This is a genomic window from Streptomyces sp. NPDC046335 (assembly GCF_055587985.1).
The window spans coordinates 218,978-332,415 of sequence record NZ_JBVJFF010000004.1 but is presented as its reverse complement, the minus strand read 5'-3'; the positions used below and the strand labels follow the sequence as shown (position 1 = coordinate 332,415).

Genomic DNA, 113,438 nt, shown 5'->3' with positions numbered 1-113,438 from the left:
ACGCACCGGTTCCGGCAAGACCCTCGCCTTCGGGCTGCCGCTGCTCGTACGGACGGCCGGGCGGCGCGCGGAGGCCAAGCAGCCGCTCGCCCTGGTCCTGGTCCCCACCCGCGAGCTGGCCCAGCAGGTCACCGAGGCGCTCACCCCGTACGCCGGGGCGCTGGGCCTGCGGATGGCCACGGTCGTCGGGGGCGTGTCGATCGGCCGGCAGATCGCCGCGCTGCGCGACGGCGCCGAGGTCGTCGTCGCCACGCCTGGCCGGCTGCACGACCTCATCGAGCGCAAGGCCTGCCGACTGGGACGCGTACGGATCACGGTGCTCGACGAGGCCGACCAGATGTGCGACATGGGTTTCCTGCCGCAGGTCACGGAGGCGCTCGACCAGGTGCGTCCGGAGGGGCAGCGGATGCTGTTCTCCGCGACCCTGGACCGCGACGTCGACGACCTGGTCTCGCGTTACCTGAAGGACCCCGTCGTGCACTCGGTCGACCCGGCCGCGGGCGCGGTGACGACGATGGAGCACCATGTGCTGGTCGTCCACGGGCCCGACCGGTACGCCGTCACCACGGAGATCGCCGCGCGCGACGGCCGCGTCCTGCTGTTCCTCGACACCAGGCACGCGGTCGACCAGCTCACCCGGCATCTGCGTGCCAGCGGGGTGCACGCCGCCGCCCTGCACAGCGGCAAGTCGCAGCCGCAGCGCACGAAGACCCTCGGGCAGTTCAAGAACGGTCACATCACCGTGCTGGTGGCGACGAACGTCGCCGCCCGCGGCCTGCACGTCGACGACCTCGACCTGGTCGTCAACGTCGATCCGCCCACCGACCCCAAGGACTACCTGCACCGCGCCGGCCGCACCGCCCGCGCGGGCGAGTCCGGCATCGTCGTCACGCTGGTCCTCTCGGGGCAGCGCCGCGAGATGAGCCGCCTCATGACCGAGGCCGGCATCGAGGCGACGGTCACCAAGGTGCGCTCGGGCGAGCAGGAGCTGAGCCGGATCACCGGGGCCAAGGCGCCCTCCGGCGCTCCGCTCGACGGGCCCGCCGCGCCCCGGGCCAAGAACACCAACGCGCCCTTCCGCGGCCTCGGCACCAGCAAGGACGCCTCCCGCGCCACGGGCACCGGCGGTGGCACCGGCGGCGGCAAGTCCCGCAAGTCCGGGGAGGCCCGCAAGCTCGCCGAGGCCCGCAGGGCGGCCCGCGTCCGCCGCGGCGGCTGAGGAACCGCCCGTACGGGCCCCGGCGCGCCGGTCAGTCGTCCGCGGGGGTCTTGGAGTCCGTGGGGGCCTTGGAGTCCTCGGGGGTCTTGGGGTCCTCGGGCGTCTTGGAGTCCGCGGGTTTCGGGGCGTCCGCGGCCGCCGCGGGGTGGCCCTTGGGCAGCGTCAGAGTGAGCACGAGCGCCAGGACGACGAGACCGGCCACCCACCAGAAGGTGTGGCTGAAGTCCGCGGGCCCGGCGCTCTTCTGCTCCCCCGCCTGGCTCGTGAGGACCACGGCGAACAGCGCGGTGCCGAGTGAACCGCCCACGCGCTGAAGGATGTTGATGGCGGTGGTGGCGCGCGGGATCGACGCCTTCGGCAGCCCGCCCTGGAAGACGGCGGCCATCAGCGGGCCGACGCAGAGCCCGATTCCCGCGCCGCGTACGGCGAGTGCCGCGAGCAGCAGCCATGTCGGCGGATCGGACGGCAGCTGCGTGTAGACCAGGGTCCCGAGCGCCAGCAGGCCGAGGCCGCCCAGCATCGCGGGCCGCGGGCCCAGCTTGTCGGCGAGCGAGCCGCCCAGGAAGAGCATCAGGAGCATGCCGATGCCCTGGGGCGCCACCTCAAGGCCGGCCTGTAGCGCGGTGTGGCCCCTGGCCTGCTGGAAGTAGAGCGGGAAGAGGTAGACCGCGCCGAAGAAGAAGCCTCCGTACACGAGCATGATCCCGGAGAGCGTCCTGAACCAGCGGGTGTTGAACAGCCGCAGGTCGATGACCGGAGGGTGGGGTGTGGTGCGGGCGTGCGCCACGTACCCCGCGAGCAGTACGGCGCCTGCCGCGACCGGGACGAGCACCGCGGTCGCGCCGTCGGCCACCCGGGAGACGCCGAAGACCAGCAGGGCGAGGCCGGGCGAGAGCAGCAGCAGCCCCTTGAGGTCGAGGCGGGCCGTGCGCTGCGGCTCGTCGCGCGGGAGCATCTTGGCGGCGAGCCCGCCCGCGATCAGGCAGATGGGCAGGTTGAGGTAGAAGATCCAGCGCCAGGTCGACGTCTCGACCAGGACGCCGCCCAGGGTCGGGCCGATGACCGAGGCGAACTGGGTGGGGATGGTCACCAGGGCCATGATCCGGCCCACCCGGGCGGTGCCCGCGGCCCGGGCAAGGACCGCCTGGGCGATCGGCACGATCATGCCGCCGCCAAACCCCTGAAGGACCCGGGAGACAATCAGCGAAGGCGCCGACCAGGCAATTCCGCACAGCAGTGAGGCGCCCAGGAAAATCGCCATGGCCGTCAGCCACATGGTCCGGGCGCCAAAACGGTCGACGGCCCATCCCGTGACCGGTATAACTGTGGCGATTCCCAGCAGATATCCCGTGATAATCCACTGGATCGTGTCAATCGGAGTGTTGAATTCCGAACGAATATCGTTCAGGGCCAGCGAAACGATGGTCGCGTCCAGCGCCGCCGCGAACGTACCCACGGCCATGAGAGCGCCCAGGACAAGGAGCGGCCGATCTAGTCGTGTTTCCTCTTGTTCGGAAGTGTCCGCACTGGTCACACGCGTCCTCCTGGGTCGGATGTACGGCAATGGAGTTGGTACTCCGCCCCGTCTCGCCCGAGATCATGCATTGTTCGCGCCAGGAAGTCCAGATCTTGATCTTGCGAAGTCGCCCTGAAAACATCTGCGTTCAAACACCGACTGCTTCATCACCCCACCATCGGACGGATGTTATGAATCGGGCTCAACTGCCCACTCTCGCGGGGCTTTTCGAGAAACACGCCGATTTCGCACCAGAACGGACGGCTCTCGCCTTCGAATCGCAGGAGTGGACTTACGCGGAGCTCGATGTCCGCGCGAATCGACTGGCCGCATATCTGCTCGATCGGGGTATCCGGGCAGGTGCCTTCGTCGGTGTGTGCACCGACCGGCGGTCCGACATGGTGATGGCCACCCTCGCCGCGCTGAAGTGCGGAGCGGTCGTCGTCCCGCTGGACGTGTCGTACCCCGCGGAGCGGCTCGCCTGGATGGCCGAGGACGCCGGGCTCGACCTGGTCGTCACCCGCCGGCCGCACGACAAACTGCTGCCGCTGGAAAGCACCCCCGTGGTGCGCCTGGACGACGACTCCGAAGAGATCGCGGCCTGCGGCGCGGAGCGGCCCGGCCGGCAGTCGGCGGCGCAGCCCGCCTGCATGATGTACACCTCCGGTTCCACGGGCCGCCCCAAGGGAGTGCTCACCACCCAGAAGGCCGTCATCAGGCTGGTCGTGGACACCTGTTACCTGCGTCTTGGCCCCGAGGACCGGGTCGGCTTCGGAGGCAACCTCTCTTTCGACGCCAGCGTCCTGGAGATCTGGATGGGGCTGCTCAACGGCGCCGCCCTGGTGGCCATCGACCGGGAAGTGATGATCTCCCCGCGCCATCTGCGGCAGTTCGTCGAGGAGCAGCGGCTCAGCACGGTGTTCGTCACCACCTCCCTGTTCAACGAGGTGATCCGCAACGAGCCCGCGGCCTTCGCGACCGTGCCCCAGATCGTGATCGGCGGCGAGGCGGCCGACCCCGGCAGCGTCCGGGCCGCCCGTGAGCACCTGCCGCCGGGCGGCCGGCTGCTCAGCGGCTACGGCCCCACCGAGGCAAGCACCTTCTCCGCCGTCCACGACACGGCCGCGCTGCCGCCCGACGCCGACGCCGTCCCCATCGGCACCGCCATCGACCAGACGCTGCTCTACGTGCTCGACGAGCAGCTCCGGCCGGTCCCCGACGGCACGCCGGGCGAGCTGTACATCGGTGGCACCGGTGTCTCCTACGGCTACTGGCGCCGCCCCGGCCGCACCGCGAGCTCCTTCCTGCCGGACCCCTTCGCGGGCGGCGGGGCGCGGATGTACCGCAGCGGGGACCGGGTGACCCGGCGCCCCGACGGCGTCATGGAGTTCGGCGGCCGCCTCGACGGCCAGGTGAAGATCCGCGGCTTCCGGATCGAGCTCGGCGAGGTCGAGGAGGCCCTGCGCGCCCACCCCGACGTGGTCGCGGCCGTCGCCACGGTGCGCGAGGACCGGCCAGGCGACAAGCGCCTCGTCGGCTACGTGGTGCCCAGGGGCGACGCGGCCGGGCAGGGCGATGAACTGACCTCTCGCATACGGGAGTTCAGCCGCGAGCGGCTGCCCGCCCAGCTCGTGCCGAGCGCCCTGGTCGTCCTCGACCGCGTACCGCTGACCCCCAACGGCAAGGCCGACCGCGCCGCGCTGCCCGCCCCGGCCGCCCATGCCGTGGCGGACGGACCGCGGGCCGGGCGCGACTCCACCGAGGAGTCGATCGCCGGGATCTGGGCCGACGCCCTGGGCGTGGACGACGTCGCCACCGACCGGAACTTCTTCGACCTGGGCGGCCACTCCCTGATCGCCACCCAGGTGGTCGCGCGCATCCGGGCCGTCCACGGCGTCGAACTCCCGATGCGGCTGATGTTCGAGGGGCGTACGGTGGCCCAGCTCGCCGAGGCGGTGCGCGAGGCCGGCTCCGCGCCCGGGGACCACGCGGAGCTGCCGGCCGTGCCCCGGCGGGACGATCCGACGCGGGGCCTGCCCTCCTTCGGCGAGGAGCAGTTCCTCTTCCTCGACGAGCTGAAGCCCGGTAACACCGCGTACAACAACGCCTTCGCCTACCGGCTGCGCGGCCCCCTGGACATCGAGGCGCTGCGCCGCGCGGTGCGGGCCCTCGCGGCACGCCACGACGCGCTGCGCACCTCCTTCGACAGCACCGGCGATGCGCGGCTCGCGCTCGTGGCCGACGAGGCGGCCCTCGAACTGCGCACCGCCCCCGCGCACCGCCCGGACGACGATGCGGGGCTGCGGAGCACGCTCGACGAGGAGGCCTACCGCCCCTTCGACCTGAGCGCCGCGCCCCTGCTGCGGGTCCTGCTGGTGCCGCTGGGCGACGACGACCACGTACTGCAGCTCACCGTGCACGAGATCATCGCCGACGCCGCGTCGCTGCGGGTCCTCTTCGAGGACCTGAGCGCGCTGTACGCGGGCCGTGTACTGCCTTCCGAGCCGCCGATCGGCTACCGCGACTTCGCGCAGTGGCAGCGCGGGCGACTCGACGGCGCGGGGGCCACCGAGCGGCTCGCGGACCAACTGGCCTACTGGCGTGCGCAGTTGGCGGGCGCCCCCGAGGTGCTGCCGCTGCCCACCGACCGGCCCCGCCCCGCGGTGCAGTCCTTCCACGGCGCCACCCACCACTTCACCCTGCCCGCCGAGCTGGTCACCGGCCTCGACGAGCTGGCGAGGGAGCACGAGGCCAGCCTGTTCATGGTGCTGCTCAGCGGCGTCAAGGCGGTGCTGCACCGCTACACCGGTCTCGACGACCTCGTCATCGGCTCACCGGTGGCGGGGCGGCTGCGGCCGGAGCTCGACCGGGTGGTCGGCTTCCTGGTCAACACCCTGGCGCTGCGCACCTCACTGGCGGGCGACCCGGCCTTCTCCGAACTCCTCGGCCGGGTACGGGAGACCTCGCTGTCCGCCTTCACCCACCAGGAGGTGCCCTTCGAGCGGCTCACCGCGGAGCTCGCGCCCTCCCGCGGCCTGAGCCACAGCCCGCTGGTCCAGGTGCTCTTCTCGCTGCACACCATGCCGGGTGAGGGGCTCTCGCTGCCCGGGGTGGAGCGCGAGCCGCTGCCGTCGGGCTTCCGCGCCACCCAGTTCGACCTGACGTTCACCCTGGAGCGGCGGCCCGACGGCACCATCGCGGGCTCCGTCATCTACAGCACCGACCTCTTCGACGAGGGCACCGTCGACCGGCTGACCGGGCACCTGACCACCCTGGTGCGCGGCGCGGTCGCCGCCCCGGGTACCCCGCTCTCCGCGCTGCCGCTGCTGACCGCACCGGAGCAGGAGGGGCTGCGGCAGCTCAACGACACCGCCACCCGGCAGGCGCCCGACGCCCCGCGGCTGCTGCACGAGACCGTCGAGGAGCAGGCCCGGCGCACCCCCGACGCCACCGCACTCGTCCACGAGGGCGACCGGCTCACCTACGCCGAACTCAACGCGCGGGCCAACCGCCTCGCCCGCCACCTGCGGGAGCGCGGCATCGGCCCGGAGCGGATCGTCGCCCTGTCGCTCGAACGCGGCCTGGACGTGCCGGTCGCGATCCTCGCCACGCTCAAGGCCGGCGGCGCCTACCTCCCGGTGGACCCCACCTACCCCGCGGAGCGGCGGGAGTTCATGCTGTCGCACTCCCGGGCGGCCGTGGTGCTCTCCGGGGCGCTGCCGGACACCCGTGAGCACTCCGCCGACGACCTGCGCACCCCCGTCGACCCGCGGAATCCCGCGTACCTCATCTACACCTCGGGCTCCACAGGGCGGCCCAAGGGCGTCCTCGTACCGCACGCCGGAGTGGTCAACCTGATCACCGACCCGCACTACGACGCGCTGGTGCCCCGCGGCTGCCGGGCCGCGGTCTGGGCGAGCTTCAGCTTCGACGCCTCGGTCTACGCGATGTTCCCCGCCCTCGCCCGCGGCGCCGAGGTCCACCTGGCCCCCGAGCGGGCCCGCACCACGCCCGAGGACCACCTCGACTGGCTGGCCGAGCACCGCGTCGAGAGCACGTTCCTCGCCCCGTACATGGTCCCCGAGGCCGCCCGCCGCCCCCAGCCCGACCTGCGCGGCATCAGCGTCGGCGCCGAGGCGGTCTCCGTCGACGCCTGCCGGCGGCTCGCCGAACGGCTCCGCGACGACTGCCTGGTCGTCAACGCCTACGGGCCGACCGAGGCGAGCGTCAGCGCCAGCATGTACGCCGTACCCGTCCCCCTGCCCGACGAGCTGTCCGCGGCGGAGAGCCTGCCGATCGGCCGGGCCCTGAAGAACGTACGCCTGCATGTGCTCGACGCGGCGGGTTCGCCCGTGCCCGCGGGGATCACGGGAGAGCTGTGGATCGCCGGTGAAGGACTGGCCCGCGGCTACCTCGGGGACCCGGCGCAGACCGCCGACCGCTTCCGCCCCGACCCGCTGGGGCCGCCGGGGACGCGGATGTACCGCACCGGCGACCTCGCGTACCGCAGGGCCGACGGGGAGCTGGTCTTCGCCGGCCGCGCCGACCAGCAGATCAAGCTGAACGGCCTGCGGGTGGAGCCCGGCGAGATCGAGGCGGTGGCCGAACGCCACCCCGCGGTCGGCGCCGCCCACGTCACGGCGTACGAAGGCGGCCTGGTCGGCTACCTGGAGGTGCCCGACGCGGACGGCTTCGACCTCGACGAGGTGCGCGCCTCCCTGACGGCGGCGCTGCCGCGGTCCCTGGTGCCCGGCCGCTTCGTGGTCCTGCCCGAGCTGCCGCTGTCGCCCAACGGCAAGCTCGACACCGCCCGGCTGCCCGAACCCGGCGCACCGGACACCGCCCGTGGCCGCGCCCCGCGCACCGACACCGAGCGGCTGATCGCCGACCTCCTCGGTGAACTCCTGGACATCGGCGAACTGACCGTGGAGGACAGGTTCTTCGATCTTGGCGGCGACTCCCTGAAGGCGGCCCGGCTCGCCCGCAGGCTCGCCAAGGCCCGTGCGCTGCCCGTACCCACCCTGCTCCCGCTGGTCCTGCAACAGGGCACGCTCGGCGACCTCGCGGCCGCCGTGGACGCCGCCCTGGTCGCCGCCGCCGGAGCCGTCTCCGTCGCCGGAGCCTCCCTCGCGGGGCCGCCCAGAGGAGCACTTTCCGGCGCCGCGCCGCTGCGCCCCGCGGCGCGCCGCACCCTGGCCGAGCTGCTCGACGAAGACAGAGCAGAGGAGAACTGACGCATGTCGGAGACACGCAGTGCCCGAATGTCCTTCTCCCAGGAACGCTTCTGGTTCCTGGCGCGGATGGCGCCCGACGCGGCGTCCCCCCTGGTGCACGTGGCGGTACGGCTGCGCGGCCCGCTGGACGAGGCCGCGCTGACCTCGGCCGTCGCCGCCGTGGTGGCCCGCCACGAGGCGCTCCGCACCCGCTTCGCCGAGGTGTCGGGCAGCGCCTTCCAGGTGGTGGAGGACACCGCCGAAGTCGTCCTGGAACACCTGGAGTCCACCGAGGACGAGCTGCCCTCGCTGCTGCGCGAGGTGGCCGCCCGCCCCTTCGACCTGGGCCGTGCGCCGCTGCTGCGCGCGGTGCTCGTCCGGCTCGGCGCCGACGACCACGCGCTGCTCATCGCCGTGCACCACATCGTCGCCGACGGGGCGTCGATGGAGCTGATCGCCGAGGAGGTGAGCACGCTCTACGGCGGCGGCAGGATCCCCGATGAGCCCGCCCTGCACTACGCCGACTACTCGACATGGCAGCGCGAGCAGCTCACGGGCGAGGCCCTTGACGAGGGGCTCGGCTTCTGGCGCGAACACCTCGCGGGCGTCCCCGAGCTCCTCGAACTGCCCGCCGACCACACCCGCCCGGCCGTGCAGAGCTACACGGGCGCCACCCACCGCTTCGAGCTCGGCGAGGAACTTGCCTCGGCCGTCGTACGGTTCGGCGCGGAGCGCGGGGCCACCCCGTTCATGACCATGCTCGCCGGGTTCCTCGCGTTCGTGCACCGCGCCACCGGGCGCGACGACCTGATCGTGGGCACCCCGGTCACCGACCGGCCCGACCCCGAGCTGGAGCGGGTGGTGGGCTCCTTCACCAACACCCTTCCCATCCGCAGCCGGGTGGACGGCGCGTGGTCGTTCGGCGAGCTCGTCGACCGGGTGGGCGCGGACGCCCTCGCCTGCTACCCGTACGCCGAAGTGCCCTTCGAGAAGCTGGTCGACGACCTCCAGCCGTCCCGGCAGCTCAGCCACTCCCCCATCGTCCAGCTCATGTTCGCCTGGTACGAGAGCGAGGGCCGCACCCTGCGGCTGCCCGGTCTCGACGTCGAGCAGGTGCCGCTCGACCTCGGCACGGTCCCGCTCGACCTGATCCTCACGGTGGAGCGGCACGCCACCGGCGCGACCGGGGTCATCGAGTACAACACCGACCTGTTCGACGCCGCCACCGTCGAGCGGTACGCCGAGCAGTTCACCACCCTGCTGGCCGGTGCCGTCGACCGGCCGGGCACGCCCGTCGACCGGCTCCCGCTGGCCACCGCCGCCGACGCCGATGCCGTCCGGTGCCTGAACGACACCGCGCGGGAGGTGCCCCGCGCCGAGCTGGTGCACGAGCGGATCGCCGAGCAGGCCCGGCGCACCCCGGACGCCACCGCCGTGGTGCACGGCGACGTCCGGCTCAGCTACGCCGAACTCGACGCCCGCGCCGACCGGCTCGCCAGGTCGCTGGCCGCCAGGGGAGCGGGCCCCGAGAACCTGGTCGCCGTCGCGATGCGGCGCACCGGGGACCTGCCGGTCGCGCTGCTCGCGGTGCTGAAAACGGGCGCCGGATACGTGCCGGTGGACCCCGACTACCCCGAGCGGCGCAGACAGCAGATGCTCTCCGACTCCGGGGCCGCCATCGTGCTGACCGGTGTGGACGCGCAGGACGGGGACGACGCCGGGCAGGGGCCCGTGACCTCCGCCGTGCTGCCGGAGAACCCCGCGTACGTCATCTACACCTCGGGCTCCACCGGCACCCCCAAGGGCGTCACGGTGCCGCACCGCGCCCTGACCAACTTCCTGTACGCGATGGACGAGCACATCACCGCGGCCGAGGGCTCGGTGTGGCTGGCGACCACCAGCGTCTCCTTCGACATAGCCGGGCTCGAACTGCTCTGGACGCTGGCGCGCGGCGTCACCGTCGTCATCCAGGGCGAGGAGCGGGCGGCGCCGCGTCCCGCGGTGGACTTCAGCCTGTTCTACTTCGCCAGCGCGGAGGGCGAGCAGGGCCCCGAGCCCTACCGGCTGCTCCTTGAGGGCGCCAAGTTCGCCGACGAGCACGGCTTCGCCGGGGTGTGGACGCCCGAGCGGCACTTCAACCCCTTCGGCGGGCTGTACCCCAACCCGTCCGTGACCGGCGCCGCCGTCGCCGCGGTGACCTCGCGGATCGCGGTGCGCGCGGGCAGCGTGGTGCTGCCGCTCCAGGACCCGCTGCGGGTGGCCGAGGAGTGGGCGGTGGTGGACGGTGTCTCCGGCGGCCGCGCGGAGGTGTCCTTCGCCTCCGGCTGGCTGGCCGACGACTTCGTGCTCGCCCCCGACCGGCACGCCGACCGCAAGCGGCACCTCATGGAGGGCATGGACACCGTGCGCGCCCTGTGGCGCGGCGAGAAGGTCGAGCGGGTCAACGGGGCGGGGGCCACCATCCAGGTGGCGTCCCATCCGCGCCCGGCCCGCGGTGAACTGCCCGTCTGGCTCACCTCCTCCGGCGACGTGGCCACCTTCGAGGCGGCGGGCCGCGCGGGCGTCGGCCTCCTCACCCACCTTCTCGGCCAGAGCCTGGAGGAGCTGGCCGAGAAGGTGGCCCGCTACCGCGCGGCCTGGGACGCGGCGGGCCATCCCGGCAGGGGACGGGTCGCGCTGATGGTGCACACGGCCGTCGGCGAGGACGCCCGAGCGGTGCGCGAGCGGGCCAGGAAGCCCTTCGTCGGTTATCTGCGCAGCTCGCTGGGGCTGGTGAAGCGGCTGCTCAGCGGTGAGGACGCGGCGGACATCGAGGCGCTCGCGCAGGAGGAGCTTGATGTGCTCCTGGAGCGTTACTACGACCGCTTCGCCGACGAGGCGGGCCTCATCGGCTCCCCCGCGTCCTGCGGGCCGATGGTCGAGCGGATCGCGGGCTCCGGGGTCGACGAGATCGCCTGCCTGATCGACTTCGGCATCGACCCCGAGCAGGTCCTCGCCTCCCTGCCCCAGCTCGACCGGCTGCGCGCCCAGTGGGCCACCGCGGTCGCAGCGCCCGGCCCGGAGGAGGACCAGTCGGTACTGGCCCAGCTCACCCGGCACGGCGTCACACACCTTCAGTGCACGCCGTCCCTCGCGCTCGCACTGGCCGAGACGGACGCGGGCCTCGCGACCCTCGGGAAGCTGGAGCAGCTCGTGATCGGCGGGGAGGCCTTCCCCGCCGCGCTCGCGGGGCGGCTCACCGAGGTGCTGATGGGCCGCTTGCTCAACATGTACGGGCCCACCGAGACCACCATCTGGTCGAGCACCCACCCGGTGACCGGGGACGGGCCGCCACCGATCGGGCGGCCCGTGGCCAACACCCGCTTCCACCTGGTGGACCCACGGGGTGAGCCGGTGCCCGTCGGCACCCCGGGTGAACTCCTGATCGGCGGCGACAGCGTGGTGCGCGGCTACTGGAGGCGCCCTGAGCTGACCGCGGAGCGGTTCGTGCCCGACCCGTTCGGGCCGCCCGGCGGCCGCCTGTACCGCACGGGCGACCTCGCCGTGCTGCGCCCCGACGGGACCCTGGAGTACCGCGGACGCCTCGACGACCAGGTCAAGCTGCGCGGCCGGCGCATCGAACTCGGGGAGATCGAGGCGCACATCGAGGCCTTCCCCGGCGTGGACCGCGCCGTCGTCGGCGTGGTCGGCGAGGGTGACCGCGCGGCGCTCGCCGGGTGGCTACGGCCCCGGGGCGCCGCGCTCACCGCCGGGGACGGCGACGACCCCGAGCTGATCCCACTGCCGCTCGGCGGCGTGGTCGCCACCGGGGACCACCGGGCCGCCGCCGAGATCCACAAGGAGATCTTCGAGGACGGCGACTACCTGGGCGACGGCTTCCTGCGGCTGTGGGACGGCATGACCGTGCTCGACGCGGGCGCCAACGTCGGCGGCACCACGCTGTGGGTGCACCGCGGCTGCCGCCCCGCGCGGATCGTCTCCGTCGAGCCGATCCCGCCGACCTTCGACCGGCTGAGGCGCACCGTGCGGGCCAACGGCATCGACGCCGTCCTGGTCAACGCGGGCCTCTCCGACACCCCCGGCACCGCGGAGTTCACCTACTACCCGGCGCTGACCGGACTCTCCGGCCGCTACGCCGACCCGGAGGCCGACCGCAGGCGGGCGGCGGTGCTCATGCCCACGGCCGACGCCGCGGACGTCGAGGACTTCCTCGCCGACCAGTACCGCAACGAGCGGTTCACCTGCCGGCTCACCACCCTGCACGAGGTGATCGCCGAACAGCGACTCGCCGATGTGGACCTGCTGAAGGTCGACGTGGAGCGCGCCGAACTCGACGTGCTCGCCGGGCTCGACGACGCCGACTGGCTCCGGGTGCGGCAGGTCGCCGTGGAGATCGAGGGCGACGACCGGCGCGCCGAGGTCCTGGCCGTGCTGGAGAAGAACGGCTTCGAGACCGCGACCCGGACCATCCTCGACGAGCTGGAGGTGGGGATCGTCTACGGCCGCAGGCCCGGCCTCGCGGACACCGGCCTGCCCGCCGCCACGCCGGTCGGCGACCCGCCCGACCTGGACCGGCTCCGCGAGCACCTGGCGCGCTGCCTGCCCGGCTACATGGTCCCCGAGCACCTCACCACCCTGACCGCCTTCCCGCTCACACCGAACGGCAAGGTGGACCGCAGGGCGCTGGCCGCCGCGCCGGCGGGGCGGGAGACCGCGCGGGCGGCCGTCGCCGAGGTGCCGCCCCGCAACGAGCTGGAGCAGCGCCTGGCCGAGGTGTGGTGTGCGGTGCTCGGGGTCGAGCGGATCGGCATCCACAAGAACTTCTTCGACGCGGGAGGCAACTCCCTGCTGCTCATCCGGGTGCACGCGCGCCTCGCCGGTCTTGGCGCCGGGATCAAGCCGCCGCGCCTGGTGGATCTTTTCGCGTACCCGACGATCGCCGCGCTCGCCGCTCACCTGGGCGAGGCGGGAGAGGCGCGGGAGGACCGCCCGGCTCCGGCCGACGAGCGGGACCGGGACCAGGACCAGGACCAGCGGCGCAGCGCGCGGAGCCGGTTCCACCGGCGCAGGAAGGGCGGGGACAGATGACTGACGGGGGAGACATGGGAGAGATGACGGATCAGACGGACGCAACGGACGCAACGGACACCGAGGACCTGATCGCGATCGTGGGCATGGCCGGGCGCTTCCCCGGCAGTGACAGCGTCCCCGCGTTCTGGCGCCGGGCCGTGGCGGGCACCGAGGCGCTCGTGGAGTACGGCCGTGACGAGCTGATCGCCGCGGGCGAGGACCCCGCGCTCGTCGACGACCCGGACTACGTACGGTCGGGCATGCCCCTGGAGGGCCACGACCGGTTCGACGCCAAGGCGTTCGGCTACACGCCGCGCGAGGCCCGCCTGCTGGACCCGCAGGTCCGCGTCTTCCTGGAGTGCGCCTGGGAGGCGCTGGAGGACGCGGGCTGCGACCCGGACCGCTACCGCGAGCGCGCCGCCGTGTTCGGCGCGGCCGGCATGACCCGGTACCTGTGGCTGAACGCGGTGCCCGCCCTCGGCGGTTCGCTCAACATGCTCGAAGGGCGCATCCTCAACGACAAGGACTTCCTCGCCACCGCCGCCAGTTACCGCCTCGGTCTGCGCGGGCCCGCGGTCAGCGTGCAGACCGCCTGCTCCGCGTCGCTGGTCGCCGTCCACCTGGCCGTGCAGAGCCTGCTCTCGCACGAGAGCGACATCGCGCTCGCGGGCGGCTCCACCATCGAACTGCCCCACCGCGTCGGCTATCTGTACAAGGAAGGCGGCATCGGCTCCCCCGACGGGCACTGCCGCCCCTTCGACCACCGCTCCGAGGGCACCGTCGGCGGCAGCGGTGCGGGCGCGGTGCTGCTCCAGCGCTACGACGACGCCGTGGCGGATGGCCGCCGGGTGTACGCGGTGATCCGCGGCTCGGCCATCAACAACGACGGCGCGGCCAAGGTCGGCTTCACCGCGCCCAGCGTCGAGGGCCAGGCCACCGCGGTCCGCGACGCGATGGCGCTGGGTGACGTGGCGCCCCACACCGTCGGGTACGTCGAGACACACGGCACCGGCACCCGGATCGGCGACCCCATCGAGATCGAGGCGCTGCGCAGCGCCTACGGCGTGACCGCGGGCGGGGCCGCCGACGACGGGGCCCGGTCGGGCCGGCGGATCGCGCTCGGCTCGGCGAAGGCCACCATCGGCCACCTGGACGCGGCAGCCGGTGTGGCCGGGCTGATCCGCGCGGCGCTGGCCGTACGGGACGGCGTCATCCCGCCGAGCCCGTACTTCGAGAAGCCCAACCCGCTCCTGGAACTGGAGGACTCCCCCTTCTACGTGCCGACCGAGAGCACCGTGTGGCCGGCCGGGGACACGCCCCGGCGGGCCGGGGTCAGCTCCTTCGGCGTCGGCGGCACCAACGCCCACGTCGTCCTGGAACAGGCCCCCGCCCCCGCCACCGGCACCCCGACGCCGCGCGGGCGCGAACTGCTCGTCCTGTCCGCGGCCGACGAGGACGCCCTCGAACGCTGGCGGCTGCGCGTCGCCGACGCGCTCGACGAGCCGGAGACGGCCCCCGCCCAACTGGCGGACGCGGCCCACACCCTGGCCACCGGACGGCGGCTCCTCCCGCACCGGCTCGCCGTGGTCGCCGCCGACGCCGATGAGGCCGGGGCGCGCCTGCGGGACGTGGACACCCGGCGCATCAGGATCGCCGGTGAGCCGCCGTCGCCGGTGTTCCTCTTCCCCGGGCAGGGCGCCCAGCGGCCGGGCATGGCCGCGGGACTGCACCAGGTGGCCCCGCGCTTCCGCCGGGAGCTCGACACCTGCGTGGAGCTGCTGCGCGGCGAGGGCGTGGAGCTGCGGGACCTGCTGCTCGACCCGGCCGCCGACGCGGACGCCCTGAACAGCACCGACAAGGCCCAGCCCGCGCTGTTCGCGTTCTCCTACGCGCTGGCCCGGCAGTGGCAGGAGTGGGGCCTCACCCCGCGGGCGATGGCGGGGCACAGCATCGGCGAGTACGTCGCCGCCTGCCTGGCCGGTGTCTTCGGCCTGCCCGAGGCGCTGCGTCTGGTGGCCGCCCGCGGCCGGCTGATGGCCGCGCTGCCCCGGGGGAGCATGCTCGCCGTGGCGCTGCCCGAGGACGAGGCGGCGGCACAGGCACGGGCCGCGCACGTCGACCTCGCCGCGGTCAACGGGCCGCGCCAGTGCGTCCTTTCGGGGACGCGGGAGGCCATCGAGGAACTGCGCGGCGGCCTCGCCGCCCGGGGCGTGCAGTGCGGGCTGCTGCACACCTCGCACGCCTTCCACTCGGCGATGCTTGACCCGATGCTGGCCGCGTTCGAGCGTGAGGTGCGCGCCGTGCGCCTGCGCGAGCCCGCGGTGCCGTTCGTCTCCTGTCTGACGGGGCAGCCGATCACCGCCGAGCAGGCGTGCGACCCGGGGTACTGGTCGGCGCAGGCGCGCGGGACGGTCCGCTTCGGCGCCGGACTGGACCTCATGGCCGCCCGGCAGGACACGCTCTTCGTGGAGGTCGGCGCGGGCAAGGGCATGTCGGAGCTGGCCCGCAGGCATCTGCGCGCCCTGCGGCACGCGCCCATCGCCTCGCTCCCGCTGACCGGCACCGCGACGCCGGACGCCCAACTGCTCGGCGCGCTCGGCCAGGCGTGGGAGGCCGGTGCCGAGATCGACTGGGCCGCGTACTACGACGGGGAGCGGCGGAGCCACGCCGAACTGCCCGGCTATCCCTTCGCCAGGGACCGCTACTGGCTGGACGCCCCGGCCCGTGGACAGGCGACGGCCGTGGCCCCCGGCACCACAGACGCCACCGAGGCCGTCCCGGCTCCGCTGGAGACGTCCGCGCCCGCCGGGCCCGGCAGCCGTACCGAGGAGATCGTGCGGGCCGCCTTCGTCGAGGCCTTCGGCGTCGACGAGATCGCCCTCGACGACGACTTCTTCGGCCTCGGCGGCACCTCGCTGCTCGCGGCGGAGCTCGTGCACCGGCTGCGCAAGCAGCTCAACAGCGACTTCCCCGTGCGCTATCTCTTCGAGGCGCCACAGGTCTCCGAACTGGCCGCGCTCATCGACGGCGGCAGCCAGGGCACCGCGAACGCCGGCCTCCCCGAGCCCGACGAGCTAGACGAACTGTTGGCCCAACTGGAAGGGCTCCCGGAGGACGAACTCCTCGGGCTGCTCGGCACCGTCGGTGCGGAAGGAGCGAAGGCATGACCCCGCCCGGACACGAGGACGCCAAGAGCGCGCTGCGGGACCGGCTCGCCGCCCTCTCCCCCGAGCAGCGGGCCGCGCTCACCGAGCGGCTGCGCACCCGTGCCGCCGCCGTCGGGCCGGCCAGGCGCCCGCTGCGGTTCGGCCTCTTCTACTTCGCCAACACCGCGGGGGACAAGGAGCAGCCGTACCGCTTCCTGATGGAGACGGCCCGCCAGGCCGACCGGCTCGGCTTCGCCGCGGTGTGGACGCCCGAGCGGCACTTCCACGACTTCGGCGGCATCTACCCCAACCCCTCCGTCCTGGGCGCCGCGCTGGCGTCCGCCACGGAGAACGTCCAGATCCGGGCCGGGAGCCTGGTGCTGCCGCTGCACCACCCGGTGCGTGTGGTCGAGGACTGGTCGGTCATCGACAACCTCTCCGGCGGCCGGGCCGGCATCTCCTTCGCCACCGGCTGGCACGGCACCGACTTCGTCATCGCCCCGGAGAAGTACGCGGACCGCCGCCAGTACACCTGGGACACCATCCCGGTGGTGCAGAAGCTGTGGCGCGGCGAGGAGGTGTCGTTCCCCGGCCCCGAGGGCACGGAGATCACACCCACCCTCCATCCCCGCCCGGTGACCCGTGAACTCCCCTTCTGGATCACCGCGTCGGGCAACGCCGACACCTATGTGCAGGCGGGCAGGCTCGGCGCGAACATCCTGACCGGGCTCATCGGCACCGAGACCGACCAGTTGGCCGCCAACATCGCGCTGTACAGGAAGGAGCGCGCCGCCCACGGCCACGATCCCGACGCCGGTGTGGTCAGCGTCATGCTCCACACCTATCTGGAGGAGGACGCGGCCGCCGCGCGCGAGCGCTGCCGTGAGCCGCTGCGCGAGTATCTGCGCGGCTATCTGGGACAGCAGAGCGACATGATCGGCGGTTCCGGCGCGGACGCGGGCGGCGCCGACATCGAGGCGCAGCTCGACTTCGCCTACGAGCGCTACGCCCACCAGACCGCGCTGATCGGCTCACCGCGGACCGTGCGCCCGCTGCTCGACCGCCTCGCGGAGATCGGCGTCGACGAGGCGGCCTGCCTGGTGGACTTCGGCGTGCCGCTGGAGCAGGCGCAGCGGAGCATCGACCTGCTCGCGGGCGTGCAGGAGACCTACGCGGCAGGACCCGGCGCCGGCTCCCTCGTCGCCCCTTCCGTCACCTCCCCGGTCACCACCGCCCCGCTCGGCATCGACCAGGAGCGGATGCACCGGATGCAGAAGGCCCTGCCGCCGGGGCCCGCCAACTACGTGACCACCGGGCTGCGCATCCGCGGTCCGCTCAGGCCCGAGCTGCTCGAAGAGGCGCTGCGCACGGTGGTGGGCAGGCACGAGGTGCTGCGCACGGCCTTCGGCGAGACGGCGGGCGGTGAACCCTTCCAGCGGATCGGGGCGCCCGGCGAGTTCCCCGTGGGCCTGGAGCGGCACGACGTCACCGATGTGCCCCCGGCCGAACGGGTGCGCGCCGCGCGTGCCGTGCGCACCGAACTGGCCCGGCGGCCCTTCCCCGACGGCCTGCCCCCGGTGCGGCTCGCGCTGATCACGCTGGGCGCCGAGGAGTTCCAGCTCGCGGCGGTCAAGAACCACATGGTCACCGACTGGGTGTCGTTCACCGTCTTCCTCAAGGAGCTGTTCACCGTCTACGGGGCGCTGCTGCGAGGCCGCACCCCCGATCTGCCGCCTCCCGTCCCCTACCGCGTCTTCGCCGAGCGGGAGCGCGCCCGGCTGCGCGACGGGCTCCTTGACGACCAACTGGCGTACTGGGACAAGCAGCTCGCGGGCGCCCCCGACCCGGCGACCTTCCCCCTGAAGGAGTCCCTGGGCGGTGAACGCCCGGCGGTGCCGACCTTCGAGGGCCACCGCGCCTGGATGCTGTTCCCCGACGAGACCACCGCCCGGCTCAACGCGCTCAGCAGGGCCGCGCGCGTCACGCCGTTCATGACGGCCTACACCGCGCTCGCCGCCTCGCTGGGCCGGACGACGGGCGAGAGCGACCTGGTGCTCGGCTCCCCGACCGCCAACCGCGACCGCACGCCCGACAACCTGCTCGGGCTGCTGCTCCGGCCGATGCTGCTGCGCACCCGGCTGCGCCCTGAGCAGACCTTCCGCGACGCCCTCGCCGACGTACGCCGGACGGTGTCGGGCGCGCTGTCCCACGCGGAGGCGCCCTACCAGTCGCTGATCGACCGGATCGCCCCGCACCGCGACATCTCCTGGACCCCGCTGTTCCGGCTCCGCTATCTCTTCCTGCCCTGGAACGACCCGTTCGAGATGTCCGGGCTCCGGCTCAACCCCATCGACACCGACCCGCGGACCTCCCTGTACGACAGCACGCTGACGCTGTGGGACAGCAGGCTCGGCGCCTTCGGGCGGTTCGAGTACGCCACGGACCTGTTCGACCACGACACGGTCGTCGAGGGCATCGAGACGTTCGCCACCATGCTCGCCGCGGCCGTGGCCGACCCGGACACCCGCATCGGTGACCTCCCCGGCACCTCTTCCACCCGCTACCACGTAGACGTGGACCAACTGGAGGCCCACCTAGGCTCCGAGGGCCCCCCGCAGGACCGTCGATGAGGAAGGACTCCATGGACACGCAGTCCACACCGTCCGGGTCCGCACCCGGGGGCGCCGCGGAGGCGGACGTCAGGGCCGCCGCCGTCAGCGCCTGGGAGAAGGAGCTGGGCACGACCGGGCTCGCCGACGACGCCGACTTCTTCGAGCTGGGCGGCGACTCGATCGGCGGCGCACGCCTGATGGCCGACCTGCGGGGGAGGTTCGGCGAGGAGCTGCCGCTCACGCTGCTCTTCTTCCACCCCGAGCTGGATGAGTTCAGCGACGCCCTGGTGGAGGCCGTGGCGAAGCTGCCCGCGCCCACCGCTCGCGCGGTGCGGGCGGAGGCCGTGCCGGAGGAACTGCCGCTCTCCCCCGAGCAGGAGGCCCAGTGGGTCGCCGAGCAGGTCACCCCGGGCAACCTCGCCTACACCGAGCTGCTCTCGCTGCGCCTGAGCGGCCCGCTGGACGCCGCGCGGCTCCAGTCGGCCGTCGACCGGCTCGTGGTGCGGCACGAGGCGCTGCGCACCTGCTTCCCCGCCGGTCCCGACGGCCGCCCGTCCCAGGTGATCCGGCCCGCGGAGGCGGCGCCCGCGCTCGCGTTGGCGCGGTATGACGCCGGGGACGAGGACGAGGTGCGCGCCTACGCCCTCGACCGTCTCGCCGAGCCCTTCGACCTGGCCGTCGGTCCGCTGCTGCGCCCGCACCTCGTGCGGCTCTCCCTGACCGACCACGTCTTCCTGCTGTACTCCCACCACATCGTCGCCGACGGGCCGACGATGGAGGTGCTCTGCGCGGAGCTGGCCGATCTCTACGCGGACCGCGAGCCGCCCGGCGCGGCCCCTTCGTACGCGCGGTACACCCTCCAGCAGCAGAGCCTCGACCTGGACGCGCAACTCACTTACTGGACCCGCCAGTTGGCTGGCGCCGCCGATCTGGAGCTGCCGCTCGACCGGCCGCGGACCGAGGTGCGCGACACCTCGGGGCGCAGGTTCCGCTTCTCCGTGCCCGGCGGTGTGCGGGACGGTCTCGACGCCCTCGCGCGCGAGCAGCGGGCGACGCGCTTCACGGTGCTGATGGCCGCGTTCCAGGTGCTGCTCGGCCGCTGGGCGGGGAGCGAGGACGTGGTGGTCGGTTCGCCGGTGACCTCGCGGTCGCGGCCCGGCCTCGAACGGATGGTGGGCGCGCTGGTCAACATGGTGCCCTTCCGCGGCGACCTCGGCGGCGACCCCACCTTCCGGAAGCTGCTCGACCGCACCCGGAAGGCCGGGTTCGGCGCGATGGCGCACAGCGACGTGCCGTTCGGCCGGATGCTCGGCGCACTGGACATCCGGCGGGACGGCTCACGGCCCCCGCTGTTCTCCACCACGCTGGTCTCCCAGCCGACACCGCCCGCCATCCGCGCCGACCTGGGCGAGGTCACGGGCGTCCACTTCCCGGTGCCGCGCCGGCACGCCACGTACGACTTCAGTCTGTACGTGTGGGAGGCGCCCGACGAGCTGCTCGTGGACGTCGAGTACGCCACGGCCCTCTTCGACGAGGCGACGGTACGCCGCTTCGCGGACCGGTTCGGCACGCTGCTCCAAGCGGTGGCGGCCGCTCCCGACCGCCCCCTCTCCGCCCTCGACACCGTCCCCGCGGCCGAGCTGCGGCAGGTGCTGCACGGCTGGAACGACACCGCGGCGGACCTCGGGCCCGACCTCTGCGTCCACGAGCTGTTCGAGGAGCAGGCCAGGGCGACGCCCGACCGCACCGCCGTGATCAGCGCCGACCGCAGGATCAGCTACGCCGATATCGACGCCGAGGCCGAGGCGCTGGCCGCCGAGCTGCGCGGCCTCGGCACAGGCCCCGAGACCGTGGTCGCGGTCTGCCTCGAACGCTCGGCACAGCTCCTGGTCACCCTGCTCGCCGTACTGAAGGCGGGCGGCGCCTATCTGCCGCTCGGCCCCGACTGGCCGCGCCGGCGCAGGGAGTTCATGACGTCCGACGCGGGCGCGGCGCTCCTGGTGGACACCGCGGGCGCCCGGCGCGTCGACGGCCACCGGGCCGCACCGCGCGGGAGCCGCCCCTGCCCCTCCAACCTCGCCTACGTCCTCTACACCTCGGGCTCCACCGGTACGCCCAAGGGCGTCATGGTCTCCCACCGTGCCGTCGTCAACCGGCTCCGCTGGATGCGGCGGGACTGCGGCCTCGGCGCCTCGGACGTGGTCCTCCAGAACGCGGTGCCCACCTTCGACTACGCGGTGTGGGAGCTGTTCGGTCCGCTGCACATGGGTGCGACCGTGGTGCTGCCCAGCGCGGCGGGGCACCGCGACTTCGGCGAGCTGACGCGGCTGATCGCCGAACACGGCGTCACCGTGGCGCACTTCGTCCCCTCGCTGCTCCGGCACTTCGTCGAGGAGCCGGAGACGGCGCGGTGCACCGGGCTGCGGGTGCTGTTCAGCGGCGGCGAGACGCTCGACCCTGCGCTGGCCGAGCGGGCGCGACAGGTGCTCCCGAACGCACGGCTGTTCAACGCCTACGGGCCGACCGAGGCGGCCGTGGACGTCACGTGCTGGCCGGTGCCCCGGCGACCGGCGTCCGTGGCCATCGGCGGGCCCGTGGCCAACACCACCTGCTACGTCCTGGACGAGCGGATGCGCCCCCAGCCGATCGGCGTCCCCGGCGAGCTGTACCTCGGCGGCGTCCAACTGGCCCGCGGCTACCGCGGGCGGCCCGGCACGACCGCCGAGCGGTTCGTCCCCGACCCGTTCGGCGCGGCGGGCGGGCGGCTCTACCGCACCGGCGACCGGGCGCGCTGGCGGCCCGACGGCGCCCTGGAGTACGTGGACCGCGTCGACCGGCAGGTCAAGATCCGTGGCGTCCGGGTGGAGCCGGGCGAGGCGGAGACCGCCCTGCTGGCCCACCCGGCGGTCCGCGAGGCGGCGGTCGTGACGGCGCAGGGCAACGGCGGGCCGCGGCTCGTCGCCTACTACAGCGGCGGCCCGGCGGGCGGTGAGCGGGAGCTGCGGGACCATCTCGCGGCACGGCTGCCCGAGTTCGCGGTGCCCGCCGCGTACGTGGAGCTGCCCGGCGGGCTGCCGAAGCTGTCCAGCGGCAAGCTGGACCGGGGCGCCCTGCCCGCACCGGAGCGGCCGGGACCCGGCGCGGTGGCGGCCGCCGGCGCGACGCCGCCGCTCGGGGCGCGTGAGCTGATGCTCGCGGCCACCTGGGCGGAGGTGCTCGGCGTCGACCGCATCCACCGCGAGGACAGCTTCTTCGAGCTGGGCGGCGACTCCATCCTGGGCATCCAGATGGTGGCGCGGGCGCGCAGGGCGGGCATCGAGGTGACGGTTCCCGAACTGTTCCGGCATCCGACGCTCGCCGCGCTCGCGGCCACGGCCGCCGCCCGGAAGGACGGCGGGAGCGGCCCGGCGCCCGTGCCCGCGGGCAGCCGCAGCCGCTTCCCGCTGACTCCGTTGCAGCGCGAGATGCTGCGCGAGGCCGCGCTGGCCCCCGGCCGGGGCGCGTACATCGTGCCCGCCGAGCTGCTGATCGAGGGCGACCTCGACCCGGCGGCGATGCGCACCGCCTTCCGCCGCCTGGTCGAACGCAACCCGGTGCTGCGCACCTCGGTGACGCCGCACGAACTGGCTGAGCGGTGCGAGCAGACGGTGCATCCCGCGGCCGAGCCGTCCTTCCGCCACGAGGACTGGAGCGCGTACTCCGACGAGGAGCAGGAGCGCGGGCGCCGCGAGCTGCTCGAAGAGGAGTGGCGCACGGGCTTCCCGCCCGAGGCTGACCAGCTCAGCCGCATGACGGTACTGAAGCTGGGCGAGCGCCGCTCGGCCCTGGTGTGGACCCGGCACAACGTGCTGCTCGACGGCTGGAGCTTCGCCCAGCTCTACGACGAGCTGCTCGACCTGCACGCGGCGGTACGCGACGACCGCCCCGAGCCGCAGGCCGAGCCCCGCGAGTGCTTCAGCAGCTACGTCGACTGGCTCGCCGCCCGGCAGCGGGCGTCGGCGGAGCGCCTGTGGGAGGAGCAGCTCAGTGGGCTGTCCCCGAGGACGGTGTTCTCACCGGAGGTGGGGCCGTCGCCGAAGCCGTACCGGGAGCTGCGCTTCCCGCTCCCGCAGCGGGCGGAGGCGTTCGCGCGGGAGCGCGGCCTGACGCTCGGCACACTGATGGAGGCGGCCTGGGCGACGGTGCTCGCACGGCGTACGGGCACCCGCGACGTCCGGTACGGCCAGGTCTTCTCCGCCCGCGAGGCCGAGGTCCACGGGGTGGAGCGGATGCTGGGCCTGATGATCAGCACGCTGCCGTCCGGGCTCCGGCTCGACCCCGGGCAGACGGTGGCCGACTGGCTGACGGAGCTTCAGCGGCGGGGCGCCCGCAGCAAGGAGCTGTCCACGGCCGACCTCGGGGTCCTGCAGGAGCGGGCCGGGGGCCCTGGTGCCCTCTGGGACACCCTGCTGATCATCCACAACTACCCGCACAAGTTCCAGGACGTGCCGGCGGGCGGGCTGCGGGTGGTCGGGACGGCCGGGTTCTCCAGGACGGGTGCCGCGCTCATCGCATCGGTGGACGTCAAGCCGCTGCGGCTCGCCATGATCTATGACGAGGCGCGGGCCGATGAGCCGGTGGTGCGGGAGCTGGCGGCCGAACTGGCGAAGGCCCTCGACCGGTTGACCGGGAGCGAGGACCGGAAGGTCGGGGATCTCCTCGGCTAGCGCCGGCGGCGCCGGGGCCGGTGGGAGGGGCCGCTCGCCTCTCCCACCGGCCGGGGCGGCCGTCTCAGGACTGCCGGGCGGCCCGCAGGTCGCTCTCGACGCCCGCGGTGATCAGCGGGAAGGACTCCGGCTCGAAGAACGCCTCCTCGCCGCTCGGCAGCATCCGAAGGCGGAACCGGTCGGTGGTGTGCTGCTTCCAGCCGGCCACGGACTCCGGCGGGACGACCTCGTCGTACTCGCCGGTGAACGCGGAGATCGGGCAGCTCACCGAGGTGTGGCTCTCCCTGGCGGCGTAGCGCTCGACGAGCCGGCAGTCCGCCCGGTAGCTCGGCAGCATCAGTTCGAGGAAGAGCGGGTCGGTCCTGAGCGGGCTGTTCTCCCGCACGCGCGTCGGATCCGCGAGGAACTGCTCGTCGGTGAGCTGTTCGTCGGTGACCTCTGGAGGGACGAGAAGATGCGGGGCACTCTCCGCCGAGACGAAGAGGGCGACCGGCCCGGGAATCCCCGGCTCGGTCCGCTCCAGGTGGGCCGCGAGCTCGAAGGCGATCAGCGAACCCATGCTGTGTCCGAAGAGGGCGAACGGCACGTCGAGGTGGCCGCGGAGCGCGGTGGCGAGCTGGGTCACCAGCGCGTCGATGTCGTCCACGGCCGGCTCGGCGAGCCGGTTCTCGCGGCCCGGGGTCTGCAGCAGTACGGGCTCGACCTCGGGGCCGAAGCTGTCCGCGATCTCGCGGTAGCCCGACGCGCCCTTGCCTGCGTAGGGCAGGAAGAACAGCCGGGTGGCCGACTCGTTCCCGGCACGCCGGTAGGCGATCAGCCGGTCCTTCTTGCCCTTCTTGCCCTTCGTGTCTTTCGTGTCTTTCGCGGTGCCTTCCATGTCGCTATCCCTGCGTCTCCATCGCGCGGCGCAGGCTCAACGGCCGCATATCGGACCACACCTCCGCGATATGACTGAGGCATTCCTCCTTCGTGCCGGACTTACCCTCCGCACGCCAGCCGTCCGGTATATCCTTGCCCTGCGGCCAGACCGAATACTGTTCCTCGTCATTGAGCACCACGGAAAACAGATCCTGCTCGCTCATGTGAACCTCCAGCTAGACCAGGGATTCGGCCGTCACGCGCAGCCGATCTCGGGCTAGAAGCTAACAGCGCCGCCCCCGATCGGCAAGGCTCCCAGGACGGTCCGCAGACATTTCCACGGTCCTTGAAGTGCTGTCCGAAATTCATTGAGATCGGGCCGGTCGGTCCTTAGACTCACACAGGCACTCCACCCGGCTACACCACAACACACGAGGGGACGAACGAAATGGACGAGGTATTCGCCGAGGTCCACGAGATCCGGGAGACCCTCCCGGAGCGTGCGCTCTTCCGGGACGAAGTGACCCTCAAGAACCTCGCCGCGAAGCTGGAGAGCAGCCGCACCCTGCGCGGTCTTCCCGCAGTTCAGGCGCTGTTGGAGGACATACGCTCCTTCAAGGAGGGGAGCCGTCTCGAAGCCGTCAAGGAGCACATCAACACACGCAGGGACAACCACATCTTCTCGCTCTTCGACGCCTCCTACTTCCCCAGACTGAGCCTGGACTACCTGGCTTATGAAACGCTGCCGACGGACCCGTATCTGGCCGACAGGTACGCGAGCAACACGATGCCGGTGAACATCGCGGGAGCGACCAAGGGATTCCATTCACGGGTGGTCGTCGCACTCTTCCCAGAAAACCACATCGACGGCATCCAGAAACCGGAAGACCTCATCTTCTACTTCGTGGACAAGTTCGTCGAGCGGCACAATCGAATAACCCGGAAAATGATTGACGCGGTCATGGAACCGGGCAGTTTCCCGCGTATGCAGGGAGCCTCCGACGAAAAGGTGGAGCAGGCCGCGTCCTGGTGGGTGCGACTGCACGAATATCACCACCGGCAGGGCGACATGCCCATTCCCGACTTCCTCTCGTCGAAGAAGATGAAGCCGCTCGCGGGTCTTGAGGAGCTGCGCGTCGACGTATCGGGAATGCTCGCCTGCCTGCACGACGAGAATCTGCCACGCGCCGAGGCCATGGCGGCCTACGAATTCATCCTCGCGGAGCGACTCCTCCGCTACGCCGTCGAGGGAATCCCCCGCCCCAACTACGACGCGGTGGCCTCACAGCTCCTGTTCAACTACCTCTCGGAGCACAAGGGAATCCGTCTCGCCGGCGGACGGATCACCCTCACCACCGACCTGCCCGTCGTGCTCGCCGCCTTCCTCAAGGAGATCCAGACCATCGAGAGCCGGATCCACACCGAACCCGTGGACGCGGTGAAGAAGCAGCTCCTCGAATTCACCAACGCCTACACGGTCTTCGACACCGAGGCGGGCGACTACCAGCACATCCCGTACTTCGCCGAGATCAAACAGCGGCTCGGTGTGTGACCCGTGACGGTGCCCGCACAGCGACGTACAGCAGTCAGCGCGCAGGACTACCGCGAGGCGATGTCACTGCTCGCGGTGCCGGTCTGCGTCGTCACCACGCGCGCGGACGGCGAGAACCGGGGGCTCACCGCGAGCACCGTGACCGGCGTCTCCCTGGACCCGCCGCTCGTCTCCGTGGCCGTGGCCAGGTCGTCGAGCTGTCACGGCGCGCTGACCCGCGCCCCGCAGTTCGTCATCAACGTCCTGGGCGACGACCAGCGCCACCTCGCCACACGCTTCTCCACCCGCGACATCGACCGCTTCGCGGGCGAGGGGGTCTCCACGCTGCCGGGCACCGAACTGCCCGTGATCACCGACGCGCACGCGCTGTACCGGTGCACCCTCCGGCAGGTCGTGCCGGTCGGCGACCACGACCTGCTCATCGGCGAGCTGACGGACATCCGGCTCCGGCCGGAGGCACGTCCGCTGACCTGGTACCGCCGCGCCTTCCACCGTCCCGAACAGTACGGCTGAGCCCCGCCCGTCCCGCGGCGCCGGCACAGCATCCCGACCGAGCAGAGGCAGCAGAGGTATCAGAGGTGGCCGAAGTGAGTCGAGCGAGCACAGCCCCCACCGGGTGCCCGTACCAGGGCGGCACCGGAACCACGACCGATCCATGCCGTGACTACCTCGGACTGCGGGAGGACGAGCCGGTCCGCTGGGACGAGGACCTGGAGCTGTGGTTCGTCACCGGATTCCGCGAGGCGACCTCCCTGCTGCACCATCCGTCGCTGTCCTCCGCATGGCCGGAGCGGGGCAGCACCCCGCTCCACGCGGCGGCCGGCGGCGGCAGCGGCAGCGGCAGCGGCAGCGGCAGCGGTGACGGAGCGCGTACGTCGGGGCTCGTGCGCAAGTGGTTCATGTTCAACGACAACCCGTCGCACCGCAGGGCCCGGCGGCTGGTCGCGCCGCTGTTCTCGGCCGACCGCGTCGCCGGGCACCAGCCCTTCATCCAGGAGGTGGTCGAGGAGCTGCTGTCCAAGGACCGTGACTCCCTGGACGCCATGGAGGACCTCGCCATCCCTCTCTCGGGCCGGGTCATCTGCCGCGTCCTCGGCCTGGACGCGGCCCTGGCGCCGCACCTGGAGCCGTGGGCCCTGGACGTGGCGGCCCTGCTGGTGGCGGACTACATGCCCGACGTGGTCACCAGAGGGCACGCGGCCCTTGAGGACATGACCGGCCTCATCGACCGGGCCCTCGAGGGCGACCTCCCCGAGGGGTCGGCGCTGCACCTGCTGCGGACGGCCCAGCGGAACGGCGAGATCGAGCTCCAGGACGTCTGGGCCACGGCGTCCTTCCTCGTCTACGCGGGCTTCGAGACGACGTCGTCCTTCATCGGCAAGGCCGTGCGGTCGATCCTGCACTCCGGCTCCTGGGAGCGGCTGCGCGAGGCCGACATCGGCACCGCCGTGGAGGAGCTGCTCCGCTTCGACACGTCGGTCCAGCAGGTGGCGCGGCTGGCGACGGACACCATCGAGGTCGCGGGCAAGCGCATCTCCGCCGGGGATCTGGTCCTCATCATGCTCGGCACCGCCAACCGTGATCCGGAGGTCTTCGACCGCCCCGACCACCTCGACCACGGGCGCAGGACCACCCGGCACCTCGGCTTCGGCCACGGCGCCCACTACTGCCTGGGGGCGGGCCTCGCCCGCCTCGAGGCGCAGCTCGCCCTCGAAGGGCTGCGGGAGAAGTGGGAGACCCTGCGTTTCGTGGAGCCGCCCAGAACGCGGTCGCACTTCGGGATCACCGTGCTGGAGCACCTGGTGGTCGGACCGGAGGCCCGGCCCTGAGCCGGTGCGGTGTACCGCGGGCCCCTCGGAAGTGATCGAAGCCCTGTCCGAGGGGTTCCCCAACTGCCGCCTCAGTAAGATGGTTTACCGGGGAGAGGGGGGCAGCATGCGGCCAGATCCGAGAATTCTCGTGGTCGACGACCATGAGGACACCTTGTTCGCGCTGGAGAGCTCACTGGCTTCGCTCAAAGTGGAGATCGCGCGGGCCACCAGTGGTGAAGAGGCGTTGAAGGAGGTCCTGCGCGGCAACGTGGGGCTGATCCTGCTCGACCTGCGCATGCCCGGCGTCAGCGGGCTCGACGTGGTCCGCTACATGCGGCGTCTTGAGCAGACGCAGCTCATCCCCATCGTCCTGATCACGGGCTTCGGCCTGATGCGGGAGATCTCCCTGGCCGCCTTCGAACTCGGCGTGGCCGACATCGTCCTGAAACCGGTCGACCCCCTCGTCCTCCGCACCAAGGTGAACTACCTCTACACCACGCACTTACGCCTTCTGGCGATGCAACAAGAGCTGAAGTCCCTCCGCACCCACCTCAAACCCGAACCCCGCGCCCTGGACATGGACGACTGGCGCAAGGACCCACACCCCACGGAACCGACAACACCTACGGGCACCGCGCGGGAGGCCTGACGTGCCCGCCCCTCAACACGCCGCCCGCCGGCCACCACACCCCACGGACACCCCGAGCCACGGCATGCTCCACCACATCGAACTCTGGGTGCCCGACCTGGACCACGCCACCGCGTCCTTGGGCTGGCTGCTGGAGACCCTCGGCCACACACCGTTCCAGAGCTGGAGCAACGGCCGGAGCTGGCGCCTCGCATCCACCTACCTGGTCCTCGAACAGTCTCCAGCCCTCACGGCGGGCCAGCACGACAGGTGCCGCCCAGGGCTCAACCACCTCGCGTTCCACGTCGAGGACCGGGCCATGGTGGACTCGCTGGTGTCCCAGGCTCCCAGGCACGGCTGGAGCCTGATGTTCCGCGACCGCCATCCGCACGCGGGCGGCCCGCAGACGTACGCCGCCTACCTGGAGAACGTCGACGGCTTCGAGGTCGAACTCGTCGCCCTTGAGTCATCAGGAGTGAGCTGACACCGGTCCCTCATCACTGGTGGGTACGGACACCGCGACGCGTCCCCTTGCCCTGGAGTGGACTCCAGCTCGTACAGTCGGCGCTTTCATCGAGGTCACTGGTTGGGAGAGTTGGATGCGTCAGCGCGTACTGGGTGGGACCGGGATCGAGGTCAGTCCTTACTGCCTCGGCACCATGATGTTCGGGGCCGTCGGCAACGCCGATCACAAGGAGTGTGCGCGGATCATTCATGCCGCGCTGGACGAGGGCATCAACTTCGTCGACACCGCCGACATGTACTCGGCCGGTGAGTCCGAGACGATCGTCGGCAAGGCGTTGAAGGACCGCCGCGACGACGTGGTTCTCGCGACCAAGGTCCATTTTCACATGGGGGAAGGCCCCAACCGAGGCGGCAACTCGCGGCGGTGGATCGTCCGGGAGGTGGAGGAGAGCCTGCGGCGGCTCGGCACGGACTGGATCGACCTGTATCAGGTGCACCGGCCGGACCACACCACCGACATCGAGGAGACGCTGTCCGCGCTGACCGACCTCGTACGGCAGGGGAAGATCAGGGCGTTCGGCTGCTCCACCTTCCCCGCCGAGGAGATCGTCGAGGCGCACCACGTCGCCGACCGCCGCGGACTCCAGCGGTTCCGCACCGAGCAGCCGCCCTACTCACTGCTGGCCCGAGGCATCGAGCGGCATGTGCTTCCCACGGCCCAGCGCCTCGGCATGGGCGTCCTGACCTGGAGCCCGCTGGCCTCGGGATTCCTGACCGGCCGCTACCGCAAGGGGCAGGCCCTCGACCTGAGCAGCGGGCGCCCCAAGCTCAACCCGGCCCGCTTCGACCCGTCGGCGTCCCTGACCGCGGCGAAGCTGGATGTCGTCGAGCAGCTCGTCGCCGTGGCCGACGGCATCGGCTGCACGCTGCCCGAGCTGGCGATCGCCTTCCCGCTCGCCCACCCGGCCGTCACCTCGGTCATCATCGGCCCGCGCACGATGGAGCAGCTCCAGAACACGCTCAAGGGTGCGTCCGTCCAGCTTGACGACGCCGCCCTCGACCGGATCGACGAGATCGTGGCACCCGGGACCGACGTCTATCCCCCCGACGGCGCGTGGGCGCCGCCGGCACTCACCACACCGGCCCTCCGACGCCGCCCCACCCCCGGGAGGTCCGCCGTCTGAACGGCCGGGCGATGACATCGGTCACGTCAAGGCCGTTGCGTGTCCCGGCCCTGGGGGCGCGGCGGGACTGATGTGCGTACGGGATGGCATATGCGTGGCCCAGGTGACGTGAGGTGAGGTTGCCCGGCGATGGTCGCCCAGCAATGCGTCCCGGCGATGAGGGTGACTTTTGTTTTCGCATTCCGCGACGCGGTAACCGCCTCAATCACTCTGCTTGACGCGGTTACCGCCCACGCGATCCCGGCCCCTCAACTCGCTTGTGAAACCGCTGAGTTAATGGAATGCGCGCGTGCCGAACTCACCCGTGCAACCCCTCCGGAACACCCCTCGGGCGGCGCGGGCACAGCCATACGCCGCCGCCGCCGGAGGATTGTCATCTGCCGGTTCGGCCACCGACAGCGCCGATGAGCCTTACTATTCCCACCCTGACTCCACACACGGACAATCACCGTTGCGAGGCCAGATGGGATTTGCCGTGGGTGAGCCGGGCAAGGGTACGGAAGCACAGATTCCTCATCTGGGCGTACGATCCCAATCCGCCACTCGCACGCCCCCGCGTGCGCTGACGAAAGGTCACTGCCATGTCGGAAGTTCCAGCCAACGCCGCCGGAGTCCAAGGACAGTACGCCGCGCAAGTAGCCGCGGATCTCGAAGCCAACCGTAAGGAACAGGAGCGCATCAGTGCCGAGGTGACGGCGCTCACGGAACAACTGCAGGTGCTGGAGAACGACCACTCGCTGCTGGTCAACATGCAGCAGGCGCTGGGTGCCAACGGCACGGGCAGCGCGCCGGCGAGCGCCTCGAAGAAGGGAACCTCTCGCGCGAAGGCGGCCCCCAAGGCGCAGCGCGCGAAGAAGGCGAGCACTCCCCGCAAGAAGTCCGCGACCACGGCCACGGCGACCCCGTCGGCGAAGGCCGCGGGCAAGTCCACCACCAAGTCGGCCGCCGCCAAGGCCACCCCGAAGGTGCCCGCGGCCCGGACGCCGGAACCGACGCTGGGTGAGCTCATCCGCGACCACCTCGCCGGGCAGAGCGAGCCCCGCTCCTCCGCCGAGATCGCCTCCGCGCTCACCGAGGCCCACCCCGACCGCACCATCAAGACCACGGTCGTACGCACCACGGTGGAGAAGCTGGTCGCCAAGTCGCAGGTGCAGCGCACCCGGCAGGGTTCGTCCGTCTTCTACAGCGTGACCGCGCCGTCGGAGAAGTCCGCGCCGTCGCAGCCGGAACCCGCCGCAAGCTGAGGTCCGCGATATGTGGGGCCGTACGGCACCGGAGCGTGCCGCACAGCCCCACTGGCGGGCCCGCCGAGGTCACCCCTTCGAAGCCGAGGCCCCGGTGAAGGGCGCCCGAGCCGGTGTCCACAGCCGGTGTCCTCAGCCGTTGTCCCGACCGGAAGTTACGGTCGGCCACCCGAGCCACCTCATGTCACCTCCCGCGAGGCCGACGGGTGGCGGGGGCACGAGCGATGCCTGCGCGCCCGCCCACCCCACCCTGCGGTGCCCGAGCAAGACGGGCATGCGCGGGAGTGCCGGTTGCGGCGGCCCCACTCCGCCCATGGCGTGACGTCAGCCCGGCATCAAGAACGCGTCAAGACTGCCGGAATCCGGCAATGCCCTTCGGCGGCCTCCCGGGTCAGGATGGGTCCGGCAGGAACGGGGGGCCCGGTCCCGGTGCCGAGGAGCGGAAACGCTGCACGGCACCGGGACCTGAGCTGCCGACGTGCGCGAGGCGTACCCGGAGGGTGGTCCCGTGGTGTCACCTCGTTCTGGCGAGCTCCAGCAGTTCCGCGAAGAGTCCGCCCCCGGCGGCCAGCTCCTCGTAGCGCCCCTGTTCGGTGATGCGGCCCTCCTCCATCACGATGACGCGGTCGGCGATCCGGGTGTTGTCGAGCTGGTGGGTGACGATGATGGTGATCCGGTCCGCGGCGATGCGTTTGATCTCCTCGAAGATCCGGTGTTCGCCGCGAGGGTCCATCTGGGAGGTGGGTTCGTCCAGGATCAGCAGTTCCGGCCGCCGGTAGAGCGCCCGTGAGCAGGCGAGGCGCTGCCACTGACCGCCGGACAGCTCCGCTCCGCCCCAGATCTCGCGGGCCAGCAACGTGTCGAGGCCGTCCGGCAGTTCCTCGATCGCCGGCCCCATGCCGACCGCGCCCACCGCGTCCCACACCGGTGCGTCGTCGTGGGTCCTCGGCTGGCCGAGCGTGACGTTCTCGCGGGCGCGCAGCGGCCACTGGGCGAAGATCTGCGGCACGAGTCCCGTGCACGACCACACGGAGGCCGGGTCCAACCGCGCGAGGTCGGAGCCGTTCCATGTCACGCGGCCCTTGTCGGCCAGGTAGATGCCGGTGAGCAGCCGGGTGAGCGTGGACTTGCCCGAGCCGTTCTCGCCGACGACGGCGAGGATCTCCCCGCGGCGCAGCGTCAGCGAGACGCCGTCCACGGCCGGACGGTCCTTTCCGGGGTAGCGGAAGGTGACTTCGTCGAGGCGGATCTCCTCGATGGGGGGTGAGATGACCGCGCCGCCCCGGTGGGAGGCGCGTGCGTCGGCATCGGCGAGGAAGGTACGCATGTCGGCCAGGTACAGGCTGGTGTGGAAGCAGGCGGCGCCGTTCATGACGACCTGGGAGAGCGCGGCCAGAGCCGTCTGTACGGCGACCACGGCGGTGGCGGCCACGGCCAGGGGGATGCGCCCGGTCGTGGCCAGCCAGGCGAGGCCCGCCCAGGTGCCGATCAGGAAGACGCCGCCGATCATGGAGGTGCCGAGGTTGATGCGCAGGGTGCGGGGTGCCGCGTCGAGGGTGCGCCGGTCGATCCGCTCGGACAGGCACCGGTACCAGTACAGCAGGTAGTCGGTCATGCTGTTGGCGCGCACTTCGTCGGTGTACTTGGGTGTCGTGGCCCACCAGCGCGTCATCTGCCGGACGTTGCGGTCGGACACGTTGGCATAGTGGATCTCGTAGTCGACCCTGGCCATCAGCACGGCTCCGATGCCGGAGGGCAGGACGGCCAGGGCCAGCAGCGGCAGCATCAGCCAGTGCAGGACGGACAGCACACCGCACGCGGTGACCATCTTGATCAGGGCCGACATGAACCGTTGCGCGTCGGTGATCATGACGTGCGTACGGACGACGCCCATCTCCGCGGCCTCCTGCCGGTCGGCGAAGCCCTCGCCGGCGTAGGCGTCGGCCTCGACGCGGAGGACTCCGCTGACCAGGGCGGTGTCGGCGTCCGTGGTGACCGGTGGTGTCAGGCGCCGCTCCCCGTACTGGGCGAGCGCGGAACTCACGCGCCCGAGCGAGGCCGCGCACGCGACCACCATGAGCGCGGGGAACGCCTCGCGCAGGCGGTGCGGCACGGTGCCGGTGCCGAGTACGGCCTGCATGGCGTGTGCGGTCCCCGTGAGAAGCACGGCCGCGACGACGCCCGTGACGATCTGGCAGGTCACGAGCAGGATGACGGATGCGCGGTCGGCCTTCCACGCCATGCGGGCGATGCCGGCGAGTACGGCCGGCAGGCGCGAGCAGAGGTCACGGAACGAGGTGCCGCCCAGCGGGTTGACGGCGTACTGACCGCTGAAACTGATCTGCGCCGGGGGCGGTGGTGCGGGCGTGCCGGTGTTGCTTGCGCTCGTGGCATTGGCTGAGGTCAATTGCCTGCCTCCTACACGGTGGTTGCGGGCTCACTGTCGTCGTGGAGACAACGACGCGAGTCGCGTTTTCGAACACACGTGTTTGAGACGGGGCCGCACGACGGTCATTCCCGGGCCGCGCTTCACGGGGCCATACACCCACCCTTGGCACACGGGGCCCGCCCTCCGACGCCTCTGACGAGACCGTGGCCAAAACGCCGGGGCTGATGCCGGTGTGACGGGTGGGGTGTCGGGTGGGGTGTCGGGGTGTTCGGCCGTTGCGGGGGGGGGATGGGTGCCAGGGGTGTTGGGCCGTTGCTGGGGTGGGGCGGCGTGGCGTGCCTGGGGTGTTGGGCCGTTGCTCGGGCGGGGTGGGCGTGAGGTGCCTGGGGCGTCAGATTCGCCGCTGCGGCGGCGTGAGGTGTCCGGGGCGTGAGTCCTGTCGCTGCGGCGGGGTGGGATGTCCAGGGCGCCAGTCCCGCCGCCGCGGACGGCGTGGGACGTCCAGGGCGCCAGTCCCGCCGCCGCGGACGGCGTGGGATGCCGGGGGCTTCAGTCCCGTCGCTACGGCTGCTCTTCGGGGGCCGGCGTACGCGTCTGCCTCGCGGTGGGCGGGACGGTGCTCGGCGGTATGACCTCCCCGTGGAGGACCTCGGGGCTCCGCGTCGCCGCCTTCCTGGCCTCCTCCTGCTCCTGTTCCCGCTCCTTCTCCTTCTGCATCGCCTTGGCTTCCGCCTTGAGAATGCGGGCCGACTTGCCTGCCGACCTGGCCAGTTCGGGAAGCTTCTTGGCGCCGATGACGAAGACGACGACGATGAGGATGATCGCGATCTCGCTCAGTCCGAACACTGCGGTCCTGTCTGCTTCTCGGCCCGGGCCGTGGCCGGCGCGGACGTGGCGGAATGCTGCGGCTACGGGCAGGCGTGGGCCCGCCGCCTCCGCGAACCCGCGAACCCGCGAACCCTCAATGAATCTACAGCACTGTAGAGCTGCGGCGGGCGCGAACTCGTGAGCGCCTACGCCGAATCGGCCACCCGATCCGCCACTTCTACAGACACACCTGGGCGGCGGAGCGAACGCCGGCGAGTGGCGGGCCGGCAGGCCAAGGCGCTCGCCTCACGCCCGCCGGCAGGTCGCTCAGCTCTCGTCCTCGCCCTCCTCCTCGTCGCCCTCGAAGAAGTCACCCACCTCGTCGACGACTTCGGCCGCGACCATGCCGCCGACCACACCGACGGCGAGCCCAGCGGCACCCGCCGCCACCACGGTGCCCATACCGGGCCCCGAGCGCTGCCGGCCCTCGTGCCCGTGCTGATGCTCCCCGTACCCGGAGCCGTACGGATCAGTGTGCGCGTACGGGGCCTGCGCACCGTACGAGGCGCGGTGCTCGACCAGTTGCCCGACCCAGCCGTCGACCAGGGCGTTCCAGTCCTGGTGCGCGACATCGTCGTGGGCGACGGTGAAGCGGGTCACCGCATCGTGCCCGTCGGACAGGAAGCCACCGCGCTTGTCCGCCTCCAGGACGACCTCCAGGCCGCCCGGGTGGGCGAGGAAGGTCACCTCGATCTCGTTGACGGCGTGCGCGTACCGCGGGGCCGGGGTGAGCTCGATCTCCTGGTAGAACGGGAGTTGCTGACCGGTACCGCCGATGCGCCCGTACTCCAGGTCGGCCGACTTGAACCCGAAGCCCGCCTGCCCGAAGGCCTCCAGGATCGCCTCCTGGGCCGGCAGCGGGCGCACCGTCAGCGGGTCGAGGTCACCCTTGTCCTTGGCGCTCGCCACCGACAGCTCGGTGCGCACGCCGAGCACGATGCCGAGGCCCTGGCCGTACAGCTCGGTGATCGGCGTCTCCCACGGCAGCGTCACGGCGAAGGGCACGCTGCGCTCCTCGCCCTCGGCCAGGCGGAAACCGCCGCCGACGGTGAACCGGTCGAAGACGGCGACGCCCTCGCTCTCTCCGTCCTCGTGCTCGGCCTCCACCCGGGCGACCAGTTCGAGCGAGATGTGCTCGATGGTGTGGTCGGTGCTGCCGCCCTTGAGATGGACCTGCCCGGACAGTGTGCCGCCGGGCAGGGCGGCGCCCGGGTCGAGAACGGTGTCGACGGTGGGCCCGCCCACGCCGAGCGAGCCGAGCAGTCGTTTGAACACCATGGTGGCGTCCACCCCTTATGTGCGTGTTCATGCGCGTATGCATGAACGTGTTCTTTTTCTTGGCGTGTGGGCGCCGCGTGTCACCGGGCTTCGAAAAACGAGAAGGAACCCGGGAACACCGACGGGCGCCCTCACGTTCTTCGTGCGAGTAGCCCTCTACAAGCGCGTAGAAGCATAGAGCCTGCGTCACGGCTCCAGGTCGCAAGCGCCTGAGCCGTGACGCGAAAGTCCGAAAACAGTCCGGGCCGGGGGACCGACCCGGAACCGACCGAGAACCGAACCGACCCGTCCAAGAGCCGATCCGAACCGATCCGAACCGACCGAGAAGGAAGACGACCCGCAATGGGTGAGCCTCCCAGTACCAGTTGTGCCGAACCCCGCCGACGCCCCGCGCGCGAAGGAACGGGAGCGAAGCGATGACCGAGCTTCTGCTGCTGCTCCTTGCCCTGCTCCTCACCCTGGCCTGCGCCCTGTTCGTGGCCGCCGAGTTCTCCCTGACCACGGTGGAGCGCGGTGCGCTCGAGCGTGCCGCCGAAGCCGGCGAGCGGGGCGCCGGGGGCGCGTTGCGCGCCGTGCGGCGCCTCACGTTCCAGTTGTCCGGTGCGCAGCTCGGCATCACCGTCACCTCGCTGGTCATCGGCATGCTCGCCGAGCCGTCCCTGGCCGCGCTGTTGCGCGGGCCGCTGGAGGACGGTGGGCTCGGCGGTGCCGCCTCCTCGGTGGCGAGCGTCCTCGGCGTGGTGATGTCGACCGTGGTCCTGATGGTCGTCGGTGAGCTGGTCCCGAAGAACTGGGCGATCTCGCGCCCGCTGGCCGTGGCGAAGGTGGTGGCCGGCCCTCAGCGGGGCTTCACCGCCGCCTTCGCGCCCTTCATCCGGCATCTGAACGGCACGGCGAACCGCGTTGTGCGCCGCTTCGGCCTGGAGCCCGCCGAGGAACTGGCCTCCGCGCGCGGCCCCGAGGAGCTGGTCGCGCTGGCCCGGCGGTCCGCCGCCCAGGGCGCCCTGGAGGCCGACTCCGCCGAACTGTTCGTCCGCACGCTGCATCTGGGCGAGCTGACGGCGGAGAATGTGATGACGCCGCGGGTCGACGTGCGCGCCCTGGAGATGCACGCCACGGCCGCCGACGCGGCCAACCTCACGCACGCGACGGGCCTGTCCCGCTTCCCCGTCTACCGCGACAGCCTGGACGAGGTCATCGGCACCGTCCACATCCGCGACGTGCTCGCCCTCGACCCCGAGAAGCGGGCCGGCACGCCGATCACCGACCTGGCCACTGATCCCCTCCTCGTCCCCGACAGCCTCACCGCCGACCGCCTCCTGGAACGGTTGCGCGCCACCCGGACCATGGCGGTGATCATCGATGAGTACGGCGGCACGGCCGGTGTCGCCACCGTGGAGGACATCGTCGAGGAGGTCGTGGGCGAGGTCCGCGACGAGCACGACCCGGTGACCGCGCCCGAACTGCCGCTTGCCGCCGTGCCCCGGCAGGGGCGCGCCACCTGGGACGCGGACGGCGGCGTCCGCATCGACCAACTGGGCGGCATAGGCCTGCGGGCGCCCGCCGGGCCGTACGAAACGGTCGCCGGACTGCTCGCCACCAGACTGGCCCGCATCCCCGTGCGGGGTGACACCGTCAGCCTCGACGACGGCTGGCGCCTCGACGTCCTCGCGGTCGAACACCACCGCGCGAGCCGGGTGCGCATCACCGAACCGGCCGCGCCCGCCGACCCGTCGGCCGAACCGGCCGTGTCCGCCGACCCGTTGGCCGAACCGTCGATGGAGGGGTCCCGATGACCACCGTGCAGCTCGTCATCGGGGCGCTGACCCTGCTGACCAACGCCTTCTTCGTGGGGGCGGAGTTCGCGCTGATCTCCGTGCGCCGGAGCCAGGTCGAGCCGCGTGCCGCCGAGGGCGACCGCCGTGCCCGCACCACGCTCTGGGGCATCGAGCACATCTCCGCGATGATGGCCACCGCCCAGCTCGGCATCACCGTCTCCTCGCTGGTGCTCGGCGCGGTCGCGGAGCCCGCCATCGCCCATCTGATGGAACCCGCCTTCGAGGCCGTGCACGTGCCGCACGGGCTCGTCCATCCGATCGCGTTCGTCATCGCCCTGGCCGTGGCCACGTATCTGCACATGCTGATAGGCGAGATGATTCCGAAGAACATCGCGCTCGCCGCACCGGTACGGACCGCGCTGCTGCTCGGCCCTCCCCTGGTGGCCCTCACCCGGGGCCTGCGGCCGCTCGTCTTCGGGATCAACGCCTTCGCCAACGCCCTGCTGAAACTGTTGCGGGTGGAGCCGAAGGACGAGGTCGAGTCCGTCTTCACCGACGACCAGCTCGCCCGTATGGTGCTCGACTCCAGCGAGGCGGGACTGCTCTCGGCCGCCGACGGGGAGCGGCTGCGCGACGCCCTGGAGCTGGGGACCCGGCCGGTCGGCGAGATCCTGGTCCCCGCGGCCCGGATGCACACCGTCGAGCACACCGTGACCCCGGCGGGCCTGGAGCAGGTGGCGGCCGCCGCGGGGTTCTCGCGGTTCCCCGTGACGGGGCCGCGGGGCACTCTCCTCGGCTACCTGCACATCAAGGACACCCTCGGGGTCGCCGACCGCGACGCGCCGTTCCCGCCCTCGGCGCTGCATGCCGTCACCCGGGTCCGCATCGACACCCCGCTGGACGACACGCTCACCGCGCTGCGGGCCATGGACAGCCACCTCGCCGCGGTCGCCGGCGAGACGGGCACGGTGCTCGGCTTCGTGACCATGGAGGACGTGCTGTCGGAACTGGTGGGTCCGGCACCGGCCGCCGTGTAACGGGACCACCCGACCGCAGGGCGCCCGCCCCGTTCGTATGCGCCTGGGTCCCGCCGGACCCAGGCGCACCACCAGTGAAGTTTTACGCGCATGTAGAAGTATGGCTAGGGTGCCGGAATGCACTGCGATGACGCGGTATACGCATTCAGGTCCAGACGCGCTTTCGCAGGTTCGGGTCGGGTTCCGGTTCGGGATCACTGCGGGAGGCATCTTGAGTGACGCGACACAGTCGACCGGCCGCCGCGCGGCGCCGCTGCCGCCCGCGCGAGCGGTTGCCGCCCCCGCGACGGACTCCGCGAGCGGGGCGGCTCCGGGCGGCGAGACCGGCGCGGGCGGCCAGGCCGCGGCGCGGCCCGCCAAGCGACGCGACGCGTTCTTCGACAACGCCAAGTACCTGGCCATCGTCCTGGTGGCCATGGGCCACGCGTGGGAACCGCTGCGCGGCGACAGCAGAGCCGCAGCCGCGCTCTACATCACCGTCTACACGTTCCACATGCCGGCGTTCATCGTCATCTCCGGCTACTTCTCCCGCAGCTTCGACGCGAGCCCCAACCGCATCAAGCGCCTGGTCACCGGGGTCGCCGTGCCTTACGTGATCTTCGAGGTCGCGTACACGTACTTCAAACGGTGGGCCGGTGACGACCCGACGTATCCGATCAGTCTGCTCGATCCGTGGTATCTGACCTGGTTCCTCGCGGCGCTGTTCATCTGGCGGCTGACGACCCCGCTGTGGAAGGTCGTGCGGTGGCCGCTCCCGCTGGCGCTGGCCATCGCGGTCCTGGCGTCCGTGTCCCCCGACATCGGGGACGATCTCGATCTTCAGCGCGTGCTGCAGTTCCTGCCCTTCTTCGTCCTCGGTCTGGTCCTGAAGCCGGCGCACTTCCAACTGGTGCGCCGCAGGGAGGCCCGCGTCCTGGCCCTGCCGGTCCTCGCGGCGGCGCTGGCTTTCGCGTACTGGGCGGCGCCACGGATGAACGCGGCGTGGTTCTACCGCCGCGACAGCGCTCAGGAGCTGGCCGCGCCCGGCTGGGCGGGCGGCGTCATGACGCTCGCGATGTTCGGCTGCTCGCTGCTCCTCGTCGCCTGCTTCTTCGCCTGGGTGCCGGGGCGGAAGCTGTGGTTCACGGCGCTCGGCGCCGGCACGCTCTACGGCTACCTGCTGCACGGCTTCCTCGCCAAGGGCTCCCGCTTCTGGGACTGGTACGAGGTTGACTGGCTGCACCGGCCGCTGGGCGAGATCGCCGTCACGCTGGCCGCCGGCACGGTGATCACCCTGCTGTGCACTCCCCCGGTCCAGCGCGCCTTCCGCTTCGCGATGGAGCCGGAGCTGAAGTGGGCCTTCAAGCAGGACGCGGCCGCCCTCGCCAAGGGCCGCGTACGGGACGGAAGCGCCGAGTGAGCCGGCCGGCCAGGCCTCCCGACATCCGTTTCGCACACGATGCGGAGGCGCTGCCCGCGGGCCGGCAGACACTCACCATGCTCGACCCCTGTGGCAGGTGCGTCGGCAGCCTCGTCTTCCGGGTCTGTCGTCCGTGCGGGTCCGGCTACATCGACAGTGTCGCCGTCGCCACGCACTGGCAGGGCCAGGGCCTCGGCCGTCACGCCCTGCACGCGGCGCTGGCCACGGCCACGGGCTGCACCTGGTCCACGTCACGGCAGTCGTCGGACGGGCGGCGTTTCTTCGCCGCCATGGCGGACGAGACAGAGACCGCGTTTCCGCCCGACGGGGCGCGGTGCCCGCACATGACGTCCTGACCGCTCACCGGCGCCCCACCGGCACACCGGCACACTCAACCCCCCGCTGTTACCAAAGGCGGACAGAAAACAGTGAACGAGGCTCGTTCATCGGTCATCTGACGGGGTGCAACGAACAGAAGACGCGGTCGGCCGCCCACGCAATCAGGCGGAGGTACCGCATACCTAAGACGCATTGGGGGATTTCCGATGATGACCACTCGTCGCGCTCGCCGTACCGCCCGTTCCGCCGGTCTGGTGGCCGTCGCCGCCGCCGCGGCCCTCGCGCTGACCGCCTGCCAGAGCGCAGGCGATGACGCCGCCTCCGGTACGGGGAAGAAGGATTCCGTCTCCACCGCCCACCTCGCCACCGGCAAGAGCGACGCGCGCAGCACCTCCGAGATCAGCGGTGGCGGTTCCGCGGCCGACGCCCGGGTCGCCTCTTCCAAGGCGGTCTCCTCCGTCCGCAAGCAGACCCTGGTGGACGGCAGCACGGCCGAGATCCGCAAGATCGGCGCCCAGCACTACCGTGCCAAGATCGTCAACCAGGGTGACGTACTGGCCACGCTGGACGCGAACGGGGACGACGCCGGGCTGGACGCCAACGACATGTTCATCGTGCTCACGATGGACGGCAAGGTCCAGTCCTGGATGGGCGGCGGGCACAGCGGCCCGGGCACGTTCAAGCTGGCGGGCGGCTGGAAGGCCAAGGTCACCCAACTCGGCGACCTGCACTACCGTGCGGACATCCTGGGCCTCGACGGCTCCGTGATGGGCACGCTGGAGGCGAACGAGCACGACGACGGCGCCGTCGCCAACGGCATCTACATCGTGCTCAGCGCGGGCGGTGTGATCAGCGCCCACGAGTAGGCCCACCACGGCGACCGGCTGTGGCGGTGGGTCACCCCCGACACCCCCACCACCACAGCCGCGACCGCCGGGCCACGCGGCCATGCAGCCCCTGGCCAGGCGGCCCTGCAAGTCCCGACCGCGCGGTCACGCAAGCCCCCAGCCGAGTGTCATGCAGGCCCCGCCATACGGTGCCGGACCACCACGCGCCGATGGATGGCGGAGACGGCGAGGCCCGCCACGCCTGCCCCGACGCCCGGCAGCCGGGCCCCTTCCCTCGTCGGGCGTCGCCTGTGCATACTCCAGGGCCCCGTCTCCTCGTACCGAGCACGGGAGACGTATGTCCGAACGGATGGAGCTGAGGGAAAGAATGACGTCACTCGCGGTCCCCGCGGCAGCCGCGGGCACCTGGCTGCTCGGGGACCTCACGGTCAACCGGATCGGCTTCGGGGCCATGCGCCTGACCGGCAGCGCCGCCTTCCACCAGGGGGCGCCGAGCGACCGGGGCCGGGCGATCGCCGTACTGCGGCGGGCGGTCGAGCTCGGCGTGAACCACATCGACACCGCGGCGTTCTACTTCTCCCGGCTGCGTTCGGCCAACGAGCTGATCAACACGGCGCTCGCGCCCTACCCGGACGACCTCGTCATCGCCACCAAGGTGGGCCCGGCCAGGGACGCCTCCGGAGAGTGGGCCACCTCGGCGCGGCCTGACCAGCTCCGCGGCCAGGTGGAGGAGAACCTGCGCCAGCTCGGCCGCGACCACCTCGACCTGGTCAACCTGCGCCGCATGAGCCAGGACTCCATCGGCGAACACTTCGGCGCCCTCGCCGAGTTGCGCGACGCGGGACTCGTACGCCACCTCGGCATCTCGAACGTCCGTCCCGAGCATCTGGACGAGGCCCAGGCCATCGCACCCGTGGTGTGCGTCCAGAACCGCCACGGCATCGGCACACCCGACAAGGAGGACATGCCGCGGGTGTGCGCGGACCGCGGCATCGCGTTCGTGCCGTACTACTCCATCGCCGGCCAGGGACGTGAGGCCGGAGCCGTGCGGGCCGAGCACGAGGAGGTCGGCGCCGTGGCCCGTGCGCACGGCGTCTCTCCCGCGCGGGTCCGCGTGGCGTGGCTGCTGCGGCAGGGCGCTCACGTGCTGGCCATCCCGGGGACGGGCGACCCCGGTCACCTCGCCGACAACGTGGCGGCGGGCGCCCTGCGGCTGACGGAGGAGGAGGTCACGCTCCTCGACGCGGTGGGTTCCGCCGCCGCCACCTGACCGACCAGCCGCTGGTCCACCCTGGCCCTCCCGCTCCAAACCCCTCGGCATCGGCGGGCATGCCCCTGTGGCATGTGCCCGGCTGCCATGCCTGTCCGGCCCGCACTGTGCACATCGTGCGAAGATCCGGCGACCATCGGACTGTCCCCTTGGGTAAGCTCACGCTGTTCCGAAGGCATCGGCCGAATGGCCGGCCAGGCTACTGGGTGGGGAAGGCGAGAGCATGGCGGCGGCTTCACAGCCATGGACTTCCGGCGTTCTTGCGACCGCCGGGGGCGACACTGTCGAGGGCGGCGCTGTCGCGGGTGGCACTGTCGAGGGCGACACCGCCGAGGGTGAAACCGTCGCGGCGGTCCGGCAGTGGTCGCAGCCGTCGGTGCTGCTCATCGAGGACGACGCGGGCGACGCGCTCCTCGTCGAAGAGCTGGTCGCCGACAGCGCCCTGAAGATGCGCCTGCAATGGGTCCGCTCCATGGCGGAGGCCCGCGAGGCGCTGGCCTTCGAGACGCCCGACTGCGTCCTGCTCGACCTGCACCTGCCGGACGCCCAGGGGCTCGAAGCCGTGTCCATGGTCAAGTCCCATGCCGACCAGGTCGCGGTCGTCGTCCTCACCGGCCTCGCCGAGGAGGACACCGGCCTCGCCGCCGTCACGGCCGGAGCGCAGGACTACCTGGTCAAGGGCCGCGTGGAGCCGGAGCTCTTCGGCCGGGCCGTGCGTTACGCGATCCAGCGCAAGCAGGCCCAGCAGGCGGCCGTGGCGCTGCAGGCCAGCCGGATGCAGGCGCAGGAGAACGCCCGGCTCGAACGGGGTCTGCTGCCCCGGCCGCTGCTGAGCAGCGAGGGAGTGGGCGTCGTGGCCCGCTACCGGCCCGGCCGCGCCCAGGCACTGCTCGGCGGTGACTTCTACGACATCGTGCAGAGCGCCGACGGCAGCGTGCACGCGCTGATAGGCGACGTCTCGGGGCACGGCCCCGACGAAGCGGCTCTCGGCGTGGCCCTGCGCATCGCCTGGCGCACGCTGGTGCTCAGCGGCGTCACAGGGCCGGAGCAGGTCGGACGGCTCCAGGAGATCATGCTGGCCGAGCGGGCCCAGCCCTATGTCTTCGCCACGCTGACCAGCCTCACCGTCCCGCCGGGGGCCCGGTGCGTACGGCTGATGCGCGCGGGCCACCCCGGGCTGCTGCTCCGCACCGCGGACGGCGGGGTCGAGTGGGTGGAGACCGCGGGCGGCCCCGCCCTGGGCGTCGTGCCGGGGATGCCGCGCTGGCCGGTCGAGGAGGTGCCCCTGCCCCGGGGGGCAGCGCTGGTGCTCTTCACCGACGGCCTCTTCGAGGGCCACGTCGGCAAGGGCCGGGCGCGCCTCGGCGAAGAGGGGCTGCTCGGCCTCGCGCGCGAGATGGCCGGCCTGGCTCCCGAGTCGTTCGTGGACACGCTGATCCAGCGGGCCGAGGACCTCGCGGAGGGGCAGGGCGGCCTGGCCGACGACGTGGCCGTGGTGCACCTTCAGTGGGGTACGGGCGGAAACGGGGAAGACGGCTGAGGCGGGCGTGGACCGGGGCCCGTGACACATCGGCGGGATCGGGGCACGTGAGCCGTGACAAGCGCAGCATCGGAGAAGCACACCGTGAGTAGGACGACGGGCCGGAGGTGGCTCGGCCGCCGGTTGACCGTGCGGGGCTGGTTCCATCTGGTCCTCGCGCTGATGGCGCTGCTCGTGGTGGTGGGCACCGTCATCGGCACCCGGCTCCTCGGGCAGACCGCCGACGTGAGCGACCGGCTCGTCGGCCGGCTCCAGCCGGCCAGGACCGAGGCGTACCGCTTGCAGGCCGCCCTGGTGAACCAGGAGACCGGCGTCCGCGGCTACGCGATCGCCGCCGACCGCCGGTTCCTCGCCCCGTACACGCAGGGCAAACGGGACGAGGCCCGCGCCGCGGCCCGGCTGGGCGAGCTCATCGGGGACCAGCCCCGGCTGACGGCGGACCTCGCGGCGGTGCGGCGGCAGGCCGCGTCATGGCGGCGCGCCTACGCCGAGCCGCTGGTCCGCGACATCACGCCCGGCAAGCCGCGCACCGTCGACGCGACGACCGCCGGGCGCGGCAAGGAGGTCTTCGACCGCATCCGCAAGGGGTGGGCGACGCAGAACGCCGGCCTCGCCGACGCCGTCGCCGACGGCGAGGACGAGCTGGCCCATGCCCGTACGGTCCGTACGGTGGTGCTCAGCGGCATGGTGGCGGCCTTCCTGCTGGCGGGTGTGGTCCTCGCGGTCCTGGTGCGGATGCTGGTCGCCCGCCCTCTTGAGTCGTTGCGCGACTCCTCGCGCCGGGTGGCGGGCGGCGAGTTCGACCATGTGATCACGCTGGACGGGCCGAAGGACCTCAGGGCGGTGGCCGAGGACGTCGAGGGCATGCGCCTGCGGATCGTGGACGAGCTGGGCGCCACCCGCCGCCAGCAGGACGTGCTGGCCCGTCAGACCGCCGATCTGGACGCCCAGGCGGTGGAGCTGCGCCGCTCCAACGCCGAGCTGGAGCAGTTCGCCTACGTCGCGTCCCACGACCTCCAGGAGCCCCTGCGCAAGGTCGCCTCCTTCTGCCAGCTCCTGGAGAAGCGGTATGTCGACAAACTCGACGACAGGGGCAAGCAGTACATCGACTTCGCCGTCGACGGCGCCAAGCGCATGCAGGTCCTCATCAACGACCTGCTCACCTTCTCCCGCGTGGGCCGTCACAACGACGCCCGGGTGCCCGTGGACCTCGACCAGGCCCTCACCAGGGCGCTGGCCAACCTGGACACCGCCGTACGGGACACCGACGCGCTCGTCGAACGTCCGGAGAAGCTGCCCGAGATCGTCGGTGACCCGATGCTGCTCACGATGCTCTGGCAGAACCTGGTGGGCAACGCCGTCAAGTTCCGCCACGCCGACCGCAGGCCGCACATCCGGATCACCTGCGAGGCGGACGAGGACTCCGGCACCTGGAACGTGAGCGTCACCGACAACGGCATCGGCATCGCCGAGGAGTTCACCGAGAAGGTCTTCGTGATCTTCCAGCGGCTGCACGGCCGTGACTCCTACGGGGGTACCGGCATCGGCCTCGCGCTCTGCAAGAAGATCGTCGAGTACCACGGCGGCCGCATATGGATCGACACCGGGCACACCGGAGGCACGCGTTTCTGCTTCACTCTGCCGTGCCCCGTCGACACCGCGGACGACACCGCGTCCCGTACCGAGGAGAAGGCCCTGACATGACCATCCCCGATGCCACACCGGTCGACGTGCTCCTCGTGGAGGACGACCCCGGCGACGAGCTGATGACCCGCGAGGCGTTCGAGGACAACAAGATCGGCAACACGCTGCACGTGGTCAGGGACGGCGAGGAGGCGCTCGACTTCCTCTACCGGCGCGGCGGGCACACCGAGGCCCCGCGTCCCGACCTCATCCTGCTCGACCTCAACCTCCCCAAGTACGACGGCCGCCAGGTCCTCGAACAGATCAAGTCCGACGCGGACCTGACCGACATCCCGGTGGTGGTGCTGACCACGTCGGCGGCGGAGGAGGACATCCTGCGCAGCTACAAACTGCACGCGAACGCGTACGTCACCAAGCCGGTCGACCTGGATCAGTTCATCGCCGCGGTGCGCCGGATCGACGACTTCTTCGTCCAGGTCGTCCGGCTGCCGCGGCGTCCCGGCTGAGCCTCAGCCGGCCACGGCGACCTGCACGCCGACGTCCCCCATGGCCGACAGCTCCGCCGTGGGGGCGTCGGGGTCGGTGATGAGGGTGTGCACGTCCGCCGTCGGGCAGATCTTGGCGAAGGTGGTTCTGCCGATCTTCGAGTGGTCGGCGACCACGACGGTCCTGCTGCTGTGGAGGGCGAAGGCGCGGTCGGTGGCGGCCTCCAACTGATCGTGCGTCGTGCAGCCGTGGGCGGCGCTGATGCCGTCAACGCCGAGGAAGGCGATGTCGGTGTGGTGGTCGGCGAGGGTCTTCTCGGCGATGGGGCCGACGAGTTCGTAGCTCTGGCTGCGGGCGGTGCCGCCGATCACGATGAGGGTGACGGTGGGCCGGAGCACCAGGCTCGCCGCGATGTTGACGGCGTTGGTGACGATCGTGACGGGACCCCGGTCGGCGAGGAGCCGGGCCACCTCCGTGGTGGTGGTGCCGCCGGTGAGACCGACCACCGCCCCGTCGGGCACCAGGGCCGCGGCGGCGCGGGCGATGGCCCGCTTCTGCGGGGAGCGCTGGTCGGCGCGGTGTTGCAGCGGCAGTTCGATGCTCAGTCCGCCGGCGAGCGCGCCGCCGTGCGTGCGGTCGAGCAGCCGCTGCTCGCTCAGGTGCCGCAGATCGCGCCGCACGGTGGCCTGTGAGACGCCGAGCAGCCGCGAAAGCTGCGTCACGTCGGCGCTGCCCTGCGCGGCGACGTGGTCGAGTATCCGCACATGGCGGTCGCTTTTGAGCACGCGGTGAGCATAGCCGTGACGAGCGCGTTCGCTCACCGTTCGGGCACCGTATGCGCGTACCACTGAGCGGATTGACGTCAGTTCAGTCAAAACCGAACCCTTGACATGGCTGAACGCGCTCGATTTACTCCCTGGCAACGCCGATGTCGAGCACTCGGCGCAGAGGTACGCCCAGCCGGTAGTTGGCCTCGGCCATGAGCCCGGACTGAGTCGCCAGGGCCCCTTCCGGGGTTCCGAGGCGGGGACGTGCCCTCCACCGCTGGAGCTCCCCGATGAGCCTCAATCGTGTTGTGCGCAGATGCATGACGGCTGCCGTGGCCCTCTCGGCCACCGCGGCGGCCTGCCTGCTCGCCCCCTCCCCGGCGTCGGCCGGCCCCTCCGCCGTCGAACTGCCGTCGCCGCGGGCCGGCTTCGACTACCAGATAGGCGGCGCGTACACCCCACCGAAGGGCGTGAAGACCGTCAGCCGCGACCGGGGCGCCACCCCCGCCCGCGGTCTGTACAACCTCTGCTACGTCAACGCCTTCCAGGCCCAGCCGGGCGCGGAGCGGGAGTGGGACGCGGACCTGCTCCTCCGCGACGCGAGCGGTGACGTCGTCTACGACGACGACTGGAAGGAGGCCGTCCTCGACATCCGCACCGCCGGCAAGCGCAAGCGGATCGCCGCCAAGGTCAACACGTGGATCGACTCCTGTGCCGACAAGGGCTTCCAGGCCGTCGAGCCGGACAACTACGACACCTACACCCGCTTCCCCGATCACCTGAAGGCGAGCCAGGCCAAGGCCTTCATCTCCCTGCTGTCCGCCCACGCCCACGACAAGGGCCTGGCCATCGCGCAGAAGAACACGCCGGACCTGGCCGCCGACCGCGAGGAGACCGGGCTCGACTTCGCCGTCGCCGAGGAGTGCGGCGAGTGGGACGAGTGCGACATGTACACGGACGCGTTCGGCGACCGCGTCCTGGTCATCGAGTACTCCGCCAAGGGCCTGGACAAGGCCTGCTCGGGATGGGGCGACCGGCTGAGCATCGTCCGACGTGACGTCGGCGTCTCGCCCGTGGGCAGCGACGGCTACCTCCGCCTGACCTGCTGAGCCGACCGCCGGGTTCCGGACCGCCGGAACCCGGCGCCCTTCGCGCGGGAGCGTCCTCTCCTCTCCCGCTCCCCCGACGAGTTCACCCGCCGAGCGCCGCCGCAGGGCCGCGCGTCCGTCTGGAGGCAGTGATGACAGCAGTTCCCCGAGCACCAGGACCGCCGTCGCGGCGCGGTGTGCTGCGGGCCGGTGGTGCCGGTGCGCTCGCGGCGGCCGGCGGCGCCCTGTCCGGCTGCGCGTCGGCCACGGCCGACGGGGTCGGCGCCGACGGGCGCGTCACGATCCAGATGTGGCACGGCCAGAACGACACCGCGGCCAAGGTCATCAAGAGTCTGGCCGCCGAGTTCGAGCGCGCCCACCCGGACATCCGCGTGGACATGGGCGGCGGTGTGCTGGCCGACGCCATGCTCCAGAAGGTCACCGCCGCCCTCGCCTCCGGCGCCTACCCCGACATCGCCTACGTCTTCGGCTCCGACCTCGCGAGCGTGGCCCGCAGCCCGCAGGTGGTCGACCTGACCGAGCACGTACGGCACGGCCCGACGCCATGGCGCAACTACCACGCGCCGGCCCGCGACGCCGTCACCGTCAACGGCCGGGTCCGCGCGGTGCCCGCCCTCCTCGACGCCCTGGCGGTGGTCTGCAACAAGAAGCTGTTCGCCGAGGCCGGCGTCGAACTGCCCGAGGCGGGCTGGACCTGGCGGGAGTTCACCGACACCGCGCGCCGCCTCACCGACCCGGCCGAGGGACGGTTCGGCACCGGGTGGCCCGGCACCGGCGACGAGGACACCGTGTGGCGGCTGTGGCCGCTGGTGTGGGACCTGGGCGGTGACGTGGTCGCCGAGGACGGCCGGAGCATCGGCTTCGAGAAGCAGGGCGTACGCGCCCTGGAGGTCGTTCAGAACCTGGTGCGCGACAGAAGCGTCTACATCGACCCCAAGCCGGGCAGCGAGCAGATGTACCAGGTCTTCCTCTCCGGCCGGATGGCCATGGTGCCGACCGCCCCCTGGCAGCTCCCGGACATCAGGCAGGCGAAGGTCGACTACCACGTCGTCCCCCTGCCCAGCTTCAGCCGCCGCCCCATGACCATCTCCGGGCCCGACACCTGGACGCTGTTCGACAACGGCGAGGCCCGCGTGAAGGCCGCGCGCACCTTCGTCACCTGGCTGACCCAGCCCGCCCAGGACAGCCGGTGGGACGTGGAGGCGGGCAGCCTGCCGCTCAGCCGACGCAGCGAGGACCGCCCGGCCTGGCGGCGGCACTCCACCCGTACGCCCGGCCTGTCCGTGTTCACCGAGGCGGTCACGTCGGCACGCGTACGTCCCGTGCACCCCGCCTACCCCCGGATATCCCGCGCCCTGGGCCAGGCCATCGTCGCCGTGCTGCTCGGCCGCAAGAGCCCCGCCGACGCGGTGCGCTCCTGCGCCGAGGAGTCCAACGCCGCCCTGCTGATCCCGCGCTGAGGACCTGACATGCCCCGACTTCCCACCCCGCTGACCCTGCCGCAGGACCGTCCCGAGCCGCGCGCCCTGCGCCGTCGGCGCCGCCGGGAGACCGCCACGGCCTGGGCGTTCGTCTCACCCGCCGTGCTCGTCATCCTCGGCCTGAGCGTGCTGCCGGTCATCTGGTCGCTGCTGCTGTCCTTCCAGGCCAACGACCTCGTCACGCCCAGCCGCTGGGTGGGCCTCGACAACTACCACGCCCTGCGCCAGGACCCGAACTTCCACCAGGCCGTGCGGAACACCGTGCTCTACACGGTCCTGTACGTGCCGCTGAGCATCGCCGTCGGGCTCGCTCTGGCCCTCGTGCTCAACCGGCGCATCCGCTTCGTCGGGCTCTACCGCACGCTGTTCTTCATCCCCTTCGTCATCTCCGCCACCGCGCAGGGTGTGCTGTTCTCCTTCATCCTCGACCCGGAGTTCGGCGCGGCCAACTCCCTCCTGCACCGCCTTGGCATCTCACCGCAGGGCTTCCTCACCGACCCCTCGCAGGCGCTGGGTGTGCTGGTCGTCATCACGCTGTGGAGCGGTACGGGGCTGTGCACCGTCATCTACCTGGCCGCGCTCCAGGACGTCGACCACTCCCTGGTGGAGGCCGCGCGCCTGGACGGCGCGGGACGGCCGCAGATCCTGCGGCACGTGACACTGCCCGCGCTCACGCCGGTGACGGTGTTCCTGCTGCTCTGGCAGACCATCCAGTCCCTCCAGGTCTTCGACCTCGTCTATGTGACCACCAAGGGCGGGCCACTCGGCTCGACCACCGTGATCGTCTACTTCATCTGGGAGCAGGCCTTCAAGGAGTTCACCGCCGGATACGGGGCCGCCGCCGCCTACGTCCTCGCCCTGGCGCTGCTGGTCGTGGCCGTCGTGCTGCGCATGGTCCGCCGCGAGCGCACCCCTCGTACGAAAGCAGCCGCCTCATGACCGCGACCACGACCGGGACCATGAAGGTCCACTCCCGTCCGGCGGCCGCGCCGGCCGTCCGGCGCCGCCCGCGGCTGCCGTTCAGCGCCTGGCATCTGCTGCTCGCGCCGCTGGCCGCGCTGTTCGCGGTGCCGCTGGTGTGGCTGGTCCTCAGCTCGCTGATGAGCAACGCCGAGATCAACCGCTTCCCGCCGGCGCTCTGGCCCTCGAAGATCGACCTGGGCGGGTACGGCTATGTCCTCGGCAACGCCATGTTCCCGCGCTGGCTGCTGAACTCGGTGATCGTCTCCGCGGTCGCCGTCGCCTCCAACCTCGTGTTCGGCGTGCTCGGCGGCTACGCGTTCGCCCGCATGCGCTTCGCCGGTTCGCGGGTGCTGCTCGTCCTGATGCTGGCGACCATGGCCATCCCCTTCCAGCTCACGATGATCCCCACCTTCCTTGTCATGAAGAAGCTCGGGCTCATCGACACGCTCGGCGCGCTGATCGTGCCCGCCCTCGTCACGCCGTTCGCGGTGTTCCTGCTGCGGCAGTTCTTCCTGTCGCTGCCAAGGGAGCTGGAGGAGGCCGCCTGGATCGACGGCTGCTCCCGGCTGCGGGTCATCCTCTCGATCGTCCTGCCGCTCGCGCGGCCCGCGCTCGCCACCGTGGCCGTGCTGACCTTCCTGACCACGTGGAACGACCTGACCTGGCCGCTGATCGCCATCAACCACGACACGCAGTACACGCTGCAACTGGGCCTGACCACCTTCCAGGGCCAGCACCACACCAAGTGGTCGGCGGTGATGGCGGGCAACGTCCTCACCGTCCTGCCGGTACTCGTCGCGTTCCTCTTCGCGCAGAAGGCCTTCATCCGCTCGGTCACCTCCAGCGGCCTCAAGGGCTGACCGCCCGCCATCCCGACCCGTTCGAAGGACCGCGATGCCCACCGCGTACGACCTGCTCGTCATCGGGGACGCCAACCCCGATGTCATCCTCGGCCCACTCACCGAACCCCTCGCCTTCGGCCAGCGCGAACAGCTCACCGACACCGGCTCCCTCGTCATCGGCGGCTCCGCCGCCATCATGGCCTGCGGCGCCGCGCGCCTCGGCCTGCGCGTGGCCTTCGCGGGGCGCGTCGGCGACGACGACGCCGGCCGCTACATCCGCGACGCGCTCACCGCCCGCGGCGTCGACACCCACGCCCTGACCCTGGACCCCGACCGGGCGACACCGCTGACCGTCGTCCTGACCCGCGGCGACGACCGCGCCATCCTCACCTCACCCGGCACCCTGACGGCCACCAGCGGCCATGACGTGCCCGCCGGACTGCTCGCCGCAAGCAGGCACGTCCACGCGGCCTCGTACTTCCTCCAGCCCAGGCTCGCCGACGACCTGCCGGAGCTGCTGCGCACCGCCCGCGCCCACGGCGCCACGACGTCCCTGGACACCCAGGACGACCCGTCCGGACGCTGGGACGGGGCCGCCCTGGCCGCGATCCTCGCCGAGACCGACATCCTGCTGCCCAACGCCCGGGAGGCGGCGCACCTCGCCGGCGGTGAGGGCTCCCCCGCGAAGGCCGCCGCGCTCCTCGCCGCGCGCGTACCGCTGGTGGCCGTCAAGAACGGCGCCGACGGCGCCCTGTGCCACGACGGCCGCACGCTGACGACCGCGGAGAGCATCGCGGTGGCGCCCAAGGACACGGTCGGCGCCGGGGACAGCTTCGACGCCGGATTCATCGCCGCCACTCTCCGGCAGCAACCTCCGCACCGGGCACTGCGGTTCGCCGCCGTGTGCGGAGCCCTGTCCACGCGGGCCCACGGAGGCACCGCGGCCCAGCCCACCTGGGACGAAGCCATCGCCCACACCTCTCCCACCGGAGCAACCACGTCATGACCCAGCCCAAAATCGTCTTCATCGGCGCAGGCAGCGTCGTCTTCACCCAGGGGCTGCTCGCCGACCTCTTCGCCTTTCCCGAGCTGAAGAACGCGCACATCGCCCTGCACGACATCGACGCCGAACGGCTCGCCACCGCCGAAGCCGCGGCCCGCTGCATCGCGCGGGAACGGGGCGCCGACGCCCTCGTCACCGCCCACGCCGACCGCCGCGAGTCCCTGGCCGGCGCCGACTTCGTCATCAACATCGTGCAGGTCGGCATGGGTGAGTCCACCCGTACCGACTTCGACGTACCCGCCCGCCACGGGCTGCGCCAGACCATCGGCGACACCCTCGGCATCGGCGGCATCTTCCGCGCCCTGCGCACCTTCCCCTTCTTCAAGCGGCTCGGCGAGGACATCGCCGAACTCTGCCCCGACGCCTGGCTGCTCAACTACACCAACCCCATGGCGATGAACGTCCAGTACCTCACCGAGGCCACCGGTCTGACCAAGGTGGTGGGCCTGTGCCACTCCGTGTACTGGACCATGCAGGACCTGGCCACGCTGGTGGGTGTCCCCTACGAGGAGATCACCTACCGGGCCGCCGGGGTCAACCACCAGGCGTGGGTGCTGCGCTTCGAGCACCAAGGCACCGACCTCTACCCCCGTCTCGACGAACTCATCGCGAACGACGAGCAGTTGCGGCGCAGGGTCCGCGTCGACATGTACCGGCGGCTCGGCTACTACCCCACCGAGACCAGTGAGCACTCCTCGGAGTACGTGCCCTGGTACCTGCACCACGACAGCGAGATAGAGCGGCTGCGCCTCCCGGTCGGCGCCTACCTCGGCATCGTCGACGAGAACGTGGCCGAGTACCACCGCACCCGCGACGCGCTCGCCGCCGGAACCCCGCTCACCGTCGAGGGCACCATGGAGTACGCCCCCCAGATCATCCACAGCATGGTCACCGGCACCCCTCGCACCGTCTACGGCAACGTCCCCAACCGCGGCCTGATCGACAACCTCCCGGCCCACGGCGTGGTCGAGGTGCCCTGCCTGGTCGACGCGGCGGGCATCCAGCCCACCCGCGCCGGTGCCCTGCCGCCGCAGCTCGCCGCCCTCAACCGCACGTATCTGAGCATGAACGACCTCGTCGTACGTGCCGCCGTCGACGACGATCCGCGGCACATCCGGCACGCGGCCATGACCGACCCCGCCACCGCGGCCACCCTGACCGTGGACCAGATCTGGCGGCTCTGCGACGACATGGTCCGCGCCCACGCGGACCTCCTCCAGCCGTCCCTGCGGGTCACCCTGGCCGACTGACCCGACCGCCACCCGGCCGCGCACCACCCTCACCGAGAACAGGAACACACCCTCATGTCCCTCACGAGCCAGGAAATCGCCACCCAGCCGCAGTGCTGGGAGAACGTGCTCGGCCTGCTGCCCGACGTCGCCCCGGCGCTGCCCGCGAAGGGCGAGAGCGTCGCCGTCATCGGCTGCGGCACCTCCCTCTTCATGGCCCAGGCCTACGCCCACCTGCGCGAGGACGCCGGGCACGGGCCCACCGACGCCTTCCCCGCGTCCGCGGCCCGGCTGCACCGCCGCTACGACCGCGTCATCGCCCTGACCCGCTCCGGCACCACCACCGAGATCCTCACCGCGCTCGCCGGGGCCGATGCCGCCACACGTGTCACCACGATCACCGCGGTGCCCGGCTCACCGGCCGCCCGCGTGGCGCACGACGTGATCGCGCTGGAGGAGGCCGATGAGCGGTCCGTCGTCCAGACCCGCTACCCGACCACCCAACTGGTCCTGCTCCTCGCCCACTTGGGCCACTCCGTCGAGCGGGCACGGGCCGACGTCGTCACCGCGCTGGCAGCGCCCCTCGATCCGGAGCTGGCCGGCGCCGAGCAGATCACGTTCCTCGGCGACGGCTGGCACGCGGGGCTCGCCCACGAAGCCGCCCTGAAGGTGCGCGAGGCCGCGGCCCACTGGACCGAGTCCTACCTCGTCCCTGAGTACCGGCACGGGCCCATCGCCGTGGCGGGCCCCGGACGGGCCGTGTGGAGCCTGTCCCCGCTTCCCGCGGAGCTGGCGGAGCGGATCGAGGCCACGGGAGCGTACCTGCGCCGGCCGAGCCTCGACCCGCTCGCGGAGCTCGTCCTCGCCCAGCGCCTGGCCGTGCGGCTCGCCGAGGACGCGGGGCGCGACCCCGACCGCCCCGCCCACCTGACGCGGTCCGTCGTCCTCACCTGACCTCACCCACCCCTTGTGACCGAACCCGGCCGACCGGCACCGTCCGGTCGGCCGCCCGACCCCCCGGAACTCAAAGCCATGCCTCTGGTCAGCCCTTACGACATGCTTCACAGCACCTCCGCGGCGGTGGGCGCCTTCAACGTCGCCCTCATCGAGCAACTGGAGGCCATCCTCATCGGAGCCGAGCGGGAACGGCTGCCGGTGATCGTGCAGATCAGCGAGAACGCCGTCGCCCACCACGGCTCGCTCGGCCCGCTCGCGGCAGCCGCCCGTACCGCCCTCGACGCCACGTGCGTGCCCGCCGCCCTCCACCTCGACCACGCCACCAGCCCCGACCTGATCGAGGAGGCAGTCGCCCTCGGCTTCACCTCCGTGATGTACGACGGTGCCGCCCTGCCCTGGCGGGAGAACGTCGCCCACACCCGCCGAATCGCCCGCCACTGCCGGGAGCACGGCGTGTTCCTGGAGGCCGAGCTGGGCGAGATCGGCGGCAAGGACGGCGCGCACGCGCCCGGGGTGCGCACGGACCCCGGCGAGGCCGCCCGGTTCGTGGCGGACACCGGCGTGGACGCCCTCGCGGTGGCCGTCGGCACCTCGCACCACATGACCGAGCGCACGGCCCGCCTCGACCTGGATCTCGTACGGGAGTTGCGTGCCGCGGTGCCGGTGCCGCTGGTCCTGCACGGTTCGTCGGGGGCGGACGACGCGACGCTGGCCGCGGCGGCGGCCGCCGGCATCCGCAAGGTCAACATCTCGACGCATCTCAACGCGGTCTTCACCGCGGCCGTGCGCGAGGTGCTCGACGCCGGTCCCGATGTCGTCGACCCCCGGCGCTATGTGAGCCGGGGGCGCGGGGCGATGGCCGCAGAGGTGGCGAGGCTGCTCCGGCTCTTCGCCGCTCCCGCGGCCACCCCGGCGCCCGTATAGCGGCGGACTACCGGCGGCTGCGCACCAGCAGGTACAGGAAGTAGGGCGTGCCGATGACGGCCGTCATGAGTCCCGCTCCGAGCTGGGACGGTGCGATCACGGTGCGGCCCACCAGGTCGGCCGTGCAGACGAGGATGGCCCCGAGCAGCACGGAGACCGGCACGATACGGGTGTGCTGCCGGCCCACGAGGGCCCTGGCGGCGTGCGGTGCCACCAGGCCGACGAAGCCGATGGTTCCCGCGGCGGCCACCGCGGTGGCGCTCAGCAGCACGCTGAGGACGAGGAAGCCGAGGCGTCCGCGGCCCAGATTGAGGCCGAGCAGCCGCGGGGTGTCCTCGTCGAGGGAGACGAGGTCGAGTTCGGTGCGCCGCGCGACCGCGATGACCAGACCCACGGCGAGGACGATCGCGAGGGGCACCACGTCGGGCAGGGTCCGCCCGTAGGTGGAGCCGGAGAGCCAGGTGAGGGCTTTCGTCGCGTTGAACGGGTCGGTGAGGATGATCAGCAGGCTGACCAGGGCGGCGGCCCCGGTGGCCACGCCGAACCCGACGAGGACGAGCCGGTTCTGCCGGAAGCCGCCCCGCGCGGCCAGACCGAAGACGATGACGGCGCTGACCGCGGCGCCCGCGAAGGCACCCGCGGACACGCTCCACGTCCCGGCAAGGGGCACGGTCGTGACCATCAGTACGGCGCCCGCCGCGGCGCCGTTGGTCACGCCGAGGACGCCCGGCTCGGCCAGGGGGTTGCGGGTGACGGCCTGGATGAGCGTCCCGGCGAGCGCGAGGGCCCCGCCCGCGAGGAGGGCGGCCAGGACGCGCGGCATCCGGGTGTCGAGCACGAAGGTGACGGTCTGCCCCGCCCGCCCCTGCGCCCAGTTGACCACGTCGCCCAGGAGCAGCTTGCTGTCGCCGATGAGCACGGCGGCGATCGTCAGGCCGACGAGGACGACGACGAGCACGGCCGTGGTGACGAGGAAGACGGTGCGGCTGCGGATGCGCAGCCGGTCGACAGGGACGGCTCCGCCGGTGTCCTTGACCCGTGCGGCCATCGCGACCAGGAAGAGAGCGCCGACCAGGCTGGTGACGACGCCGGTCGGCACGGCGACCGCGGTGTCCGACGGCACGAGGGCGCGCAGCAGCACATCGGAGCCGAGCACCAGGCACGCGCCGGTGAGTCCCGCGAACGGCAGGCTCGCCCGCGACTTGGTGAAGCCGTGGAACTTGCGGGCGAGTCCGCGGACGAGGGCCGGGGCGCACAGTCCGACGAAGCCGATGGGTCCGGCGAGGCTGACGGCGGCGGTGGAGAGCAGGGCGGCGAGCACGACGGCGGTGACGCGGGTGGAGCGCACGGGCACGCCGACCCCGCGTGCGGCGTCGTCGCCGAGTGCCAGGGCGTCGACCCGGCGCGCCAGGAGCAGCAGGCCGACGAGGGCGACGACGCCGATCGGCACCATCTGCAGAACGCCGTCGAAGCCGTTCTGCGCGATGCTGCCCTGGTTCCACTTGTAGAGGCCCTCGGTCTCCTGGGGGAACAGCAGGAGCAGCCCCTCCGTGACGGCGGTGAGCCCGAGGGTGAGGGCGCTGCCCGCGAGGACGAGCCGGACGGTGCCCGCGCCGAGTCCGGAGAGGCCGAGGACGACGGCCGCGGCGGCGAGGCCGCCGACGAACGCGACGCCGGACGAGACGAACAGCGGCAGCGAGACTCCGGTGGCGGCCACCAGGGTGAGGGCGACGTAGGAGCCCGCGTTGACGGCGAGGGTGTCGGGCGAGGCGAGAACATTGCGGCTGATGGCCTGGAGGGCGGCGCCCGCCATGCCGAGTACGGCGCCGACGAGCAGCCCCGCGGTCATTCTCGGCAGCCGGGACGCGACGACGACGGAGGCGTCGGTCCGGTCGGCCTGCCCGGTGAGCGCCTTCCACACCTCGGGGGCGCCGGCCGAGGCCGTGCCCTGGGTGATGTCGACGACGGCGAGGACGGCGACGACGAGGACCAGTGCGGCCGTCACCGCGGCCGCGCCCGTGCGGGACAGGGCTGCCGGCGGACGGGTGGCGGGGGTGGTTGCGGTGACGGCCATGGCGTTGTTCCTTCGGCGCCTTGTTTCTTCAGTGCCAGTTACTTCTTGAGGGCCTTGACGACGGAGTCGACGTACTGGCTCATCGACGCGGGGCCGCCGAACATCCAGGTGCCGTCGGCCAGCCGGTGCACGTGGTCCTTCTTCACGAACGGCAGCGAGGTCCAGATCTTGTCCTTGGACAGGGCGCCGGCGAACGGGTTGCTGTTCTTGTCGCCGTCGTTGCCGATGTAGGCGAACCGCACGTCGTCGTCGAGCTCGGTGAGGCCCTCGACGTCGGTGGAGCCGAGGCCGTAGGCCTTGTCGCCCTTGACCGACCAGTCGTTCTTCAGGCCGAGCTTCTCGTTGACCGCGCCGATCAGCGAGCCGCTGGTGTACGGCCGGATCGAGGTCTGGTTGCCGGTGACGTAGCCGTCGGCGAAGGCGTACTTCGCGCCGGCGAGACCGGCGGCGGCGAGCTTCTTCTTGCCGTCGGCGAGCTTCGCCTCGAAGTCCTTCTTGACCTTCGTGGCCTGTTCGGTGGTGCCGGTGGCCTTCGCGAGGAGGTCCAGGTTCTCCGTCATCTGACCGATGGGGTCGGAGGTGTCGGAGGGCCGCAGGTTCAGGACCGGGGCGATCTTGCGCAGCTGCTTCACGGCGGCGGCGGGCAGGTCGGTCGTCGCGACGATGAGGTCGGGCTTCAGGGACGCGACGGTGTCCATGCTGGGCTCGCCGCGCGTGCCGACGTCCTTGGGGTCGTTCTTCAGCGGGGCTGCGGTGTCCCAGGTCTTGTAGCCCTTGACGTCGGCGACGCCGGTCGGCTCGACGCCGAGGGACAGCAGGCTCTCGACGGCGTTCCACTCGGTGCCGACGACCTTCTTGGCGGGCCCGTCGAGCTTCACCTTCGTGCCGGTGCCGTCGGTGAGGATGATGGCCTTGGCATCGCTCTTGGCGTCGTCGTCGGCGGCGGGCTCGGTGGTTCCGCATGCGGACAGGGTGAGGGCCGCGGCGGTGGCGGCCGCCGCGGTGATCAGGAGGCGTCTCATGAGGTGGTGCTGAGCCTTTCGCTTCGCGAGTGGTGACGGCCGATGGCGCGCGTGCGCAGCCGGCCGGTGAGCGGGTCGTTCTCGACCTCGATGCGGATTCCGTAGGTGTCGGTCAGCCGCTGGGGTGTCAGTACGTCTTCGGGGCCGCCGTCCGCGATGACGCGGCCCGTGTCGAGCAGGAAGATGCGGTCGGCTATGGCCGCGGCCTGGTCGAGGTCGTGCAGGACGGCGCCGACGGCGATGCCGTGATCGTCCGCCAGGTCCCGCATCAGGTCGAGGAGTTCGACCTGATAGCGGAGGTCCAGATAGGTCGTCGGCTCGTCGAGGAGGAGCACGCCCGTCTCCTGGGCGAGGCAGCTTGCGAGCCAGACGCGCTGGAGCTGGCCTCCGGAGAGGTGTTCGGCCCCGCGTCCGGCGAGTTCGGCGACGCCGGTCATGGCGAGCGCGCGGTCCACCGCGGTCCGCCCGTCCGGGTCGGCCTTGCCCCATCGGCCGCGGTAGGGGTAGCGGCCGAATTCCACGACGTCCCGTACGGTCAGGCCGCCGGGTGTGGGGCGTCCCTGGGTGAGCAGGGCGACGTGGCGGGAGAACTCACGGGGGCTCAGCGCGAGGCCGTCGGTGCCGCCGTCGATGACGAGTTCGGCGGTACGGGGCCTCTGCAGCCTTGCGATCGTGCGCAGCAGCGTCGACTTGCCGCTGCCGTTGGGGCCCACGAGCACGGTCACCTCGCCCGGCCGCAGGGTCATGGAGGCGTCATGGACGACGTCGACGCCTTCGTAGGCCACGGTGACGCCCGTGGCGTTGAGTTCATGACCCTGGGGGCGGCGCGGGGCCGCTGCGGTCTCTTCACCTTCTTGCACGAGGTGGAGGTTAGCCTAACCTTACCGAAGTGCGAAATGGGGCCCCCGCTTCCCACAAGGCGAAAACCGGCCAGGCTGTTTCAGACGGGTTCTCCCATCCAGGCCGTCAGCGCGGCGCGCCGCTCTTCGCCGCGCGTGCGGGGGTCGGAGTGGCGCGTGGCCCAGGCGACGTGCCCATCGGGGCGTACGAGGATCTCGCGCACCCCGTCCAGATCCGCGCGCCCCTCGTACTCGGTGATGCCGGGGGCGGTCACGCGCCGGCCCCATTGAGGGGCGACGGCCGCGGCGGCGTCCGCCTCGCCGGTGAGATCGAGGTGCACGAACCGGCCGCCGTGGAGCAGGCCGTAGACCCTCCGAGCCGTCGAGTCGGCCGCGCTCAACGCGATGTCGGGCATCCGTCCGCCCACCAGGGGGTCGGCACCGGGTGTCGTGGCAGGGTAGGCGGTGCCGAGCGCGGAGACCTGCGCGGCGAGCGTGCGGTTGACCTCCGCCATCCGCAGGAGCCCGTCGAAGAGGCTCCGCAGGGCCGCCGCCGGGCGCCGGTACCGCTCCATGAGCGCCAGCTCGGCGAGGAGTGTCTGCACCTCGGTGTTCTCGGTGACCGCGCGGCCGACCGGGCGGCGTTCGACGTCGTAGCTGTCGAGGAGCCCGGCCGGCGCCCAGCCGTTGACTTCGGCGGCCAGCTTCCAGCCGAGGTTCATGGCGTCCTGGAGCCCGGTGTTGAGACCCTGGCCCGCCGCGGGGAAGTGGATGTGGGCGGCGTCGCCCGCCAGCAGGAGGCGTCCCGCGCGGTAACTCTCCGCGAGCCGCGTGGCGTTGCCGAAGCGGGAGAGCCAGCGGGGCCCTGCGACACCGAGGTCGGAGCCGCAGAGCCGGGTCAGCGAGGCGCGGAACTCCTCCAGGGTCACCGGCTCGGCGGCCGGCACCCTCATCCGCTCCGGGTCCAGGAACACTAGGCGGGTCAGGCCGCCCTCCAGCGGCGCCACAAGGACGCCGTGCTCGCGGGCGGCGGCCAGGGCCGCGGGGCCGGTGTCCATGGCCGCGAAGTCACCCAGCACGCCGGTGAGGGTCTCGTCCGTACCCGGGAAGCCGATGGCCGCGGCCCGGCGCACCACGCTGCGCCCGCCGTCGCAGCCGACCGCGTACCGCGCGCGTACGGTCGCGGTGCCCGCGGGGCCGCGCACCTCGGCCTCGATCCCGTCGGCGTCCTGGCTCAGCCCGGTCACCTCGCGTTCGCGCAGGACCTCCACGCCCAGCTCGCGAGCCCGCTCCGCGAGCAGCGCCTCGGTGTGTGCCTGGGCGAGGAACAGCGTGTAGTTGTGCCGCGAGTCGAGCGCCGAGAAGTCCAGCCGGGTGGGGAGCTGCGCGAAGTGCCAGCCGGGCACCTTCCGGCCGAGCGGCAGGAACCGGTCGAGCAGCCCCCGCTGGTCCATCAGCTCCACGCTGCGCGGGTGCAGGCTCAGCGCCCGGGAGTCCCGCTGCGGCCTCGCCCTGCGCTCAAGTATCCGGGTCCGCACACCGGCCAGTGCCAGCTCGCAGCCCAGCATGAGGCCCGTCGGTCCCGCACCCACGACGATCACGTCGGCATCCATCGGAGTCTCCCTCATTAGTGAACGACGTTCACATGAACGATGTTCACTATAGTGAGACGCATGACCTCCTCGTCAACCCCGACCAGGGGCCGCCCACCGCGGCTCAACCGCGACCGCGCCCTGCACACCGCCCTCGACCTGCTGGACCGGTCGGGACTCGACGCGCTGACCATGCGGCGGCTCGCCGACGCGCTGGACGTACGGGCAGGCGCGCTGTACCGCTACTTCGCGACCAAGCAGGACCTGCTCACGGCCATGGCGGAGCGGATGATGGAGGGCGTCACGAAAGCGGCCGCCGAAGGCGGCGGGAGTGACTGGGGAGAGCGGCTGACCGACCTCGCACGGGCCATGCGCACGGCCCTGCTCGCCCACCGCGACGGTGCGCGCGTGTTCGCGGGCACCCACGCGACGGGGGCGAACATCCTCGGTTACGCGGACACCGTCGTCGGCCTCCTGCGCGATGCGGGTTTCGAGGACGACGACGCGGCACGGGCGCTCTACACGTTGGCGAACTTCACCGTGGGCCACACCCTGGAGGAACAGGCCGCGCTGCACCCCGGCGAGGACCGGCCGGTCGATCCCGGACTGCTGCGGGACGCGGTGACGGCGGGCACCTACCCGCACCTCGGCGCCACGCTGCCCGCTCTCACCAGCGGTGACTTCGACCGCCTCTTCGAGTTCGGACTCGGGCTGCTCGTCGACGGGCTGCGGGCGCGCCGTTGACCGGGCGGTGACGGGCGGCCGTGGACATTGCGTCGCAGACGTTGCGTCGTAGACGTTGGATATTGCGCCGTAGACATACAGTGTTGCCCATGACGCAAAGCGATGGAGAGCTGGACAGTCTGGTGCGCAAGAGGATCCGCGCGCTGCGGGTGGCCCAGGGCTGGTCCCTGGAGGAGCTGGCGTCCCGCGCGAACGTCAGCCAGTCCACGCTCTCCCGCATCGAGAACGGTCAGCGGCGCCTCGCCCTCGACCAGCTCGTCACGCTCGCGCGCGCCCTGGACACCTCGCTCGACCAGCTCGTGGAGACCCCCAGCGACGACGTCGTCACCAGCCCGATGATCGACGGGGCGCACGGGCTGATGCGCTGGCCCATCAAGGCGGAGCCGGGCATGACTGTCGTACGGCAGCGCATGACCGAGCCGCCGCCCACGAGTTCCGCACGCATGCGCGCGCACCCCGGCCGCGAGTGGCTGGTCGTACTGTCCGGCACCGCGGTCCTGCTCCTCGGCAACCGGCGGCTGCGCGTAGAGACCAACCAGGCCGCCGAGTTCCCCACGATGCTGCCGCACGCCATCGGCGCCGAAGGCGGGCCGTGCGAGATCCTCGGCATCTTCGACCGCGACGCCCGGCGCAGCCACCAGGAACGCGCACCGGCCGTCCCCGAGGCCGGTCGCTGAAGCGGCAGGCCTCGCGGGCCCCTTTCCGAACCAGGCCCCTTTCCGAACCAGGGCCCCTTTGTGGGCCACGCAGGTCAAGGGATTCTTGCGCGTACGGCAGCTCAGCGCGTCATTGTCTTGCGCATCCGGGAAGGCCCCGCCACTTCGGCGCATCGCCGACCTAGCGTGGCGCCATGAACCACGCTTCCCCGCATCCGCATCCGCATCCGCACACGGACTCGCACCCGCACACGAACACGCACCGGCACCCGCACACGGCGCACTCCGCGCACGGTGACGCCTCGCTCCGCACGGCCCGGCCCGACGGCGCGGGCAACCAGGCCGAGCTGCTCGATCTGGACGCGGAAGTCCTCGCCGAGCACATCGCGGACATCACCGCATGGCTGCCGGTCGAGACCGACCCCCGGCACATCGTCGACCTGGGCTGCGGGACCGGAACCGGCACCTTCGCCCTGCTGGCCCGCTGGCCCGAGGCCCGGGTCACCGCCGTCGACTCCTCGGCCGAGCACCTGCACCGACTGCGGGAGAAGGCGTGCGCGCAGGGGGTGGACGACCGCGTACGCACCGTCCAGGCCGATCTGGACGCCGGGTGGCCCGACCTCGGGACGCCGGAGCTGGTGTGGGCCTCGGCGTCACTGCATCACATGGCGGAGCCCGACCGGACGCTGCGCCAGGTCCACGAACTGCTCGCCCCTGGCGGCCTGTTCGCCGTCGTCGAGCTGGCCGGCTTCCCCCGCTTCCTGCCGGAGAACGCGCCGGAGGCCCGGCCCGGTCTGGAGGAGCGCTGCCACGCCGCCCTGGCACACCACCACGCCGAGCACGTGTCTCACCGTGGCGCCGACTGGGGCCCCAGACTGACCGGGGCCGGTTTCACCGTCGAGGGCGAACGCACCATCGCCGTGCACATCGACGGCTCCCGCGACGAGGCGGTCGGCCGCTACGCACTCAACACCCTGCGCCGCCTGCGCGACAGCGCAGCCGACGCGCTCTCCGCGGAGGACCTGAACACCCTCGACCAGCTCCTCGACACCGAAGGACCGCACAGCGTCCTGCGCCGCACCGACCTGGCGGCCCGCACGGAACGCACCGTGTGGGCCGCGCGCCGCGAGAACGGAAACGACTGACCGTCCGTCACTCACCCAGCGGGATCAGCCGAATCACTCACCTACCCGGTTCAGCCGGGTCACTCACCCACCCGGTTCAGCCGGGTCACTCACCCACCCGGTTCAGCCGGGTCACTCACCCGCCCGCATCAGCAGATGCCCCCTGCGGAACCGCTCACCCTCCCACGGCTCGCGCAGCATCCGTCCCACTTCGGTGAACCCGGCCTCGCCCGCAAGCGCCGCCATGCTGTCGATGGGCCACCGGTAGGCCGTGGTCACCTTGTGGTCGAAGGCGGTGAGCGGTTCGCCCTCCGATTCGAAGAACGCGAGGACGAGGTGACCGCCGGGTGCGAGCACCCGGCGGAACTCCGCGAAGTAGGAGCGCACGTCCTCGGCCGGAGCGTGGATCACCGAGTACCACGACACGACGCCGCTCAGCGACCCGTCGGCCAGGTCGAGGGCGTCCATGGAGCCGACCTCGAACCGCAGCTCGGGATGGGTCTTCCGGGCGATGTCGATCATCACGGGTGACAGGTCGATCCCGAAGACGTCGAGGCCCAGCTTCCGCAGATGCGCGGTCACCGGGCCCGGACCGCAGCCCAGCTCCGCGACCGGCCCGGGCCCCGATATCCGCGCGAGCTCGGCGAACGCGGCGAGCACCGCGCGGTCCACGGAGGGACAGTCGAGGTCGTCGCGGTTGAGTCCGGAGTAGACGACGGCGAGGGCGTCGTAGGCAGCGGCAGTCGTCTTCAAGTGCGAGGCGGTTTCAGTCACAAGAGACGACCCTAGGCGGGGACGCGGAAGGGCGCGAAGAAAGAGGCAAAAGAGAAAGGCAAGAGGGGGTGCCCACCTCTTGCCACTTTCAAGTTATAGCGCGGTGGGGGGCTTGCGGCAAGGCCCCCACCGTGCCGCACAATCGCTCACCTCAGCCACGACCTGCGGAAACGGGAGACCAACTGCGTATGCCCCCACTGACCACCAGCGCCTTCGACCTCGCCGACACCCTCACCGCCAAGGCCGACCCGCGGCTCATCGCCGACGACGAGCGGCACTTCGAGGCCATCGCGCGGAGCCTGGAGCAGGCGATCGCGGAGCTGTCCGACCGCCTCGACGCCGAACGGAGGGCACCCGGCGGCCTGGGCCGTGAGGCGCTGGAGCGGGACCTGGAGATCCACCGGCTGACCAACCGCCTGCGCGCCCTGCGCCGCTTCGGGCTCGACCTGTGCCTCGGCCGGGTCGTCGGCGCGGACGGCTCCGCGCCCGTGTACATCGGCCGGCTCGGCCTCACCGACAGCACGGGCCACCGGCTGCTGCTCGACTGGCGTTCCCCCGCGGCCGAGCCCTTCTTCGCCGCCACCCACGCCAACCCGATGGGTCTGGCCAGCCGCCGCAGGTACCGCTGGGCCAACGGCCGGATCAGCGACTACTGGGACGAGGTGTTCACCGCCGACGGCCTCGAAGGGCACGCCGCGCTCGACGACCAGTCGGCCTTCGTCGCCAGCCTTGGCACGAACCGCTCGGCCCGGATGCGGGACGTGCTGTCCACCATTCAGGCCGACCAGGACGCCGTCGTACGCGCGAGTTCCCGCGGCGCCCTCGTGGTCGACGGCGGTCCCGGTACGGGCAAGACCGTCGTGGCCCTGCACCGCTCCGCCTACCTGCTCTACTCCGACCCCCGCCTCGCGGGTCACCGCAGGGGCGGCGTGCTGTTCGTCGGTCCGCACCAGCCCTACCTCGCGTACGTCGCCGACGTCCTGCCCAGCCTCGGCGAGGAGGGCGTGCGGACCTGCACCTTGCGCGACCTGGTCGCCGAGGGGGCGGAAGCCGCGGTGGAGAGCGACCCGGAGGTGGCTCGCCTGAAGTCGTCCGCGGACATGGTGGGGGCCATCGAGAAGGCCGTCAGGTTCTACGAGGACCCGCCGACGGAGGGGATGTCGGTCACTACCCCTTGGTCCGACGTCTGGTTGAGCGCCGGTGACTGGGCCGAGGCGTTCGCGGCGGCGGAGCCCGGCACTCCGCACAACGAGGCACGCGACCAGATCTGGGAGGAGCTGGTCACGATCCTGCTGGACAAGCACGACCTGGACGAGGACGGTCCGGGCGACGGCCCGGGTGAGTACGGCGGGCAGGGCGAGTACGACGGTCCGGGCGAGTACGGCGGTGGCGCGTCGGCCGCGCTGCTCCGCAAGTCCTTCCTGCACAACAGGGAGTTGGTGACGGCCCTCTACCGCGCGTGGCCGCTGCTCGAAGCGGCCGACCTGGTCGGCGATCTGTGGTCGGTACCCGCGTATCTGCGCATGTGTGCCCCCTGGCTGAGCCCCGAGGAGGTGCGGAAGCTGCGGCGCGAGGACGCCCAGGCCTGGACGGTGGCGGACCTGCCGCTCCTGGACGCGGCACGGCAGCGTCTCGGTGACCCGGAGGCCTCGCTGCGCAGGCGCAGGCGCGACGCCTCGGTCGCCGCCGAACGCGAGCGCATGGCCGGGGTCATCGACAACATGGTCGCCGCCGACGCCGACGGTGAGGGCGCGGTGACCATGCTGCGCGGGCGGGATCTCCAGGACAGCCTGATCGACGAGAGCGCGCTGCCCACCGCCGCGCCGGAGCCCCTGGCGGGCCCGTTCGCGCACGTCGTCGTGGACGAGGCGCAGGAACTGACCGACGCGGAGTGGCAGATGCTGCTGCTCCGGTGCCCGTCCCGCAGCTTCACCATCGTCGGGGACCGCGCCCAGGCCAGGCACGGGTTCACCGAGTCCTGGCGGGAACGGCTCGAACGGATCGGCATCGACCGGATCGAGGTGGCTTCCCTGAGTGTCAATTACCGTACGCCCGAGGAGGTCATGGCGGAGGCCGAGCCGGTCATCCGCGGCGCGCTCCCGGACGCGAACGTGCCGACCTCCATCCGCAGCAGTGGCCTTCCCGTCGTCCACGGGTCCGTCGCCGAACTGGACTCGGTCCTCGACTCGTGGCTCATCTCGCACGCGGACGGGGTCGCCTGCGTCATCGGCGATCCCACGTTCCGCGCCACGTCACGCGTCCGGTCACTGACCCCGGAACTGGCGAAGGGGCTGGAGTTCGACCTAGTCGTCCTCGTCGACCCGGAGTCGTTCGGCGAGGGCATCGAAGGGGCGGTCGACCGCTATGTCGCGATGACTCGGGCGACACAGCGACTCGTCATCCTCACTCGCTCCTGAGCAGCCCTTTCGCGCCCCTTCTCTCCTCTCCTCGCCCTTCTCTCCTCTTCTCGCCCCTTCACGTGCCGGTGGGTGGCTTCATGACGGTTCGCCGAGCGCCGTCAGGCCGTCCAGCGCGGCCTGGCCGTCGCCACAGCACACGCCGCACACCAGCCGGGGCAGCATCGGCTCACCCTCGACGTCGTACGCGAGCCGCTGCGTGGCCCCGCGGGTACGCAGGTCGAAGCCGCACCGGGCGCACAGCAGGCCCATCAGCTCGGCCTGTCTCGTCGTCCAGGTCGGCCACTCGGCCGCCAGGGAGGAGAGGCTCATCATCGCCGGGCCGGTGGGCCGCGCCTCGCAGTAGGCGAAGGTGAAGCCGGGCGACTCGGCGGGGAGCTCGTCGAGCAGTTGCTGGAGCAGGGGTACCCAGCGCACCAGCTTGGTGAGCTCGGGGAAGGGGACGCGGACCTCCTGGCCCTTGCGGCGTCCCGCCTCGCGGCCCCGGGGCGGGCGGAAGGCGACGACGATCCGGTGGGGCACCTTGAGGGTGTCCAGGTCCCGCGACAGCTCCGCGGCCGACGTCTCCCACTCCCCCGCCGGGTAGTCGCGCCACATCGCGAGGCCTCCCCCCGTCAGAATGCTCGACGTCCGCACGATCCCGCCGACGCGGCGTTGCGCCGCCTGCTCGTCATCGGTCACCACTCGGGCCATGGAATTGCCTCCTTCGACGTGGACACGACCGCGCGGGCGGTCCCCGCACGCCCGCTGAACAGCAGTGGCCGTCGCCCCGGCGGAGGGGCGCGGCCGCGGGATGCTCCGCAGACGGTCGTACGACGGGCCCGGAGAAGGCTCGTCGACCGGTCCGGAGAAAGCTCGTACGACCGGTCCGGAGGGAACGCGTACGACCGGTCCGGAGAAGCTCGTACGACCGGTCCGGGCTCGATCGGCCCGGGGAGAGAGTCAGGTCGCGGGTGCGAGGCTCGCCGATGGTCCGAGACGCGTGGCGTACGGGCTCACCGCTCGCCCGGGATGCGGGGTGCCGTCATCGGACTGCTCGGCCGTGGCCGCCGGCCGGAGGGGTCTGTTTCGCTGCCACGCTCGCGCGTCGGGTCTCACCATCGCCTCCGGGGACCGGGGAAGCCGGGCGTCGACTGCGCCCGTACCCATCATTCCTGCCCACACCGACCGAAGGTCAGACATGGCAAATGGGCGTCTCTTCCGGGGTGGCCGAAGCCCAGCGGTTTGGTTTCACAGGGAAAGCGGCGGACGGACGGTGCGTCCGCCGGTCACTTCTCCTCGCCGGAGCCGGGTTCGGCCATCTTGCGGTGGAGCTCGCCCTTGAGCTTGTCGGGGAGCACTTTGTCGGCCAGACCCTGCGCCTTGGTCCTGGCGGAGCCCGCGACGAGTTTGTCCTTGCCCGCGAAGAGGGCGTCGAGGCCCTGCCGTGCGACCTGGGCGGGGTCGTCCTTGTCCTGCCGGCCGACGCGGGTGTCGTCCATGTCGGCGCGGTGGAAGAAGTCGGTCTCGGTGGGGCCGGGCATCAGCGACGTCAGCGTGATGCCGGTGTCCTTGAGTTCGTTCTGAAGCGCCTGGACGAAGGACTGGAGGAACGACTTCGACGCGTTGTACACGGCCTGGAACGAGCCGGGCATCATCGACGCGATGGAGGACGTGACCAGGATGCGCCCTTCGTCGCGGGCGGCCATGTCCCTGACGACGTATTTGGCGAGGTGCACGGTGGAGCGGACGTTGAGGTCGACGATCTCCAGTTCGTCCGCGAGGTCGGTCTCCGCGAAGGGGCCGCCCTGCCCCACGCCCGCGTTGAGGACCGCGACGTCCAGGGGCCGGCCCGTCGCGACGACGGCCGCGTAGAGCGACTCCGTCCCGTCGTGGTCGCGCAGATCCGCCCGTACCGTCTCCACGGCGGCCCCTGCCGCGCGGATGCGCTGGGCCGCTTGCCGCAGCCGTGCGTCGTCCTCGGAATTGACGATCAGGTCGTGGCCGCGTTCGGCCAGCAGCACGGCCAGTTCGAGGCCGATACCGCTGGACGCGCCCGTGACCAGGGCGAGGGGCTTGGCGTCGTTCATGGCGGGATCACTTCCGTGGCGGTACCGGCGGGCGGAGGTCAGGAAGGCGGGGCAGGCAGGGGCATCGCTTCGAGGGCCCGTGCCGCGTGGACGAGGTTGGAGGCCATGGCCCGTCCTGTGGAGGCCGCCCAGTCGTGCCCGCGCTGGTCGTCGAGGTAGTCGGGGCCGGGCCCAGGACCGAGGTGCCAGTAGGTCCACGACTGGCCGGGCACCGTGAAGCCGACATCGACGAGCGCGCCGTTGATCTCGCTGATGACGTGGTGGGCGCCGTCCTCGTTCCCGGTGACCAGGACTCCGGCCACCCGGTTGTAGGCGACGGGGCGCTCTTCGTCGTCCGTCTCGCCGAGCATCGCGTCGAGGCGCTCGAGGACGCGCTGGGCGACCGAGGACGGACGGCCGAGCCAGGTGGGCGAGGCCATGATCAGGATCTGTGAGGCAAGCACCTTCTCGTGGACGGCGGGCCAGTCGTCGCCCTCGCCCATGTCGGTCTGGACCCCGGGCTTGAGGTTGAGGTCGACGGCCCGTACGACGTCCACCCGCACCCCGTGCCCCTTGAGCGCGGTGATGACGGTATCGGCGAGGGCCTCCGTGTTCGACGGCTGAGGGGAGGGCTTGAGGGTGCAGTTAATGACGAGTGCGCGCATGGAACCCACTGTTCCCCTCTCGCCGCGTCGTGAACGGCGGGGCGCCCGACGTTTCACCCGCCATACCAGAATCCGGGGAGGGCGCCAGGCGCACGCCGCTCGCGGGAGGCCGGACAGGGCTCACCGCGGCCCTGGCCGGGCTCGCCGGGTTCCTGGCCGGGCTCGCCGTGTTCCTGGCGGGGCTCGCCGGCTTCCTCGTGGGGCGCCAGGTGGCCACCAGCGCGGCGGCGAGCAGGAGTTCGGCGATGTCACCGCCGTAGTACATCGCCTCCGCGCCGGCCCGGACCTGCGCCACGGGCGCGTGGATGTCGATGAGGAACCCGGCGTACATCGCCTGCGAGAGCGTCGCGTGCACCGCGATGGCCACGCCGAGGACCACCAGCCGCGCCGGGACTCCGGGCCGTGTGGGTGCCGGGTCAGGGCCCGCGATCACCCAGACGAACAGGCATCCCGACAGCAGGAAGTGCAGATGCAGCAGCCAGTGCAGGGCTTCGTTGCCCGTCGAGGCGTCGTACAGCGGAGTGCAGTACAGCAGCGGCAGCGTTCCCACGCTCAGGAGCAGCGCGGTGAACGGGTTGGCGATCAGCCGGGCCGGGTGGCTGCGCGACATCCTGGTGAGTACGCGCGCGTGCGCCACGGGGAGGGTGCGCAGCAGCAGCGTGACCGGTGCTCCCAGCATCAGCGCGAGCGGGGCGTACATGCCGATCAGCAGGTGCTGAAGCATGTGGCCGCGGAAGTCTCCGTGCGCGGCGGTGGCCAGGGGCGGCAGCAGGGCGAGGGCGAGCAGGGCCGTGCCGGTCAGGAAGAGGCCGGTGCGCCAAGGGCTCCAGCCCGCCCGCGGGTTCGCGCGCCGCGCGCGAACCGTGAGAACCACGTAGCCGACCGCCACCGTCAAAAGGACCAGCGAGATGAGTACGGGCTCCCAGGGCAGCGCGGACTGCTGGTGGTGTTCGTGCGGCCCGTGACCGGTCATGACGGCCCGGCCGCCGAGGCCGTGCCGGTTTCGGGGTCGAAGGCACGGGCTCGGCTCTGGACTGCCCAGCCGGCCGCCACGAAGAGGGCGCCGAGCAGCAGGAAGCCCAGGTCCCACCAGATCTGCTGGGGTCCGGCGTAGACATGGTGGATGCCCAGGATGTGGTGGTCCAGGATGCCCTCGACGAGGTTGAACACGCCCCAGCCGACCAGGATCCAGCCCCACAGCTTGCCCGAGGACCACACCCGACGTCGGCCGCGCGTCACGCGCGCGTACAGCGACGCGAGGCCGAGCAGGACCGCCAGCCAGCAGACGGCGTGGAAGACCCCGTCCCAGAGCGTGTTCATCTGCAGGCCCTGCACGGTGTTCGCCGGGTAGTACTTCACGCCGATCCGGTCAGTGTCGGTGCTGGTCAGCATGTGGTGCCAGCGCAGGAGCTGGTGCAGCAGAATCCCGTCGACGAAGCCGCCGAGCCCCACGCCCAGGAGAATTCCCGGCAGGCGCAGACAGCCCATGTCGGTACGCGGCCCGCCACGGGCCGCCGTCCCTGTCGTCGTAGCCATCACTCACTCCTCGTCCGAGCCGACCCCGCCTGAGACACCTCACGCAAGTACCGCGCGCGTGCGCTCGGAAACCGAAGATCACCCGGGCCGAGGGCCCTGCTCAGGCGCACGGCCAAAACAGCGACGAGATATTCCTTGACACGAATATTCTGCTCGGAGAATACTGGTGGGCATGGACGCACTCCTCTCCGCACTCGCCGACCCGGTCCGCTGGCGGCTCGTGAGCCTGCTGGCCGAGCGCCCCCGCCCGGTCGGCGTCCTCGCGCGGCTCGCCGAGGCGCGCCAACCCCAGACGACCAAGCATCTGCAGACTCTCGAACGCGCGGGCGTCGTCACCTCGCAGCGCACCGGCCAGCGCAACATCTACGCGCTCCGGTCCGCCGCCCTGCGTGACCTGGCGGCCGCGCTGACCCTGCTCGCCGACACCGCCGAGCGGGTGGACGGCCCACGCGCGACCTTCGATCGGTACGGAGCCGGTCTCCAGGTGGAGTGGCAGGCGGCGACCGCGCCCGGGTGGGCCGACGGCCGCTCCTTCAGCTTCCGCCGTTCGCTGGCGGGGCGGCCCGAGCTGGTGTGGCGGCACCTGACCGAGGCCTCGCTGCTCGGCCACTGGTGGACGCCCGACGACCTCCGCGTCTCCGAGTTGGTCTTCGACGCGCGGCCGGGCGGGCGGATCGTCCTGGAGTACCGCGACGCCGAGGACACCGACGGCTCCGACGCGGTCGCCGGGCGCGCGGAGGGCGTCGTGGACGACGCACGCCCCGGCGAGCACCTCGCCTACCGGCTCTCCCCGGCACTCCCCGACGGCGGCACCGCCTTCACCTCCCATGTCGACCTCGCCCTCCGGCCCACCGACACCGGCACCGACCTCGATGTGCACTTCCGGGTGACCGACAGCGCCGTCGACTCCGCGGACTTCGTCGCCGGCATCGAGATCGGCTTCGGCCAGAGCCTCGACAAACTCACGGCGACCCTCGCAGCGGAGCCGCAAGGCCGACTGACTGACGCGGCCGACTGACGCGGCTGACTGAGACGACGGCGACGGACCGACGCAACTGCTGACACGCCTGGCACACGAGCGGCCTGACGCAACTGACGCAACTGACGCAACTGACGCAACTGACGCAACTGATTGATACGAGGAGCACGCCATGACCGAACAGTTCACCAGCCGCAGAGTCGTCACCAACATGAGCCTCTCCCTCGACGGCCGCTACGCCAAGCCGGACGACCCGCTGGACATGAGCTGGGTGTTGCCGTACGCCCACACCGATGTCGCCCGCGATCACCTGGCCGACCTCTGGGAGCCTGCCACCACGGCGCTGCTCGGGCGGGTCAACGCCGAGGGGTTCCTCGCCTTCTGGCCCACTGTCATCGGCATGGAAGGGGCCGACCCGCGTGACGAGGGCTTCGCGAAGTGGCTCGTCGGCACCGACAAGGTGGTGCTCTCCTCCACACTCGGCACGGCCCCGTGGGAGCGCACCGCCGTCGTCGACAAGCCGACCGCCGAGGTGGTCGCGGATCTCCGGGCCACCGAGGGAGGTGACATCCTCGTGCTCTCCAGCGCTAGCGTCATCAAGGCGCTGCTGACGGCCGACCAGGTCGACCGGCTCGCGCTCACCGTCTTCCCCGTCTTCCTCGGCAGCGGGCCGCGTCTCTTCGAGGACGGCATACCCGAGGGGAAGTGGACGCTCACCGGTCAAGCGGCGGGCGAGCACGGCACGCTGGCCCTCGTCTATGACCGCGTCCGATAACCGCGTCCGATGAGCGCGGTCTCGGGGGCCGCCGGGGCGTGTGTGCCGGTCAGGACTGATCGTCGTCAGGGTGGGCCTGGGCCTTGATCGTCCAGTACTCGCCGGAGCAGTTCGAGGGCAGCGGAGGGAACCGGTGTCCCTTCACGTCGGTGCTCCAGTGGTGTTCCCCACCGCAGACGCACTCGTAGATTCCGCTGTCGGGCACGATCTCGCCCGGATGCCACGACGTCTTGTCCTCGCTCATGACTCCAGGTCTACGACGCCACCGGACGCTCCGCGACCCGAAGGGGACCCGCACGCGACCCGAAGGCGACCCGAACGCGGGCAGTCGCGGGTACGGGGCACGGCGCCCGCTCCGGGATCGAAGGGTGGCTCGGCAGGCCCTCTGCCCTCGCGTGACGTTCCGTGACACCGTGCACACCATGGCCAGTGAAGCCGATGTCCGCGCCGCCGCGGAAGATCCGGAACCACTCACCGTGGGTGTGGAGGAGGAGTACCTCCTCGTCGATCCGGTCACCCGACAGGTCAGCCCGAAGGCCAGGGAGGTCGTCGCCGACGCGGCAGCCCTGCTCGGGCCGAACGTGACGACCGAACTCACCCGCTTCCAGGTGGAGGTGCGCAGCGATCCCCACACCGGCCTCGCGGGCCTCGGCGAGCAGCTCCGTTTCCTGCGTACCGTCGTGGCAGGCTCCGCGCGTCGGCACGGGGGTACGCATCATCTCCAGCGGCTCCCCCGTCCTGGCGCCGCCGCTTCCTCCGCCCATCACCGAAGGCGCCCGTTACGCGCGGAGCGTCGAGAGGTTCCGCGCGCTGGACGACGAGCAGAGCGCGTGCGCCTGCCACGTGCACATCGGCGTACGAGATCCCGCGCAGGCTCTGCTGCTCAGCAACCACCTGCGGCCCTGGCTCCCCGTGCTGATCTCCCTGTCGGCCAACTCCCCCTACTGGGCGGGCCGCAGCACCGGGTACGCCAGTTGGCGGACCATGGCGTGGGCGCGCTGGCCCGCCGCGGGGCCGCCGCCCTACTTCGCGTCACCGGCCCACTTCGAGAACCTCGTCGGTGACCTGACCACGAGCGGTGCCGTCATGGACCGGGGCGGCCTGTACTGGGACATCAGACCCTCCCACCACGTCCCCACGCTGGAGGTCCGGGTCGCCGACGCCGCCCAGACCATCGACGACACGCTCCTGCTCGCGGCTGTCGTCAGAGCACTCGCCGCCGACGCCCGGGACGCCGTCGCCGCCGGGCGGCCCGCGCCGCGGCCGGCCCCGGAGCTGCTGCGAGCGGCCTGCTGGCGGGCGGCGCGCGACGGGCTCACGGGGCACGGCATCGACCTGTCCACCGCCCGGCCGGTGCCCGCCGCCGACCTGGCTCGACGCCTCCTGGACCTGATCCGCCCGGCCCTGCACCGGCACGGCGACCTCGACCTGGTGGGCCGCGGGCTCACGCTGCTGCTGGCCCGCGGCAACGGCGCCGAGCGGCAGCGCGCCGCGTACCACCACGGCGGCAGCCTTCGCCATGTGGTCGACCACCTGATCTCCGTCACCGCGCCCGACCACGCCTGAGAGCCGCGATAGCGTAGTGATCATGGTGGACCGGAAGATGCGCCCGGCGTCGGCCGCGGACGCCGAGGCGGTGGCGGAGCTGCGGGCCGTCGTACTGCGCGCGGATCTGGAACGGCTCGGGCGGTACGACCCCCGGCGGGTGCGGCAGCGGCTGCGGGACGGCTTCGACCCGGCCCACACGTGGGTGATCGAAGTGGGCGACGCGTTCGCCGGCTGCGTGGCTTTGCGCCCCGCCGAGGACGCCCACTGGCTGGAGCACTTCTACCTCGCCCCGCCCCTCCAGGGCAGCGGCGTCGGCTCGGCCGTGCTGCGCGAGCTGCTGGCGCGGTGCGACCGCGACGGAGTCCTCGTACGCCTGAACGTTCTGCGGGGAAGTCCGGCGCGGAGGCTGTACGAGCGGCACGGGTTCGCGGTCGAGGCGGAGGACGCCGTGGATGTGTTCATGGTGCGCCGCCCCGCATAGGCGCGGGCAGGGAAGTCTCAAGCGCCGTCTCAAGCGCCGTCTCAAGCGCCGCGCTTCTTGGCCGTCGTCTTCTTGGCCGTGGCCGTCCGCTTCGACGTCGACTTCTTGGCCGCCGCCGTCTTCTTCGCGGCCGACTTCTTGGCGGCGCGCTTCGCGGGCATGTCATGGACGGTCGCGTCCCGGCCGTCCCCGCTGTCCCCGCCGTCCTCCCCCCGGGAGGCCTGCGCCTGTTGTACGGACTGCTGGAGCGCGGCCATGAGGTCCACGACCTTCCCGCCGGACTCCTCCTTCTCCGCCACCGCGGGCGGCTGCTTGCCCTCGGCCTTCGCCGCGATGACCTCCTCCAGGGCGGCGGTGTAGCGGTCGGTGGCCCACTCCTGCCCCTCGATGCCGTCGGCGGTCATCGAGTCGATGAGGAGCACGGCCCGGTCGATCTCGGCCTCGTCGAGTTCGACCTCCTTGGGTGCCAGGGTCTCCGGGCTGCGCACCTCGTCGTCCCACTTCATGGCGTGCAGGACGATCACCTCGTCCTGCACGCGGAGCAGCCCGAGCCGTTCCCTGCCGTGCCAGGCGAACTTCGCCACCGCGGCCTTGCTGCTGCGTTCGAGCGCCTTGCGCAGCAGGGTGTACGGCTTGGCGGCCACCTGGCCGTCGCCCTGGAGGTAATAGCCCTCGCCGATCCTGACCGGGTCGATGGACTCGTAGGGCACGAACGCGGTGATCTCGATCGCCTTGGCGGTGGGCAGCGGCATGTCGTCGAGCTCCTCGTCGCTGATCTCGACGATGGTGTCCCTGTCGACCTCGAAACCCTTGCCGATCTCGGCGCTCGTGACCTCTTTCCCGTCCAGCTCGCAGATCTTCTTCGTGCGCACCCGCGCCATGTCCTCCAGGTGGTACTGGTGGAAGCGGATGCTGTGCTTCTCGGTCGCGGGCAACACCTTGATCGGGATGGTCACCAGACCGAAGCTGATCGCGCCGGACCAGACGGGGCGGGGCATAGGAATACCTCCGTGACAGCCCCGAGGCCTCCAGGCTAGGCAAGGCCGACCGGGTGGGCACCCCGAAGGGCTCCGCGCGACCGACCGCCTACTCCTCGCCGAGGCAGGCGCCCACCATCGCGCCGGCGCTCCACCAGCCAAGGGGCAGGTCGCTCATCCGCATCGTGGGCGTCCCCCGCCGCGGAGCGCGCAGAGGGCGGTTGTGCGCGTACACCAGCGCCGGGCCGCGTTCGGCGAGGGCCAGCAGGTCGGCGGCCCGCATCTGGTCGCACAGGCCCGCCAGCCGCGTCATGCGGCCCGGCGATGTGTCGGCCATCCAGTAGTGGCGGCGCAGCAGGCCGGTGGCGGTGCGCGCGTACAGGCGCGCACGGTCCCAGTCGTCCCGCGCGCCCGCGTCGGCGGGGTGCGGCGGGCACGCGTCGAGCAGTGCCTCCAGGTCATCGGCGAGCATCCGCAGCTCCATGGCGTCGGCGGACTGCCCGACCGACCGTGCCGGGTCCGCCAGGGCGGCGGGGTCGGTCCACCGGCCGTCCGCGCCGAGCAGCCGGTCGAGCCGCGCCGCCGTACAGGGGAGCAGGTCCGCGTCCATCCGGGCCGTGAGATGGCCGTGCAGGGCGGTGAGGGCCTGCCGGGGGCTCGTGGCGCCGGTGTTCTCCAGCGGGGCGCCGATACCCGCGAAGCGCAGCCGGTCAGCCGCCGGGCGGCGTTCGTTGTGGGCGCGCATCCAGCGGAGGAGTTCGCGGTCGGCCTCGGGGGCGCCGGAGCCGTGGCCGAACCCGTACTCCATGGCCTCGTCGAGGGTGCCCGTGCCCGCGGTGACGTAGTCGTCGACGACGGTTCCTCGTACGCAGTCACTCTCGACCGCGATCGTGCGCAGGCCTTCCTGAGCGACGAGGCGCCGGAAGAGGTCGTTGCGCCGTGTGAGCGAGGTGTCCTCGGAGTCTGTGGGCTCGTGGAGGGTGAGCAGCCGCGCCGGGGCCGGGAGCAGCTTCATGACGGTGGCGGCTTCGCGAGCAGGCGCGGCGGCTTCACGGGCGGGCGGTGTGGCGGCTTCGGTGTCGGTGGCCATGCCTCTCAACGGTATCGCTGACCCAGCATTTGAGACTTTCGGCGCGACGCCCGCGCTATCGTCGGCCTCGTGGCGAAGAACCTTAAAAGCAGTGGGCGGCTCAGGCCGATCGACCTCGCGCGCGGACACGGCCTGTCCACCCAGGCGGTCAGGAACTACGAGGAGGCCGGCATCCTCCCGGCCGCCGACCGCACGGAGCACGGCTACCGCACCTATACCCCGCTGCACGCTCGGGCCCTGGACGCGTTCCTCGCCATGGTGCCCGGCCACGGTCACGGGACGGCGGCGTCGGTCATGCGGGCCGTGAACCGGGGCGCGGCGGACGAGGCGTTCCGCCTCATCGACGAGAGCCACGCCCAGCTCCTCGACGACCGGCGGACACTCCAGGCCGTGGAGAGTGCCCTCCGCGACCTCGCCCCCACCACGGCCGACGGGCCGGACCTGCCGCACTCCCGCCCCCGGGGCACGTTCATCGGGCCGCTGGCGGAGAGTCTGGGCGTCCAGCCCGCGACGCTGCGGAAGTGGGAGCACGCGGGGCTCGTGCACCCGCGCCGCGATCCGTTGACCGGCTACCGGGTGTACGACGATGCCGCCGTGCGCGACGCCCGTCTGACCCACCAGCTCAGGCGCGGCGGCTACCTCCTGGAGCAGATCGCCCCGCTGATCGCGCAGGTACGGGCGGCCGGGGGCCTTGAGCCCCTTGAGGCCATGCTGAGCGACTGGCGCGGCCGGCTGTCCACCCGTGGCCGGGCCATGCTGACCGGTGCGGCGCTGCTGGACACGTATCTCCGCGAGCGCGGCTGACGCGGCCCCGCCGTCGGCGCATCGCCCGCAGCCTCGGCTGCCCGCCCGGAAAAGCCCAAAAACGGGGCCCTGGCTGTGAGCCCACCCATAGGGGCTACGTCACATGCTAAGGGCGGTAGTAGGCCTGGCGGGCGGGGCGCCGGGCCCGGGGCCGTTTGTCCTACTTCCGGCCGAGAAGCTCTTCGTAACGGGGTAGTACGTCACATGCTTGCGCACCCCCCAGAGCGCCGCTAACTCTTGCTGAAGTTCCGGGGCAGCGGACATCGCACCGGGTGAATCCGCCCGACGCACCGAGCCCCATCCACGTAGAGCACCGAGGAGTAGCACTCACATGGCCACTACCGTCACGCCGACCCGTACCGCCCGACTTCGTAAGTTCTCCGTCTCGGGCATCGTCACTGCCGGCGCCGCGGCCGCGGCTCTTTCGCTGGTCCCCACCTCCGCCCACGCCGCCGAGCCGACCAAGGCGAACGCGTCGACGACCCAGGCGGCCGAGGTCACCAAGGCCGCCGCGGCGGCCAAGAAGGACCACCCCGACAACCTCGACGGCTGGATCAAGGAGGCCCTCGGCATCATGAAGGAGAAGGGCATCCCCGGCTCCTACGAGGGCCTGCACCGCAACATCATGCGTGAGTCCGCCGGCGACCCGAACGCCCAGAACGGCTGGGACGTCAACGCGCAGAACGGCACCCCGTCCAAGGGTCTGCTCCAGGTCATCCAGCCCACCTTCGACGCCTACCACGTCGAGGGCACCGCGAACAGCCTGACCGACCCGGTCGCCAACATCACCGCCGCCGCGAACTACGCCGCCGACAAGTACGGCTCGATCGACAACGTCGACTCCGCGTACTGAGCCGCCGGCGCACGGAGGAAGACAGCGCATGCCGCACGAGAGGCACGGAAACGGGAGCGAGGACCACCACGGGCCAACGGCGCCCGGTCACGGACCCGCGGTGCCCGAATACGGGCCCCCGCGAGTACGCCGCTCCCGCCGCAAGCCCCGAAAGAAGGCCCTGCGCTACGTCGCGTGGGGCGCCCTGGGGGCAGTCGCCCTCGGTGGCGGTGGCGTGGCCTACGGCTGGCACCACCTCAACGGCAACATCGAGGGCACGGACGTCGACGCCGCCCTCGGGCACGACCGGCCCGCGCAGCAGCGGGACGGATCGATGAACATCCTCCTGCTGGGATCCGACTCGCGGGCGGGCACCCACGGCCAGTACGGCCGCGGCGTCAGCGGCGCGCGAGCCGACACGGCGATGGTCCTGCACGTCGACAAGACCCACAAGAAGGCCTCGGTCGTCAGCATCCCGCGCGACACGATGGTCCAGCGTCCCCAGTGCGCGCAGCCGCACGGCGGCAGTACGCCGGGCGCGCAGCAGGCCATGTTCAACTCGTCCTACCAGGTGGGCGGCCCCGCGTGCACCGTGAAGACGGTCGAGAAGATGTCGGGCGTCCGCATGGACCACTACCTCGAAGTCGACTTCAAGGGCTTCCAGAAGCTCATCGACGAGCTCGGCGGCGTGGACATCACCACCCGCAAGGCCATCGAAGACCCCAACAGCGGTCTGTCCCTGACCGCCGGCAAGCACACGCTGAAGGGCAAGCAGGCCCTCGCGCTCGTGCGCACCCGGCACGGTGTGGGTGACGGCAGCGACCTGGGCCGCATCCAGCTCCAGCAGACGTTCATCAAGGCGCTGATCCACCGCGCCGAGACCCTCGACCCGCTCAGCGACCCCACGAAGTCGTACTCCCTGGCGGACACCGCGACCAAGACCATCAGCGCGGACTCCGACCTGGCCTCCGCCGACAAGCTGCTCGGCCTGGCCAAGGAACTGCGGGGCATCAGCCCCGGACGCATGGACATGGTGACGATGCCGGTCACCTACGACGCCCGGGACGCCGGACGCGTCAAGCCGCTGCCGAAGGCGTCGAAGCAGGTCTGGACGGCGCTGCGCCACGACCGGGCCATACCGGAGTCCGCCACGGAGGGTTCCGTGGGCGACAGCATGGACTCCCCGGTGTCGTCGGGGGCGTGATCGGCCGCCCGTGGGGCCCACCCCGGCCTCGGTGTGAAGTCGCCGATGCGGTACGAAGTCCCTCGTGAACGAAGAGACCCCGGCCCCGGCCACCGTGCGCGTGTTCATCGCCCTGGCGCCGCCCGACGAGGCGAAGCAGGAGCTGGCGCGGGAACTGGGCCCCGCCTACGAAGCGCATCCGCGCATGCGGTGGAACCGCATCGAGGACTGGCACATCACCCTGGCGTTCCTGGGCGAGGTCCCCGCCGACGTGGTCTCGCTCCTGCGCCCACCCCTCGCGGAGCTGGCGGCCGCCCGCCCACCTCTCACCCTGGCGCTGCACGGCGGCGGCCACTTCGACGAGCGCGTGCTGTGGGCCGGGATCACCGGGGAACTCGACGCGCTCCACGACCTCGCCGCGGACGTACGCGGCGAGGTCGAGGAGTGTGGCATCGCTCTCCCGGACCGTCGGTTCCGCCCTCATCTGACCCTGGCCCGCGCCCGCCGCGACACCCCCTCGTGCGCGCCCCGAGCCGCCACCGGCCTCGCCGATTTCGCCGGTCACCCCTGGCTGACCGAACGCCTGCACCTGGTGGCCGGCGACGTCGGCCGCGGCCCGGGTCCGATCCGGTACCGGGATGTCGAGGCGTGGGCTTTCGGGGGCGGACGTGAGGGGGCCGCGGAGTAGCCGCGGGAGAGCGGGCCGCCGGTCGGTCGACGGGCGGCCCGCATCGTTCTACTTGGACTCGACCCGGCCCAGTGCTTCGGGGCCGGTCGTGAGCGCGTCACGCGCCGACTGCCAGGCATCGTCTCCGGGGTGGAACTGGCTGCGGAGGTAGGCCCAGGTCAGCCGCTGGACCGCGGACACCCGCTCGGGGCTCTCGTCCGTCGTCTCGGCGACGTCGTACCCGGAGACTCCGCCGAGTCCGTGCCCCGCGTCGAACAGGGTGAGCAGGGTCTTGGGGCCCGGCGCGAGCAGGTAGGGGTCGGTGTGCCACTCCGGGCCGCGGTTCGTCAGGTGCGCGGAGTCGTCCTTGTCGCCTGCGACCACGAGGGTGGGTGTCGCCATCGGCGAGAAGTCCGTGGTCGTGAAGAAGGGGTAGCTCTCGGCCACGGGCTTGTTGATGGCGTCGCCGCCGCGGCCGGGCGCGGCGAGCAGGACGCCCGCCGTGATGCGGGGGTCGGCCAGGTTCACTTCGGTGCCGTCGTCCGGGTCGGTGAGCCGGGCGCCGAGCAGCAGGCTCGCGGTGTGTCCGCCCATCGAGTGTCCGACCACGGCGATCCTGTCGCGGTCCAGGCGTCCGCGGAGCTGCGGCACCGCGGCCTCGATCTCGTCGAACCGGTCGATGATGTGCCGCATGTCCTCGGCCCTGGACCGCCAGAACATGGGCGCGCCGGGGGTGGCGGGGTCCAGGCTCAGCCTGCGAGAGCTCAGGTGGGTGGGCTGGATGACGACGAAGCCGTGCGATGCCCAGAAGTGGGCCATGGGCGCGTAGCCGTCGAGCGAGGAGAGGTGGGTGGAGTAGCCCTGGCCGTGCGAGAGGAGGATGACCGGCAGGTCGTCCCCTGTCACGGGGGCCGATACCCGCAGCTCCAGGTCCACGGGGCGGTCGGGGTCCGGCAGGACCACCGGGGCGACCGAGAGGACGGGAGCGGGCGAGGTGAGGGCGGTGCCGGTTGCGTGAGTCGATGCGTTCATGATGCGTACGTCCATTCGATGGCCTCCGCGTCAGCCATTACGGCGGACGACATGTGAGGCAGGGCGGCAAGGAGCGCCCGCTTTCGGCTAAGCTTCAACCGGAGCGTCGTTCCGCTTATGCTCTCGACGATACGGAGCAACGTTCCGCTTTGTCAACGGTCCAAGGACGGACCTCGATGACCCCCGCCCGACCCGACCTCGACGTCGGGCAGCGAAAGGAGCGCGTGGTGCCCACTGCCCCCGCCACACCCCCTCCGGGCCAGGGCGAGCCGCGGCCCGCCCGGAGTAAACGGGCCGACGCCCAGCGCAATCAGCAGACACTGCTCAAGGCCGCCGCCGCGGTGTTCGTCACCTCCGGCGTCGACGCGCCGATCCGGCAGATCGCGGCCGAAGCGGGCGTCGGGATGGGCACGATCTACCGCCACTTCCCCACCCGCGCGGACCTCGTCGTCGCCGTCTACCGCCACCAGGTCGAGGCGTGCGCCGAGGCCGGGCCGCGCCTGCTCACCGACGCCGGCTCCCCGTTCGCGGCGCTCCGTGAGTGGGTCGACCTCTTCGTCGACTTCCTGGTCACCAAGCACGGTCTGGCCAACGCGATGCAGTCGGACAGCGGCGGCTTCGACGCGCTGCACGCCTACTTCCTGGACCGCCTGGTACCCGTCTGCGCGGAGTTGCTCGACGCCGCGGTGGACGCCGCCGAGATCAGGCCCGGCACGCGGGCCCTTGAACTGATGCGCGGCATCGGCAACCTCTGCATCGGCCGCGAGGGCGACCCGGACTACGACCCCCGCCGACTGGTCGCACTGCTCCTCCGAGGCCTACGCCAGCCCGAAGTCTCACCCTGAACTTGACGGTGAGATTTCAGCTCCCGGCGCGTCAAAAGCGTTTGCCGGGCGGGGCGTCGGCTTCCTGCTTTCCCTACCAATTTACTAGGAAAGTATTGACGCCCACCCAACGAGTGCGGAGGATGAAGAACATGCCCCATACACACCGCTGAGGAGACTTCCGCCATGGGCGTTGCCACCGCGCCGGCCGTTCCCGCCCCGGAGTCCGGGCGCGACGGGCCCGGTCGTGCGCACTGGCTGCGTGTGGCGCGGGAGGCGGCGGACGATCTGGCCACCGACGCGACAGCGAGGGACCAGGCAGGGAAGACGCCGTTCGACGAGGTGTCCCGGCTGCGCGAGGCAGGTCTCCTGTCTCTGCTCGTGCCGGCCGAGGCCGGCGGGGGCGGCGCGGACTGGACGACGGCCTACGCCGTGGTCAGGGAGATCGCCGCCGCCGACAGCTCGATCGCCCAACTGCTCGGCTCCCACTACTTCCTGTCGTGGAGCGCCCGCTTCTTCGGCGACCCCCTGCTCGCCGAAAGCGTCGAGCAGCGGTCCGCGGCGGAGCAGTCGTGCTGGGGCGGCGGCTTCGCCCACCAGGAGCTGCCTCTGACGCTCGCCGAGTCGGGCGACGGTCACGTGCTGAGCGGACGGCAGACCTACACCACCGGTGTCCTCGTCGCCGACCGCCTCGCCGTGCGGGCCATGCGCGCTGACACCGGCGAGCCCCTCGCCGTCGTCGTGGACGCCACCCGGCCCGGCGTACGGATCGACGACGACGCCCACACCTTCGGCCAGCGCCTCGCGGCAGGCGGCACGGTGGAGTTCGACGGCGCCCGGGTGGCCCGCGGTGACGTGCTCGGCTCGCTCTCCGCCGACGAGGACATCCTGTCGCCGCCGACCGCCCTGGCCTCCCCCGTCGGACGCCTTCTCTCCGTACAGCTCCGCCTGGGCATCGCGGAGGGGGTGCTCGCCGAGGCCCGTGAGTACAGCAGGGCGGGGCACGCGGCCCGGCGGCCCGCGTGGCCGGCCGGAGCCCCGCAGGACCCGCGAGCGCTCACCATGTTCGGGGAGCTGACGGTCCTGACCCGCTCGGCCTCCGCGCTCGGCGCGCAGGCCCTGGACGCCGTGGGCGAAGGCCTCGAACGGGGCGCGAAGCTCTCCTACGACGAGTACGCGGAGATCTCGGTCCTCGTGGCGATGGCCGAAGCCGCCGCGGCCGAAGCCGTGCGGGAGTCCACCACCCGTGCCCTCGACATCATCGGCGCCACCTCCGCCGCCGCGCGGCTCGGCTTCGACCGCTTCTGGCGCAATGCCCGGACCCACGCCCTGCACGCGCCCGGTGGCCACCGGCTCCAGGACGTCGGGGACTTCTTCCTCAACGGCGCACACCCGCCGTTCGTCCTGCCCTCCTGAGCCTTCACCACGGCCATTCCGTAACTCATTCCCGTAATTCATTCCCGTGACTCGCCGCAGCCCGGCCTTCATTGTGAACGCCGTACTTCACCCGGGTTTCCCGCGTTGCGGACGTCATAAGCCGTCCCTCACGGCATTGACCCGGCCGATCTCCGCTGCGACGCTCAAGGTGTGAGCAAGCACGAGGAATTCACCGCGCGCCTGCACGTCGATCTGCGACGTCAGGCCAGCGCCATCTGTGCCGCCGGACGCTGAATCCGCCGCCGCGCACCGATTCCCCGCACTCCACTCCATTTCTTCACCGCCGGCAGCGATAGCCGTGCCGCTGTGCGCGTCACTCGTATGCGCTCGTGACGTCCGCGCGGTCCATTCCCTTTTTTCGAACAGGACGCATTCATGGCCGCCAAGGCATCGACACGACGTCAGTTCCTCTCCCTGCTCGGTCTCTCCGCGGCGGCCGTGAGCTGCGGCGTCTCGGCGACCGCCAGGTCCGGCGGGGGCCGGACCAAGACGCTCCGTTACCAGGGCTGGGCGGGCCAGGTCACCCTGCCGGAACTCGCCGCCGATCTGGGCCTTCTGGCGGACGTGAAGCTGAAGTGGGTCGGCAACACCATCAGCGGGCCCCAGGACATCCAGTCCGCGGCCACGGGCCAGACCGACTTCGGCGGCGCCTTCAACGGCGCGGTCGTCAAACTCGCCGCGAACAACGCCCCGATCAAGTCGGTCATCAGCTACTACGGCGCCGACAAGGACGCCTACAACGGCTTCTACGTCCTTGAGGACAGCCCCATCCGCTCACCCCGCGACCTGATCGGCAAAAAGGTCGGGATGAACACCCTCGGCGCCCATTCGGAAGCCATGCTCGACATCTATCTGAAACGAGGCGGTCTCTCCCGGGAGGACAGGGACAAGGTCGAACCGCTGGTCGTGCCGCCGGTCAACACCGAGCAGTCGCTGCGGCAGAAACAGATAGAAGTGGCCGTACTCGGCGGTGTTCTTCGTGACAAGGCCCTCGCTGCCGGCGGAATCCGCCCGCTGTTCACCGACTACAAACTGCTCGGCGCTTTCAGCGCGGGCACCTTCGTGATGACGGACCGCTTCCTGGAGCAGAACCCCGACACGGCCCGCGCTTTCGTCACCGGGGTCGGGCGGGCCATCGAATGGTCCCGTTCCACACCGCGTGAAGAGGTCATCGCCCGGATGACGAAGATCATGGAGAAGCGTGGGCGCAACGAGGACACCGCTCCCCTCAAGTACTGGAAGTCCTACGGAGTCGCCGAGAAAGGCGGCCTGATCACCGGCAAGGAACTCCAGCTGTGGATCGACTGGCTGGCCGAGCGCGGCGACATCGACAAGGGCCAGGTCGCCGGCGCCGACCTTTACACCAACGAATACAACACCTCCGACAAGAGCGGGAACTGACCCATGCCGGAACCCAAAATCGTGTTCGAGAACGTACGCAAGGAGTTCGCCGTCAAGGGCCGCGCGGGCGCCCGGCGGTCAGGGACCGTCACCGCGCTCGACGGCATCGACCTGGAGATAGCGGACGGCGAGTTCTTCGTCCTGGTCGGGCCCAGTGGCTGCGGGAAGTCGACGCTGCTCGATCTGCTCGGCGGTCTCACCCGGCCCACCACCGGGCAGACGCTGGTGGACGGCAGGCCCGTCACCGGGCCGGGACTGGACCGCGGCATCGTGTTCCAGCAGTACGCGCTGCTCCCGTGGCGCACGGCCCAGGGCAACGTCGAGTTCGGCCTGGAGGCCACCGGCGTACCGCGGCGGCAACGCGCGGCGCGGGCCCGGGAGTTCCTCGGCCTGGTGGGCCTCTCCGGCTTCGAGGACCGCCATCCGCAGGAGCTGTCCGGCGGCATGCGCCAGCGCGTGGCGATCGCCCGCAGCCTCGCCTACGACCCCGACATCCTGCTGATGGACGAGCCGTTCGCCGCGCTCGACGCCCAGACCCGGGAGTCGCTCCAGGACGAACTGCTGCGCATCTGGCAGCGCACGGGGAAGACCGTCGTCTTCATCACCCACGGCATCGACGAGGCCGTGTACCTCGGGCAGCGCGTCGCCGTCATGTCGTCGAGGCCGGGGCGCGTCAAGCAGATCGTGCCGATCGCCTTCGACTCCCGTACGGGCACGGACGACCTCCGCTCAAGCCCCGCGTTCGCGCGTTACCGCCACGAGATCTGGTCGCTGCTGCGCGACGAGGTGGCCAAGGCGCAGGAGCTGGAGAAGGAAGAGGTTTCCGCATGAGCTCGACGACCCGGACCGCCGCCCCCGAGAGGGCCACCTCCGTCGAGCCCGCCCCGGCCGTCACCTCCGTACCACCGAAGGAGTCGGCCGTACGCCGTGCTCCTTCCCCGGCTGCACTCGGTCGCAGCGTGGCGCGTCGGCTGCCGCGGCTGCTGCTGGGCGCGGTGACCAAGTCCGCGGCCATCGTGGCGCTCCTGCTGCTGTGGGAGATCGGGCCCCGGATCGGGCTCGCCGACCGGACGTTCCTGCCGCCGTTCAGCGAGGTCGCCGACGCCTGGTGGGGGCTGGCGGCCGACGGGCAGCTCGCCGACGACGCACGGGCCAGCCTGGTGCGCTCGTTCAGCGGCTTCGGGATCGCCGTGGTCCTCGCCGTACCGATCGGGCTGCTGATCGGCTGGTACCGGCCCGTCGCCGACCTCCTCGGCCCCCTGCTGGAGGTCTTCCGCAACACCGCCGCGCTCGCCCTGCTGCCGGTGTTCGTGCTGCTGCTCGGCATCGGCGAGACGTCGAAGATCTCCATCGTCGTGTACGCGTGCACCTGGCCGATCCTGCTCAACACCATCAGCGCGGTCCGCAACGTCGATCCGACCCTGCTCAAGCTGGCCAGGTCGATGGACCTGTCGGCGCCCCGGCTGTTCCAGAAGGTGATCCTGCCGGCCTCGGTACCGGTGATGTTCACCGGCATCCGGCTGGCCGGGGCGGTGTCCATCCTGGTCCTTGTCGCCGCGGAGATGATCGGCGCCAAGGCGGGACTCGGCTATCTGATCAACGCCTCGCAGTACAACTTCGCGATCCCGCAGATGTACGCGGGCATCGTCACGATCTCCGCCATCGGCGTGGCCTTCAACCAGCTCCTGGTCGCCGTGGAACGGCGGCTCAGCACCTGGCGCGTGCCCACCGGCGGGTGACCCCGCAGACCAGCCTTTTCTCCTCACACACCCCTCGCTCACCCCGTGAAAGGAACCCCGCACATGACCACCAGCACCGGCTTCGACATCCGCAGGATCGGCGGCCGCATCGGCGCCGAGATCCTCGGCGCCGACCTCTCCGCGGACCTCGACCCCGCCATCGTCACCGAGATCAACTCCGCGCTCCTCGAACACAAGGCACTCGTCTTCCGGGACCAGCAGCTCGACGACGCGGGCCAGCTCCGCTTCGCCTCCCTCTTCGGCGAACTCACCGCCGCCCACCCGACGGTGGCCTCGGTCGAGGGGCAGCCCGAGATCCTGCCCGTCGACGGCGACGAGGGCATCCGCGCCAACCACTGGCACACGGACGTGACCTTCGTCCGTACGCCGCCGAAGGCGTCCACGCTGCGCAGCATCGTGGTCCCGCCCTACGGCGGCAACACGCTCATCGCCAACTCTGCGGCCGCGTACCGTGATCTGCCCGACGCGCTCCGCGATCTCGCGGACAAGCTGTGGGCGGTGCACACCAACGACTACGACTACGCCGCCCCGAAGAACGAGAAGGCCGCCGAGCACCGCCGGCGGTTCGTCTCCCGCAAGTACCGCACCGCGCACCCGGTCGTCCGCGTCCACCCCGAGACCGGTGAGCGCGGTCTGTTCATCGGCGGCTTCGCGCAGAGCATCGTCGGGCTCAGCCCCTCCGAGTCCCGCGACCTGCTGCGCATCTTCCAGGCGTATGTCACCCGTCCTGAGAACATCGTGCGGGTGGTCTGGTCGCCGGGCGACCTCGTCCTGTTCGACAACCGCATCACCCAGCACTACGCCCCCGACGACTACGGCGACCTGCCGCGCCTGCTGCACCGGGTGACCGTCGCGGGTGACGCCCCCGCGGGCATCGACGGCACGCTCAGCCGTGTCGTCGAGGGTGACGACGCCGCCCACTACACCCCTTCGGCGGCCTGAACCCCGCGGCCGCCGGGCACGAGCATCCGCCCGGCGGCCACCGGAGGCCCTCCCTCGGCGGTCGCCGGTCCGCGTCGTACGGGATAATGCGCGTATGCGGATCTCAGCCAGGGCGGACTACGCGGTACGTGCCGCGCTCCAGCTCGCCGCGTCTCCGGACGACGGGCCCCTCAAGGCCGAGGCCATCGCCGGTGCCCAGGACATTCCGCACAAGTTCCTCGAAGGCATCCTGAACGACATGCGCCGGGGCGGGCTCGTGCTCAGCCAGCGCGGCGTCAACGGTGGCTATCGGCTCGCGAGGCCCGCGCAGGACATCAGCATCGCCGATGTCATCCGGACCGTGGACGGGCCGCTGGTCTCGGTGCGCGGTGTCCGGCCGCCCGAGCTGTCCTACACCGGCCCCGCCGAATCCCTGCTCCCGCTGTGGATCGCGCTGCGGTCCAATGTCCGCGAGATCCTTGAGGGAGTGTCGCTCGCCGATGTCGCGACCGCCCGGCTCCCGGCCGACGTCGCGGCGTTGACCGACGCTCCGAGCGCCTGGGTGAACCCCTGACCCGTGCCGCCCCCGGCTACGCCGCTTCGTAGTGGTGCGCGCGTCCACCGCGCCACCGCACCCATGCCGGGTCGTCGAGCAGCCTCTCGGCGTCCTCCAGGCCCGCCCGGCGCAGGAACTCGATCACGTCCGTGTCGGAGTGCGCCAGGCCGAGGATGTGCCCGCGTGCCGTCACGCGGCGGCCGCCGGAGCCGGACGGCGGGTGCACGGTTACCGGTGCTGGTGCCATGTTCCCAGGGTGCGGCGGACCCGCGCGGTGTGCACGTCGTCGGTGTCGCCGCGAGGTACCCGGGGGGCCGGCCCCGCGAGGTCAGATCAGGCGGAAGAGGTCGGCGGCGGCGTGGACGTCGGTGAAGTCCTCGACGGAGCGGAGGTTGTCGCAGAGGGCGTCCAGGACCGAGCCTGCCTCGGCGGCGGGCGGGGCGCCGATGGCCACGCCGAAGACGCGGAAGCCCAGCAGGTGCTTGGCGTCGTTCCAGCCCCGCATCCACTCCTCGGTGACGTCGCACTCGTCGTCGGTGAGCATGACGATGTCGCCCCGCGCGCGGGAGGTGTCGTCGTACTCCTCCGCGAGGATCTCCCTGGCCGCTGTCAGGGGCGTCTGGTAGCTGGTGCCGCCGCCGAGGAAGGTCTCCGCGAAGTCGAGCACATGGGTGATGCCGGAGTGCCCCTCGGCGGGGCCGCCGGAGGACCACCCCTCGGCGGGGAAGCGGAAGACCTGGATCTTGTCGGCGGCCGAGAACAGGATGCCGACGAAGTCCCGCCCCGCGTGCCGGGCCTGGTCAAGCAGTGCCAGGGCGCACGCCTTGGCCCACGCCTCCCTGGTGACTCCGCCGGGCCCCTCCTCGTACATGGAGTGCGAGGTGTCCACGCAGGCGATGACGGCGCCCTGGCCGGTGGTCTGCTCGCCCTGGCTGTCGTAGAGCATCAGCTCTCCGGCGGCGTAGCGCGCGGCGAACACCGCGCGCAGCTCGGGCACGCCGAGGTTGGCCAGCTCGGAGGGGATGACGCGGGAGAGGTCGTCGCCGAGCGTGACGCCGACGAGTTCACCCGCGGTGTTCTCCACCTTGCGGGCGCGTTCGCCGTCGGCCATCCGGCGGAAGCGTCCGATCAGCTCGGCCCACTGTGCGAGCCGGCTGGTGCGCAGCCGCTCGGCGAGCCTGGCCCGCTCGTCGTACGGCAGCCGTTCGAGCTCGCCGGGGCCGACGCCCCACGCCCGCATGAGCGCGGCCTCCTCCCGTACGGTCTCGGCGGCTTTCGCCACGGCGTGCCGGGCGGTGGCCCGCAGCGCGGGTGCCGCGTCGGAGAGGGTCTGGGCGGCACCCTGAGCGGCCTGCCGCGCGGCGGTCCGCGCCGCCTCCGCGGCCTGGACCGCCTGCTGTACGGCGTCGGCGGCCCGCGCGGGGACCGTGCCGTCGTCGTCGGCCGCGTCGGCGGCCTGTCCCAGCGCCTCGCCCACGGCGGTCGCCGCGCCGCGGGCTTCCTCTTGGGCCGCCTCCGCCTGTTCGGCCCGCTCCCCGGCTTCCCGGCAACGCTCCAGCATCCGGCGCAGCTCCCCGGCTTGGGCGAGGACGGCCATGGCGGCGGCGTAGGGGTCGCCTGCCGTCTCGCGGTGCAGCTCGGCGAAGTCCGCCGACTCCGTCAGTGCGGTGACGATGTGGTGGTTGACCAGCCGCGAGGGGGCCATCTCGGCGGGCTCGCGCAGCCGCGGGGTGACTCGGTAGGCCGCCAGGAACACATCGCTCAGGAGGTCGGTGGTGTGCTCGTGGTCCCTGCCGAGCTCCGCGTCCAGGTCCCGCAGTCCCGCCGACCGCACGTGGACGTCACGCCATGCGATCCGGTCGAACGGGTCCGCGAGCACGGCCGTGGTGTGCCGTCCGAAGGCAGCGGCGGACAGGCCGAGCCACGTCCCGCCGAGGCTCGCCAGCTCCTCCAGCCGGCTCGGCGCACCGTCCATGCGACCCGTACCGTCCACGCACCCCATACCATCCATGCGACCCGCACCGTCCACGCGTCGTCCCGTACCGTCCACGCGTCCACGCCCCCTTTCCCCGGCTCTCCTGCCTACATCCGCGTCGGCACCATGTCCGCGTCGACGCCGAGAGCCTCGGTGAGGACGCGGGCCCGGACGGCGCGCTGGCGGCCGGTGACACGGTCGATGGCGGCGGTGGAGCGGCCCGCGCCCACCGCCTCCTCCCGCAGTCTCTCCAGCCGGTTTCCCGCCCTGGCCAGCTTGTTGTGGGCGTTCTTGATGACCCAGTCGCTCAGGGCCTCGCGGGACTGCCCGGCCATGGCGTCGAGTTGCGCCTCCAGCTCCTCGATGGTGTCGGCCAGGTCCAGGGCTTCCTTGGCGTCGGGGTTGACCAGTTGCAGGACCTCGCGCTCGACGGTCGGGCGGTCGGCGGGCGAGTCCCACAGCACGTGCGTCAGCACCGACAGGTCGGTCTCGGCGACCGCCGGGCGGCCGTCTAGGTACGCGGACGCCTGGAGCAGGCCCACCGCCTGCCGCCAGCGGCGGTCGGAGGCGACGAGTTCCTTGCGGCGCAGGGCGGCCCGCAGCGTGCACACCGCGTCCACGATCGGGTCGGGAACGTCCACGGCCGGCACGGCTTCGGTGACCGCGTGCCGCAGCGCGCCCAGCTCGACGGTGGTGCGTGCCGGTGCCGCCCGGCGGCCGACGGCGGAGCGGACGAGCGCGGCGAAGTTGGAGGGGTCGGCCAGGTAACCGACCTCGATGCGTACGAGGAGCCGGTCGTAGATCGCGGCCGTATCGGACCCGGTGGGCAGTTCGTTGCTGGCCGTGATGGCACCGATCAGGGGGCAGTTGATCGGCGCGCCACCGTTCTCGGGGTGGTAGATGCGCTCGTTGAGGTAGCCGAGGGTCTCGTTCAGCGCGGCCGTGGAGCACTTGAAGATCTCGTCGATGAACGCGATGTGCGCGGTCGTGGCGCGGCCCTCGTAGACCTGGCGGTACTCGCCGCGGGCCAGCGCGGCGACGTCGATGGGCCCGAACATCCTGGTGGGCGCGGTGAACTTGGAGAGCAGGATCTCCCAGTAGGCCGCCCCGTCGATCCGGCCCGTGAGCTCCCTGGCCATCTCGGACTTCGCCGTCCCCGGCGGCCCGAGCACCAGCGAGTGCTGCCCGGCCAGCAAGGTCACCACCAGCGTCCGCACCACGTCGTCCCGCTCGTAGAACCGCGCCGCCAACTCACCGCAGACGGCCCGCAGCCTCTCGGCCGTACCCTGCGTGTCCTCTGCGCTCATGTGCAACTCCCCACCACCGGTCACACATATGGAGGTTACAGAGCCGCTCCTCGTCTAGGGTCTGTCGTTTGGATCAGGTCGGCTGGAGGGGCGGTGCCTTTGAGCCTGGCCGGAGCGGGGTCTGGTGCGTGCAGATGCAAGGCGGAGGAGGGCGACAACGCGGAGCGTTGGCAACCGACGACAACGCCGCAGATGTGCGTGCCAGACCCCGCGACGCCGAGATGATCCAAACGACAGGCCCTAGGCGCCGGTGGTGCCGTCGGCCATCTCGCGCAGGATGTCCAGGTGTCCGTTGTGCCGGGACGTCTCCTCGATCAGATGCATGAGAATCCAGCCGAGGGTGACGTGGACGCCGTCCCTGACCGGGCGTTTCGCCGTGGCTGTCAGGTCTGTGGCGGCGACCAGTTCGCGGTAGCGGGCGCTCTGCTCCTCATACGTCGCCAGCAGCTCGGGCATGGCCGTCCACGCGCCTATGCGCATCTCCCTGTCGGGGTCCTCATCGGTCCAGGGGCCCTGGTCCTCCTCCCCCAGGAAGATCACCTGGAACCAGTGGTACTCGACCCACCGGAGGTGGCTGATGAGACCGCCCAGGGTCATGAGCGGCGAACCGGGCAGCGGCGCCTTCGCGACATCCTCCGATGCCAGGTCGGCACACTTGGCGACGGCCGAGGCCCGCGCGTAGTCGAGGAAGGTGGTCAGCATGGAGCGCTCGTCCCAGGCGGGAGGCATGTCGGTGCGTGTCATCCGGCGATGATCGCAGAGCCGTCGCCTCCGGGCACCGGGATTTTCCCCTGGTCACCTGGCGCGGCCTGACCGGCCCACCCGCCTCTGTACGCTCGGCCTTCGCAGAAACCACACGCAGCGCCAGGGAGCCCATCGATGCACGGCCAGAACACCGAGCGCCCGACGGCCGCAGCCACGACCGCGACCGCGGCCACGGCCACGCGGGGCGACGTCGAAGCGCGTGTCCTGCGGGACTGGGGCTTCGAACTGCCCGATTCGCTCTTCCGGTTCCGGACGTTCCTGGAGTCCCTCGGGCCGGTCGAGAGCCAGGCGCTCGGGGACCTGGACGTGCGTCCGGCCGGTGTCATGGATCTGTTCGACGATCCCCGCCGCGAACCGCGCGCGGGCATCGACGTACGGGTGCACGGCCGTTACTACCGCGATCCGCCGGAGTTCCTGACCTTCCTGCACGGCGGCTCCGACGGCCTCCACCACGGTCTGTGGTTCGACGACGGCCGCACCAGCGGCGGGGTCGCCTCGTACTACAACAACGACGGCGGCGGTATCGACATGAGCGCGGCCACCCCGCTGGAGGCGGTGCGCGCCATCCTCGAACGGTGTTGGCGCGACCTCGACGACGAGCGGAGCGACTCGGTGGCGGCGCAGCGGGCCCGGCTCGGCCGGCTCCGGGAGCGGCTGACCGACCACGAGACGGCTGACCGGCCGGAGACGGGCCTCGCCTACTCGCGGGCGTACGACGGCAGGGTCCCGCACCGTGACCGGGTCGCGACGCTGGACGGGGCCGGTGCCCTCGTACCGGGCGGGACGGCGTTGGGGCGCCCGGCTCAGCACGCGGTGGACGAGTACGCGTTCGCGACGCACATGTACGCCCTGTTCGAGGACTCGGCGGAGCTGGCGGCGGCCCTGGCGGAAGCCCGGCGCCGCTGCGCGGCCGGAGACCCGGCGGAGGCCCTGGTCCTGGGCCGCGACCTGCACTGGGCGTCGGGCGGCGACCCCGCCCGCGAGGCGGCCGCCGCCGAACTCCTCCTGTCGGCCTACGAGGCCCTGGACCGCCCCGCCCTGGCGGCCGTCGCCGAGGCACACCACCGCCACCGGGACCTGTCCCACGTCGACGTCCTGGAGGCGCGGCCCGGCCGGACCGGCCGGTGACGCGGACTGCCCCACGAGTCGACTCGTCCTGAACGATCAGTTGGGCGACGTGAGGATTTCGGCTCCGGACTCGGTGATCGCGATCGTGTGCTCACTGTGTGCCGTCCGGCAGCCCGTCGCGCTGCGGAGCGTCCACCCGTCGGCGTCCGTGACGAGTTGAGCGGTGTCCGCCATCACCCACGGCTCCAGGGCGAGCAGCAGTCCGGGGCGCAGTTTGTAACCGCGTCCGGGCCGTCCGGTGTTCGCGACATGCGGGTCCTGGTGCATCGTCGATCCGATGCCGTGGCCCCCGAACTCCGTGTTGATCAAGTAGCCCGCCTCGCTGAGGACGGTGCCGATGGCGTGGGAGAGGTCGCCGATGCGGGCCCCGGGCCCGGCGGCGGCGATCCCCGCGGCCAGCGCGCGCTCGGTCGCTTCGATCATCGCGACGCTCTCCGGGGGCTTGGTGTCGCCGACGATGAAGCTGATGGCGGCGTCCGCGGCGACGCCGTCCTTGGAGACGGCGAGGTCGAGTGTCAGCAGGTCTCCGTCGGCGAGTGTGTAGTCGTGGGGCAGCCCGTGGAGCACCGCGTCGTTGACGGCCGTGCAGATGTAGTGCCCGAAGGGGCCGCGTCCGAAGGAGGGCGCGTAGTCGACGTAGCAGGACTGCGCTTCTGCCGCGGCGATCATCTTCTCGGCCCACCGGTCGATGTCGAGCAGGTTCGTGCCGACCGTGGTGCGGCTCTTCAGCGTGTGCAGGATGTCGGCGACCAGCGCGCCTGAGTCCTTCGCTCGGGCCAGCAGAGTGGGGTTCAGAATCTCGATCATGCGACGCTCTTTCCATGCAGCCAATAACTATCCCGGTCAAACTATACCGGTCTAGAATCGGGGTCATGGTCAGATTGCCGCTCACTCCCGCAGAGGTCGCACGTGGTCAGCGCCTGGGCGCCCTGCTGCGTCGGGCCCGAGGAGAACGTTCGATGCTTGAGATCGCGCTCGACGCCCGCGTCTCACCCGAGACGCTCAGGAAGATCGAGTCGGGCCGCGTGGCCACGCCCGCCTTCCCGACCATCGCGGCGATCGCTGACACCCTCGGCCTCTCCCTCGACGCGGTGTGGGCAGAGATCAGCCGGCCCGACTGCGGCGTCGGACCGGCGGCTCACGGCGCACGTGAACGGCTGACCGCCTAGCGGATCGGTTGCGGACGCGAGTCAGGAGCGGCCGCCGAACTGCCACCTGTGGACCTCGACTTCGGCATACCCCTCCGCGGTGAGGACCGCGCGTGCAGTGGCCGCGTCCGGCGCCCTGAGCAGCGCCGCCGTGCCCAGCCAGGTGGCCCCGTCGTCGGACAACAGCGGTCCGAACGCGATGAGTTGACCGCTGCCGTCGGCGGGTGGCACGAGGTCACCGGGGTGGGTGGGTCTGGCCTCACCCAGGCCGAGGACCGCGTACCTGTCGCCTTCGGTCGGGCCGCCGGGGAAGTCCCACATCGTGCGGCCCAAGGTGTTCCGCCAGCGGCGCAGCAGCACATCGCGGTAGACGCCCGCCTGGTAGCCGGGTTCGTCGAAGGCGAAGGCCCGGGCGGCGGCGGGGTCCGGCAGGTCCAGGATGTGCACGCTGCCGGTGGGTATCTCCCCGTCGTCGGTGAGGGTCGGGCCGCGGGCGATCATCTCCTTCGCCCAGCGGTCCATGTAGGACCAGTGCTCCTCAAGGAGGCGCATGCGCGGCGCCAGGGAGTCGCGGCGGTCACGGTGGTAGCAGAAGTACTCCATTGCCTCAGTCTTCACCACCGGCCGCCGCGACACCGCTGTGTTCTGTCAGCTCGCCCGGACGGTGTCCGCGCCCCGCAGCTTGACCCGATGGCGCGGGCTGGGCTCCTGGCCCGCCTCGTCGACCACGGCCTGGGCCATGATCGCGCTGCTGAACATCAGGGTTCCGCGCTTGCCGTAGGTGCCGTCCTCGGTCAGGTAGCTGCGCGAGCCGAGGAACGCCAGGCCGTCGGGGTCGAAGACCCACTCGGTGCGCGTGCCGAAGGTGGTGTCGTCCCGCCTGATGCCGAGGCCGTGGCGGCCGATGGCGTCCTTGGCCTTGTCGGTCTTCTCGACGCCGGGGATCAGCGCCGCGGCACGGTACAGGGCCCCGGCCGTGTCGGGCGGCATGACCCCGCCGAGGAGGGAGCCGATCTCGTCGAACACCGCCTGGTCGCGCTCGCTCTCGTCGTGCTTGGGCGTCTTGGCGTACAGGTACTTCAGCAGGGCGTCGGGGTCGGTCGGCAGGGTGGCGAGCCAGCGGTAGGTGGGCCGGCCGAGCCCGGGCTCGGTGCCGTTGTCGTCGCCGAGCTGCGCGTTGATGTCCAGGGTCTCGCCGTCGGACTTGGACACCCCGAGCTTCTTCTGCGGGCCCGGCTTCTGCGACGACCACGCCTCAAGGTCCTTGAGCGGGCTGACGACGGCCTTGCCGCTGGTCACGTCGGCCTCGCGGATCTTGGAGCGGGTGTACAGATACTGGTCGTCCCCGACCTTCAGCGGGTCGTCCTTGCTCGCGGCGGTGGAGATCCGGTCGAGCAGCACGGCCGCGGGCCGCGCCTGGCCGGGCTCGTGCTGCCCCGCCGCGGCGGGCTCGCGCCCGTCGCCGCCGGTGGCGGCCACGCCGCCCACGACCGCGGCGGCCACGGCGAACGCCGTCACCGGCACCAGCAGCGCGGGGCGCAGGAACGGCCTGCGGGGGCGGGCAGCGGCGGGCTCGGGGGCCCCGGTGGTCGTGGCGGCGGCGTTGTCTTCGTCGATGTGACGCATCAGCAGTTCCTTGTTGCGCAGGTACCGCTCGTCCGGGAGATCCCAGTCGGCGGGCACCGGCAGCAGTCCGGCGATCGCTTCCGCGTCGGACTGCTGACGGTCCCGGGACCGGGACGTGTCGTCGTGGTTCATACGGTTCCCTCCCGCACGGGCCGAGCCGCGAGTGCGGCGTCACTCTTCATCTCTCCGCGAGCCGTACGGGGTTCCGTCTTTTCCCGGGATTTCGCGAATTCTCGGGATTTCATGACTTCTCGGGTCCCTCGTACTTCTGCTGCCTCTTCGGTGAACCTGGCGAGCTTCTTCCGGGCCCGCGACAGGCGTGAACGGACCGTGCCGAGCGGGATGTCCAGGGCGTCCGCGGCCTGCTGGTAGTCGAGGCCGGACCACACGCACAGCGCGAGCACCTCCCGCTCCTGGCGCTTGAGCCGGTCCAGGGCGACCTGCACCGCCCGCAGGCGCTGGGCGTCGTCGATCCGCCCCGCCACCTCGGAGGCGAAGTCCGCCACCGTCGTCCGCTGCGTGTCCCGGGCCAGGAAGGCGCGGCGCCTGCGCAGTCCGCGCCGGGCGTTCTCCGCCTTGTGGGTGGCGATGCCCAGGAGCCACGGCGTCAGCGAGCCCCCGGTCGTGTCCAGCCGCTCCCTCGACCGCCAGGCCGCCAGGAACGTCTCCGACATCACTTCCTCCGCCGTCGACCAGTCGCCGGTCAGCCGCAGGGCGTGGTTGTACACCGTGCGCGCGCCTTGCTCGTAGAGCTCGGCGAACGCCTCGCGTTCACCGGCCCGTACCCGCCATCGCAGGTCGTCCTCTGAATCCCTCACGTCCCATACCTCTCCGCGGCCACGGCGCGGTTCCTGAGACCTGCGTCACTGAATGGGCGCCGATGTCCCCCGAGTCCGGCGCCGAGCGCACCCTAACGCCCATGGACAGCCGCCGACCTGGCGTGATCTGATCGCCACGGCTCCCGCACCGCCCCGGTGAGCGCGGGACTCCGTCCTCCCCCGGCAGAAAAGTTCCCCGCACATGCAGAAAACCAAGGCCGCGCTCTGGGAGTTCCTCCAGGGCCTCGGCAAGACATTCATGCTCCCCGTAGCGCTGCTCGCCTTCTGCGGCATCATGCTGGGCATCGGCTCATCGCTCTCCAGCGAGGCGGTGACCGACAACCTGCCGTTCCTCAGGGCCGAGGTGTTCCACCTCGTCTTCACGTGGATGGCCAGCACCGGTCTGGTCGCCTTCAACTTCCTGCCGGTCCTGTTCGCCATGGCCATCCCGCTGGGCCTCGCGCGCGAGGACAAGGGCGTGGCCGCCTTCTCCGGTTTCGTCGGATACGCGGCGATGAACCTCGCGGTGAACTTCTACCTCACCGCCAAGGGCGTCGACTTCGAGGACGAGAAGGCCGTCGCCCACTACGGCATCGCCGACGTCCTGGGCGTGCAGTCCATCGATACGGGACTGCTCGGAGCCGTGGTCGTTGGCATCGTTGTCAGCGTCCTTCACCAGCGCTTTCGTGCTCAGCGCATGCCCGACGCGCTGGCGTTCTTCGGCGGTCTGCGCTTCGTCCCGATCATCTCCGCCCTCGTCCTGAGCGTGCTCGGGCTGCTCATCCCCCTGGTGTGGCCCACGTTCAACGGCTGGATCACCTCGGTGGGCCGCGGCATCGGCCACACCGGCGTCTTCGGCCCGTTCTTCTTCGGCATGGGCGAGGTCCTGCTCCGCCCGATCGGGCTGCACCACATCCTCGTCGCCATGTTCCGCTTCACGGACGTCGGCGGCTCGGGAACCGTGTGCGGTGACAACGTTTCCGGCGCCCTCAGCATGTTCTACGCGCACCTGGACTGCTCGGGGTCGCCCTCGCAGGCCGTCACGGACGCCACCCACTTCCTCTCCCAGGGCAAGATGGCCGCCTACCTCGGCGGACTGCCCGGCGCCGCGCTCGCGATGTACCACTGCGCGCGGCGGGAGATGCGCCCGGAGATCAAGGCGCTGCTCGTCTCCGGCGTCGTGGCCTGTGTCGTCGGCGGGATCACCGAGCCGCTGGAGTTCCTGTTCCTGTTCATCGCGCCCTGGCTGTACCTCATCCACGCCGTCCTGGTGGGCCTCGGCTTCCTGACGGCCGCCGTCCTCGGCGTCTTCATCGGCAACACCGACGGCAACGTCATCGACTGGCTCGTCTTCGGCGTCCTCCAGGGCTCCACCACGAAGTGGTATCTGGTCCCGGTGATCGCGGCGGTCTGGTTCGCGGGGTACTACTTCCTCTTCCGCTGGGCGATCACCCGCTTCGACCTCAAGACCCCGGGCCGCGAGGACCCCGAGCCGCCGGACGCCGAGGACGCCGATGACGCCGATGACGCGAAGGACGCCCCGAAGACCGGCTCCGACGAGGAGAGCGAGGACGCCGCCGCCCCGCGCGAAGTGGTCGCCGGAAAGCGCGAACTGGTCGCCGGAAAGCGCGAACTGGTCGCCGGAAAGCGCGAACTGGTCGCCGGAAAGTACGACGCCGCGGCGATGCTCGACGCGATCGGCGGGCCCGGCAACATACGGACCCTGGACAACTGCATCACCCGTCTGCGGATGACCGTGCAGGACGCGGATCAGGTCGACGAGGCGCGGCTGAAGAAGTTGGGTGCCGTCGGCGTCATGAAGCTCGACGCGCACAGTGTCCAGGTCATCATCGGCCCGCAGGTGCAGTCCGTGAAGGACGCGATCGCCACGATGCTCCCGGTGGGCTGACCCATGGCTTCCCCGACCCGCGACGCGACGCCCCAGGACCGGCCGGCCCCGTACACGTACGACTTCGACACCCCCGTCGACCGGCGCGGCACCTGGTGCACGCAGTGGGACTACGTCGAGGACCGCTTCGGCGTGCCGGACCTGCTGCCCTTCACCATCTCCGACATGGACTTCGAGACGGCGCCGGAGGTGATGGCCGCGCTCCGCGCACGCCTCGACCACGGTGTCCTCGGCTACTCGCGCTGGCGGCAGGAGGACTTCCTGTCCGCGGTCGCGCACTGGTACGCGACCCGGCACGCCACGGACGTGGACACCGCGTCCATCGTCTACGGACCGTCCGTCATCTACCAGCTCTCGGTCCTGCTGCGGCTGTGGTCGCGGCCGGGCGATGGGGTGGTGACGCACACCCCGGTCTACGACGCGTTCCCGAAGACCGTCGCGGCGGCCGGACGCGAGCTGCGCGGCTGCCCGCTCGGTGACTGGGCGGCCCTGGAGGAACTGCTCGCCCTCCCTGACACGTCCGTCCTCCTGCTCTGCTCGCCGCACAACCCGACCGGTCACGTGTGGACCGCGGACGAGCTGGACCGCGTCGCCGAGCTGTGCGACCGGCACGGGGTGGCCGTCGTCAGCGACGAGATCCACTCCGACCTGGCGCATCCGCCGTACGTCCACCGCCCCTGGGCCCGGCACGCGCGTCCTGGCCGCTGGGCGATGCTGACCTCGGCGTCGAAGTCGTTCAACATCCCCGCGCTGACGGGGAGTTACGGCATCATCGGCGACGCGCCGTCACGCGACGCCTACCTGCGGCAGCTCAAGGACGCCGACGGCCTCTCGTCCCCCGCCGTGCTCTCCCTGGTCGGGCACATCGCCGCCTACCGGCAGGGGGCGCCCTGGCTCGACGCACTGCGGGATTACGTGGCCGACAACCTCGCCATGGTCGCCGAGCGCCTGAACGGGGCGTTCCCCGGGCTCGGCTGGCAGCCGCCGCAGGCGGGCTATCTGGCATGGATCGACCTGCGGCCGCTGGACGTGGACGACGACGCGCTCCAGAGAGAGCTCATCGAGGCCGAGAAGGTCGCCATCATGCCGGGCGGCACCTATGGCGCGCCCGGCATGATCCGGCTCAACGTCGGCTGTCCGCGCGAGAAGGCGGAGGCGGGTGTCCGGGCCCTGACCAACGCCCTGCGCCGGCTGACGTCATGAGCGGGCCGCGCCCGGAGTCGTGCTACTTCAGCGCCTTGGCGAACTCCGGGACGACCTTGTCCAGGGCGTAGGAGACGGAGAGGACCGAGTCCGTGGCGAACGCGGAGCTGAGGTCCGACTTCGGGTCGAAGACGACGTCGTGACCGGCCTTGACGGCGGGGATGTCCTGGTAGAGCGGGTCCTTCTCGATCTTCGAGGCCGGGAGGCCGATCGGCGCCATGACCAGCAGGCCGGAGTCGAGCGTGTCGAGGCTCTCGCGGGAGATCTCGACCGAGAAGGACTTGCCCTTCTTGGCTTCGACCTCGGGGTTGTTCTTGAAGCCGAGCCGCTCCAGGAAGTCGACGCGGCCGCTGCCGCTCACGTAGGCGCCGTAGCCGACGCTGGTGCGCGAACCCGCCGTGACGGTCTTGCCCTTGAACTCGGGGTGTGCCGCGGTGGCGGCCTTGAATTCCTTCTCCGTGCCGGCGATCAGCTTCTCGCCCTTGTCGTGCAGGCCGAGGGCGTCCGCGACCATCGTGGTCTGCGTCTCCCAGTTGGTGAGGTACTGCTCGCCGCCCTTGGGCACGCCGATGGTGGGTGCGATCTTGCTCAGGGTGTCGTACCGCTTCTGGTCGCCGCTGGACTTGGTGTCCAGGATCAGGTCGGGCTTGAGCGAGGCGATCTTCTCGTACTCCGGCTCCAGCGTGCCGATCTTCGTCGGGCTCTTCTTGTACAGGCCCTTGGCCCACGGCCCGACGCCGTCGCCGCCGAAGGCCAGCCAGTCGCTGGCGCCGACGGGCTGGACGCCGAGGGCCAGCGCGGTCTCCGCGTCGCCCCATCCGAGCGCCACCACACGCTGCGGCTTCTCCTTCACCGAGATGTCGCCGAACTTGGTGGCCACCTTGACGGGGAACCCGGCGGTCGACGCCGAGCCGCCCTCGTCGGCGGAGTCGTCGGAGGACGAGCAGGCGGTGAGACCGCCGGTGAGGGCCACGGCCGCGACCAGCGCGGCGGCGGAGCGGCGCCGCGAGAACAGCGACTTGAGACTGAAGGACATGGGGGTAAGGCTCCTAATGTGCGGTGCGGACGCCGTCAGCCGACGCGGTGGCGTCCGATGGGGACGATGAGTGGTGTGCCCGAGACCGGGTCGGGGACGAGCGAGGAGCGCATTCCGAAGGCCTCGTTGACCAGTTCCTCGGTGACGACGTCCCGCGGGGCGCCCTCGGCGATCACGCGGCCGTCCCGCATGGCGACGAGATGGTCGGCGTAGCGGCAGGCGAGGTTCAGGTCGTGCAGGACCACGACGATCGTGGTGCCGTGCTCCTCGTTGAGGTCGACCAGGAGGTCGAGCACGTCCAGTTGGTGGCTGACGTCCAGGTAGGTGGTCGGCTCGTCGAGCAGCAGGATGTCGGTGCGCTGGGCCAGCGCCATGGCGATCCACACCCGCTGCCGCTGGCCGCCCGACAGTTCGTCCACCGGGCGTCCCGCGAGGTCGAGGACGTCCGTGGCGAGGAGCGCGTCGGCGACCGCCGCGTCGTCCTCGGCGGTCCAGCGCCGGAACCAGCCCTGGTGCGGGTACCGGCCGCGGCCCACCAGGTCGCTCACCGTGATGCCGTCGGGTGCCACCGGTGTCTGCGGCAGGATGCCGAGGTGGGCGGCGACCTCACGGGTCGGCATCGCGTGGATGCTGCGGCCGTCGAGCAGCGCGCTGCCTGAGGTCGGGGTCAGGAGCCGGGCCATGGCGCGCAGCAGCGTCGACTTGCCGCAGGCGTTGGGGCCCACGATCATCGTGATGCGGCCGGGCGGGATGTCCAGGCTCAGCCCGTGGACGACCTCGCGGCCGTCGTAGCCGAGGTGGATGTCCCGGGTGGCGAGGGTGTGGCCGCCGGGGCGGCCGGGGGTGTGGCCGTCGGGGCCGGCGCCGTCCGTCTCGCTCGTGCCGTGCGTGTCGGGCATGCCGCCGCCCTCATCCCTGTCCCGCTCCCGGTCCATGCTCGTGTCCATGCCCTTGTCCGTGTCGATGTGTTTCTCCGTCACCGTCAGCCGGCCCTTCCCGTGCGGTTGGCGCGGGCCAGCAGCCAGAGCAGGTACGGGGCGCCGATCAGGCTCGTGACCACCCCGACCGGGAACTGGCTGGACCACAGCAGATGCTGCGCCGCGAAGTCGGCGGCGATCACCAGCAGGGCGCCGGTGAGCGCGGCGGGCACGAGTGCCGCGCCCGAGCCGGGCACGAGACGCCTGGCCACGGGCGCCGACACGAACGCGACGAACGCGACCGGTCCGGCCGCCGCCGTGGCGACCCCGGCGAGCGCGACCGCGCAGCCGAGCAGTGCGAGGCGGCCGCGGCCCACGCGGGTGCCGAGCCCTGCCGCGGTGTCGTCGCCGAGCTGGAGCGCGCCCAGGTCGCGGGCGGCGACGGCGGTCAGCGGCAGCAGGACGACCAGGGCGCCGAGCAGCGGCCACACCTGTTCCAGGGTGCTGCCGTTGAGGCTGCCGGTGAGCCACACGAGGGCGTTCTGCGCCTCGGTCACCTCGGAGTTGGTGAGGAGGTACGAGGTGACGCTGGACAGCCCCGCGCCGATGCCGATGCCGACCAGGACGAAGCGCTGGCCCGAGACGTTGCGGCGCCAGGCGAAGGCGTAGATGACGGCGGCGCTCACCAGCGCGCCGGCGAGCGCGGCGGCGGACAGCGCGATGCCGCTCACCGCGAACCCGAGCGAGGCGAGCACGGCGGCGGCGCTCGCGCCCTGGCTGATGCCGATCACGTCCGGGCTGGCGAGCGGATTGCGCAGGAGCGCCTGGAACAGCGCTCCCGCGAGGCCGAACGCGACGCCGACGAGCAGGCCGAGCAGCACGCGCGGAAGGCGCAGCTCCACGACGATGAAGTGGGTGCCGAGGTCGCCGCCGCCGGTCAGCGCGCCGATGACGTCGCCGAGCGGTACGGACATGTCGCCGAAGCTCAGGGCGGCGCAGAACACGGCGGCGATCGCCGCCAGCAGGACCATCTGGACCAGCGCCACGCGTGCGCGCCGGGCCCGCCGCACGGCGTGGACGCGCTCCACCGCCTCGGCGCGCCCGGCTTCGGTCACGGTACTCACGGCACCCCGCTCACTCATCGTTCGTATGCCTTGTCCGTCGTTCCCGTTCACAGCGCGGAGTCCGTCGTTCGGTTCACAGCTCGGACAGCTTCCTGCGGCGCACGAGCAGGACGAACGGGATGGCGCCGATAGCGGCGGTCACGATGCCGGCCTGGACCTCGCCGGGCGGGGCGATCACGCGTCCCACGATGTCCGCGGTCAACAGCAGTACGGGGGCGATCAGCGCGCTGTACGGCAGGACCCACCGGTAGTCGGGGCCGGTGAACACCCGGGCGGCGTGCGGTACGACGAGGCCGAGGAACGCGATCGGCCCGGCGACGACGGTCGCGGCACCGCAGAGCAGGACCACGGCCACGCCGCAGGCGGCCCTGGCGAGGCCGATCCGCTGGCCGAGGCCGCGCGCGAGGTCGTCGCCGAGGGACAGGGCGTTGAGGCGGGGCCCGAGGAGCAGCGCCAGGACGGTGCCGACGGCGATGAACGGCAGCGCCTGCCACAGCACGGGGGCCTCGCGCCCGGTGAGCGAGCCGACCTGCCAGAAGCGGTACTGGTCGTACGACTTCGAGTCGGTGAGCAGCATCGACGTGGTGAGGGACAGCAGCGCCGCCCCGGTGGCCGCGCCCGCGAGTGCCAGTTTGACGGGCGTGGCGCCCTCCCTGCCCATCGAGCCGATGCCGAACACGACGAGCGAGGCGACCAGGGCGCCGAGGAAACCGAACCAGATGTAGTGGGCGGGGTCGGACATGCCGAGGATGCTGATGGCGAAGACGACGGCCGCCGAGGCCCCTGAGTTGACCCCGAGGACGCCCGGGTCGGCGAGGGGGTTGCGGGCGACGCCCTGCATCACCGTTCCCGCGAGGCCCAGGGCGACGCCCGCGAGCAATCCGGCGGCGGTGCGCGGGATGCGCACCTCCCGCAGGATGAGCTGGCCCTTGTCGGTGAGGTCGGGATCGAGGAGGCCGGGCAGCAGATCGTCGGCGCCCACGCTTCCGGCGCCGACCATCAGGCTGGCGAACACGGCGAGTACGAGCAGGACGAGCAGGAGGAGGAGTCCGGCGCCGAGGGCGGGCGCGCCGCGTCCGCCGCGGGCCACCGCGTCCGTGGCGGAAGCCGTGGGGGGCGCGGGAGCCTTGGGGTCCGTTGTCCCGATGACCGGCTTTCTCGTGCTCCGGCTCATCAGTCGACTGCCCCTTCTCGCGGCAGGGGGCACCTCTCACCTGCCAGTTCCATTCCAGTAAGGTGAGCCTAACATTACATATCAGCCACTCTGAGGACCGCCTGTGCCCGACGCCGTGATATCCGCAACCGCCGTCCCCGCGTCCGGCGGCCCGGCCCCCGCACCCGGCTCCACGCGGGAGCCCCGCCCGGCGGGTTGGCGGGAGCTCACCTCCGACGAGGAGCTGACCGAGCTGCTCGGCGCCCCGCACCCGATCGTCATCGACAAGGTGCACGACGAACTCACCGAGGACGACCTGGGCATACTCGCCCGCTCCCCCTTCTGCGTGCTGTCCACGTCGGACGCGGACGGCAACTGCGACTCGTCGCCGCGGGGCGACACCATGGGCTTCGTCCACGTCCTTGACGCGCGCACGGTGGTCCTCCCCGACCGACCCGGCAACCGGCGCGGCGACAGCCTCCGCAACATCCTCGTCAACCCCCGCGTGGGCCTGCTGCACCTCGTGCCCGGCGGCGCCGACGTGCTGCGCGTCAACGGCCGGGCGCGGATTCTCACCGACGCCCCGTTCTTCGACGCGATGGCCGTCGATGGCCGGCGCCCGCAGCTCGCCGTCGTCGTCGAGATCGACGAGATATTCCGCCACTGCCCGGCGTCACTGCGGCGGGCCGGCCTGTGGCAGCCGGAGACGTGGCCGCAGGACGTGCCGCGCGGCTGAGGCGCTGGCTCAGTAGCCGCGCTTGAGGTCGGCCAGCAGGGTGTCGAGGGCGCTCTCCAACGCCTCGCGGTGGGGCTCGAACCACGTCGTGCGGATGCGTTCGTTGATGCCGCCCGGCGTCTCGTGGCCCGCCGCGATCCGCGGCAGTGTCCTCGACTCGTCGGCCAGCGCGTGCGCGGCGTCCTGGAACAGGCCGCGGACGTACCGGTCCGCGGCCTCGCCGTCGATGCCCTGCCGGGTCCCCCAGGCGGCGAGCGTGGCCAAGTACGCGTAGTACGAGGTGAAGGTCGATGTCAGCGCGGAGAACACGTCGAACGCCTCCTCCGCGGGTGCCACGAGCGACCCTCCGAGGCGGTCGAACAGCGCCTCGGCGACCGGGTGCCCGGGGTAGGTGACGGTGATCGACGACCTGCGGCTCACGGCGGGCAGCGGGATGACGCGGACGACGGGGCCCGCGTGGCCGAGGAGCTCGCCGACCTCGGCGATGCCGGTGCCCGCGATGGCACTGATGACGACCGTGCCGGGCTTGACCGTGAGCGGGGTCAGGGCCTCGGCGCGCTGCTGTGGCCGCACGGCCAGGATCACGACGTCGGACGCGTCGGCCACGGCCTGGTTGTCCGCGCACACCCGTACGTTCCGGTGGCGGTCCGCCAGTTCGGCGGCGACCCGGGCGCCTCTGGGGGACAGCGCTATCGCGGGCGGTGTGTCCGTGCCGTCGCACAGGCCGCTCACGATGGCGTGCGCGATCTCGCCCACGCCGATGATCCCGAGTGTCTGTTCCGCTGCCATTCGCTCTCCTTGATCGCAGGTGGGTTCGGACCATACCCAACCCGCGGGGCGGCGAATGGAGTTGCCTTCAGCCGCCGGGAAGGGCCCGCCACGGCAAGGGGAGGAAGGCACAAGGTGCCTTCGCCGTGGCGGGCCCCGAAAGGGGGGATGCGGGTCAGGCGGTGTGCAGTCTCAGGCCGTAGCGGTTGAGGATCTCGTTGACCGGCTGGTGCCAGGTCTCGCCGCCGCCGGAGCAGTTGCCCCAGCCTCCGGAGGTGACACCCTGCGCCTGGTCACCGCTGATGAAGGAGCCGCCGGAGTCGCCGGGCTCCGCGCAGACGCTGGTCTTGGTCATCTCGTGGACCGCGCCCTGGCTGTAGTTGACGGTCTCGTTGGTGGCGAGCACCTTGCCGCAGTGCCAGTGCGTCGTGGAGCCCGAGCGGCAGACGGACGCGCCGATGGGCGCGACCGCGGAACCCCGCACCAACTGGTCGGAGACCGTGCCCCAGCCGAGCACGACGGGCACCGTCCACCAGCCGTTGCCCACGTTGACCCAGGAGTAGTCGTTGCCCGGGAAGGACGAGCCCTGGAAGTTGCCGATGGTCGAGTTGTCCCAGCCGCGGACCTGCGCGCCCGTCCGGCCGCAGTGGCCGGCCGAGACGAAGCCGCCGTGGACGGAGAAGCCTATGGAGCAGCGGGCGTTGCCGGTGTAGTACGGGTCGCCGCCGACCGTGCCCGCGGCGAAGGTGCGCGGCGCCTCACTCACTTCCCGGACGGTGACGGGTCCGGCCTTCTCGGCCCGTTCGACGAAGGTACGGACATCGTTGTCAGCCTGGCGGGACGCGACGACGTTCACGATGACGCTGTTCGCGCGCGGGTCGACGTGCCAACTGCTCACGCCCTTGGGCGCCTTGAGCGCGTCGATCTTCTTCTTGGCGCCGTCGAGCCGCCGCGCGGAGTGCGCCACCACCGTGACGTCGGCGCCGGCCGTCCGTACCTCGTCGGCCTTCGCCTTGTCCGTGAGGGCGACCGTCAGCCTGCCCGCGGAGGCGTCGAACCAGGAGCCGCCGTAGGCGGACCCCGCGGCTTCGCGCGCCTCGCCCTCGACCGCGGTCGCCTTCTTCTCGGCCGCGAGCCGCCGCACGGCTTCGCTCTTCGAGAGGCCGAGGTCCTTCTGCATGGCCGTCAGGAGGGCGGCCGACGCCGGTGCGGCGGCCTTGGGGGACGTGGAGTCGGCCGCGGAGGCGGAGGGGAGGCCGACGGTGGCGGCGGCGCCCAGGAACAGGGCGCATACTCCCGCGCCGAGGGCGGTTCTGCGGCGCCCGGCGGAAGCGGTGGTGGAGTGGGGGTGCGTCAGGTGTCTCAAGGCGGATGGCCCTTCTGTCGTTCCAGCTCGGTGGGGTGGAACAGGAGACGAGAACCGAGAACGCCGCAAGAGAGCGCTCTCAGAGCGTGCCGGTCGGAGCGTAACGGTCCGGTGTAGCCAGGTCCATGCCAAGAAATGCGTAGGTGTGAAGTGGCCGGAAACCGTGCGTCGCGTACGAGGGTCGGGGGCGGGCGGCGCCCGCCCCCGTCACCCGCTACGGATGCAGCACGCTCCACGTCACGGCGTCCACGACACCGGTGGAGGGCTTGGAGAACTGTAGTTGCAGATGTTCGACGGAGGCCCTGGTCACCTCTTCGAAGACGCCGGTCCGCGGGACGTTCTGGTAGCGGTAGACCTCGTTCAGAACGCACTGGAGGTGCCGCACGGCCTCCCCCGAGCTGCCCATCTGGAGGGTCGGGTGCGAACCCAGGTACATGCACAGCCGCCACTCGGCGACCGTCGCCGCCGTGGAACCCGCGGTCGCGGTGCCCGCGGAGCCCACCGCCAGGACGGCGGCGGCCACCACCGTCGCGGCGGCCGTACGGATCGTGCGTCCGGTCTTCATCGCAGCTCCTTCTCGCTTCGCTGACAGGGGTGGGAACCGTTCGTCAGTACCAGGGGCAGCGCGGCAGTCCGGCCACCGGGTGCGACATGCCGGCGCCGAGCTGGACCACCTCGGCCGGGACGTTGCCCCAGCCCTTGATGTAGGGCAGGTCGCCCACCCGGTCGCCCTGCGTGTAGTACCAGACGTCGTTGCCCTGGGTGTCCTTCGGGCCGATGCTGTAGCAGGTGAACCAGGAGGGTGACAGGAGCAGCCACCCCGTGACCGGCGCGCTGAACGTGGGCCTGCCGTACAGGTCCGCCGGGAGGTTGTCGCAGTACAGCGCCTTGGTGAACGTGTTGCCGATGGTGTCGCGCAGAATGATCCCGTCCTGCATCGCGCAGGTGGACCGCGCGTCGGCGTGCGCCGGGACGGCCACGAGGGCCGGGCCCAGCAGCGCGCCTACGGCCATGGCGACGGCGGCGGCACGGGTGGCGAGGAGCGGGCGGGACGGTCTGCGTTTCACGGCGTACTCCTGACGGTTCGGCACGTGCCGTACGGGACAGTGGCGGACGCGCGGATGCCGGTCACGACCAGGAGCACTTGGTCAGCCCGGGGAACGGGTGCTGGGGCGCCTCGACCATGTCGGCGGGCATGTAGCCCCACGCCTTGACCTTGGGGGAGGTCACGACCTGGTCGCCCTGGGTGTAGTACCAGATGTTGCTGCCCATGTAGTCGGAGCCCTCCTTCCAGCACACGAACCAGTGCGGGCTGAACCGCATGGTGCCGATGACCGGGCTGGTGGAACGCGACTGGATACGCACCGAACCGGGGGTGAGGTCGCACCACAGGTCCCCGGTGAAACCCATCCCGGTCCAGTCCACATGCGGCTCGCCCGGCCGCAGCCAGCACTCCGCGTCGGCGCCCGCTCGGGCACCCGTTGCGGTATCCGGTCCGGCGCCGGGCGCCGCGGCGGCGGGCGCGGTGAGCGCCGCGCACAGCAACGCGGAGGCTGCCAGTTGTCCCGCGACGCCACGCAGCCGCCGCCCGGGTCTTCCGCTCATGGTGAGTACACCCCTCGTCTGGTCGACAGAAACCGGCCGTGCCCAGCGGTACGGGGCCGATGGTGGCCGCCCCGGCTGACGCACCCCTGACGAACCCGCCTGCCGTGAGCCCTCGTCGGCGCCGTCAGACGTGCGTCAGACCCCTGTGCGACGCTCCGCGCCGGAAGACTCCGGCACATGGGCACATCCGAGGGGGAATCATGCGAAGACCGGGAAACGGACATCAGGCGCGCCACGGCCGTCTCATGCGGCACGGACGTGGCCACGCCGCCCTGATCGCCGTCACCGCCCTGCTGTTCACACTGACGGGCCTGGGCGGAACGCCGGGCACGGCGCGGGCCGCCACGTCGGACATCAACATCGTCGCCAAGCACAGCGGCATGTGCCTGGAAGCCAATTCCGCGGCCGAGGGCGAGGTGATCACCCAGCGCCGGTGCGCCGGGCGCGAGAACGCGCTGTGGACGCTGCGGACCTCCTCCCTCGGCGGCGGTTCGTACCAGCTCGTCAACGCCTACAGCGGCAAGTGCATGGCCGTCGAGAATTCGAGCACCACGGCCGGCGCCCTCGTACGGCAGCAGACCTGCGACAGCCGGCCCGGCGCCAGCTTCACCTTCGGCGAGACCGACGGCGGGGTCTGGATACAGCCCAAGTCAGCGCCCTCGCTCTGCCTGGAGGTCACCGGCTCCTCCGCCACCGACGGCGCGCAGTTGCGCCAGTGGAGCTGCGACCGGCAGCCCGGGTCCGTCTTCTCGCAGGAGCGCTACGTGGGTCCCGTGCTCGGCTGGGCGAAGATCCGGCCCGCCGGCGCGCCCTCCCTGTGCGTCACCGAGGGCCGCGACCGCAAGGGCCTCTACCAGAGCGCCGTCGCCGTCCAGCGTGACTGCTCCCAGGCCACTCCGCCGCGCACCTACCTGGAAGAGGTCGGCGCGGGCCGCTACCGCATCCAGTGGCACCACCCCGAGTTCGGCATCGGCTGCCTGACCGTCATGAACGGGGGCCCGGTGCCCGGCATGCTCGAACCGTGGGACGCCTGTGCCGCCGCCACGGTCTTCCTCGTCGAAGCCGTCGAAGCCCCGGTCCCCGGCGGCTTCCGCATCCGCGAGGAGTCCACGGGCCAGTGCGTCGGCATGGCGGGCGGTGGCACGTCCGCGGGCGTGGAGGTGACGCGCCAGGCGTGTACGTCGGCCGTCTCGCAGGAGTTCTTCATCGACCCGGAGTGAGCGTCGGCCGCGGGCCCGGGGCCGGGTCCCGCCTACCGGAATAGGCGCACACAGTCTCGTACCGCTGCCGGATTTCGCGAGGGCTCTCTGAGGTCTAGCGTGGTGGGACAAGCATGACGGCCGCATGAGGCGGCCTTACTCCTTGGTCCCCGGCCCCCGGACGCGTCCCTGGCCCTCCAGCTCCCCGGGGGTATCCGCGTTTCGGCACTCCCCCCCCGGGCGGCTCCTCTCGCGCTTCATCCGTCTTTCAGCACACGCTCAGGCCCTGCGTGGCCGGGCCCGTGAGCCGACAACACGGGCCCGGTCCTCCAACCCTTCCGACCTGTCACCACGGGGCCAACTCCCGCGCGCCCCGACAGCCGAAGGGTTACCGCGGCGCCGCCATGGTGGGGAGCCACGGCGGCGCCGCGACGATGTCCGCGTACCGTCGCCGCCCGGGCTTTTGTCGTGGCAACGAGCGGCCGGTCATCGCCGCGCCGACAGGCTCACCCGGGCGGCGATGGTGCGCGCGCACGCCATGGATTCGGCGTGGGTCGTGTCGACCTCGATGTCGTAGGCCACGCCGTCGTGCACCGTGTCCGCCTGCGACGCCGCCATGCCCTTGGCGCGGTCGCCGCGCGCGACCCCGCGGTCCTCGGCGACCGCGCTCTCACACCGCACGCCGACCCACAGCACCTCCACGTCGTCCAGTCTCTTCAGCCACCGCCGCTGCGACGCGGCCCCGCCGAGGAAGACGTCGTCGACGATGATCCTGGCGCCCGCGCGGGCCATCGCGACGATGCCCTCCGTCCAGGCTTCCTCAAGGGCCCGGAAGTCCTCGCCGACGCTCACCGAGCCGTCCGCCGCGACCTCGATGCCCTCCTGGGACGCCTGCATCCTCGCGGGCATCGACTCGACGAAGGAATCGCAGCCGAACGCCAGCCACGGGTCGGGCAGCACGTCTTGCAGGCACCGCACGATGCCGGACTTCCCGGAGCTGGAACCGCCGTTGAGAATGATCATCTGTGTCGCCATTCCGCCACATTAGGCCTTCTCCGTACGGTCGCGGGGCCGGGTCGTTCAGCCGGTGCCGGGGCGGACCACGACAGCCGACACGCTGATCCGTCCGCCGTCACGGAAGCGCAGCACGAACGGCACACGGTCCCCGGCGCGCACCGGTTCGCGCAGCGTCAGCATCACGTCCAGGCCCCGCGGTGACATCTCCAGCGTGCCGCCCGCCGGGACCGTGACGGAGCCCACCCCGCGCATGGTCGCCGCGTTGCCGCCGGTCCGTGTGTTGCGGCCGAGCATGACATCGGAGGCGGCCGTCGAGGTGACGCCGGTCAACTGGTCAGCGCTGCCACCGGAGTTGACGATACGGAAGAAGGCCGCGGACTCCCTGCTGCCGCCGAACGGCAGGTACATCCGCCCGGCGGAGACCTCGACGCGCGCGGGGCTCCCCGCGGCCCCCGACGCGGTCCACGCGACGAGACCGCCGAGCGCGAGCACACACGCCGCCACCGGGGCCAGGGCGACACGCACGGCGTCGGTGAGCCGGCGTCGGGCGGGCCGCCGCGCGGCCGTGCCCGTCATCGGCCGCCACCGCGACGCGTGGGCCGCCAGGTGCGCAGGCGCAGGCTGTTGCCCACGACGAGCAGGGAACTCGCCGACATCGCGGCGGCCGCGAACATGGGGTCCAGCAGACCCACCGCGGCGAGCGGCACGGTCACCGCGTTGTATCCGAACGCCCAGATCAGGTTGGCGCGGATCGTGCCGAGGGTGCGGCGGGCCAGGAGGACGGCGTCCGCGACCGCCTCGATGTCGCCGCGGACGAGGGTGACGTCGGCCGCCCCGATGGCCACGTCCGTGCCGCCGCCCATCGCGATGCCGAGGTCGGCGCAGGCCAGCGCGGCGGCGTCGTTCACACCGTCGCCGATCACCGCCACGCGGCGCCCGTCGGCCCGCAGCCGGCGCACCAGTTCCGCCTTGTCCTCGGGCGAACACCGTGCCCGTACGTCGTCGATGCCGAGCTCGGCGGCGACGGCGCGGGCGGTGGCCTCGTGGTCGCCCGTGGCGAGCACGGGCCGCACGCCCAGCCGCTTCAGCCGGTCGACGGCGCGGTAACTGCCCGGCCGTACGACATCCCCGACCGCGAGCAGCGCCTCGGGCTCACCGTCCACGCGGACCAGGACCGGTGTATGGCGCGCGGTCTCGCACGCCTCAAGGGCGCGGGCCAGCGGCTCGGGCAACTCCCCCTCAGGCACCCCGACTTCGACGAAGCGCCCCTCGACATGCCCGCTCACCCCGGCCCCCGGCAGCGCCCGGAACCCGGTGACCTCGGGCAGCGGCCGCCCCGCGTACGCGACGAGCGCGCGGCCCAGCGGGTGCTCCGAGCCCTGTTCCACCGCACCGGCCAGCCGCACCACGGCCTCCCCGCCGGTCCCGCCCGGCAGCGCCGTGACCCGCGTGACGCTCATCCGCCCGGAGGTCAGCGTCCCCGTCTTGTCCAGGACGACGGTGTCGACGTGCCGCAGCCCTTCGAGCGCCCGCGGCCCGCTGACGAGAACGCCGAGCCGCGCGCCGCGCCCGGTGGCGGCCAGCAGCGCCGTCGGCGTCGCGAGCCCCAGGGCGCACGGGCACGCGACGACGAGCACCGCCACGCAGGCGGTGACGGCCGCCTGCGGGTCGGCGCCTGCGCCGAGCCAGAAGCCGAGCACCGTGACGGCGATGGTCAGCACCACCGGTACGAACACGCCGGCCACCGAGTCCGCGAGCCGCTGGGCGCGCGCCTTGCCGGCCTGAGCGTCCGTCACCATGCGTGTGATGCGTGCCAGTCGGGTGTCGGCGCCGATCGCCGTGGCGCGCACCAGGAGCATGCCGCCCGCGTTGACGGCGCCGCCGACCACGGACGAGCCCGCGCCGACCTCGACCGGTTCGCTCTCCCCCGTGACCAGCGACAGATCGACGGCGGAGCTGCCCTCGACCACCTCCCCGTCGGTCGCGACCCGCTCCCCCGGCCTGGTGACGAAGACCTGCCCGGCCCGCAACTCCCCGATGGGAATACGGCGTTCGCCCGTTCCCTCGCGTACGGCGACGTCCTTGGCCCCCAGCTCGGCGAGCGACCGCAGCGCCTGCCCCGTGCCGCGCCTGGCCCGCGCCTCAAGGAGGCGTCCGCCCAGCACGAACAGGGGTACGGCGACGACGGCCTCCAGGTAGATGTCCGCGGTGCCGTCGCCCGCGTCGGCCGAGGGCAGCAGGCTGAAGGGCATCCGCATGCCGGGGGTGCCCGCGCCGCCGAGGAAGAGCGCGTACGCCGACCAGCCGAAGGAGGCCATCACGCCCAGCGAGACCAGCGTGTCCATCGTCGCCGTGGAGTGCCTCAGGCCGCGCAGCGCCCGTACGTGGAAGGGCCGGGCGCCCCATACCGCGACCGGCGCGGCCAGCGCGAAGCACAGCCACTGCC

At 71.8% G+C, this 113,438-nt stretch carries 96 protein-coding genes and 2 pseudogenes (2 of these 98 running past the window's edge); 57 read left to right on the top strand and 41 right to left on the bottom strand.

What is annotated here, in order from left to right; genetic code table 11:
- A protein-coding gene (locus ACZ6JY_RS10985) for a DEAD/DEAH box helicase (RefSeq protein ID WP_469194483.1) crosses the window boundary here: on the top strand, window positions 1-1,219 show its 3' portion. The gene continues 194 nt to the left of window position 1, outside the view; the window shows 1,219 of its 1,413 coding nt (coding positions 195-1,413); its start codon lies off the left edge, out of view; the stop codon is at window positions 1,217-1,219.
- Between the two features lie 31 nt (window positions 1,220-1,250).
- Here the strand turns inward: ACZ6JY_RS10985 and ACZ6JY_RS10980 are convergent, their stop codons facing one another.
- On the bottom strand, window positions 1,251-2,681 hold the full coding sequence (locus ACZ6JY_RS10980; protein ID WP_469195029.1) for an MDR family MFS transporter: 1,431 nt from the start codon (window positions 2,679-2,681) through the stop codon (window positions 1,251-1,253).
- 101 nt (window positions 2,682-2,782) lie between these two features.
- Here ACZ6JY_RS10980 and ACZ6JY_RS10975 point away from each other — a divergent pair, with 101 nt between their 5' ends.
- From ACZ6JY_RS10975 to ACZ6JY_RS10955, 5 genes are read left to right on the top strand one after another with little or no spacing between them, the layout of a single operon-like run.
- Window positions 2,783-7,969 (top strand): amino acid adenylation domain-containing protein, encoded by a 5,187-nt coding sequence (locus tag ACZ6JY_RS10975; protein ID WP_469194481.1) that lies wholly within the window; start codon window positions 2,783-2,785, stop codon window positions 7,967-7,969.
- 3 nt (window positions 7,970-7,972) lie between these two features.
- Window positions 7,973-13,036: a MupA/Atu3671 family FMN-dependent luciferase-like monooxygenase gene (locus ACZ6JY_RS10970; RefSeq protein ID WP_469194479.1), complete on the top strand. Its 5,064-nt coding sequence runs from the start codon at window positions 7,973-7,975 to the stop codon at window positions 13,034-13,036.
- A gap of 23 nt (window positions 13,037-13,059) precedes the next feature.
- On the top strand, window positions 13,060-16,185 hold the full coding sequence (locus ACZ6JY_RS10965) for a type I polyketide synthase (RefSeq protein WP_469194477.1): 3,126 nt from the start codon (window positions 13,060-13,062) through the stop codon (window positions 16,183-16,185).
- On the top strand, window positions 16,182-18,794 hold the full coding sequence (locus ACZ6JY_RS10960; RefSeq protein WP_469194475.1) for a MupA/Atu3671 family FMN-dependent luciferase-like monooxygenase: 2,613 nt from the start codon (window positions 16,182-16,184) through the stop codon (window positions 18,792-18,794). Before ACZ6JY_RS10965 ends, ACZ6JY_RS10960 begins: the two co-directional genes overlap by 4 nt.
- An 11-nt stretch (window positions 18,795-18,805) precedes the next feature.
- A complete protein-coding gene (locus ACZ6JY_RS10955) occupies window positions 18,806-23,482 on the top strand; it encodes a non-ribosomal peptide synthetase (protein WP_469194473.1) in 4,677 nt (1,558 codons plus the stop codon).
- 64 nt (window positions 23,483-23,546) lie between these two features.
- On the opposite strand, the gene ACZ6JY_RS10950 is transcribed toward ACZ6JY_RS10955, so the two are convergent.
- Window positions 23,547-24,359: a thioesterase II family protein gene (locus ACZ6JY_RS10950; RefSeq protein WP_469194471.1), complete on the bottom strand. Its 813-nt coding sequence runs from the start codon at window positions 24,357-24,359 to the stop codon at window positions 23,547-23,549.
- A 4-nt stretch (window positions 24,360-24,363) separates the two neighbouring features.
- A complete protein-coding gene (locus ACZ6JY_RS10945; RefSeq protein ID WP_469194469.1) occupies window positions 24,364-24,564 on the bottom strand; it encodes an MbtH family protein in 201 nt (66 codons plus the stop codon).
- 224 nt (window positions 24,565-24,788) lie between these two features.
- Between ACZ6JY_RS10945 and ACZ6JY_RS10940 the strand changes: the two genes are divergently transcribed.
- From ACZ6JY_RS10940 to ACZ6JY_RS10910, 7 genes are all read left to right on the top strand, one after another.
- Window positions 24,789-25,892, top strand: coding sequence for a DUF6421 family protein (locus ACZ6JY_RS10940; RefSeq protein WP_469194467.1), 1,104 nt, complete (start codon window positions 24,789-24,791; stop codon window positions 25,890-25,892).
- A gap of 3 nt (window positions 25,893-25,895) precedes the next feature.
- Window positions 25,896-26,405, top strand: coding sequence for a flavin reductase family protein (locus ACZ6JY_RS10935; RefSeq protein ID WP_469194465.1), 510 nt, complete (start codon window positions 25,896-25,898; stop codon window positions 26,403-26,405).
- Between the two features lie 74 nt (window positions 26,406-26,479).
- On the top strand, window positions 26,480-27,721 hold the full coding sequence (locus tag ACZ6JY_RS10930) for a cytochrome P450 (RefSeq protein ID WP_469194463.1): 1,242 nt from the start codon (window positions 26,480-26,482) through the stop codon (window positions 27,719-27,721).
- 106 nt (window positions 27,722-27,827) lie between these two features.
- Window positions 27,828-28,352 (top strand): response regulator, encoded by a 525-nt coding sequence (locus ACZ6JY_RS10925; RefSeq protein ID WP_469194461.1) that lies wholly within the window; start codon window positions 27,828-27,830, stop codon window positions 28,350-28,352.
- A gap of 64 nt (window positions 28,353-28,416) precedes the next feature.
- Window positions 28,417-28,815, top strand: a complete 399-nt coding sequence (locus ACZ6JY_RS10920) for a VOC family protein (protein ID WP_469195028.1) — start codon at window positions 28,417-28,419, stop codon at window positions 28,813-28,815.
- A gap of 115 nt (window positions 28,816-28,930) precedes the next feature.
- Window positions 28,931-29,980, top strand: coding sequence for an aldo/keto reductase (locus ACZ6JY_RS10915; RefSeq protein WP_469194459.1), 1,050 nt, complete (start codon window positions 28,931-28,933; stop codon window positions 29,978-29,980).
- A 581-nt stretch (window positions 29,981-30,561) separates the two neighbouring features.
- Entirely contained in the window at window positions 30,562-31,224 is a 663-nt protein-coding gene (locus tag ACZ6JY_RS10910; RefSeq protein ID WP_469194457.1) for a hypothetical protein, read from the top strand.
- Between the two features lie 514 nt (window positions 31,225-31,738).
- On the opposite strand, the gene ACZ6JY_RS10905 is transcribed toward ACZ6JY_RS10910, so the two are convergent.
- The 3 genes from ACZ6JY_RS10905 to ACZ6JY_RS10895 form a co-directional block, all read right to left on the bottom strand.
- A complete protein-coding gene (locus ACZ6JY_RS10905) occupies window positions 31,739-33,631 on the bottom strand; it encodes an ABC transporter ATP-binding protein (RefSeq protein ID WP_469194456.1) in 1,893 nt (630 codons plus the stop codon).
- Between the two features lie 543 nt (window positions 33,632-34,174).
- Window positions 34,175-34,459, bottom strand: a complete 285-nt coding sequence (locus ACZ6JY_RS10900; protein ID WP_469194454.1) for a twin-arginine translocase TatA/TatE family subunit — start codon at window positions 34,457-34,459, stop codon at window positions 34,175-34,177.
- A 288-nt stretch (window positions 34,460-34,747) separates the two neighbouring features.
- Window positions 34,748-35,758 (bottom strand): sporulation protein, encoded by a 1,011-nt coding sequence (locus ACZ6JY_RS10895; RefSeq protein ID WP_469194452.1) that lies wholly within the window; start codon window positions 35,756-35,758, stop codon window positions 34,748-34,750.
- 416 nt (window positions 35,759-36,174) lie between these two features.
- Between ACZ6JY_RS10895 and ACZ6JY_RS10890 the strand changes: the two genes are divergently transcribed.
- The 9 genes from ACZ6JY_RS10890 (at window position 36,175) to ACZ6JY_RS10850 (ending at window position 46,119) form a co-directional block, all read left to right on the top strand.
- Complete coding sequence (locus ACZ6JY_RS10890) at window positions 36,175-37,554, top strand: hemolysin family protein (RefSeq protein WP_469194450.1); 1,380 nt, start codon at window positions 36,175-36,177, stop codon at window positions 37,552-37,554.
- Window positions 37,551-38,573: a hemolysin family protein gene (locus ACZ6JY_RS10885; RefSeq protein WP_469194448.1), complete on the top strand. Its 1,023-nt coding sequence runs from the start codon at window positions 37,551-37,553 to the stop codon at window positions 38,571-38,573. Before ACZ6JY_RS10890 ends, ACZ6JY_RS10885 begins: the two co-directional genes overlap by 4 nt.
- A 211-nt stretch (window positions 38,574-38,784) precedes the next feature.
- Complete coding sequence (locus tag ACZ6JY_RS10880) at window positions 38,785-39,972, top strand: acyltransferase family protein (RefSeq protein WP_469194446.1); 1,188 nt, start codon at window positions 38,785-38,787, stop codon at window positions 39,970-39,972.
- The gene (locus tag ACZ6JY_RS10875) at window positions 39,906-40,328 is read left to right on the top strand and encodes a GNAT family N-acetyltransferase (RefSeq protein WP_469194444.1); all 423 of its coding nucleotides are present in this window, start codon (window positions 39,906-39,908) and stop codon (window positions 40,326-40,328) included. The genes ACZ6JY_RS10880 and ACZ6JY_RS10875 overlap by 67 nt, the downstream gene beginning before the upstream one ends.
- 192 nt (window positions 40,329-40,520) lie before the next feature.
- Window positions 40,521-41,177 carry a hypothetical protein gene (locus ACZ6JY_RS10870; RefSeq protein WP_469194442.1) on the top strand — a complete coding sequence of 219 codons (657 nt, stop codon included), beginning with the start codon at window positions 40,521-40,523 and terminating at the stop codon, window positions 41,175-41,177.
- A 349-nt stretch (window positions 41,178-41,526) separates the two neighbouring features.
- Complete coding sequence (locus ACZ6JY_RS10865; protein WP_469194440.1) at window positions 41,527-42,429, top strand: aldo/keto reductase; 903 nt, start codon at window positions 41,527-41,529, stop codon at window positions 42,427-42,429.
- Between the two features lie 223 nt (window positions 42,430-42,652).
- Window positions 42,653-43,969, top strand: a complete 1,317-nt coding sequence (locus ACZ6JY_RS10860) for a PP2C family protein-serine/threonine phosphatase (protein WP_469194438.1) — start codon at window positions 42,653-42,655, stop codon at window positions 43,967-43,969.
- A gap of 162 nt (window positions 43,970-44,131) precedes the next feature.
- Window positions 44,132-45,673, top strand: coding sequence for a sensor histidine kinase (locus tag ACZ6JY_RS10855; RefSeq protein WP_469195026.1), 1,542 nt, complete (start codon window positions 44,132-44,134; stop codon window positions 45,671-45,673).
- On the top strand, window positions 45,670-46,119 hold the full coding sequence (locus ACZ6JY_RS10850; protein WP_469194436.1) for a response regulator: 450 nt from the start codon (window positions 45,670-45,672) through the stop codon (window positions 46,117-46,119). The genes ACZ6JY_RS10855 and ACZ6JY_RS10850 overlap by 4 nt, the downstream gene beginning before the upstream one ends.
- A 3-nt stretch (window positions 46,120-46,122) precedes the next feature.
- Here ACZ6JY_RS10850 and ACZ6JY_RS10845 read toward each other — a convergent pair whose 3' ends face one another.
- Entirely contained in the window at window positions 46,123-46,884 is a 762-nt protein-coding gene (locus ACZ6JY_RS10845; protein ID WP_469194434.1) for a DeoR/GlpR family DNA-binding transcription regulator, read from the bottom strand.
- Window positions 46,885-47,186: 302 nt separating this feature from the next.
- Here ACZ6JY_RS10845 and ACZ6JY_RS10840 point away from each other — a divergent pair, with 302 nt between their 5' ends.
- The 8 genes from ACZ6JY_RS10840 to ACZ6JY_RS10805 all read left to right on the top strand — a co-directional run bounded on the left by ACZ6JY_RS10840 (window position 47,187) and on the right by ACZ6JY_RS10805 (window position 55,434).
- Window positions 47,187-47,975, top strand: a complete 789-nt coding sequence (locus ACZ6JY_RS10840) for an endo alpha-1,4 polygalactosaminidase (RefSeq protein WP_469194432.1) — start codon at window positions 47,187-47,189, stop codon at window positions 47,973-47,975.
- Window positions 47,976-48,106: 131 nt separating this feature from the next.
- Entirely contained in the window at window positions 48,107-49,435 is a 1,329-nt protein-coding gene (locus tag ACZ6JY_RS10835; protein WP_469194430.1) for an ABC transporter substrate-binding protein, read from the top strand.
- 9 nt (window positions 49,436-49,444) lie between these two features.
- Window positions 49,445-50,395 carry a carbohydrate ABC transporter permease gene (locus ACZ6JY_RS10830; protein WP_469194428.1) on the top strand — a complete coding sequence of 317 codons (951 nt, stop codon included), beginning with the start codon at window positions 49,445-49,447 and terminating at the stop codon, window positions 50,393-50,395.
- 20 nt (window positions 50,396-50,415) lie between these two features.
- Window positions 50,416-51,279, top strand: a complete 864-nt coding sequence (locus tag ACZ6JY_RS10825) for a carbohydrate ABC transporter permease (RefSeq protein WP_469195024.1) — start codon at window positions 50,416-50,418, stop codon at window positions 51,277-51,279.
- Window positions 51,280-51,313: 34 nt separating this feature from the next.
- Window positions 51,314-52,267: a carbohydrate kinase family protein gene (locus ACZ6JY_RS10820; protein WP_469194426.1), complete on the top strand. Its 954-nt coding sequence runs from the start codon at window positions 51,314-51,316 to the stop codon at window positions 52,265-52,267.
- Window positions 52,264-53,574: an alpha-galactosidase gene (gene melA / locus ACZ6JY_RS10815; RefSeq protein WP_469194424.1), complete on the top strand. Its 1,311-nt coding sequence runs from the start codon at window positions 52,264-52,266 to the stop codon at window positions 53,572-53,574. The genes ACZ6JY_RS10820 and melA overlap by 4 nt, the downstream gene beginning before the upstream one ends.
- Window positions 53,575-53,628: 54 nt before the next feature.
- The gene (locus ACZ6JY_RS10810) at window positions 53,629-54,507 is read left to right on the top strand and encodes an SIS domain-containing protein (protein WP_469194422.1); all 879 of its coding nucleotides are present in this window, start codon (window positions 53,629-53,631) and stop codon (window positions 54,505-54,507) included.
- Between the two features lie 78 nt (window positions 54,508-54,585).
- Complete coding sequence (locus ACZ6JY_RS10805) at window positions 54,586-55,434, top strand: class II fructose-bisphosphate aldolase (RefSeq protein ID WP_469194420.1); 849 nt, start codon at window positions 54,586-54,588, stop codon at window positions 55,432-55,434.
- 7 nt (window positions 55,435-55,441) lie between these two features.
- On the opposite strand, the gene ACZ6JY_RS10800 is transcribed toward ACZ6JY_RS10805, so the two are convergent.
- From ACZ6JY_RS10800 to ACZ6JY_RS10785, 4 genes are all read right to left on the bottom strand, one after another.
- Window positions 55,442-57,616 carry an iron ABC transporter permease gene (locus ACZ6JY_RS10800; RefSeq protein ID WP_469195022.1) on the bottom strand — a complete coding sequence of 725 codons (2,175 nt, stop codon included), beginning with the start codon at window positions 57,614-57,616 and terminating at the stop codon, window positions 55,442-55,444.
- On the bottom strand, window positions 57,547-58,530 hold the full coding sequence (locus ACZ6JY_RS10795) for an iron-siderophore ABC transporter substrate-binding protein (protein WP_469194418.1): 984 nt from the start codon (window positions 58,528-58,530) through the stop codon (window positions 57,547-57,549). Before ACZ6JY_RS10795 ends, ACZ6JY_RS10800 begins: the two co-directional genes overlap by 70 nt.
- Entirely contained in the window at window positions 58,527-59,390 is an 864-nt protein-coding gene (locus ACZ6JY_RS10790; protein ID WP_469194416.1) for an ABC transporter ATP-binding protein, read from the bottom strand. The genes ACZ6JY_RS10795 and ACZ6JY_RS10790 overlap by 4 nt, the downstream gene beginning before the upstream one ends.
- Window positions 59,391-59,470: 80 nt before the next feature.
- Window positions 59,471-60,982, bottom strand: coding sequence for a monooxygenase (locus ACZ6JY_RS10785; protein WP_469194414.1), 1,512 nt, complete (start codon window positions 60,980-60,982; stop codon window positions 59,471-59,473).
- A 60-nt stretch (window positions 60,983-61,042) separates the two neighbouring features.
- On the opposite strand from ACZ6JY_RS10785, the gene ACZ6JY_RS10780 reads away from it, so the two are divergent.
- The 3 genes from ACZ6JY_RS10780 (at window position 61,043) to ACZ6JY_RS10770 (ending at window position 63,506) form a co-directional block, all read left to right on the top strand.
- Window positions 61,043-61,705, top strand: a complete 663-nt coding sequence (locus ACZ6JY_RS10780) for a TetR/AcrR family transcriptional regulator (protein ID WP_469194412.1) — start codon at window positions 61,043-61,045, stop codon at window positions 61,703-61,705.
- Window positions 61,706-61,794: 89 nt separating this feature from the next.
- Window positions 61,795-62,382, top strand: coding sequence for a helix-turn-helix domain-containing protein (locus ACZ6JY_RS10775; RefSeq protein WP_469194410.1), 588 nt, complete (start codon window positions 61,795-61,797; stop codon window positions 62,380-62,382).
- 173 nt (window positions 62,383-62,555) lie between these two features.
- Window positions 62,556-63,506 (top strand): class I SAM-dependent methyltransferase, encoded by a 951-nt coding sequence (locus ACZ6JY_RS10770; protein ID WP_469194408.1) that lies wholly within the window; start codon window positions 62,556-62,558, stop codon window positions 63,504-63,506.
- Window positions 63,507-63,617: 111 nt separating this feature from the next.
- Here ACZ6JY_RS10770 and ACZ6JY_RS10765 read toward each other — a convergent pair whose 3' ends face one another.
- Window positions 63,618-64,259 (bottom strand): class I SAM-dependent DNA methyltransferase, encoded by a 642-nt coding sequence (locus ACZ6JY_RS10765; RefSeq protein ID WP_469194406.1) that lies wholly within the window; start codon window positions 64,257-64,259, stop codon window positions 63,618-63,620.
- Window positions 64,260-64,447: 188 nt separating this feature from the next.
- Between ACZ6JY_RS10765 and helR the strand changes: the two genes are divergently transcribed.
- Entirely contained in the window at window positions 64,448-66,676 is a 2,229-nt protein-coding gene (helR, locus tag ACZ6JY_RS10760) for an RNA polymerase recycling motor ATPase HelR (RefSeq protein WP_469194404.1), read from the top strand.
- Window positions 66,677-66,754: 78 nt separating this feature from the next.
- Here helR and ACZ6JY_RS10755 read toward each other — a convergent pair whose 3' ends face one another.
- The 5 genes from ACZ6JY_RS10755 to ACZ6JY_RS10735 form a co-directional block, all read right to left on the bottom strand.
- Entirely contained in the window at window positions 66,755-67,369 is a 615-nt protein-coding gene (locus ACZ6JY_RS10755; protein ID WP_469194402.1) for a hypothetical protein, read from the bottom strand.
- Between the two features lie 575 nt (window positions 67,370-67,944).
- Window positions 67,945-68,745 carry an SDR family NAD(P)-dependent oxidoreductase gene (locus ACZ6JY_RS10750; RefSeq protein ID WP_469194400.1) on the bottom strand — a complete coding sequence of 267 codons (801 nt, stop codon included), beginning with the start codon at window positions 68,743-68,745 and terminating at the stop codon, window positions 67,945-67,947.
- Window positions 68,746-68,783: 38 nt separating this feature from the next.
- Complete coding sequence (locus tag ACZ6JY_RS10745) at window positions 68,784-69,389, bottom strand: flavodoxin family protein (RefSeq protein WP_469194398.1); 606 nt, start codon at window positions 69,387-69,389, stop codon at window positions 68,784-68,786.
- Complete coding sequence (locus ACZ6JY_RS10740; protein ID WP_469194396.1) at window positions 69,370-70,362, bottom strand: cytochrome c oxidase assembly protein; 993 nt, start codon at window positions 70,360-70,362, stop codon at window positions 69,370-69,372. The genes ACZ6JY_RS10745 and ACZ6JY_RS10740 overlap by 20 nt, the downstream gene beginning before the upstream one ends.
- Window positions 70,359-70,925: a DUF2243 domain-containing protein gene (locus ACZ6JY_RS10735; protein WP_469194394.1), complete on the bottom strand. Its 567-nt coding sequence runs from the start codon at window positions 70,923-70,925 to the stop codon at window positions 70,359-70,361. Before ACZ6JY_RS10735 ends, ACZ6JY_RS10740 begins: the two co-directional genes overlap by 4 nt.
- A 172-nt stretch (window positions 70,926-71,097) precedes the next feature.
- Between ACZ6JY_RS10735 and ACZ6JY_RS10730 the strand changes: the two genes are divergently transcribed.
- Entirely contained in the window at window positions 71,098-71,943 is an 846-nt protein-coding gene (locus tag ACZ6JY_RS10730) for a metalloregulator ArsR/SmtB family transcription factor (protein WP_469194392.1), read from the top strand.
- A 133-nt stretch (window positions 71,944-72,076) separates the two neighbouring features.
- Window positions 72,077-72,679, top strand: coding sequence for a dihydrofolate reductase family protein (locus tag ACZ6JY_RS10725; RefSeq protein ID WP_469194390.1), 603 nt, complete (start codon window positions 72,077-72,079; stop codon window positions 72,677-72,679).
- A gap of 49 nt (window positions 72,680-72,728) precedes the next feature.
- Here ACZ6JY_RS10725 and ACZ6JY_RS10720 read toward each other — a convergent pair whose 3' ends face one another.
- Window positions 72,729-72,923 carry a hypothetical protein gene (locus ACZ6JY_RS10720; protein ID WP_469194388.1) on the bottom strand — a complete coding sequence of 65 codons (195 nt, stop codon included), beginning with the start codon at window positions 72,921-72,923 and terminating at the stop codon, window positions 72,729-72,731.
- Between ACZ6JY_RS10720 and ACZ6JY_RS10715 the strand changes: the two are divergent.
- The 3 genes and pseudogenes from ACZ6JY_RS10715 to ACZ6JY_RS10705 form a co-directional block, all read left to right on the top strand.
- Window positions 72,922-73,326, top strand: a pseudogene (locus ACZ6JY_RS10715) (hypothetical protein); the annotation flags it as partial. The gene ACZ6JY_RS10720 and the pseudogene ACZ6JY_RS10715 overlap by 2 nt on opposite strands.
- The gene (locus ACZ6JY_RS10710; RefSeq protein WP_469195020.1) at window positions 73,304-74,245 is read left to right on the top strand and encodes a carboxylate-amine ligase; all 942 of its coding nucleotides are present in this window, start codon (window positions 73,304-73,306) and stop codon (window positions 74,243-74,245) included. The pseudogene ACZ6JY_RS10715 and the gene ACZ6JY_RS10710, both read left to right, overlap by 23 nt.
- Before the next feature lie 22 nt (window positions 74,246-74,267).
- Entirely contained in the window at window positions 74,268-74,708 is a 441-nt protein-coding gene (locus tag ACZ6JY_RS10705) for a GNAT family N-acetyltransferase (protein WP_469194387.1), read from the top strand.
- 41 nt (window positions 74,709-74,749) lie between these two features.
- On the opposite strand, the gene ku is transcribed toward ACZ6JY_RS10705, so the two are convergent.
- Entirely contained in the window at window positions 74,750-75,706 is a 957-nt protein-coding gene (ku, locus tag ACZ6JY_RS10700) for a non-homologous end joining protein Ku (RefSeq protein ID WP_469194385.1), read from the bottom strand.
- A 91-nt stretch (window positions 75,707-75,797) separates the two neighbouring features.
- Window positions 75,798-76,775 (bottom strand): annotated as a pseudogene (locus tag ACZ6JY_RS10695) (erythromycin esterase family protein); the annotation flags it as partial.
- Window positions 76,776-76,844: 69 nt separating this feature from the next.
- Between ACZ6JY_RS10695 and ACZ6JY_RS10690 the strand changes: the two are divergent.
- The 4 genes from ACZ6JY_RS10690 (at window position 76,845) to thpR (ending at window position 80,282) form a co-directional block, all read left to right on the top strand.
- On the top strand, window positions 76,845-77,579 hold the full coding sequence (locus tag ACZ6JY_RS10690) for a TioE family transcriptional regulator (protein WP_469194383.1): 735 nt from the start codon (window positions 76,845-76,847) through the stop codon (window positions 77,577-77,579).
- Between the two features lie 331 nt (window positions 77,580-77,910).
- A complete protein-coding gene (locus ACZ6JY_RS10685) occupies window positions 77,911-78,432 on the top strand; it encodes a transglycosylase SLT domain-containing protein (RefSeq protein WP_469194381.1) in 522 nt (173 codons plus the stop codon).
- Window positions 78,433-78,460: 28 nt separating this feature from the next.
- On the top strand, window positions 78,461-79,615 hold the full coding sequence (locus tag ACZ6JY_RS10680) for an LCP family protein (RefSeq protein WP_469194379.1): 1,155 nt from the start codon (window positions 78,461-78,463) through the stop codon (window positions 79,613-79,615).
- A 64-nt stretch (window positions 79,616-79,679) separates the two neighbouring features.
- A complete protein-coding gene (thpR, locus tag ACZ6JY_RS10675) occupies window positions 79,680-80,282 on the top strand; it encodes an RNA 2',3'-cyclic phosphodiesterase (RefSeq protein ID WP_469194377.1) in 603 nt (200 codons plus the stop codon).
- Between the two features lie 48 nt (window positions 80,283-80,330).
- Here the strand turns inward: thpR and ACZ6JY_RS10670 are convergent, their stop codons facing one another.
- Window positions 80,331-81,293 carry an alpha/beta hydrolase family protein gene (locus ACZ6JY_RS10670; RefSeq protein ID WP_469194375.1) on the bottom strand — a complete coding sequence of 321 codons (963 nt, stop codon included), beginning with the start codon at window positions 81,291-81,293 and terminating at the stop codon, window positions 80,331-80,333.
- Between the two features lie 176 nt (window positions 81,294-81,469).
- Here ACZ6JY_RS10670 and ACZ6JY_RS10665 point away from each other — a divergent pair, with 176 nt between their 5' ends.
- The 8 genes from ACZ6JY_RS10665 (at window position 81,470) to ACZ6JY_RS10630 (ending at window position 88,210) form a co-directional block, all read left to right on the top strand.
- Entirely contained in the window at window positions 81,470-82,138 is a 669-nt protein-coding gene (locus tag ACZ6JY_RS10665; protein ID WP_469194373.1) for a TetR/AcrR family transcriptional regulator, read from the top strand.
- 165 nt (window positions 82,139-82,303) lie between these two features.
- On the top strand, window positions 82,304-83,533 hold the full coding sequence (locus ACZ6JY_RS10660; RefSeq protein ID WP_469194371.1) for an acyl-CoA dehydrogenase family protein: 1,230 nt from the start codon (window positions 82,304-82,306) through the stop codon (window positions 83,531-83,533).
- Between the two features lie 171 nt (window positions 83,534-83,704).
- The gene (locus ACZ6JY_RS10655) at window positions 83,705-83,788 is read left to right on the top strand and encodes a putative leader peptide (RefSeq protein WP_469195018.1); all 84 of its coding nucleotides are present in this window, start codon (window positions 83,705-83,707) and stop codon (window positions 83,786-83,788) included.
- A gap of 141 nt (window positions 83,789-83,929) precedes the next feature.
- Window positions 83,930-84,955 (top strand): ABC transporter substrate-binding protein, encoded by a 1,026-nt coding sequence (locus tag ACZ6JY_RS10650; protein ID WP_469194369.1) that lies wholly within the window; start codon window positions 83,930-83,932, stop codon window positions 84,953-84,955.
- Between the two features lie 3 nt (window positions 84,956-84,958).
- On the top strand, window positions 84,959-85,786 hold the full coding sequence (locus ACZ6JY_RS10645) for an ABC transporter ATP-binding protein (protein ID WP_469194367.1): 828 nt from the start codon (window positions 84,959-84,961) through the stop codon (window positions 85,784-85,786).
- A complete protein-coding gene (locus tag ACZ6JY_RS10640) occupies window positions 85,783-86,694 on the top strand; it encodes an ABC transporter permease (RefSeq protein WP_469194365.1) in 912 nt (303 codons plus the stop codon). Before ACZ6JY_RS10645 ends, ACZ6JY_RS10640 begins: the two co-directional genes overlap by 4 nt.
- A gap of 63 nt (window positions 86,695-86,757) precedes the next feature.
- Window positions 86,758-87,657: a TauD/TfdA dioxygenase family protein gene (locus tag ACZ6JY_RS10635; protein WP_469194363.1), complete on the top strand. Its 900-nt coding sequence runs from the start codon at window positions 86,758-86,760 to the stop codon at window positions 87,655-87,657.
- 94 nt (window positions 87,658-87,751) lie between these two features.
- On the top strand, window positions 87,752-88,210 hold the full coding sequence (locus ACZ6JY_RS10630; RefSeq protein ID WP_469194361.1) for an RrF2 family transcriptional regulator: 459 nt from the start codon (window positions 87,752-87,754) through the stop codon (window positions 88,208-88,210).
- Window positions 88,211-88,226: 16 nt separating this feature from the next.
- Here ACZ6JY_RS10630 and ACZ6JY_RS10625 read toward each other — a convergent pair whose 3' ends face one another.
- The 4 genes from ACZ6JY_RS10625 to ACZ6JY_RS10610 all read right to left on the bottom strand — a co-directional run bounded on the left by ACZ6JY_RS10625 (window position 88,227) and on the right by ACZ6JY_RS10610 (window position 92,218).
- The gene (locus ACZ6JY_RS10625; RefSeq protein ID WP_469194359.1) at window positions 88,227-88,439 is read right to left on the bottom strand and encodes a hypothetical protein; all 213 of its coding nucleotides are present in this window, start codon (window positions 88,437-88,439) and stop codon (window positions 88,227-88,229) included.
- 81 nt (window positions 88,440-88,520) lie between these two features.
- Complete coding sequence (locus ACZ6JY_RS10620) at window positions 88,521-90,167, bottom strand: VWA domain-containing protein (RefSeq protein ID WP_469194357.1); 1,647 nt, start codon at window positions 90,165-90,167, stop codon at window positions 88,521-88,523.
- Window positions 90,168-90,274: 107 nt separating this feature from the next.
- Entirely contained in the window at window positions 90,275-91,474 is a 1,200-nt protein-coding gene (locus tag ACZ6JY_RS10615; RefSeq protein WP_469194355.1) for an AAA family ATPase, read from the bottom strand.
- Between the two features lie 240 nt (window positions 91,475-91,714).
- Window positions 91,715-92,218: a DinB family protein gene (locus ACZ6JY_RS10610; RefSeq protein WP_469194353.1), complete on the bottom strand. Its 504-nt coding sequence runs from the start codon at window positions 92,216-92,218 to the stop codon at window positions 91,715-91,717.
- Between the two features lie 135 nt (window positions 92,219-92,353).
- On the opposite strand from ACZ6JY_RS10610, the gene ACZ6JY_RS10605 reads away from it, so the two are divergent.
- Complete coding sequence (locus tag ACZ6JY_RS10605) at window positions 92,354-93,367, top strand: ADP-ribosylation family protein (protein WP_469194351.1); 1,014 nt, start codon at window positions 92,354-92,356, stop codon at window positions 93,365-93,367.
- Between the two features lie 36 nt (window positions 93,368-93,403).
- Here ACZ6JY_RS10605 and map read toward each other — a convergent pair whose 3' ends face one another.
- Window positions 93,404-94,174 carry a type I methionyl aminopeptidase gene (gene map, locus ACZ6JY_RS10600; protein ID WP_469194349.1) on the bottom strand — a complete coding sequence of 257 codons (771 nt, stop codon included), beginning with the start codon at window positions 94,172-94,174 and terminating at the stop codon, window positions 93,404-93,406.
- 65 nt (window positions 94,175-94,239) lie between these two features.
- Between map and ACZ6JY_RS10595 the strand changes: the two genes are divergently transcribed.
- A complete protein-coding gene (locus tag ACZ6JY_RS10595; protein WP_469194347.1) occupies window positions 94,240-94,536 on the top strand; it encodes a helix-turn-helix domain-containing protein in 297 nt (98 codons plus the stop codon).
- A gap of 21 nt (window positions 94,537-94,557) precedes the next feature.
- Here ACZ6JY_RS10595 and ACZ6JY_RS10590 read toward each other — a convergent pair whose 3' ends face one another.
- From ACZ6JY_RS10590 to ACZ6JY_RS10580, 3 genes are read right to left on the bottom strand one after another with little or no spacing between them, the layout of a single operon-like run.
- Window positions 94,558-95,118, bottom strand: a complete 561-nt coding sequence (locus ACZ6JY_RS10590; RefSeq protein WP_469195016.1) for a YciI family protein — start codon at window positions 95,116-95,118, stop codon at window positions 94,558-94,560.
- A gap of 45 nt (window positions 95,119-95,163) precedes the next feature.
- Window positions 95,164-96,273 (bottom strand): CU044_5270 family protein, encoded by a 1,110-nt coding sequence (locus tag ACZ6JY_RS10585; RefSeq protein WP_469194345.1) that lies wholly within the window; start codon window positions 96,271-96,273, stop codon window positions 95,164-95,166.
- On the bottom strand, window positions 96,270-96,938 hold the full coding sequence (locus ACZ6JY_RS10580; RefSeq protein ID WP_469195014.1) for an RNA polymerase sigma factor: 669 nt from the start codon (window positions 96,936-96,938) through the stop codon (window positions 96,270-96,272). The genes ACZ6JY_RS10585 and ACZ6JY_RS10580 overlap by 4 nt, the downstream gene beginning before the upstream one ends.
- A 223-nt stretch (window positions 96,939-97,161) precedes the next feature.
- Between ACZ6JY_RS10580 and malX the strand changes: the two genes are divergently transcribed.
- Both malX and ACZ6JY_RS10570 read left to right on the top strand, forming a co-directional pair.
- Window positions 97,162-98,868 (top strand): maltose/glucose-specific PTS transporter subunit IIBC, encoded by a 1,707-nt coding sequence (gene malX / locus ACZ6JY_RS10575; RefSeq protein WP_469194343.1) that lies wholly within the window; start codon window positions 97,162-97,164, stop codon window positions 98,866-98,868.
- A gap of 3 nt (window positions 98,869-98,871) precedes the next feature.
- Window positions 98,872-100,071 carry a MalY/PatB family protein gene (locus ACZ6JY_RS10570; protein ID WP_469194341.1) on the top strand — a complete coding sequence of 400 codons (1,200 nt, stop codon included), beginning with the start codon at window positions 98,872-98,874 and terminating at the stop codon, window positions 100,069-100,071.
- 22 nt (window positions 100,072-100,093) lie between these two features.
- On the opposite strand, the gene ACZ6JY_RS10565 is transcribed toward ACZ6JY_RS10570, so the two are convergent.
- From ACZ6JY_RS10565 to ACZ6JY_RS10550, 4 genes are all read right to left on the bottom strand, one after another.
- Window positions 100,094-101,107: an iron-siderophore ABC transporter substrate-binding protein gene (locus ACZ6JY_RS10565; protein ID WP_469194339.1), complete on the bottom strand. Its 1,014-nt coding sequence runs from the start codon at window positions 101,105-101,107 to the stop codon at window positions 100,094-100,096.
- A gap of 35 nt (window positions 101,108-101,142) precedes the next feature.
- A complete protein-coding gene (locus ACZ6JY_RS10560) occupies window positions 101,143-102,087 on the bottom strand; it encodes an ABC transporter ATP-binding protein (protein WP_469194337.1) in 945 nt (314 codons plus the stop codon).
- Window positions 102,088-102,089: 2 nt separating this feature from the next.
- Entirely contained in the window at window positions 102,090-103,148 is a 1,059-nt protein-coding gene (locus ACZ6JY_RS10555) for a FecCD family ABC transporter permease (RefSeq protein WP_469194335.1), read from the bottom strand.
- A 73-nt stretch (window positions 103,149-103,221) separates the two neighbouring features.
- Entirely contained in the window at window positions 103,222-104,322 is a 1,101-nt protein-coding gene (locus tag ACZ6JY_RS10550; protein WP_469194333.1) for a FecCD family ABC transporter permease, read from the bottom strand.
- A gap of 103 nt (window positions 104,323-104,425) precedes the next feature.
- Here ACZ6JY_RS10550 and ACZ6JY_RS10545 point away from each other — a divergent pair, with 103 nt between their 5' ends.
- The gene (locus ACZ6JY_RS10545) at window positions 104,426-105,037 is read left to right on the top strand and encodes an MSMEG_1061 family FMN-dependent PPOX-type flavoprotein (RefSeq protein ID WP_469194331.1); all 612 of its coding nucleotides are present in this window, start codon (window positions 104,426-104,428) and stop codon (window positions 105,035-105,037) included.
- A gap of 9 nt (window positions 105,038-105,046) precedes the next feature.
- Here the strand turns inward: ACZ6JY_RS10545 and ACZ6JY_RS10540 are convergent, their stop codons facing one another.
- The 5 genes from ACZ6JY_RS10540 to ACZ6JY_RS10520 form a co-directional block, all read right to left on the bottom strand.
- Window positions 105,047-105,826, bottom strand: a complete 780-nt coding sequence (locus ACZ6JY_RS10540; protein WP_469194329.1) for an NAD(P)-binding domain-containing protein — start codon at window positions 105,824-105,826, stop codon at window positions 105,047-105,049.
- Window positions 105,827-105,980: 154 nt separating this feature from the next.
- Complete coding sequence (locus ACZ6JY_RS10535; RefSeq protein ID WP_469194327.1) at window positions 105,981-107,171, bottom strand: S1 family peptidase; 1,191 nt, start codon at window positions 107,169-107,171, stop codon at window positions 105,981-105,983.
- 214 nt (window positions 107,172-107,385) lie between these two features.
- The gene (locus ACZ6JY_RS10530; RefSeq protein ID WP_469194325.1) at window positions 107,386-107,736 is read right to left on the bottom strand and encodes a peptidoglycan-binding domain-containing protein; all 351 of its coding nucleotides are present in this window, start codon (window positions 107,734-107,736) and stop codon (window positions 107,386-107,388) included.
- Between the two features lie 43 nt (window positions 107,737-107,779).
- A complete protein-coding gene (locus tag ACZ6JY_RS10525) occupies window positions 107,780-108,238 on the bottom strand; it encodes a hypothetical protein (protein WP_469194323.1) in 459 nt (152 codons plus the stop codon).
- A gap of 61 nt (window positions 108,239-108,299) precedes the next feature.
- Window positions 108,300-108,776 (bottom strand): hypothetical protein, encoded by a 477-nt coding sequence (locus ACZ6JY_RS10520; protein WP_469194321.1) that lies wholly within the window; start codon window positions 108,774-108,776, stop codon window positions 108,300-108,302.
- Between the two features lie 245 nt (window positions 108,777-109,021).
- Between ACZ6JY_RS10520 and ACZ6JY_RS10515 the strand changes: the two genes are divergently transcribed.
- Window positions 109,022-109,996 carry an RICIN domain-containing protein gene (locus ACZ6JY_RS10515; protein ID WP_469194319.1) on the top strand — a complete coding sequence of 325 codons (975 nt, stop codon included), beginning with the start codon at window positions 109,022-109,024 and terminating at the stop codon, window positions 109,994-109,996.
- 465 nt (window positions 109,997-110,461) lie between these two features.
- Here the strand turns inward: ACZ6JY_RS10515 and cpt are convergent, their stop codons facing one another.
- The 3 genes in view from cpt to ACZ6JY_RS10500 are tightly spaced (at most 45 nt apart) and all read right to left on the bottom strand, a layout consistent with a single transcriptional unit that may run on beyond the window.
- Window positions 110,462-111,010, bottom strand: coding sequence for a chloramphenicol phosphotransferase CPT (gene cpt, locus ACZ6JY_RS10510; protein WP_469194317.1), 549 nt, complete (start codon window positions 111,008-111,010; stop codon window positions 110,462-110,464).
- 45 nt (window positions 111,011-111,055) lie between these two features.
- Complete coding sequence (locus tag ACZ6JY_RS10505) at window positions 111,056-111,568, bottom strand: copper chaperone PCu(A)C (protein ID WP_469194315.1); 513 nt, start codon at window positions 111,566-111,568, stop codon at window positions 111,056-111,058.
- A protein-coding gene (locus ACZ6JY_RS10500; RefSeq protein WP_469194313.1) for a heavy metal translocating P-type ATPase crosses the window boundary here: on the bottom strand, window positions 111,565-113,438 show its 3' portion. Its footprint extends 373 nt past the window's final position; only the last 1,874 of its 2,247 coding nucleotides appear in the window; its start codon lies off the right edge, out of view; its stop codon occupies window positions 111,565-111,567. The genes ACZ6JY_RS10505 and ACZ6JY_RS10500 overlap by 4 nt, the downstream gene beginning before the upstream one ends.

What these genes read in the sequence shown, in the direction of transcription:
- ACZ6JY_RS10625 (WP_469194359.1), bottom strand. Translation starts at nt 88,439, where the DNA reads ATGGCACCAGCACCGGTAACCGTGCACCCGCCGTCCGGCTCCGGCGGC.
- ACZ6JY_RS10530 (WP_469194325.1), bottom strand. Translation starts at nt 107,736, where the DNA reads ATGAAGACCGGACGCACGATCCGTACGGCCGCCGCGACGGTGGTGGCC.
- ACZ6JY_RS10780 (WP_469194412.1), top strand. Translation starts at nt 61,043, where the DNA reads ATGACCTCCTCGTCAACCCCGACCAGGGGCCGCCCACCGCGGCTCAAC.
- malX (WP_469194343.1), top strand. Translation starts at nt 97,162, where the DNA reads ATGCAGAAAACCAAGGCCGCGCTCTGGGAGTTCCTCCAGGGCCTCGGC.
- ACZ6JY_RS10965 (WP_469194477.1), top strand. Translation starts at nt 13,060, where the DNA reads ATGACGGATCAGACGGACGCAACGGACGCAACGGACACCGAGGACCTG.
- ACZ6JY_RS10830 (WP_469194428.1), top strand. Translation starts at nt 49,445, where the DNA reads ATGCCCCGACTTCCCACCCCGCTGACCCTGCCGCAGGACCGTCCCGAG.
- ACZ6JY_RS10730 (WP_469194392.1), top strand. Translation starts at nt 71,098, where the DNA reads ATGGACGCACTCCTCTCCGCACTCGCCGACCCGGTCCGCTGGCGGCTC.
- ACZ6JY_RS10515 (WP_469194319.1), top strand. Translation starts at nt 109,022, where the DNA reads ATGCGGCACGGACGTGGCCACGCCGCCCTGATCGCCGTCACCGCCCTG.
- melA (WP_469194424.1), top strand. Translation starts at nt 52,264, where the DNA reads ATGACCCAGCCCAAAATCGTCTTCATCGGCGCAGGCAGCGTCGTCTTC.
- ACZ6JY_RS10750 (WP_469194400.1), bottom strand. Translation starts at nt 68,745, where the DNA reads ATGAACGACGCCAAGCCCCTCGCCCTGGTCACGGGCGCGTCCAGCGGT.
- ACZ6JY_RS10705 (WP_469194387.1), top strand. Translation starts at nt 74,268, where the DNA reads ATGGTGGACCGGAAGATGCGCCCGGCGTCGGCCGCGGACGCCGAGGCG.
- ACZ6JY_RS10825 (WP_469195024.1), top strand. Translation starts at nt 50,416, where the DNA reads ATGAAGGTCCACTCCCGTCCGGCGGCCGCGCCGGCCGTCCGGCGCCGC.
- ACZ6JY_RS10770 (WP_469194408.1), top strand. Translation starts at nt 62,556, where the DNA reads ATGAACCACGCTTCCCCGCATCCGCATCCGCATCCGCACACGGACTCG.
- ACZ6JY_RS10745 (WP_469194398.1), bottom strand. Translation starts at nt 69,389, where the DNA reads ATGCGCGCACTCGTCATTAACTGCACCCTCAAGCCCTCCCCTCAGCCG.
- map (WP_469194349.1), bottom strand. Translation starts at nt 94,174, where the DNA reads ATGATCGAGATTCTGAACCCCACTCTGCTGGCCCGAGCGAAGGACTCA.
- ACZ6JY_RS10870 (WP_469194442.1), top strand. Translation starts at nt 40,521, where the DNA reads ATGACCACTCGTCGCGCTCGCCGTACCGCCCGTTCCGCCGGTCTGGTG.
- ACZ6JY_RS10940 (WP_469194467.1), top strand. Translation starts at nt 24,789, where the DNA reads ATGGACGAGGTATTCGCCGAGGTCCACGAGATCCGGGAGACCCTCCCG.
- ACZ6JY_RS10640 (WP_469194365.1), top strand. Translation starts at nt 85,783, where the DNA reads ATGAGCTCGACGACCCGGACCGCCGCCCCCGAGAGGGCCACCTCCGTC.
- ACZ6JY_RS10520 (WP_469194321.1), bottom strand. Translation starts at nt 108,776, where the DNA reads ATGAGCGGAAGACCCGGGCGGCGGCTGCGTGGCGTCGCGGGACAACTG.
- ACZ6JY_RS10795 (WP_469194418.1), bottom strand. Translation starts at nt 58,530, where the DNA reads ATGAGACGCCTCCTGATCACCGCGGCGGCCGCCACCGCCGCGGCCCTC.
- ACZ6JY_RS10890 (WP_469194450.1), top strand. Translation starts at nt 36,175, where the DNA reads ATGACCGAGCTTCTGCTGCTGCTCCTTGCCCTGCTCCTCACCCTGGCC.
- ACZ6JY_RS10865 (WP_469194440.1), top strand. Translation starts at nt 41,527, where the DNA reads ATGACGTCACTCGCGGTCCCCGCGGCAGCCGCGGGCACCTGGCTGCTC.
- ACZ6JY_RS10820 (WP_469194426.1), top strand. Translation starts at nt 51,314, where the DNA reads ATGCCCACCGCGTACGACCTGCTCGTCATCGGGGACGCCAACCCCGAT.
- cpt (WP_469194317.1), bottom strand. Translation starts at nt 111,010, where the DNA reads ATGGCGACACAGATGATCATTCTCAACGGCGGTTCCAGCTCCGGGAAG.
- ACZ6JY_RS10620 (WP_469194357.1), bottom strand. Translation starts at nt 90,167, where the DNA reads ATGGACGGTGCGCCGAGCCGGCTGGAGGAGCTGGCGAGCCTCGGCGGG.
- ACZ6JY_RS10860 (WP_469194438.1), top strand. Translation starts at nt 42,653, where the DNA reads ATGGCGGCGGCTTCACAGCCATGGACTTCCGGCGTTCTTGCGACCGCC.
- ku (WP_469194385.1), bottom strand. Translation starts at nt 75,706, where the DNA reads ATGCCCCGCCCCGTCTGGTCCGGCGCGATCAGCTTCGGTCTGGTGACC.
- ACZ6JY_RS10550 (WP_469194333.1), bottom strand. Translation starts at nt 104,322, where the DNA reads ATGAGCCGGAGCACGAGAAAGCCGGTCATCGGGACAACGGACCCCAAG.
- ACZ6JY_RS10680 (WP_469194379.1), top strand. Translation starts at nt 78,461, where the DNA reads ATGCCGCACGAGAGGCACGGAAACGGGAGCGAGGACCACCACGGGCCA.
- ACZ6JY_RS10975 (WP_469194481.1), top strand. Translation starts at nt 2,783, where the DNA reads ATGGAGTTGGTACTCCGCCCCGTCTCGCCCGAGATCATGCATTGTTCG.
- ACZ6JY_RS10840 (WP_469194432.1), top strand. Translation starts at nt 47,187, where the DNA reads ATGACGGCTGCCGTGGCCCTCTCGGCCACCGCGGCGGCCTGCCTGCTC.
- ACZ6JY_RS10915 (WP_469194459.1), top strand. Translation starts at nt 28,931, where the DNA reads ATGCGTCAGCGCGTACTGGGTGGGACCGGGATCGAGGTCAGTCCTTAC.
- ACZ6JY_RS10735 (WP_469194394.1), bottom strand. Translation starts at nt 70,925, where the DNA reads ATGGCTACGACGACAGGGACGGCGGCCCGTGGCGGGCCGCGTACCGAC.
- ACZ6JY_RS10660 (WP_469194371.1), top strand. Translation starts at nt 82,304, where the DNA reads ATGGGCGTTGCCACCGCGCCGGCCGTTCCCGCCCCGGAGTCCGGGCGC.
- ACZ6JY_RS10775 (WP_469194410.1), top strand. Translation starts at nt 61,795, where the DNA reads ATGACGCAAAGCGATGGAGAGCTGGACAGTCTGGTGCGCAAGAGGATC.
- ACZ6JY_RS10615 (WP_469194355.1), bottom strand. Translation starts at nt 91,474, where the DNA reads ATGAGCGCAGAGGACACGCAGGGTACGGCCGAGAGGCTGCGGGCCGTC.
- ACZ6JY_RS10855 (WP_469195026.1), top strand. Translation starts at nt 44,132, where the DNA reads ATGGCGCTGCTCGTGGTGGTGGGCACCGTCATCGGCACCCGGCTCCTC.
- ACZ6JY_RS10565 (WP_469194339.1), bottom strand. Translation starts at nt 101,107, where the DNA reads ATGTCCTTCAGTCTCAAGTCGCTGTTCTCGCGGCGCCGCTCCGCCGCC.
- ACZ6JY_RS10910 (WP_469194457.1), top strand. Translation starts at nt 30,562, where the DNA reads ATGTCGGAAGTTCCAGCCAACGCCGCCGGAGTCCAAGGACAGTACGCC.
- ACZ6JY_RS10835 (WP_469194430.1), top strand. Translation starts at nt 48,107, where the DNA reads ATGACAGCAGTTCCCCGAGCACCAGGACCGCCGTCGCGGCGCGGTGTG.
- ACZ6JY_RS10610 (WP_469194353.1), bottom strand. Translation starts at nt 92,218, where the DNA reads ATGACACGCACCGACATGCCTCCCGCCTGGGACGAGCGCTCCATGCTG.
- ACZ6JY_RS10785 (WP_469194414.1), bottom strand. Translation starts at nt 60,982, where the DNA reads ATGGATGCCGACGTGATCGTCGTGGGTGCGGGACCGACGGGCCTCATG.
- ACZ6JY_RS10585 (WP_469194345.1), bottom strand. Translation starts at nt 96,273, where the DNA reads ATGAACCACGACGACACGTCCCGGTCCCGGGACCGTCAGCAGTCCGAC.
- ACZ6JY_RS10950 (WP_469194471.1), bottom strand. Translation starts at nt 24,359, where the DNA reads ATGGAAGGCACCGCGAAAGACACGAAAGACACGAAGGGCAAGAAGGGC.
- ACZ6JY_RS10670 (WP_469194375.1), bottom strand. Translation starts at nt 81,293, where the DNA reads ATGAACGCATCGACTCACGCAACCGGCACCGCCCTCACCTCGCCCGCT.
- ACZ6JY_RS10970 (WP_469194479.1), top strand. Translation starts at nt 7,973, where the DNA reads ATGTCGGAGACACGCAGTGCCCGAATGTCCTTCTCCCAGGAACGCTTC.
- ACZ6JY_RS10650 (WP_469194369.1), top strand. Translation starts at nt 83,930, where the DNA reads ATGGCCGCCAAGGCATCGACACGACGTCAGTTCCTCTCCCTGCTCGGT.
- ACZ6JY_RS10885 (WP_469194448.1), top strand. Translation starts at nt 37,551, where the DNA reads ATGACCACCGTGCAGCTCGTCATCGGGGCGCTGACCCTGCTGACCAAC.
- ACZ6JY_RS10725 (WP_469194390.1), top strand. Translation starts at nt 72,077, where the DNA reads ATGACCGAACAGTTCACCAGCCGCAGAGTCGTCACCAACATGAGCCTC.
- ACZ6JY_RS10595 (WP_469194347.1), top strand. Translation starts at nt 94,240, where the DNA reads ATGGTCAGATTGCCGCTCACTCCCGCAGAGGTCGCACGTGGTCAGCGC.
- ACZ6JY_RS10605 (WP_469194351.1), top strand. Translation starts at nt 92,354, where the DNA reads ATGCACGGCCAGAACACCGAGCGCCCGACGGCCGCAGCCACGACCGCG.
- ACZ6JY_RS10590 (WP_469195016.1), bottom strand. Translation starts at nt 95,118, where the DNA reads ATGGAGTACTTCTGCTACCACCGTGACCGCCGCGACTCCCTGGCGCCG.
- ACZ6JY_RS10810 (WP_469194422.1), top strand. Translation starts at nt 53,629, where the DNA reads ATGTCCCTCACGAGCCAGGAAATCGCCACCCAGCCGCAGTGCTGGGAG.
- ACZ6JY_RS10925 (WP_469194461.1), top strand. Translation starts at nt 27,828, where the DNA reads ATGCGGCCAGATCCGAGAATTCTCGTGGTCGACGACCATGAGGACACC.
- ACZ6JY_RS10505 (WP_469194315.1), bottom strand. Translation starts at nt 111,568, where the DNA reads ATGACGGGCACGGCCGCGCGGCGGCCCGCCCGACGCCGGCTCACCGAC.
- ACZ6JY_RS10850 (WP_469194436.1), top strand. Translation starts at nt 45,670, where the DNA reads ATGACCATCCCCGATGCCACACCGGTCGACGTGCTCCTCGTGGAGGAC.
- ACZ6JY_RS10720 (WP_469194388.1), bottom strand. Translation starts at nt 72,923, where the DNA reads ATGAGCGAGGACAAGACGTCGTGGCATCCGGGCGAGATCGTGCCCGAC.
- ACZ6JY_RS10920 (WP_469195028.1), top strand. Translation starts at nt 28,417, where the DNA reads ATGCTCCACCACATCGAACTCTGGGTGCCCGACCTGGACCACGCCACC.
- ACZ6JY_RS10685 (WP_469194381.1), top strand. Translation starts at nt 77,911, where the DNA reads ATGGCCACTACCGTCACGCCGACCCGTACCGCCCGACTTCGTAAGTTC.
- ACZ6JY_RS10635 (WP_469194363.1), top strand. Translation starts at nt 86,758, where the DNA reads ATGACCACCAGCACCGGCTTCGACATCCGCAGGATCGGCGGCCGCATC.
- helR (WP_469194404.1), top strand. Translation starts at nt 64,448, where the DNA reads ATGCCCCCACTGACCACCAGCGCCTTCGACCTCGCCGACACCCTCACC.
- ACZ6JY_RS10955 (WP_469194473.1), top strand. Translation starts at nt 18,806, where the DNA reads ATGGACACGCAGTCCACACCGTCCGGGTCCGCACCCGGGGGCGCCGCG.
- ACZ6JY_RS10740 (WP_469194396.1), bottom strand. Translation starts at nt 70,362, where the DNA reads ATGACCGGTCACGGGCCGCACGAACACCACCAGCAGTCCGCGCTGCCC.
- ACZ6JY_RS10645 (WP_469194367.1), top strand. Translation starts at nt 84,959, where the DNA reads ATGCCGGAACCCAAAATCGTGTTCGAGAACGTACGCAAGGAGTTCGCC.
- ACZ6JY_RS10895 (WP_469194452.1), bottom strand. Translation starts at nt 35,758, where the DNA reads ATGGTGTTCAAACGACTGCTCGGCTCGCTCGGCGTGGGCGGGCCCACC.
- ACZ6JY_RS10755 (WP_469194402.1), bottom strand. Translation starts at nt 67,369, where the DNA reads ATGGCCCGAGTGGTGACCGATGACGAGCAGGCGGCGCAACGCCGCGTC.
- ACZ6JY_RS10805 (WP_469194420.1), top strand. Translation starts at nt 54,586, where the DNA reads ATGCCTCTGGTCAGCCCTTACGACATGCTTCACAGCACCTCCGCGGCG.
- ACZ6JY_RS10665 (WP_469194373.1), top strand. Translation starts at nt 81,470, where the DNA reads ATGACCCCCGCCCGACCCGACCTCGACGTCGGGCAGCGAAAGGAGCGC.
- ACZ6JY_RS10570 (WP_469194341.1), top strand. Translation starts at nt 98,872, where the DNA reads ATGGCTTCCCCGACCCGCGACGCGACGCCCCAGGACCGGCCGGCCCCG.
- ACZ6JY_RS10540 (WP_469194329.1), bottom strand. Translation starts at nt 105,826, where the DNA reads ATGGCAGCGGAACAGACACTCGGGATCATCGGCGTGGGCGAGATCGCG.
- ACZ6JY_RS10980 (WP_469195029.1), bottom strand. Translation starts at nt 2,681, where the DNA reads ATGGCCGTGGGTACGTTCGCGGCGGCGCTGGACGCGACCATCGTTTCG.
- ACZ6JY_RS10945 (WP_469194469.1), bottom strand. Translation starts at nt 24,564, where the DNA reads ATGAGCGAGCAGGATCTGTTTTCCGTGGTGCTCAATGACGAGGAACAG.
- ACZ6JY_RS10960 (WP_469194475.1), top strand. Translation starts at nt 16,182, where the DNA reads ATGACCCCGCCCGGACACGAGGACGCCAAGAGCGCGCTGCGGGACCGG.
- ACZ6JY_RS10630 (WP_469194361.1), top strand. Translation starts at nt 87,752, where the DNA reads ATGCGGATCTCAGCCAGGGCGGACTACGCGGTACGTGCCGCGCTCCAG.